General features: G+C 61.5%; 122 protein-coding genes and 3 pseudogenes (2 of these 125 only partly in view). 61 read left to right on the plus strand and 64 right to left on the minus strand.

From position 1 onward, the window contains the following. From BH682_RS31075 to BH682_RS36855, 8 genes and pseudogenes are all read right to left on the minus strand, one after another. Positions 1-1,362, minus strand: partial view of a ParB/RepB/Spo0J family partition protein gene (locus BH682_RS31075; RefSeq protein ID WP_075835825.1) — the 5' portion only. It extends 201 nt beyond the left edge of the window; only the first 1,362 of its 1,563 coding nucleotides appear in the window; its start codon is at positions 1,360-1,362; its stop codon lies off the left edge, out of view. 86 nt (positions 1,363-1,448) lie between these two features. Then, a complete protein-coding gene (locus BH682_RS31080) occupies positions 1,449-1,703 on the minus strand; it encodes a hypothetical protein (protein WP_021334482.1) in 255 nt (84 codons plus the stop codon). Positions 1,704-1,736: 33 nt separating this feature from the next. Then, positions 1,737-1,943 carry a hypothetical protein gene (locus BH682_RS31085; protein ID WP_075835828.1) on the minus strand — a complete coding sequence of 69 codons (207 nt, stop codon included), beginning with the start codon at positions 1,941-1,943 and terminating at the stop codon, positions 1,737-1,739. 31 nt (positions 1,944-1,974) lie between these two features. After that, the gene (locus tag BH682_RS31090) at positions 1,975-2,190 is read right to left on the minus strand and encodes a hypothetical protein (RefSeq protein ID WP_075835830.1); all 216 of its coding nucleotides are present in this window, start codon (positions 2,188-2,190) and stop codon (positions 1,975-1,977) included. A gap of 38 nt (positions 2,191-2,228) precedes the next feature. Beyond that, positions 2,229-2,369 (minus strand): hypothetical protein, encoded by a 141-nt coding sequence (locus BH682_RS36500; protein WP_198174638.1) that lies wholly within the window; start codon positions 2,367-2,369, stop codon positions 2,229-2,231. A 769-nt stretch (positions 2,370-3,138) separates the two neighbouring features. Next, positions 3,139-3,327, minus strand: a complete 189-nt coding sequence (locus tag BH682_RS36850) for a hypothetical protein (protein WP_232354259.1) — start codon at positions 3,325-3,327, stop codon at positions 3,139-3,141. A gap of 140 nt (positions 3,328-3,467) precedes the next feature. Further along, positions 3,468-4,238, minus strand: coding sequence for a hypothetical protein (locus BH682_RS31100; protein ID WP_442800539.1), 771 nt, complete (start codon positions 4,236-4,238; stop codon positions 3,468-3,470). Positions 4,239-4,369: 131 nt separating this feature from the next. Then, positions 4,370-4,480 (minus strand): annotated as a pseudogene (locus BH682_RS36855) (SOS response-associated peptidase); the annotation flags it as partial. A 441-nt stretch (positions 4,481-4,921) separates the two neighbouring features. Between BH682_RS36855 and BH682_RS31105 the strand changes: the two are divergent. The 5 genes from BH682_RS31105 to BH682_RS31125 all read left to right on the plus strand — a co-directional run bounded on the left by BH682_RS31105 (position 4,922) and on the right by BH682_RS31125 (position 9,149). Beyond that, a complete protein-coding gene (locus BH682_RS31105) occupies positions 4,922-5,692 on the plus strand; it encodes an SDR family NAD(P)-dependent oxidoreductase (protein ID WP_075835835.1) in 771 nt (256 codons plus the stop codon). Between the two features lie 38 nt (positions 5,693-5,730). Beyond that, entirely contained in the window at positions 5,731-6,102 is a 372-nt protein-coding gene (locus tag BH682_RS31110; protein WP_075835838.1) for a nuclear transport factor 2 family protein, read from the plus strand. Between the two features lie 245 nt (positions 6,103-6,347). Next, entirely contained in the window at positions 6,348-7,511 is a 1,164-nt protein-coding gene (locus BH682_RS31115; RefSeq protein WP_075835841.1) for an acyl-CoA dehydrogenase family protein, read from the plus strand. A 31-nt stretch (positions 7,512-7,542) separates the two neighbouring features. Further along, complete coding sequence (locus BH682_RS31120; protein WP_158171175.1) at positions 7,543-8,415, plus strand: IclR family transcriptional regulator; 873 nt, start codon at positions 7,543-7,545, stop codon at positions 8,413-8,415. A 275-nt stretch (positions 8,416-8,690) separates the two neighbouring features. Beyond that, positions 8,691-9,149, plus strand: coding sequence for a nuclear transport factor 2 family protein (locus tag BH682_RS31125; RefSeq protein WP_075835844.1), 459 nt, complete (start codon positions 8,691-8,693; stop codon positions 9,147-9,149). A 291-nt stretch (positions 9,150-9,440) separates the two neighbouring features. Here BH682_RS31125 and BH682_RS31130 read toward each other — a convergent pair whose 3' ends face one another. Next, positions 9,441-10,154 (minus strand): SOS response-associated peptidase, encoded by a 714-nt coding sequence (locus BH682_RS31130; RefSeq protein ID WP_075835847.1) that lies wholly within the window; start codon positions 10,152-10,154, stop codon positions 9,441-9,443. Positions 10,155-10,311: 157 nt separating this feature from the next. Between BH682_RS31130 and BH682_RS36510 the strand changes: the two genes are divergently transcribed. From BH682_RS36510 to BH682_RS31140, 3 genes are all read left to right on the plus strand, one after another. Beyond that, positions 10,312-10,449: a hypothetical protein gene (locus tag BH682_RS36510; protein WP_198174639.1), complete on the plus strand. Its 138-nt coding sequence runs from the start codon at positions 10,312-10,314 to the stop codon at positions 10,447-10,449. A gap of 494 nt (positions 10,450-10,943) precedes the next feature. Then, positions 10,944-11,372 (plus strand): hypothetical protein, encoded by a 429-nt coding sequence (locus BH682_RS31135; protein WP_157127671.1) that lies wholly within the window; start codon positions 10,944-10,946, stop codon positions 11,370-11,372. 212 nt (positions 11,373-11,584) lie between these two features. Beyond that, the gene (locus BH682_RS31140) at positions 11,585-12,043 is read left to right on the plus strand and encodes a hypothetical protein (RefSeq protein ID WP_075835852.1); all 459 of its coding nucleotides are present in this window, start codon (positions 11,585-11,587) and stop codon (positions 12,041-12,043) included. Positions 12,044-12,296: 253 nt separating this feature from the next. Here BH682_RS31140 and BH682_RS31145 read toward each other — a convergent pair whose 3' ends face one another. Beyond that, complete coding sequence (locus BH682_RS31145) at positions 12,297-12,719, minus strand: hypothetical protein (RefSeq protein WP_157127672.1); 423 nt, start codon at positions 12,717-12,719, stop codon at positions 12,297-12,299. A gap of 96 nt (positions 12,720-12,815) precedes the next feature. Then, positions 12,816-13,463 (minus strand): hypothetical protein, encoded by a 648-nt coding sequence (locus tag BH682_RS31150; RefSeq protein ID WP_157127673.1) that lies wholly within the window; start codon positions 13,461-13,463, stop codon positions 12,816-12,818. 327 nt (positions 13,464-13,790) lie between these two features. On the opposite strand from BH682_RS31150, the gene BH682_RS31155 reads away from it, so the two are divergent. Next, positions 13,791-14,279: a DinB family protein gene (locus BH682_RS31155; RefSeq protein ID WP_075835858.1), complete on the plus strand. Its 489-nt coding sequence runs from the start codon at positions 13,791-13,793 to the stop codon at positions 14,277-14,279. A gap of 718 nt (positions 14,280-14,997) precedes the next feature. Here the strand turns inward: BH682_RS31155 and BH682_RS31160 are convergent. After that, positions 14,998-15,816: a transglutaminase-like domain-containing protein gene (locus BH682_RS31160; protein ID WP_075835860.1), complete on the minus strand. Its 819-nt coding sequence runs from the start codon at positions 15,814-15,816 to the stop codon at positions 14,998-15,000. A gap of 207 nt (positions 15,817-16,023) precedes the next feature. Continuing rightward, positions 16,024-16,506, minus strand: a complete 483-nt coding sequence (locus tag BH682_RS31165) for a DUF4188 domain-containing protein (RefSeq protein WP_075835861.1) — start codon at positions 16,504-16,506, stop codon at positions 16,024-16,026. A 108-nt stretch (positions 16,507-16,614) separates the two neighbouring features. Between BH682_RS31165 and BH682_RS31170 the strand changes: the two genes are divergently transcribed. After that, positions 16,615-17,268: a MerR family transcriptional regulator gene (locus tag BH682_RS31170; protein WP_075835863.1), complete on the plus strand. Its 654-nt coding sequence runs from the start codon at positions 16,615-16,617 to the stop codon at positions 17,266-17,268. 92 nt (positions 17,269-17,360) lie between these two features. Here BH682_RS31170 and BH682_RS35740 read toward each other — a convergent pair whose 3' ends face one another. From BH682_RS35740 to BH682_RS31190, 4 genes are all read right to left on the minus strand, one after another. Beyond that, positions 17,361-18,533, minus strand: coding sequence for a hypothetical protein (locus BH682_RS35740; RefSeq protein ID WP_157127674.1), 1,173 nt, complete (start codon positions 18,531-18,533; stop codon positions 17,361-17,363). Between the two features lie 1,111 nt (positions 18,534-19,644). Continuing rightward, positions 19,645-19,968: a helix-turn-helix domain-containing protein gene (locus tag BH682_RS31180; RefSeq protein ID WP_075835866.1), complete on the minus strand. Its 324-nt coding sequence runs from the start codon at positions 19,966-19,968 to the stop codon at positions 19,645-19,647. Further along, complete coding sequence (locus tag BH682_RS31185; RefSeq protein WP_083954774.1) at positions 19,965-21,047, minus strand: tyrosine-type recombinase/integrase; 1,083 nt, start codon at positions 21,045-21,047, stop codon at positions 19,965-19,967. The genes BH682_RS31180 and BH682_RS31185 overlap by 4 nt, the downstream gene beginning before the upstream one ends. Positions 21,048-21,234: 187 nt before the next feature. Beyond that, a complete protein-coding gene (locus tag BH682_RS31190) occupies positions 21,235-21,522 on the minus strand; it encodes an ATP dependent DNA ligase (protein ID WP_075835870.1) in 288 nt (95 codons plus the stop codon). 171 nt (positions 21,523-21,693) lie between these two features. Here BH682_RS31190 and BH682_RS31195 point away from each other — a divergent pair, with 171 nt between their 5' ends. From BH682_RS31195 to BH682_RS31205, 3 genes are read left to right on the plus strand one after another with little or no spacing between them, the layout of a single operon-like run. After that, positions 21,694-22,716, plus strand: coding sequence for a tyrosine-type recombinase/integrase (locus BH682_RS31195; RefSeq protein ID WP_083954781.1), 1,023 nt, complete (start codon positions 21,694-21,696; stop codon positions 22,714-22,716). Then, on the plus strand, positions 22,713-23,045 hold the full coding sequence (locus tag BH682_RS31200; protein WP_083954782.1) for a helix-turn-helix domain-containing protein: 333 nt from the start codon (positions 22,713-22,715) through the stop codon (positions 23,043-23,045). Before BH682_RS31195 ends, BH682_RS31200 begins: the two co-directional genes overlap by 4 nt. Beyond that, positions 23,045-25,591 carry a hypothetical protein gene (locus tag BH682_RS31205; protein ID WP_075835874.1) on the plus strand — a complete coding sequence of 849 codons (2,547 nt, stop codon included), beginning with the start codon at positions 23,045-23,047 and terminating at the stop codon, positions 25,589-25,591. Before BH682_RS31200 ends, BH682_RS31205 begins: the two co-directional genes overlap by 1 nt. Before the next feature lie 112 nt (positions 25,592-25,703). On the opposite strand, the pseudogene BH682_RS36860 reads toward BH682_RS31205, so the two are convergent. Further along, positions 25,704-25,805 (minus strand): annotated as a pseudogene (locus BH682_RS36860) (VOC family protein); the annotation flags it as partial. Positions 25,806-26,499: 694 nt separating this feature from the next. On the opposite strand from BH682_RS36860, the gene BH682_RS31215 reads away from it, so the two are divergent. Genes BH682_RS31215 through BH682_RS31225 form a run of 3 tightly spaced genes read left to right on the plus strand, consistent with a single transcriptional unit; the run spans position 26,500 to position 28,500 of the window. After that, on the plus strand, positions 26,500-27,429 hold the full coding sequence (locus BH682_RS31215) for an ABC transporter ATP-binding protein (protein WP_054781833.1): 930 nt from the start codon (positions 26,500-26,502) through the stop codon (positions 27,427-27,429). Next, positions 27,426-28,268, plus strand: coding sequence for an ABC transporter permease (locus BH682_RS31220; protein ID WP_054781832.1), 843 nt, complete (start codon positions 27,426-27,428; stop codon positions 28,266-28,268). Before BH682_RS31215 ends, BH682_RS31220 begins: the two co-directional genes overlap by 4 nt. Then, positions 28,258-28,500: a helix-turn-helix transcriptional regulator gene (locus BH682_RS31225; RefSeq protein ID WP_054781831.1), complete on the plus strand. Its 243-nt coding sequence runs from the start codon at positions 28,258-28,260 to the stop codon at positions 28,498-28,500. Before BH682_RS31220 ends, BH682_RS31225 begins: the two co-directional genes overlap by 11 nt. 291 nt (positions 28,501-28,791) lie before the next feature. On the opposite strand, the gene BH682_RS31230 is transcribed toward BH682_RS31225, so the two are convergent. Beyond that, positions 28,792-29,502: an ATP-dependent DNA ligase gene (locus tag BH682_RS31230; protein WP_232354260.1), complete on the minus strand. Its 711-nt coding sequence runs from the start codon at positions 29,500-29,502 to the stop codon at positions 28,792-28,794. A 65-nt stretch (positions 29,503-29,567) separates the two neighbouring features. On the opposite strand from BH682_RS31230, the gene BH682_RS36515 reads away from it, so the two are divergent. Beyond that, on the plus strand, positions 29,568-29,732 hold the full coding sequence (locus tag BH682_RS36515; protein WP_198174640.1) for a hypothetical protein: 165 nt from the start codon (positions 29,568-29,570) through the stop codon (positions 29,730-29,732). A 179-nt stretch (positions 29,733-29,911) separates the two neighbouring features. On the opposite strand, the gene BH682_RS31235 is transcribed toward BH682_RS36515, so the two are convergent. The 3 genes from BH682_RS31235 to BH682_RS31245 are packed head-to-tail and all read right to left on the minus strand — an operon-like array spanning position 29,912 to position 31,053. Further along, complete coding sequence (locus BH682_RS31235) at positions 29,912-30,139, minus strand: DUF2283 domain-containing protein (protein ID WP_075835878.1); 228 nt, start codon at positions 30,137-30,139, stop codon at positions 29,912-29,914. After that, entirely contained in the window at positions 30,105-30,449 is a 345-nt protein-coding gene (locus tag BH682_RS31240) for a hypothetical protein (protein ID WP_198174641.1), read from the minus strand. Before BH682_RS31240 ends, BH682_RS31235 begins: the two co-directional genes overlap by 35 nt. Before the next feature lie 10 nt (positions 30,450-30,459). Further along, positions 30,460-31,053, minus strand: a complete 594-nt coding sequence (locus BH682_RS31245; protein ID WP_075835880.1) for a hypothetical protein — start codon at positions 31,051-31,053, stop codon at positions 30,460-30,462. 231 nt (positions 31,054-31,284) lie between these two features. Between BH682_RS31245 and BH682_RS31250 the strand changes: the two genes are divergently transcribed. Beyond that, positions 31,285-31,641 carry a histone-like nucleoid-structuring protein Lsr2 gene (locus BH682_RS31250; protein ID WP_047269234.1) on the plus strand — a complete coding sequence of 119 codons (357 nt, stop codon included), beginning with the start codon at positions 31,285-31,287 and terminating at the stop codon, positions 31,639-31,641. Between the two features lie 432 nt (positions 31,642-32,073). Here BH682_RS31250 and BH682_RS31255 read toward each other — a convergent pair whose 3' ends face one another. Next, a complete protein-coding gene (locus BH682_RS31255) occupies positions 32,074-32,571 on the minus strand; it encodes a hypothetical protein (protein WP_075835882.1) in 498 nt (165 codons plus the stop codon). A 215-nt stretch (positions 32,572-32,786) separates the two neighbouring features. Between BH682_RS31255 and BH682_RS31260 the strand changes: the two genes are divergently transcribed. From BH682_RS31260 to BH682_RS31275, 4 genes are all read left to right on the plus strand, one after another. Then, a complete protein-coding gene (locus tag BH682_RS31260) occupies positions 32,787-33,137 on the plus strand; it encodes a hypothetical protein (RefSeq protein ID WP_064112259.1) in 351 nt (116 codons plus the stop codon). Positions 33,138-33,398: 261 nt separating this feature from the next. After that, entirely contained in the window at positions 33,399-33,938 is a 540-nt protein-coding gene (locus BH682_RS31265; RefSeq protein WP_232354261.1) for a hypothetical protein, read from the plus strand. A 695-nt stretch (positions 33,939-34,633) separates the two neighbouring features. Continuing rightward, the gene (locus BH682_RS36075) at positions 34,634-34,924 is read left to right on the plus strand and encodes a hypothetical protein (RefSeq protein ID WP_157127675.1); all 291 of its coding nucleotides are present in this window, start codon (positions 34,634-34,636) and stop codon (positions 34,922-34,924) included. Continuing rightward, positions 34,848-35,978: a hypothetical protein gene (locus tag BH682_RS31275; RefSeq protein ID WP_157127676.1), complete on the plus strand. Its 1,131-nt coding sequence runs from the start codon at positions 34,848-34,850 to the stop codon at positions 35,976-35,978. The genes BH682_RS36075 and BH682_RS31275 overlap by 77 nt, the downstream gene beginning before the upstream one ends. Before the next feature lie 110 nt (positions 35,979-36,088). Here BH682_RS31275 and BH682_RS31280 read toward each other — a convergent pair whose 3' ends face one another. Then, on the minus strand, positions 36,089-37,891 hold the full coding sequence (locus BH682_RS31280; RefSeq protein WP_075835888.1) for a tetratricopeptide repeat protein: 1,803 nt from the start codon (positions 37,889-37,891) through the stop codon (positions 36,089-36,091). A gap of 419 nt (positions 37,892-38,310) precedes the next feature. On the opposite strand from BH682_RS31280, the gene BH682_RS31285 reads away from it, so the two are divergent. The 4 genes from BH682_RS31285 (at position 38,311) to BH682_RS31300 (ending at position 42,567) form a co-directional block, all read left to right on the plus strand. Next, positions 38,311-39,594: a hypothetical protein gene (locus tag BH682_RS31285; RefSeq protein ID WP_157127677.1), complete on the plus strand. Its 1,284-nt coding sequence runs from the start codon at positions 38,311-38,313 to the stop codon at positions 39,592-39,594. 5 nt (positions 39,595-39,599) lie between these two features. Beyond that, positions 39,600-39,869, plus strand: a complete 270-nt coding sequence (locus tag BH682_RS31290; RefSeq protein WP_075835891.1) for a hypothetical protein — start codon at positions 39,600-39,602, stop codon at positions 39,867-39,869. A gap of 181 nt (positions 39,870-40,050) precedes the next feature. Next, positions 40,051-41,055 carry a tyrosine-type recombinase/integrase gene (locus tag BH682_RS31295; protein WP_231915854.1) on the plus strand — a complete coding sequence of 335 codons (1,005 nt, stop codon included), beginning with the start codon at positions 40,051-40,053 and terminating at the stop codon, positions 41,053-41,055. A 51-nt stretch (positions 41,056-41,106) separates the two neighbouring features. After that, a complete protein-coding gene (locus tag BH682_RS31300; protein ID WP_156519334.1) occupies positions 41,107-42,567 on the plus strand; it encodes a hypothetical protein in 1,461 nt (486 codons plus the stop codon). 320 nt (positions 42,568-42,887) lie between these two features. Here BH682_RS31300 and BH682_RS31305 read toward each other — a convergent pair whose 3' ends face one another. The 3 genes from BH682_RS31305 to BH682_RS31315 all read right to left on the minus strand — a co-directional run bounded on the left by BH682_RS31305 (position 42,888) and on the right by BH682_RS31315 (position 44,409). Beyond that, positions 42,888-43,349, minus strand: coding sequence for a hypothetical protein (locus BH682_RS31305; RefSeq protein ID WP_047269230.1), 462 nt, complete (start codon positions 43,347-43,349; stop codon positions 42,888-42,890). A 126-nt stretch (positions 43,350-43,475) separates the two neighbouring features. Then, a complete protein-coding gene (locus BH682_RS31310; RefSeq protein ID WP_231915853.1) occupies positions 43,476-43,817 on the minus strand; it encodes a transcriptional regulator in 342 nt (113 codons plus the stop codon). Further along, complete coding sequence (locus tag BH682_RS31315; RefSeq protein WP_075835893.1) at positions 43,807-44,409, minus strand: hypothetical protein; 603 nt, start codon at positions 44,407-44,409, stop codon at positions 43,807-43,809. The genes BH682_RS31310 and BH682_RS31315 overlap by 11 nt, the downstream gene beginning before the upstream one ends. A gap of 157 nt (positions 44,410-44,566) precedes the next feature. Here BH682_RS31315 and BH682_RS31320 point away from each other — a divergent pair, with 157 nt between their 5' ends. Beyond that, on the plus strand, positions 44,567-44,929 hold the full coding sequence (locus BH682_RS31320) for a hypothetical protein (protein ID WP_155419153.1): 363 nt from the start codon (positions 44,567-44,569) through the stop codon (positions 44,927-44,929). A gap of 935 nt (positions 44,930-45,864) precedes the next feature. Here BH682_RS31320 and BH682_RS31330 read toward each other — a convergent pair. The 4 genes from BH682_RS31330 to BH682_RS31345 all read right to left on the minus strand — a co-directional run bounded on the left by BH682_RS31330 (position 45,865) and on the right by BH682_RS31345 (position 48,828). Then, positions 45,865-46,233: a hypothetical protein gene (locus BH682_RS31330; protein WP_064113452.1), complete on the minus strand. Its 369-nt coding sequence runs from the start codon at positions 46,231-46,233 to the stop codon at positions 45,865-45,867. Positions 46,234-46,452: 219 nt separating this feature from the next. Further along, positions 46,453-46,833: a hypothetical protein gene (locus BH682_RS31335; RefSeq protein WP_156519333.1), complete on the minus strand. Its 381-nt coding sequence runs from the start codon at positions 46,831-46,833 to the stop codon at positions 46,453-46,455. A gap of 322 nt (positions 46,834-47,155) precedes the next feature. After that, positions 47,156-47,725 (minus strand): hypothetical protein, encoded by a 570-nt coding sequence (locus BH682_RS31340; RefSeq protein ID WP_047269223.1) that lies wholly within the window; start codon positions 47,723-47,725, stop codon positions 47,156-47,158. Positions 47,726-47,898: 173 nt separating this feature from the next. Further along, the gene (locus tag BH682_RS31345) at positions 47,899-48,828 is read right to left on the minus strand and encodes a ribonuclease H family protein (protein WP_064113450.1); all 930 of its coding nucleotides are present in this window, start codon (positions 48,826-48,828) and stop codon (positions 47,899-47,901) included. 219 nt (positions 48,829-49,047) lie between these two features. Here BH682_RS31345 and BH682_RS31350 point away from each other — a divergent pair, with 219 nt between their 5' ends. From BH682_RS31350 to BH682_RS31370, 6 genes are all read left to right on the plus strand, one after another. Further along, on the plus strand, positions 49,048-49,659 hold the full coding sequence (locus tag BH682_RS31350; protein ID WP_064113449.1) for a hypothetical protein: 612 nt from the start codon (positions 49,048-49,050) through the stop codon (positions 49,657-49,659). 69 nt (positions 49,660-49,728) lie between these two features. Beyond that, complete coding sequence (locus BH682_RS36865) at positions 49,729-50,688, plus strand: DEAD/DEAH box helicase family protein (RefSeq protein ID WP_232354262.1); 960 nt, start codon at positions 49,729-49,731, stop codon at positions 50,686-50,688. A 178-nt stretch (positions 50,689-50,866) separates the two neighbouring features. Beyond that, positions 50,867-51,379 (plus strand): hypothetical protein, encoded by a 513-nt coding sequence (locus BH682_RS36870; RefSeq protein WP_232354263.1) that lies wholly within the window; start codon positions 50,867-50,869, stop codon positions 51,377-51,379. A gap of 485 nt (positions 51,380-51,864) precedes the next feature. Continuing rightward, complete coding sequence (locus tag BH682_RS31360; RefSeq protein WP_064113447.1) at positions 51,865-52,770, plus strand: hypothetical protein; 906 nt, start codon at positions 51,865-51,867, stop codon at positions 52,768-52,770. A 19-nt stretch (positions 52,771-52,789) separates the two neighbouring features. Next, the gene (locus BH682_RS31365) at positions 52,790-53,704 is read left to right on the plus strand and encodes a hypothetical protein (protein ID WP_075835895.1); all 915 of its coding nucleotides are present in this window, start codon (positions 52,790-52,792) and stop codon (positions 53,702-53,704) included. 32 nt (positions 53,705-53,736) lie between these two features. Then, positions 53,737-54,057: a hypothetical protein gene (locus tag BH682_RS31370; RefSeq protein ID WP_064113445.1), complete on the plus strand. Its 321-nt coding sequence runs from the start codon at positions 53,737-53,739 to the stop codon at positions 54,055-54,057. Here BH682_RS31370 and BH682_RS31375 read toward each other — a convergent pair. The 12 genes from BH682_RS31375 to BH682_RS31425 form a co-directional block, all read right to left on the minus strand. Continuing rightward, complete coding sequence (locus BH682_RS31375) at positions 54,036-55,289, minus strand: nuclease-related domain-containing protein (protein ID WP_064113444.1); 1,254 nt, start codon at positions 55,287-55,289, stop codon at positions 54,036-54,038. The genes BH682_RS31370 and BH682_RS31375 overlap by 22 nt on opposite strands. After that, positions 55,286-55,690 (minus strand): hypothetical protein, encoded by a 405-nt coding sequence (locus BH682_RS36520; RefSeq protein WP_064113443.1) that lies wholly within the window; start codon positions 55,688-55,690, stop codon positions 55,286-55,288. Before BH682_RS36520 ends, BH682_RS31375 begins: the two co-directional genes overlap by 4 nt. 89 nt (positions 55,691-55,779) lie before the next feature. Further along, positions 55,780-56,349, minus strand: a complete 570-nt coding sequence (locus tag BH682_RS31385) for a hypothetical protein (protein WP_064113442.1) — start codon at positions 56,347-56,349, stop codon at positions 55,780-55,782. Further along, positions 56,346-58,706 (minus strand): peptidoglycan DD-metalloendopeptidase family protein, encoded by a 2,361-nt coding sequence (locus BH682_RS31390; protein WP_075835897.1) that lies wholly within the window; start codon positions 58,704-58,706, stop codon positions 56,346-56,348. Before BH682_RS31390 ends, BH682_RS31385 begins: the two co-directional genes overlap by 4 nt. A gap of 378 nt (positions 58,707-59,084) precedes the next feature. Beyond that, on the minus strand, positions 59,085-59,723 hold the full coding sequence (locus BH682_RS31395; RefSeq protein ID WP_047269211.1) for a hypothetical protein: 639 nt from the start codon (positions 59,721-59,723) through the stop codon (positions 59,085-59,087). Further along, on the minus strand, positions 59,720-60,046 hold the full coding sequence (locus BH682_RS36080; protein ID WP_125053000.1) for a hypothetical protein: 327 nt from the start codon (positions 60,044-60,046) through the stop codon (positions 59,720-59,722). Before BH682_RS36080 ends, BH682_RS31395 begins: the two co-directional genes overlap by 4 nt. Positions 60,047-60,153: 107 nt before the next feature. Continuing rightward, complete coding sequence (locus BH682_RS31400) at positions 60,154-60,717, minus strand: hypothetical protein (RefSeq protein ID WP_064113441.1); 564 nt, start codon at positions 60,715-60,717, stop codon at positions 60,154-60,156. A 12-nt stretch (positions 60,718-60,729) separates the two neighbouring features. Continuing rightward, positions 60,730-63,723 (minus strand): hypothetical protein, encoded by a 2,994-nt coding sequence (locus tag BH682_RS31405; RefSeq protein WP_064113440.1) that lies wholly within the window; start codon positions 63,721-63,723, stop codon positions 60,730-60,732. 28 nt (positions 63,724-63,751) lie between these two features. Continuing rightward, positions 63,752-66,793, minus strand: a complete 3,042-nt coding sequence (locus tag BH682_RS31410; RefSeq protein ID WP_064113439.1) for an ATP-binding protein — start codon at positions 66,791-66,793, stop codon at positions 63,752-63,754. Continuing rightward, the gene (locus tag BH682_RS31415) at positions 66,790-67,353 is read right to left on the minus strand and encodes a hypothetical protein (protein WP_157127678.1); all 564 of its coding nucleotides are present in this window, start codon (positions 67,351-67,353) and stop codon (positions 66,790-66,792) included. Before BH682_RS31415 ends, BH682_RS31410 begins: the two co-directional genes overlap by 4 nt. Before the next feature lie 42 nt (positions 67,354-67,395). Continuing rightward, positions 67,396-67,713, minus strand: a complete 318-nt coding sequence (locus BH682_RS31420) for a hypothetical protein (protein WP_064113437.1) — start codon at positions 67,711-67,713, stop codon at positions 67,396-67,398. Positions 67,714-67,766: 53 nt separating this feature from the next. Continuing rightward, complete coding sequence (locus BH682_RS31425) at positions 67,767-69,419, minus strand: conjugal transfer protein (RefSeq protein WP_197494262.1); 1,653 nt, start codon at positions 69,417-69,419, stop codon at positions 67,767-67,769. 250 nt (positions 69,420-69,669) lie between these two features. On the opposite strand from BH682_RS31425, the gene BH682_RS31430 reads away from it, so the two are divergent. Beyond that, entirely contained in the window at positions 69,670-70,035 is a 366-nt protein-coding gene (locus tag BH682_RS31430) for a hypothetical protein (protein ID WP_064113435.1), read from the plus strand. Positions 70,036-70,180: 145 nt separating this feature from the next. On the opposite strand, the gene BH682_RS31435 is transcribed toward BH682_RS31430, so the two are convergent. Together BH682_RS31435 and BH682_RS31440 are read right to left on the minus strand one after the other, a co-directional pair. Continuing rightward, positions 70,181-71,896 carry a TraM recognition domain-containing protein gene (locus tag BH682_RS31435; RefSeq protein ID WP_075835904.1) on the minus strand — a complete coding sequence of 572 codons (1,716 nt, stop codon included), beginning with the start codon at positions 71,894-71,896 and terminating at the stop codon, positions 70,181-70,183. Positions 71,897-72,080: 184 nt separating this feature from the next. Further along, a complete protein-coding gene (locus BH682_RS31440) occupies positions 72,081-72,659 on the minus strand; it encodes a hypothetical protein (RefSeq protein WP_156519331.1) in 579 nt (192 codons plus the stop codon). Positions 72,660-72,927: 268 nt separating this feature from the next. Between BH682_RS31440 and BH682_RS31445 the strand changes: the two genes are divergently transcribed. Together BH682_RS31445 and BH682_RS31450 are read left to right on the plus strand one after the other, a co-directional pair. Further along, the gene (locus BH682_RS31445) at positions 72,928-73,476 is read left to right on the plus strand and encodes a hypothetical protein (protein WP_047269201.1); all 549 of its coding nucleotides are present in this window, start codon (positions 72,928-72,930) and stop codon (positions 73,474-73,476) included. Between the two features lie 322 nt (positions 73,477-73,798). Further along, a complete protein-coding gene (locus BH682_RS31450; RefSeq protein WP_075835906.1) occupies positions 73,799-75,631 on the plus strand; it encodes a hypothetical protein in 1,833 nt (610 codons plus the stop codon). A gap of 294 nt (positions 75,632-75,925) precedes the next feature. Here BH682_RS31450 and istB read toward each other — a convergent pair whose 3' ends face one another. Next, positions 75,926-76,717 carry an IS21-like element IS1415 family helper ATPase IstB gene (gene istB / locus BH682_RS31455; RefSeq protein ID WP_003944771.1) on the minus strand — a complete coding sequence of 264 codons (792 nt, stop codon included), beginning with the start codon at positions 76,715-76,717 and terminating at the stop codon, positions 75,926-75,928. Further along, the gene (istA, locus tag BH682_RS31460) at positions 76,717-78,258 is read right to left on the minus strand and encodes an IS21-like element IS1415 family transposase (protein ID WP_030538069.1); all 1,542 of its coding nucleotides are present in this window, start codon (positions 78,256-78,258) and stop codon (positions 76,717-76,719) included. The genes istB and istA overlap by 1 nt, the downstream gene beginning before the upstream one ends. A 106-nt stretch (positions 78,259-78,364) precedes the next feature. On the opposite strand from istA, the gene BH682_RS31465 reads away from it, so the two are divergent. Next, positions 78,365-78,619 (plus strand): hypothetical protein, encoded by a 255-nt coding sequence (locus BH682_RS31465; RefSeq protein ID WP_232354264.1) that lies wholly within the window; start codon positions 78,365-78,367, stop codon positions 78,617-78,619. A 110-nt stretch (positions 78,620-78,729) separates the two neighbouring features. Here the strand turns inward: BH682_RS31465 and BH682_RS31470 are convergent, their stop codons facing one another. After that, positions 78,730-79,335 (minus strand): recombinase family protein, encoded by a 606-nt coding sequence (locus tag BH682_RS31470; protein WP_019750088.1) that lies wholly within the window; start codon positions 79,333-79,335, stop codon positions 78,730-78,732. A gap of 324 nt (positions 79,336-79,659) precedes the next feature. On the opposite strand from BH682_RS31470, the gene BH682_RS31475 reads away from it, so the two are divergent. The 4 genes from BH682_RS31475 to ligD all read left to right on the plus strand — a co-directional run bounded on the left by BH682_RS31475 (position 79,660) and on the right by ligD (position 84,017). Continuing rightward, positions 79,660-81,117: an AAA family ATPase gene (locus tag BH682_RS31475; protein WP_190287616.1), complete on the plus strand. Its 1,458-nt coding sequence runs from the start codon at positions 79,660-79,662 to the stop codon at positions 81,115-81,117. After that, complete coding sequence (locus tag BH682_RS31480; protein WP_064075721.1) at positions 81,114-81,977, plus strand: HNH endonuclease; 864 nt, start codon at positions 81,114-81,116, stop codon at positions 81,975-81,977. Before BH682_RS31475 ends, BH682_RS31480 begins: the two co-directional genes overlap by 4 nt. Before the next feature lie 586 nt (positions 81,978-82,563). Next, the gene (locus BH682_RS31485; RefSeq protein ID WP_064075722.1) at positions 82,564-82,749 is read left to right on the plus strand and encodes a hypothetical protein; all 186 of its coding nucleotides are present in this window, start codon (positions 82,564-82,566) and stop codon (positions 82,747-82,749) included. Positions 82,750-83,042: 293 nt separating this feature from the next. Then, on the plus strand, positions 83,043-84,017 hold the full coding sequence (gene ligD / locus BH682_RS31490) for a non-homologous end-joining DNA ligase (RefSeq protein WP_075835908.1): 975 nt from the start codon (positions 83,043-83,045) through the stop codon (positions 84,015-84,017). Positions 84,018-84,290: 273 nt separating this feature from the next. Here ligD and BH682_RS37135 read toward each other — a convergent pair whose 3' ends face one another. Beyond that, positions 84,291-84,419 (minus strand): hypothetical protein, encoded by a 129-nt coding sequence (locus tag BH682_RS37135; protein WP_256063984.1) that lies wholly within the window; start codon positions 84,417-84,419, stop codon positions 84,291-84,293. A 166-nt stretch (positions 84,420-84,585) separates the two neighbouring features. On the opposite strand from BH682_RS37135, the gene BH682_RS31495 reads away from it, so the two are divergent. Beyond that, entirely contained in the window at positions 84,586-85,308 is a 723-nt protein-coding gene (locus BH682_RS31495) for an SOS response-associated peptidase (protein WP_064074597.1), read from the plus strand. A gap of 25 nt (positions 85,309-85,333) precedes the next feature. On the opposite strand, the pseudogene BH682_RS37380 reads toward BH682_RS31495, so the two are convergent. Beyond that, a pseudogene (locus BH682_RS37380) lies at positions 85,334-85,441 on the minus strand (hypothetical protein); the annotation flags it as partial. Here BH682_RS37380 and BH682_RS31500 point away from each other — a divergent pair. Continuing rightward, on the plus strand, positions 85,405-86,208 hold the full coding sequence (locus BH682_RS31500; protein ID WP_064074581.1) for a hypothetical protein: 804 nt from the start codon (positions 85,405-85,407) through the stop codon (positions 86,206-86,208). The pseudogene BH682_RS37380 and the gene BH682_RS31500 sit on opposite strands and share 37 nt — an antisense overlap. Continuing rightward, positions 86,205-86,543, plus strand: a complete 339-nt coding sequence (locus BH682_RS31505; RefSeq protein WP_042953505.1) for a hypothetical protein — start codon at positions 86,205-86,207, stop codon at positions 86,541-86,543. Before BH682_RS31500 ends, BH682_RS31505 begins: the two co-directional genes overlap by 4 nt. A gap of 156 nt (positions 86,544-86,699) precedes the next feature. Here the strand turns inward: BH682_RS31505 and BH682_RS31510 are convergent, their stop codons facing one another. Continuing rightward, positions 86,700-87,119, minus strand: coding sequence for an SMI1/KNR4 family protein (locus tag BH682_RS31510; protein ID WP_064074582.1), 420 nt, complete (start codon positions 87,117-87,119; stop codon positions 86,700-86,702). A gap of 545 nt (positions 87,120-87,664) precedes the next feature. Here BH682_RS31510 and BH682_RS31515 point away from each other — a divergent pair. The 4 genes from BH682_RS31515 (at position 87,665) to nrdH (ending at position 90,651) form a co-directional block, all read left to right on the plus strand. After that, positions 87,665-87,874 carry a hypothetical protein gene (locus BH682_RS31515; protein ID WP_064074583.1) on the plus strand — a complete coding sequence of 70 codons (210 nt, stop codon included), beginning with the start codon at positions 87,665-87,667 and terminating at the stop codon, positions 87,872-87,874. Between the two features lie 73 nt (positions 87,875-87,947). Continuing rightward, complete coding sequence (locus BH682_RS31520; RefSeq protein WP_003945385.1) at positions 87,948-88,202, plus strand: hypothetical protein; 255 nt, start codon at positions 87,948-87,950, stop codon at positions 88,200-88,202. A gap of 86 nt (positions 88,203-88,288) precedes the next feature. Next, positions 88,289-89,851 carry a ParB/RepB/Spo0J family partition protein gene (locus tag BH682_RS31525; protein WP_064074584.1) on the plus strand — a complete coding sequence of 521 codons (1,563 nt, stop codon included), beginning with the start codon at positions 88,289-88,291 and terminating at the stop codon, positions 89,849-89,851. 569 nt (positions 89,852-90,420) lie between these two features. After that, a complete protein-coding gene (gene nrdH / locus BH682_RS31530) occupies positions 90,421-90,651 on the plus strand; it encodes a glutaredoxin-like protein NrdH (RefSeq protein ID WP_064074585.1) in 231 nt (76 codons plus the stop codon). Positions 90,652-90,691: 40 nt separating this feature from the next. On the opposite strand, the gene BH682_RS31535 is transcribed toward nrdH, so the two are convergent. Further along, positions 90,692-91,894 carry an IS110 family transposase gene (locus BH682_RS31535; RefSeq protein ID WP_064074586.1) on the minus strand — a complete coding sequence of 401 codons (1,203 nt, stop codon included), beginning with the start codon at positions 91,892-91,894 and terminating at the stop codon, positions 90,692-90,694. Between the two features lie 203 nt (positions 91,895-92,097). Here BH682_RS31535 and BH682_RS31540 point away from each other — a divergent pair, with 203 nt between their 5' ends. The 5 genes from BH682_RS31540 (at position 92,098) to BH682_RS31560 (ending at position 94,564) form a co-directional block, all read left to right on the plus strand. Further along, positions 92,098-92,418, plus strand: a complete 321-nt coding sequence (locus BH682_RS31540) for a hypothetical protein (RefSeq protein WP_064074587.1) — start codon at positions 92,098-92,100, stop codon at positions 92,416-92,418. A 6-nt stretch (positions 92,419-92,424) separates the two neighbouring features. After that, positions 92,425-93,006, plus strand: a complete 582-nt coding sequence (locus BH682_RS31545) for a DnaB-like helicase N-terminal domain-containing protein (RefSeq protein ID WP_064074588.1) — start codon at positions 92,425-92,427, stop codon at positions 93,004-93,006. Beyond that, positions 93,003-93,392 (plus strand): hypothetical protein, encoded by a 390-nt coding sequence (locus BH682_RS36875; protein WP_223304540.1) that lies wholly within the window; start codon positions 93,003-93,005, stop codon positions 93,390-93,392. The genes BH682_RS31545 and BH682_RS36875 overlap by 4 nt, the downstream gene beginning before the upstream one ends. Positions 93,393-93,509: 117 nt before the next feature. Then, entirely contained in the window at positions 93,510-93,725 is a 216-nt protein-coding gene (locus tag BH682_RS31555) for an antitoxin VbhA family protein (RefSeq protein ID WP_007734780.1), read from the plus strand. Further along, positions 93,722-94,564 (plus strand): Fic/DOC family protein, encoded by an 843-nt coding sequence (locus BH682_RS31560; protein WP_064074589.1) that lies wholly within the window; start codon positions 93,722-93,724, stop codon positions 94,562-94,564. The genes BH682_RS31555 and BH682_RS31560 overlap by 4 nt, the downstream gene beginning before the upstream one ends. A gap of 54 nt (positions 94,565-94,618) precedes the next feature. Here the strand turns inward: BH682_RS31560 and BH682_RS31565 are convergent, their stop codons facing one another. Both BH682_RS31565 and BH682_RS31570 read right to left on the minus strand, forming a co-directional pair. Continuing rightward, positions 94,619-94,978, minus strand: coding sequence for a hypothetical protein (locus BH682_RS31565; protein ID WP_054801604.1), 360 nt, complete (start codon positions 94,976-94,978; stop codon positions 94,619-94,621). Positions 94,979-95,072: 94 nt separating this feature from the next. After that, complete coding sequence (locus BH682_RS31570; protein WP_141695824.1) at positions 95,073-95,450, minus strand: hypothetical protein; 378 nt, start codon at positions 95,448-95,450, stop codon at positions 95,073-95,075. A 913-nt stretch (positions 95,451-96,363) separates the two neighbouring features. Here BH682_RS31570 and BH682_RS31575 point away from each other — a divergent pair. The 3 genes from BH682_RS31575 to BH682_RS31585 all read left to right on the plus strand — a co-directional run bounded on the left by BH682_RS31575 (position 96,364) and on the right by BH682_RS31585 (position 98,030). Beyond that, on the plus strand, positions 96,364-97,260 hold the full coding sequence (locus tag BH682_RS31575) for an ArdC-like ssDNA-binding domain-containing protein (protein WP_064074591.1): 897 nt from the start codon (positions 96,364-96,366) through the stop codon (positions 97,258-97,260). Between the two features lie 87 nt (positions 97,261-97,347). Next, positions 97,348-97,686, plus strand: a complete 339-nt coding sequence (locus tag BH682_RS31580; RefSeq protein ID WP_064074592.1) for a hypothetical protein — start codon at positions 97,348-97,350, stop codon at positions 97,684-97,686. After that, positions 97,680-98,030 carry a hypothetical protein gene (locus BH682_RS31585; RefSeq protein ID WP_054801592.1) on the plus strand — a complete coding sequence of 117 codons (351 nt, stop codon included), beginning with the start codon at positions 97,680-97,682 and terminating at the stop codon, positions 98,028-98,030. Before BH682_RS31580 ends, BH682_RS31585 begins: the two co-directional genes overlap by 7 nt. Here BH682_RS31585 and BH682_RS36090 read toward each other — a convergent pair. Then, on the minus strand, positions 98,027-98,200 hold the full coding sequence (locus BH682_RS36090) for a hypothetical protein (RefSeq protein WP_156525044.1): 174 nt from the start codon (positions 98,198-98,200) through the stop codon (positions 98,027-98,029). The two genes, BH682_RS31585 and BH682_RS36090, sit on opposite strands and share 4 nt — an antisense overlap. Before the next feature lie 382 nt (positions 98,201-98,582). Here BH682_RS36090 and BH682_RS31590 point away from each other — a divergent pair, with 382 nt between their 5' ends. Beyond that, positions 98,583-99,605 carry a DUF4192 family protein gene (locus BH682_RS31590; RefSeq protein WP_223304547.1) on the plus strand — a complete coding sequence of 341 codons (1,023 nt, stop codon included), beginning with the start codon at positions 98,583-98,585 and terminating at the stop codon, positions 99,603-99,605. 137 nt (positions 99,606-99,742) lie between these two features. On the opposite strand, the gene BH682_RS31595 is transcribed toward BH682_RS31590, so the two are convergent. From BH682_RS31595 to BH682_RS31605, 3 genes are read right to left on the minus strand one after another with little or no spacing between them, the layout of a single operon-like run. Next, positions 99,743-99,937, minus strand: coding sequence for a hypothetical protein (locus BH682_RS31595; RefSeq protein WP_021334494.1), 195 nt, complete (start codon positions 99,935-99,937; stop codon positions 99,743-99,745). 40 nt (positions 99,938-99,977) lie between these two features. Beyond that, a complete protein-coding gene (locus BH682_RS31600) occupies positions 99,978-100,832 on the minus strand; it encodes a CPBP family intramembrane glutamic endopeptidase (protein WP_064074593.1) in 855 nt (284 codons plus the stop codon). Positions 100,833-100,843: 11 nt separating this feature from the next. Continuing rightward, the gene (locus tag BH682_RS31605; RefSeq protein WP_054801595.1) at positions 100,844-101,197 is read right to left on the minus strand and encodes a hypothetical protein; all 354 of its coding nucleotides are present in this window, start codon (positions 101,195-101,197) and stop codon (positions 100,844-100,846) included. 588 nt (positions 101,198-101,785) lie between these two features. Here BH682_RS31605 and BH682_RS31610 point away from each other — a divergent pair. The 4 genes from BH682_RS31610 (at position 101,786) to BH682_RS31625 (ending at position 107,682) form a co-directional block, all read left to right on the plus strand. Continuing rightward, entirely contained in the window at positions 101,786-102,184 is a 399-nt protein-coding gene (locus BH682_RS31610) for a plasmid mobilization protein (protein WP_064074594.1), read from the plus strand. Beyond that, positions 102,181-103,941, plus strand: a complete 1,761-nt coding sequence (locus BH682_RS31615; RefSeq protein WP_064074595.1) for a relaxase/mobilization nuclease domain-containing protein — start codon at positions 102,181-102,183, stop codon at positions 103,939-103,941. The genes BH682_RS31610 and BH682_RS31615 overlap by 4 nt, the downstream gene beginning before the upstream one ends. A 1,061-nt stretch (positions 103,942-105,002) precedes the next feature. Further along, a complete protein-coding gene (locus tag BH682_RS31620; RefSeq protein WP_143542556.1) occupies positions 105,003-106,934 on the plus strand; it encodes a hypothetical protein in 1,932 nt (643 codons plus the stop codon). Between the two features lie 172 nt (positions 106,935-107,106). Continuing rightward, positions 107,107-107,682, plus strand: a complete 576-nt coding sequence (locus tag BH682_RS31625; RefSeq protein WP_143542555.1) for a hypothetical protein — start codon at positions 107,107-107,109, stop codon at positions 107,680-107,682. 74 nt (positions 107,683-107,756) lie between these two features. Here BH682_RS31625 and BH682_RS31630 read toward each other — a convergent pair whose 3' ends face one another. From BH682_RS31630 to BH682_RS31655, 6 genes are all read right to left on the minus strand, one after another. Next, the gene (locus BH682_RS31630) at positions 107,757-108,587 is read right to left on the minus strand and encodes a hypothetical protein (RefSeq protein ID WP_087503837.1); all 831 of its coding nucleotides are present in this window, start codon (positions 108,585-108,587) and stop codon (positions 107,757-107,759) included. A gap of 201 nt (positions 108,588-108,788) precedes the next feature. Then, positions 108,789-109,553 carry a Shedu anti-phage system protein SduA domain-containing protein gene (locus BH682_RS31635; protein WP_064075293.1) on the minus strand — a complete coding sequence of 255 codons (765 nt, stop codon included), beginning with the start codon at positions 109,551-109,553 and terminating at the stop codon, positions 108,789-108,791. Between the two features lie 208 nt (positions 109,554-109,761). Further along, positions 109,762-110,238: a hypothetical protein gene (locus BH682_RS31640; RefSeq protein ID WP_064075292.1), complete on the minus strand. Its 477-nt coding sequence runs from the start codon at positions 110,236-110,238 to the stop codon at positions 109,762-109,764. Positions 110,239-110,390: 152 nt separating this feature from the next. Beyond that, complete coding sequence (locus BH682_RS31645; RefSeq protein WP_064075291.1) at positions 110,391-111,203, minus strand: hypothetical protein; 813 nt, start codon at positions 111,201-111,203, stop codon at positions 110,391-110,393. Beyond that, on the minus strand, positions 111,203-111,973 hold the full coding sequence (locus tag BH682_RS31650) for a DUF4913 domain-containing protein (protein ID WP_064075290.1): 771 nt from the start codon (positions 111,971-111,973) through the stop codon (positions 111,203-111,205). Before BH682_RS31650 ends, BH682_RS31645 begins: the two co-directional genes overlap by 1 nt. Next, positions 111,970-112,978, minus strand: partial view of a type IV secretory system conjugative DNA transfer family protein gene (locus tag BH682_RS31655; protein WP_064075289.1) — the 3' portion only. 818 nt of this gene lie beyond the right edge of the window; only the last 1,009 of its 1,827 coding nucleotides appear in the window; its start codon lies off the right edge, out of view; it ends in the stop codon at positions 111,970-111,972. The genes BH682_RS31650 and BH682_RS31655 overlap by 4 nt, the downstream gene beginning before the upstream one ends.

Here is a 112,978-nt window from a genome sequence, read left to right on the forward strand (position 1 = left end):
CACCTTCGCCACTTGCTCGGCCAACTCTCGGCCGGGGTAGTAGCCCTTGAATCCGAGCAGCTCACCGAGTGATTCCGCTGCCTTGTATTCCGAGATCAGTCCGGGATCGCGGGCGAGGGTGGTCGCGACGTAGGCCGCTGCCGTTTTCGGTGGGGTCTTGCGGGCGAGCAAGGTTGTACGCAGGAACTCGCGGCGGACGGTGGTCGCGGCCTCGGCCTGCTTGTTCAACTCGCGGACTCGTCGCCGTTCCTGCTTGTCCTTCGCTTCCTGCTCGCGCACTGCCCTAGCTGCCTCGGCGGGGCCGTTTCCGCTGCCACCTCCGGCGGCGGGAACCGCGTCGATGATCGGGCGTGGCTCGAGTCCTGCGCCTTCCTGGTCGATGCACCAGTATTCCGGTAGGTATTCGGGCCGGTAGTCGACGGTGTTGGCGTGCCGTAGCCCTTCGTCGGGTACAGCGGAATCGTCGTCTTCGGTGTCCCAATCGACGTCGTCGTAATCGACGCGCTCGCCGGTGGCTTTGTCGAAAAACGCGTCGTTCAATCCCAGGAACACTGCCCAGAACTGCGGGGCTGCGTCGATCATGTCTTGGGTGACCTCGTCGCCGTCTGTGGTGACCAGGTCGAACGGGGACGGCACCTCCTCCCCGAAACTGATGTGATCGTGCGGAAGAATCGTAAATCCCTTCTCCTCGAACGGGGCTGCGGCGAGGGCGTACGCCTCCCGTTCTTCGCGCAACCCGCGTAGTCGCTCCGCTACGTGGTCGAAGTCGTAACGCTCGGTGGTCAGGAGCTTTTCGACGGCTTCGGTGTCTCCGGCTTCCTCGAACTCGGCCACCACTGCCGCGTGTGCGAGGTCGAGCTGTCCGGCGTCGAGGGCGGCGCGGGCTGCCTCGGCTTTCCCTACCGCCGCCTGGGCTTTCACATCCTTTTTGTCCATCGCGAGGGTCTTGGACACCTTCGTGATGGATGCGCCGAATTCGAGCATCTGCGCCACTCCTCGGGTGTGCTGAGCTGCGGTCAGCCCTTCGCGGTGCCGGTTGGCGGTGATCTGCTTGCCGATCCGGTCGACGGCTCGGGCCTTGTCGCTGCCTGCGGTGTCGGGGTAGATCACGACAGGGATGCTGGCCAGGCCGGTTTCTCGGGCGGCAAGGGTGCGGCGCTGGCCGTCGCGGACGACGATCGCGCCGTCTGCGGTCCGGACGGCGCTGATCGCTTCGAGTACTCCGTTTTCGCGGATGGATTCGACAAAGTCGGGGGTCTGCGACAGATCGACGCTGTCGCGGACGTTCTCGCCGATGTCGAGGGCGTCGGGGTGCAGCTGCGCGACCTCGAGTGCTGCGGGGACGGTGTGTGTTGCGGTCATCGTGTTACCTCTCGTAGACTTCGGAACACGACACCGGGCAGGTACCAACTGCCCGGTGTTGTGTTGTTTCCGTAGGGTTTTCAATCTCAAGCGGTCGCCGGTTCCAAGATCACTTGATCGGCCGTGGGGTGGCGCTCTCGGCAGCTATCGGCCTCGATGTGTGCGTCCATCAGGTCGGAGGCGTGGCCGTGGTAGTCGAGCGCGATGAGCAGCTCCACGAACACGTCGATTTCGGAGCAGCAGTTGTGCTCGACGACGCTGGCGAGATACTCGGCTGTCTCGAACAACTTCGCCCACGCATCCGCTTTCTCGCAGATGTTGTGTAAGTCGTAGCCGTACATGGTTTTCCCTTTCGGTTGGGTTGGCGTTGCCGGTCATGCGGCGAGCAGTTCGGAGGCGACTGCGAGGGCGTTCTCGGCGTTGGTGAGGTGGCCGCTTCGGACGCGGCCGTGCGGGAGCCTGTTCGCGTGCGCGAGTTCCGCTGCGGCCCAGGTCACCAGACTGCGAACCTGCTCGTTGCGCTCTTCCTCGCTCAACGGGCGGGGGGCGGTTTCCTCGAGGTTGATGATTGCGGTGCTCATGTCGGCTCCTTTGCTGGTTACTGGTGGTCGGTTAGTTGGTGGGGGTGGCGGCGGCGTCGATGTCCTCCTCGGTGTGTCCGGCGTCGCGGGCGGCGGCGCGGGCAGCGGCGAAGGCGTCGACCAGGGCGGTGATGTCGGTGAACCCTTCGCGGTTGGGGTCGAACATCGCTGTATCGAGGGCTGCGGTTGCCGAGGTAACTGCGGCCAGTGCGGGTGCGGGTGCGAGGGCGGGGGTCTCGGTGCTCATCGGTTGGTTTCCTTTGCTCAGAGTTGGGGTGGTTGTCGTTACTCGGCGTTGACGCACTGCGCGGCGTCGTCGTGCATGCGAGGGCAGGAGTAGTCACCGCACCCGCAAGTCAGTCCGGCGTAGTGGCTGGTTGCCGCGCTGTAGTCGCCGCCCTCGGTGTAGTCGTAGCCGTCGCTCATCGGTGACCTTTCGTTCGTGGCTGGGGACCAATCCCGTGCCCCGCCAATTTTTTTGCCCTTCTGGCATAGGAGAGTTGGACCGGCATGAGGGGGCCGGAGTGCAACTGGTGAGCGGAAGAGTTTTTCTGCGAGCGTGCGAGTGCGGGTTGAAAAAGTCTTTCGAGCCGAAGGCCGTAGCGAAGCGGAGTCAGCGGTTGCGCGCAGGTCACCGCCGGTCAAAATCGGAAGGCCAGAAGGGAAAACAAATAGAACGCTTTTGCAGACGGAGCGAAGCGGAGTTCTCTTCGGGGGACACCGCAGGTGGCCGGGCCGCCGGGCAGGCGGATGCAGTAGCTGATCCGACCGGCCGGGCTGCGTAACGAGCAATCCTTTGATCCCTGTACGCAGGCGTGGCGCGGTTCTAGAGTGGATTCCGTCGGGCCACCTCTGGCGGTTCGGTACGGCATGTGGGTCTCCGCATCGCGAGCGGACGACGTTCGAAAACCCCCGATCCATCGGCTTCCCGGTCGGGGGTTTAAACAGTGCAAGAGAGGGCAACACCCTCGTCGCGGCGGTGGAACTCGGACACACGGTCCGCCGCGCGGACCCGCCTACCGGGTGTCATTTCCCCGGGGGTGGGTCACCTGAACTGCGCATCGTCAGACTGCAACGGTTCGGTGCGCACGGCTCACCGACAGTGCGCTCACAGTCTCGCTTTTGTCGGTGAGCTCCAGGTCCTCGTGTCAGACCCGCCATTCCCAGCCGAAACACATGTGCACCCAGGAGATATTCACCCCGGTGCTTCGGTGACGGCGTCGGCGGTCACGAGCATGTCGATCTCGACGAGGTTGGTTCCGCCGGCATCGGTGACGCGCACGGTTACTCCGGCCAGCCATTGACCGTCGTGCATTTTCGCCCAGTATCTCAAGATTCCGTCGAGGTATCCGGACATGTAGAGCGCGGAGGTTTTCACGCGCATGCTCACATGATCGGCGCGTGAGGCTCCTCCGCGCCCGAGTGGGAGCGCGCGGCCTATGTCGACTCTCACTGCCCTCGGTGGGTCGAATGTCCTGATCACGGGGTGGTCGGGCCAGCGTTCGGTCCAATGGTCGGTATTGATCACTGTGCTGCCCTCAACGGCGGTGTCGCGGCGAGGCTGTTGTCGTCGACGGTCACCCAGCGGAGTTGTCCGCTCTCGTCGCGGATCTCCATACGTCCGGTGCGTTGTTGGAATCCTTTGCCGGCGGCCGCGACGTCGAGCCGAATGCCGGTCACTCGCCCTCTCCCCGCTGTCAGTCCTGTGTATCCGGCGACTCGGGACGAGATTCGCAGATCCGGGCCGTCCCATTGCCCTTCTGTCACGATGAGCAGCGATCCCTTACTTCTCGCACGTGCAGCGACCGCTCGTCCTCGTGAGGGCGTTACAGCGCCACCAGAGAGCCCCAGGACAACGGCGTCGAATCCCTCCAGCAGAATTGCGGCGCAGTCGATTCCGGCGTCCGTCGGCTGAGGGACGAGGGCGAGCTTCGCTAAATCTCCGCCTTGCTCGTGGAAGGCGAGGAGTCCGAGTCCGGGCATTCCGATCACGGCGACGTGGCCGCCGGCGGCGGTGATGGTGGCGAGAAGGCCGATCAGGACCGATGCTGCGCCGTCGACGCTGACGACGGTTCCGCGAGCCAGTCCCCCGCGTGGGAGTAGGTCACCGATCGCAGTAGGGGCGGGAAGCATCCGGAGGGTTGATTGCGCGGTGGCCACGATCGGGATCGGCTCGCGCTCACCTACGGGTTTGAGCATCACCGACGGCGTAGCGGGTTCGGTGCCGTCGGAGCGGGCGGGGATCGAGGCCATCTTGCGGCGTAGCTGTTCGAGCTTTTCCGCCTTGGTCAGCACTGTTGTTGCTGATGAGTGGGGCTGTTGGTTCATCGTCGCCCCCGCTTTCCTGGAGATCCGCGCGTACGTCCCGCACACCCAGGGTACTCGAACACAAGTTCGATAAAAACAGGTTCGGGAGTGACGGGGCTTTACGCCGGTCGGGCCACTGGCTCGAGCAAGCTCGGATCATTGTTTCTCGGAGAGTTCACAACGGTCGAGACTTCGTACGGTTCGAGGTGCGGCTCCGGAACGGTTGTTAAGGCATGTAAGGCAAGTAAGTGCCCGGTGGAGCCTTTGGTGATTGTTGGGACTGTCAATATGTGCCTGGTTGATGGCGGCCAGCGAAACACCCTGTCTATCAACCCAAGACAAGAAAGTACTGAACGCGCGGAGTTCGCCTCGATCGAGATAGGTGTCCCCGACCCCTCCACCGGGACGTGAAAGCCGGCGCTCCCCAACTCGTAGCGGGGTTCAGCGAATGGACAGCTTCGTTATCCGCGCGGGGACCCTGCTTCCGGTCCCGCGGTGTGGGACTACCCGGCGCCCACGTCCAGGGCGAACGACCACGCCGTGGTCAATGCCAGACCCGCCATTGCGTTCGGTCTCCGCCGAGGTGTCTCACGCTGCGCGACACGTCCCGGGGACCGGGTCTTTTCGCTGCACGATGGGTCTCCGCATACACCGATCTTGGAGGAACAATCATGGGTAGGTTGCAGGGCAAGGTAGCGATCATCACCGGCGGTTCACAGGGCATGGGCGCTGCGACCGCACGGGTCATGGCCGCAGAGGGGGCGCACGTCGTTGTCGCGGACGTCGCCGAGTCCGAGGGCAGGTCCGTCGTCACTTCCATCGGTGACGTCGCGTCGTATGCCTCTCTCGACGTCAGTAGTGAAGACAACTGGCGCGCAGTGGTTTCAGATGTTGTTGACAGGTACGGGAAGGTCGACATTCTCGTCAACAACGCGGGTATCCAGTACTTCGCCGGCGTCGGCGAGGTCGAGCCGAACCGGATCACGTCGTTGCTTGCGGTCAACGTGCTCGGCCCCATGCTCGGTGTGAAGACCGTGACCCCAGTCATGAACGCTGCAGGGAGCGGGGTCATCGTGAACATCTCGTCAGTCGACGGACTCCGCGGAGTCAACGGGCTCAGCGCCTACGTCGCTAGCAAATGGGCGATCCGGGGATTGACCAAGGCCCAGGCGTTGGAGCTCGGGCCGACGATCCGCGTCTGCTCGGTCCATCCCGGTGGTGTCGACACCCGCTTGGGGAACCCGGCGGGCGAGACCGGCGAGGACCTGCAGAGCCACTACAAGAACATTCCGCTCAGACGAATTGGCCTACCGGAGGAGGTCGCCAGGGTGACCGCGTTCGTGGCGAGCGACGAGGCCTCCTACGTCACTGGCGCGGAGATCGCTGTCGACGGCGGCTGGGCAGCCGGCATCTACCACCAGGGCCTGCCCGGCGCCCCCTGAACTCGATACCGAACGCCTCTCATTCGCTAAGGAGCACCATGACAACCAGTGACGAGATCCGACAGGCGGTCACCCGCTATCTGAGCGCAGCCGCCTCCGAGGGCGGCGCGAGCATCGCCGAGCTGTACGCCTCGGACGCAACCGTCGAGGACCCGGTGGGCACGACACCGCATGTAGGAACCGACGCCATCGCCGCCTTCTACGACTCGGTCCACTCCACGGCCCGGACAATCGAGCTGCTCACGCTGCGTATCGCCGGCGATACCGCCGTGTTCCACTTCCGCGTCGTGACGGTGGTCAACGGGCAAACCATCTCCGTCGAACCCATCGACGTGATGACGTTCGACGATGACCTGCGAATCACGAGCATGCGGGCGGTCTGGGCGCCCGGCGACATCGTCGTCACCTAGAGGGGTACGCGCAGTATCGCGCGCAGTGAGAGTGCCGCAGGCACGTCCGTCGACTAGCACGCGACGACGGTCCGAAGGTTTCTTCGCTGTTCGGCCCGCTTCGCGGGTGCCGTAGTCGATCGCATATCTGACGTACTGAGAAGCTGATCGGCCACGGACCTCCCGATCAGTGGTCTCCCGTGCTCGTTCCTGCGGGCGCACCGCCTACGGTGAGCCCTGGATAGCGCGAGAGAAACGGAGGCGACATGGTGTCCGTCGCGAACCTCCTGCCGGACATCGCCGCCGCAGCGGCAGAGACCGAGCGTACGCGCAGGCCCGCGGACAACGTGATGGCCTCGCTCGCGGCGGCCGGAATCTTCCGGATGATGCAGCCGCGCGCGCATGGCGGCGCGGAAGCAAGCCCGATCGACACCTTTTCGACGATCCGGGAGATCTCATCCGCATGTGCGTCGACGGGATGGATCGCGGGAGCGATGTGCCTGAACTCCTGGATGCTGCCCCAATTCGGAGAGTCGGCGATGACCGAGATCTGGGGCGAGGATCCGAGCGCGCTGATAGCCGGCGCCTATATCCCTACCGGGCAACTGCGTCCCGACGGGCCGGACTATCGCCTGTCGGGGCGCTGGCGCGCGATCACAGGTGGACATCACTGCCACTGGCTGATCGTCGGCGTATTGATCCCGAACAACGAGGGCATAATGTTTCGCCATGCCCTCGTGCTGGTCCCGAGGGCAGATGCCACGTTCGTCGACGCAGCCGGGACGGTAGGACTGGCCGCGGTCGCAACCCACGACGTGATCATCGAGAACGTCCTCGTTCCCGCGCATCGCGTCTGCTCACCGAGCCGACGAGCGGATGTGGACAACACGAGGCACCTGCGGTCGCTGCCCGCCCTCTACCGCCATTCGGTCACCGCGCTGTACTGCACGGCAGTGATGGCGCCGCTGATCGGCGCCGGACAAGGCGCGTATGCAGCGATGCTGGACCAGTGGAACGTCGCGAACACCCTCACCCGGACAGCCGACCCGATAACGGCGCTACAAGGCATCCACGACGAGCTCGGCCGCGCCTCGTTCGAAATAGACACCGCCGTGCTCCAGATGGAACGCGATCTCACCGATCTACATGCCGTCGCCAGTAAGGCAAAGCAAGTGCCTACCGAATTATTCGTCCGCGTGCGCCGCAATCAGGTGCTCTCCGTCGAACTGATGAGCACCGCCGTTGACCGCTTGGTGAAGATTGCTGGGCGCCGGGGAATGGCCGTCGGCCACCCCGTCCAGCGTGCCTGGCGTGATGTTCACACCGGTGCCACAAATCGAGCGAACCGGGAGCCAGATGCCGTCGCCTTGTTCGCCCGGTGCGTGCTGGGGTTCGATGTGGACCACTCAGAGACGACGCCGGTCATCTGACTTGCCTCGCGTAAGACGAAACGAGACCGCAATGACCTTCAGGTCAGAACTGTGTGACGAGGAACCGAGCGGCCGACTGTCCCCGGTGTTGAGCCGTATGACCGCCGTCATCGCCGCGTTCGACGACCCGGCAGAGCAGCTACAGATCGGCGTGATCGCTGAACGAGCCGGGCTGCCGAGATCGACCGCCCACCGCTTCGTCGACCAGCTGATTCAGTTGGGCTGGCTCCGGCGAATCCCTGATGGATATATCCTCGGCCCGAGAATGGCAGGCATCGGTGCCCACGGCGACCACACCGATTTGCGAGCCGCCGCCGCACCGTTACTACACGCCCTCCATCACGAGTCCAGCGTCGTGGTCCACCTCGGTGTCCTGCACGGCGATCACGTCGCGCTGCTCGACAAGCTGGGCGGGAGCGCCGCCGCGACCATCCCCACGTGTGTCGGAGACCAGCTTCCCGCGCACGCCACAGCCCTCGGCAAGTCGATCCTTGCCACACTGACACCCGAGGACGTCGACATGATTCTGCCGACCCGACTCGGATCGCGGACCGCCAGGACGATCACGAGTTTGAACGCGATGCACGCCGAACTCGCTCGAATCCGTTCCCGACACGGAGTCTCCTTCGACCGGGAGGAGTCCGCTGTAGCGGTGAACTGCATTGGTGTGCCACTTCAGTGCGCCGACGGCACACCCGCCGCAATATCTCTCAGTGCCCGCGCCCCGCTCGATGCCCTCACCAGGATGAGCCCGTACCTTCGGGACACCGCGCACCGCATCGGATTGAGATTTCGCCGCCGCGCGCAGCCGGAACACACCCACGAACCGGCCGTCGGCATATCCGAGGTCGATCTGACGATGATCCGCCTGCTCCACACAGTCGACCCCGACGACTGGCTGTGACGACATACGGACCCGGACCCCGTCTGACTCTCACCGGATGAGAGCGCGGATTGACCGCCGCACGCTGCGACGAAGCGATCACCGGCTGCCACCATCCGTCGGATGGACGCCGCCGGTGGAATCCATCCGACTGGCAAGTCCCACTCGGCGCGACACACAAGGACCCTGCACCGTCCGAATCGGCACGATAAGCCCCATCACAGACGATCGCGCCACTCGGCAGGATCGCAGCGCCACTATCACCCGCCGCCACGCAGCGGAACGAGGAGACCGACATGTTCACATCCAGCGACGACGAACGAGAAATCTACCGCGGCATCGTCCGATTCGCCCGGGCCATGGACGAGCGGAACTGGACCGAGATCGAGGCGATCACGACGAAAGACGCCACCGCAGACCTCGGAACGGGACCACTGGCGAGCCGCGCCGAGATGATCGCGCTGATCCGCACCTTCCTCGACGACTGCGGACCCACCCAGCACCTGGTCGCGAACATCCTGATCGACATCGAGGGCGACACCGCACGCAGCCGCGCATACGTATCGGACATGCACCTGGGCACAGACGATCTCGACGGCCAGTTCTTCCGCACCCTCGGCGACTACCACGACCAATGGGCAAAGACCCCCAACGGCTGGCGGATGACGCACCGCACCAAACACAACCACGGCAGCCTCGGCTCGCTAGCGGTTCTCGGACCCGGACCCGCAAACTGGGAAGCATCGTCAGAATAGGGCCGCATGCTTCTTCTCCGTTTCGTATGCGCATGTCAGAACAAGCGGGTGGCACGGTAGCCGTGGGTGATCTGTCAGCGTCAGAGAACCACACCTGCCCGGATTCGACCTACACCGGTCACACACCCCTCTCCCAGCCACTTCACGCGTCCGTGAGGCCCGTCCGGCGCGGTGTTACGGCTGAACGGATCGAACCTCGCTCTCGGGTGGCCGCAGATGGAGCAGATCCTCGCCCGCCCGGCGATGCGGGAATCCTGACCTCTCGTCGAGCGCGAAGGCCCAGGACGTCCGTCAGTGGACCGGTTCGAGCAAGCTCGGATCGTTGTTCCTCGGAGAGTTCACAGCTGTCGAGACTTCGTACGGTTCGAGGTGCGGCTCCGGAACGGAATTGATCATCGCCTGGACTTCACCTTTGTCGGTGAGTGTCGGGTTGAGCCAGTGTTCCCAGAATGATTCGGGCAGAATCAGCGGGGATCTGTCGTGTATGTGTCCCGTGGCATCGGTGGCTGGCCGAGTCAAGACTGTGCAGGTCCATACCCATTTGTTCGGATCGTCTTCGGGCAGTTCGGGATCGGGCCACAACTCGTAGAGTCCGGCCATTGCAAGGATGTCGTCCTCGCCGTGGAGGAAGTACGGAATCTTCGATCCTGCTTCACTTTTCATCCATTCGTAGTATCCTGTAGCCGGGATGATGGCCCGCCGTTTGGTGGCACTACTTCTGAATGAGGGCTTCTCCGTGACGGTTTCGCTGCGGGCGTTGATGAGCTTGGATGCCATCTTTCGATCTTTGGCCCAGGCAGGCAACAGTCCCCATTGGACGGTCCGGAGCTGGCGCTGTGGCTCGGCGTCGGGTTCCTCGTGTGGGGTTCGTTCGAGGATCACCCGGACAGGTTGGGTGGGTGCGACGTTGTAGGACGGTGGGAGTTCGTCGCCGACGGTCTGCATGGTGTCGAAAAACGACTGTAATTCCTTATCTGAGCTCTTGCTTGCATAGCGCCCACACATGGCCTGACCTCCTCGTAATCGTTTCCCGTCCCATTGAACAGCGTGGGTACGACTTCCGCGCCAAACGCCGTGTGATGATCTCTGCGAGTACGTCGTCGACTGTCACGGAAGGGGAAGTGCGATCACCAGCCCTCGGCCGGCGCCTACCGACGTCGCTTTGGCGATCGTGGCCGCAACGGTCCTCGGCGTCACGGTCGGAGTTCTCCTCGCTGACGTGGTGGCCGGCGTCGCAGTCGGAGCCGGTACCGCAGTGGTCTTCCGCTTCGTGTTGCGGACGATCATCCCCCGAAAATGACCGCCAGCTCTGGTCAGCGGATCGGAATAACTCTGCGGCAGTGTTCGTTGTAGAGGCTGTCGGTGTTCGGTTCTTTGCCCCGGGTACCACCCCAGAAATGCCGCTTCGAGCGGCCACTTGCCGAGAGGCGCAAGACGGGCACCGACTCTGTGAAGCCGCTGGACACCTTTCGGTGCCGGCGGCTTCGTCATATCTACCAGGGCGTCAGTAACACTGTGTGCCTCCGAGCTCGCATGGAATCACCCCGGAGAGCGCTATCCGCCATTCCCACGGCAATGGAAGCCACCAAATCCAGCCGCCTGCGATCATCTGAAAGCCTCCTCGAATGCATTGTCACTCTGGATCAGTGTCGGCCGGGGAGGTCGACTGGCGGATGTGCAGTATTCGAAACGTGCGGTATTCACTTGGGAGCGATCAGGCGTCCGCAAGCCCGCCGACAGGTGTAGTCATCTCGGGCGTGTCCGCAACAGGCGTTGTGTGTTCTAGTTGGTTCCATGGACTGGGTGGGTAGAGAGTTGTCTACGGCCGCGATGCTCGGAGCAACTACGGGCGCTGCCATCATGGTTCCAGTTGTCGGTCGCACCGGATTTTTGCTGCCCGCAATCATCGGCGCGGTAGTAGGGCTGCTCGTCGGGTTGGGTGCGGTCGCTGGCGGACGGTACGCGCTAGCCACTGCACGTGTGTGGCCAGCGCGTAGCCACCGCTCGTGGAAGCACCGATTTGCATTGTGTTCGACTGTGGCCGTCCTTTTGATTGTCGCGGGCGCATTCATCTGGGCGATCGCCGCTTCAGGCGAGTTGTCACCGCAAGGCGCGGGGTTCCCTGGAACCGTCTTTGTCTTGGTCGCGGTACTCGCAGTGAGTTACGTATGCGCGTATGGATTCGCTCCATGTGCGCCTACAGGGCCGAAGATCGACGAGTGACTCTCGGTGCTCGAGATCGCGGTGCGAGCGCAGAGGACGTGAGTGCACCGAACACGTGTCGGACAGGCAGGTGCACCGGCTGAGCGCGCCCGCACACCGCGACGTCCGTCGGGTTCAGTCGTTGCGACGGAGGTCGCGGCCGCGACTTACTATCGCGGTAAGCGTGTAGCGCTAGGCAGAGATTTCGGCGGCGGTGTGAGGAAGGGGTCTGGATGTTCGGTTGGAAGAGGAAGCGTAACGGTTCGAAGATGTCGCTCGACGGCGTGATGGAGAAGCTCAGGCCTGACCTGAGTCGGGAATCGCTCGGCGTCGGGCCTGACTTTCCGGGTATCGCCCCGAATCCGTTCATGAGCAGTGGCGCGATGAAACGCATGGCGGAGTTGCGTTCGGGGGCACTTGCGCTGGGCGTCCTCGTCGACTGGCGGGAGGTCAACAGCAATCCACGCGTGGTCCTGATGTTCGACGTGGAGACCTCCGACGGCATCTCGTTCCGCGGTATCGCAGACGAAAGCCTCACGATCACCGAGCTCACGCGACTCGCCCCAGGACAGACGTTGCCCGTGCGCTACCGGCCGGCCGTCATGGACCACTACGTCGCCCTTGCCCGGGACGCGGACCCCGCCCACGTGCAGCAGCTCTCCGACGAGATTGCGAACCGCAAGCGGACCTGACGCGAAGCCGCCGCCGAGCAACGGCCCGAAGCCAGGCACAAGAGCAATCACCCCTGCGTGCCGGTGGTGACAGAAACCCGCCCCGATCGAGAAATTCAACTCTCTCAGCTCAACATCCAGATCAATCCGTTGCGTGAACCGACCGTCGATGCGGCGACCTCTTGCCCAGCCACCCTCTCCATTGCTCGTTGCCGTCTCGATCGCACTGCGCGGCAATGGAGCGTCGATGGTTTGGCGAATGCGGGCGCCGCGGCTACCGAGTACCGGCACTCTGCTTTCGGCGGGCGGCTTCCGTGCTACCCCAGATTCGTCGATCGTCGCCGTCACGAAAGGTCACCCCGACCCCTTCGATGCCCCAATTGATATTTGTGACTTCGCCGTCCTTGTCCGAACCACTATTGGAGGTGGTTGTACCTACCGGGCCGACTTCGACGACACCCCAATCGTCGGGCAATCTAATCCTCACACCCTCGGCGTCGCAATCGTGCAGCATGGCTTGATCCAATGCTTCCACCGGAATCTCGGACTGCACGTCGCACCTCGACAGCGACTCGTATCCCGGCTCGATTACTTGTGGCTCCGGCCCACAACCGGCAAGCAGACACGCCAGTCCGCAAGCTGTCGACACTGTCACGAAGCGTGGGGAACCCTCCCGCGCAGCAGCAATTCCGAGCATTGTGACCCTCCTTCTTTGCGCACCAAGTGATGAATCTGTATCGGATAACGGCACCTTGACTGGCGGGTGTGCAGCATTCGAAAACGCGCAGTATTCCTAGCTTGCGTCGTCAGGGAATCCTGATGCCGGATGCGGCAGCTGCTTGCGCTTCCGCAGTAACGCGATAATCGTGAGGAATACACCGAAGACGATGCCACCAACAGCAGCGCCCGTCGTTGGCAACAGCGCCGCCGCATTCGCGACGTCGAACATCGGTGGAGCACCGTAGATCTCCTCTCGCGGAAGACCGTCGGGCCCGAAGTCACTGAATGAAGGGTCGACGATCATCCTGAAATGCAGCTTGGGAGGGTCACGCCGGGAACGCCATGCCAGAACCGCTCCCACGATGGCTCCCGACACAATCGGAGCGGCCACGAGATGACCAGGCTTGAACGGCCGTGCGGAATGGCGGCTGATCCAACAGCCGAGGAACGCGACGGCGACACCCGTCATCACCGAGAGAGCCGTTGCGAGTGATGTGATCCGCCACCAATCAGGGCCCGAGACGTACTGCATGTAGTCGTACGTGCGGATATATCCGATATCGCCTGGATCACCGGGCGGCGGCGGGTCAGCATCTATCAGCAGCCGTGGGACCGCGTACCGCCAAACGAGGGCGACGGCAAGACCTGCAAACGCGGAGGCAATAGCTGCAACCACAACCCACCACAGCATGTCCTGTGGGCGTCTGACGAAGAGTGACATACAGAGAGTGTTGCCGATCGCACATGACCACGACACAACAGTCCGCGGTCGGAACCACCGACCGGGGAGCGCTGGCGTATCAACTGAACTAGCGAATACACTGCGAGCAGACGACAGTCCCTGGCCGCGGTGATGACGCTGGCCCCTCTGCTGGCACTCCCCGGCGCATCGCCCGGATGGGAAACGGATGCAATCGCCTTTCTTTGGCTCGTTTCCCGGTGCCGAACATTTCACGTTCCCCCAACGGATCGCTTTTCTGCGTAACACATCCCAGCTGAGAACACACCGGTCCTCGGCCGCCCTCAATACTGAATCGAGTGAAAGAATATGAGCACCAACATAATTACTGTCGGCGCGGAGCGATCGATCATCGAGAACATGCTCGACCGGAACCGCGAAGCGCTGATCAATTCCGTTCGCGGACTCTCTGAAACCGATGCCCGTCAACGACTCGTAGTGTCGCTGACGACACCGATCTCCTTGATCAAGCATGCCGCTGCCGCGGAACGGATCTGGTTCCAACGGTTTTGGGCGGGACTCAGTGAATCTGAATGCGATGGATACTCCCGCCGAGATGAGGGCACCTTCGACGTAGCCGACGACGAGGCGCTGGCAGATGTCATCGCCGAGTTCGAGCGCGCTAGCCAGCGGTCACGTGAGATCGCCTCCCGCTTCGCCCTCGACGACATTCTGGACATTCCGCGAGAAGGGATCGTCAGCATGCGATGGACGCTACTTCTGATGATCCAAGAGTTCGCCAGGCACGCAGGTCACGGGGATATCCTCCGTGAACAGATTGACAAGCCGCTACTTTGAGAGGGCATGGCCTCAGCTAACTCCCACGGGGTCGCGACGAGCATGTTCGTCCTGCACAGCAGCATCCTGTCGGCGTCGTCCTGCAGGGTTTCTCACCGCTCGCGCCTGGCCCGGCAACAACCATGTGGATCAAGGCAATGCAGATCACCCCCCGTGCGGTCTCATCCGACTTGTGAGCCCATGCGACAGCGACGAGATTCCGAGCCTTGCCCGCGTCATTCAACAGCACAACCCGGAGCGGAACTCCTCTCGCCGCCATCTCGAACAGGGTGCCTCTGTTTTTCGGTGACGCCAGGTGTCACCGATCCATACTCAACACCCATCAAATGCGGCGTTGCATCAGATGCAACATTGATGCATCTGTTCTGCGGCACCTTAAATCACACTTCGGATGCAGTCGGCACGTCCTCAGCTAGCTCAGGATTCCTGCGCCAACAGCAGCCGCAACCTACGCCCTATGTTGCATCTGTATCGAATAAAGGCACATTGACGTCATCGGCGGTCTTGTCGATACGCATACCTTTGAATGCTGGGTGTCTGAGTCCGCCGCCGGTGTAAGACCGGTGGACGGTAGGTATTCGAACCTTGCGCTATTTGTTTGATCTTTGCCCTTGGGGTGCCGCCCCTGGCATCTGTTCCTGCGAAGGAAACACACATACGGCCCCGAACATGCTTCAGAACCGACACTCAGTCGAGCATCAACCGCTGCGGGTTCAGATCAGCGGATCATTTCAGTCGGTACCTGCAGATCCTCATGGTTGTAGAGAGTCGCGATCGCCGTCGGGTCATCTGCAGCACAAACCGCGGCAACGTCATCAAGGAGGGCATCATAGTCAGCGCCGGTTTTGCCGTCGTACGCATCAGTCATGCGGCCCCACTCGTCCCAGGGCAGCATCTCAACCTTGTTCATCGCCGCGAAGTCCTTGACTGCATTTCCGCGGATCTCACCGGGCCCCCAGTTATCCGTCCCGTACACACCGAAGGAAGCAGCATCGATCTCCCCTCGACGGTAAGCGCTCCACGCTTCACCGCCAGTAAGGAACTGCTCCGGCGTGAGATCGTCCGCATTTCCCACGACATTCTGTCCAAGGACCTCAGGATCAAGGCGGATCCAACGATCGACGTCACTGTTTCGATACTCAATGATCCAGTGATCCATCGCTCGCCCGGCTTCGAAGTAGGTCGCGAACCCGCACCGCACTCGGGCCTCGATACCGCTGCGGCGCAACAGCGCGCAGGCGATCACGGCGAAATGCCGACAGGTGCCGACCACACGCTCGCCCTGATTCCGAAGCGTGTTCAGTGGCGCCGGATCGAGCGCAAGCAATAGTCCCACCAGCTCAGCTGCAGGACGAATTTGATTCTCTGCGAGGCGTTTTTCGGGGAGCTCACGTGCTGCCGAATCAGTGGGTTGGACGACGAAAGAGTGAACCGGGGAACAGATCTTCATCGGATCAGGGTCGAGCACAGCGACCGCTCCGTTCGGGACTGCGTCCAATTCGGTCAGCGGGCCAGGAGCGGAATAGTCGATTGCCATGTCCGCCAGCCTAGATGAACGAACCGACAGCGAGTCGTTATCGGTCTAAATCACTCTTCTTCTGGACCAACATCTTTCAACTCTTAGCAGATTCGGACCAGTTGCCGTGGAGCGCGAAAACGTCTGCTGTGGTGGAACCTAGCTAAGAACGGACCCAGATTGGCCAAGTCACGATATGACGAAGTCTCCTGAACCCGCTGCTCGAGTTCATTGCCTCGCGATGCGGGCTCTCGCTGTTTCGCTGCGCTTACCCACGACGACAGACCTGCCGGCTGCGGCCAGTCCCATGACGGGCATATTCGAGTAGATCGACTCGTGCCGACCGGCGCCGACGCGGTAGGTCTCGTGGTAGACCCCGACGTCGCCGCCGGCGCCGACCTTCTTGTTGAAGGCTTTCCATGCCGGCAGGTGTGGATCGTTCGGATTCTTTGCGAACGCTTCGAGTTGGTCGAAGCTGCGCCAGTACTGCACCACGGTGAAAGTGCGTCCGCCCAGCGCTATTCGAGCTCCTAACATGCCCTTGTCCGGTTGCAGTCGCAGCTCGCGCAGCATTCGAGGCATCGAGAAGAATGGGCCGATCCACTTGTGGATCTTCCAGAGTTTGTTGATGCGGATGCCGATGAGGAAGACGACGAAATCGTCATCGATCTCTGCGGTGTAGCGGCCGGTCTGGACTCGACTTCGGGCCATCGGAGCGTCCCCTTCGTTGTCGGTCCCGTGATCGATTCACGGTATGGATAGTGCTCCTATCCATAATGGATAGTGCTACTATCTACTTGTGAAGTCAAGGAAGGACCAGTGAAGGTTTCTGAACTCAGTCAGCGCAGCGGGGTTTCGGTTTCCTCCATCAAGTACTACCTGCGTGAGGGCCTGCTGACAGGCGGTGTGCAGACGGCCACCAATCAGGCTGCGTACAGCGAACAGCACATTCGCCGACTGCGGCTGATCCGCTCCCTGATCGATATCGGCGGTCTCTCGATTTCACATGTGCGTGCCACACTCGCGGCGGTTGACGATGAATCGACGCCCATGCACGACGCATTCGGGGCGGTAATGCACGGTCTCGACGAGGTGCCCACCGAGACCGTGTCCACCGATATCCAGACGGCCTACGACGAAGTGCAGGAATGGCTTTCGTCCAGGGGCTGGGACATCGATCCGGACGCTCCCGCGCCGCATCGGCTGGCCGAACTTGTCGCTACGCTGCGCCAGTTCGATTTCCCGACAACGCTCACCGACTTCGACAGTGTCGCCGATATGATCGAGCGCACTGCGCATATCGAAGTGGAGTACGCCCGGGCCATGCAGGATCGCACGTCCGCCGTCGAGACGATGCTCATCGGAACCGTAATACTCGAACGAGCCATCGTCGAGGTTCGCCGACTCGCCCTCGAAGCTGCCAGCGCCCGGATCGACATCGCGCCGCGCACGACGCCGCGCCGTTCGCCGTGACCTTTCACCTCGCTCCCATTTGTCGGCTAAGTCCGTAACGGCACAACCAGGTGTTTCGAATCACCTCACTGCTGATAGCCGAATTCGATTGCTTACCTGGACTTGTCCTGCGCCGCTAGGTACGTCGCCCAACTGGTGCTCGCATACTGAGCCCATTTATGTGCCGTCTTAGGGGCAACGCCGAAGAGATCGCTGACCACGACGGCGTCGAGATAGGTGACGTTGGCAATCATGGCCGTGTTCCGAGCAGCGCGGGTAGGCAACCCGTGTTCTTTCAACTGACGCCACAGAAGTTGGGTACTTCGAGGTCGACTCGGCGGCCTCCCCGGAAACAGGTAGGCCGGATGCCGAATATCGCTGCTTCGAACATTATCCGTTGATTTTCGGAGTAGTTCATCGATGAGTACAGCCAGCGAAGGTGGGACCATGACGGCATTCTCGTCAATCGTCAGGTAGGCCGCGGCATCCTCGTGCCGGAATCGGTCGGTGGTGAGTTCGACGATGCGGACGACAGGTAGTCCATAGAGCCTGATCAGCGCCCCGACTACCCGAATCTCGAGCGGCAGGGAGCTATCGGTGAGGCATCGCCGCAGCTGCTCGGCATGGTCTTCCTCATCCTGAAACTCTTGTGGGAGGGCATCTTTGGGACGGACTATATCGATATCGGTAACGAGGCCGCGGGCACCCATCCAGGAGATGAAGGTGAACAAGGCCTGGACATTGGCGGGGCTCGTGTCGAGGTAGGTATCGAGATGCTGCTGGCTCAGTCCTGCAACAGAAGTTCCTTTGGAATCGAGCCATATCACGAAGTCGATGGCGCAGCGGATTCGTTGTCGGTTCGACCGATTCGCTGCCTCGCGGAACGTGCCGCGCGCAGCGCGACGGCGGGCGCGACGGATGATGTGCCATTCGGAGTAAGCGCGGATGAGAGGCTGATGTTGATGCGGCAGAGCAGAAATGGTGCGGTCAGCCCAAAGTTGCAGCTGGGCCAGCGCCTCGTTGCGTCGCGGGAGAACGCCTGCGCAGACGAAGGATTCGCGGATATGGTGCGTGCGGGCGTTCTGCGGAAGTAGGTCAAATTCTTCGTGGGTGATGTCGGCACCTCGTGCAGCCAGGCTGGCGAGCAAAGTGAGGGAAGCTTCGTTGGCGATCCAGGTGTGGACGCTGCCGGGGTTCACCGCCGCGAGTGCTGTGAACAAGGGCTGTAGGTGCGAATTGGACGCCGGGTCGTCGATGTCGAGCAGTCGAGCGATCTTGGTCATCACGAGACAACGATTGCATTTGCCGTCGCGAAAGCCGGGGCCCTCCTCACCGCAACTGCGGCAGGTGAAGTCGAGGTCGACTCCGCCGCAGCGGGTGCAGGTGAAAGCGCCAGTTTCATCGACGCAGACCAGGATGCGTGTGGCATGGCAGTCCGCACAGGGTTCAGGTCGTTCCAGACGCGAGCGGTAACAACGCTGGCAGACTGACCCGAGCGGCCACCTGACGCTGATTGCTTTCGTCTCACCACAGATAGCGCAGGGTCGTTTCGGCTTGGGCCAGCAGGTCGAGCAGTAGAACGGGCCACCGCGATACCGGCCTCCGCCGCGGCGCCGACCACAGCCAGCGCAGTCACCCATGCGAGCGCATTTGTAGCAGACGTCGGGGCGGTCGCCCCCGTCTCCGCGCCGCTGGATCCGACGTATCTGCCCACAGATTCCGCAGAGCCGGGGCGGACTGCTGTAACAGCGCTTACAGACCGGCCCTTTGGACGTATTTGCGCTGATTCTCGCCACCCTGCCGCACTGGCAGCACGGCTTCTCAGCCTTGGCGGTGCACTTGCTGCAGAGCGAAGCGCCGTCCTCGGTCCGCCCCGCGAGCGGCCTGACCTCGCCGCATCGTGAGCATTTGGCCTGTCTGGCCGGATCGTGAGCATAACAACTGCGACAAACGGGGCCGTCGGGACGCCGGGTGACAATTCTGGCGGTCTTGCCACAACGAGCACACTGCCGCCGTTCGACACGCTCGAGGCATCGATCGCAGCACCGACCTTCGGGCGTTCGGCGTTTGAGCAACTTGTCAGTGCGCCCGCATAGTGCGCACCCCAATAGGACAACACTGTCTCCGAAACCGTTGGCGGTGAGTAGTTTCAGCAACCGTTCCAGGGACAGAGGACAATTCGGCGAGGGAGCGGTGAATGCATCTGGATGTTCAGCGAGGTGCCTGTCCAAGTCGCGGGCATTGCCTGTCTGGTTCCATGAACGCGCTTCCTCGAGCAGTTCCTGTGCGTGCCCGGCAGTCAGGCGAGGCCCGGCCACCTGTTGCAGGACATCGACGAGTCGCTCACGGATGTCAGTGAGGTCTCTGGACGGCATTGCTTGTCAGCCTCCTGACTCATCACTGACCCGGCCGACGAACTACTGTTCGGCGCGGCGCAATGGGCGTTGGCGCAGTGCCGCCTCCCGCAATCTTGCTGACCTGCTGATTGACGACCTGCGCTTCGATCAAATCGTTCGGTGTGCAACCGAGGATGTCGCAAAGTGCAACCAAGACGTCCATGCTCAGTCGCTGCGGGGGCTGGGTCACCAGCCGGTAAACCTGTTCCCGCGACAGGACAATGCCGCGTTCCGCCAACAGCGGCACCAGGTTTGACGTCTGAAACATCTGCTGGTCCGCCATCAGATCCCGCAACCGCCAGCGGTACCCCATTTTCTTGATCACACTCTCACATCCCAATCGTCGCCAAGCCGCGCTCTCAATGACGCAACCAACAACTGATTGCGGAACTCGTTGGACACACCGGTATAGATGGCAGTCGTCGCCGCATGCGAATGCCCGACTTGCTCCTGAACAAACCGTGGCGGATAACCGAACTCGGTCCAATGCGTCACCGCACTGTGCCGAAGGCAATGAACATCAAGGTTCTCGTCGAGGCCGGCGTCACGGCGAGCCGCCACAAACCCTTCGTTGATCGATCGCGGCGAGATTCTGCCCAATCGCTCGGTCACCCAGAGCGCCGGGTGATTCCCTGGCGAGAAACGGGGCCGCAGATCCGTCACCCATTCCTCGAGCACCTCGACAGCCCAATCCATCTCCGGAACCAAAAGCACCGAGCGTCGCTTAGGCGCAGCCCCTTTGGACGACTTTCCGAACCGCACCATCACGCTGGCGAACCGGCCGAACTGCGGCATCTTCGGGTTTCGACGTAAGTCAGCGAGGTCCAATTTCGCAGTCTCTGTGCGTCGCAGCCCGTAGGCGTAGATAGTTTTCAGGAGCGCAGCATCGCGTGCTGCACCAAGTGCGCCCTTCACTCCTCGCTCCGTGATCCTTGCGGGTCGTGCTTCCGCAGCCTCGAACAACGCCTGGATCTCGTCGTAGGTGAACGGCCGCCTGCGTGGATCGCCCTCGTAGTCGTCCTTGTGCAGGATCGAGTTTCCTTCATGTAAAATCTGTTGCGGCGCTTCACCGAACCGCTCGTGACACGCTTGCGCCCACCCGTACCGCGAATCGAGTAAGAACTCCATGAACATGCTGATCGCGACCTCGTAACTGCGAGCCGTAGACAATGCCAGAGGTTCGTCCCCACCACGAAGATGGTCGATGAAGGCTTCGCCTTCCGCCGGCGTCCACTGCCACGGATACAACCCCGAGAACGTCACAAGGCGCCGTATCAGTCGCGTTCTCCGCACCACCGTCCCCTCCTTGAGAAACCGCGCAGACTGTTGCCTGCGCCAACCCTCCAGCATCGCTGCCAACACTGCCGGCGCGGGATCCAGATGAATCACATTCTCCGCCAGCACTAAGTGCGCCGAGCCAGGCGGATCCAGAGTCATACAACTGTTGTATCAGATACAACATTGATGTGCCATACGTTGATGTGCAGCTAGCGCCCATGAACGTCGCCGCTACAACCGCAGAACTGCCTGGCCGACCTGGAAAAATGGTTCATGAACATATGCCGAATTGATGCGTCCAATGCAATTCCGCTCAGTTCTCGCGGTACTCGACGTCGCACACTAAAAGTGGTTCTGACCAGCGGGCTTCGCGGGTGATTGCTCGTGGCGGTGCGCTCGCGAACGGGCTGGTGGGTCGTTCGATGTCGATGAGTTGTTCGCGTAGTTCGCGGCGCTGTCTCGCGGAAAAGCCGGTGCCTACGTTTCCGATGTAGATGAGCGATCCGGAGAACCCTGTGGAGTTGCATCGGATGCACGCGATTCGAGGATTCTCCCTGGCGAAATCCGGGGCGCTTTGAACGACAACGCGAGTGTATCGCACCTTGCTGATCAGGCCTTCCCGGCTCTATATTGCATCTAACGCAATATACGTGCACTAGAAGGAGGCGGGGCAGCGGTGGCTGACCAGTATCGTGAGTTGCCCGGTTCTGCGCGGCTCGAACTCGTCGAAGGCGTCTCGCTGCTGCATCCCGAAGATGCCGTTCTCGGCGCGATGCTCAGAGGCTGGGAGCAGCAATTGCTCGGGGGACGGCGGATGGCCCAGCGGACGGTCCGCGCTTATCTGGGGACTGTGAACCGTTTTTTGGCCTTCACTGACGAGTATCCATGGTTGTGGACTGCTGCCCATTTCGACGAGTGGATGGCGGAGTTGGTCGGCGCTCGACAGCGTAAGAAGTCGACGCTGCGGAACTATCAAGGCGCGGTGAGAGACTTCTGCACCTATCTGATCTCGCCGCATTACAAGTGGCCGGAAGAGTGCGAAAACCGGTTCGGTACTCATCCTGTACAGATCTGCCACGAGTGGAACACGGTGGGTCACCTGGTCGACTACGAGGGCGATCCGGACCGTCGCCCGTTGAATCGCACTGAATTGCAACAACTCCTGGACTACGCCGACGAGAGGGTGGGGTTGGCGGTGAGGCGTGGCCGAAAAGGCGCGTTGACCGCTTACCGTGACGCGACGGTGCTGAAAGTGGCGTATGGCTGGGGTCTGCGCGCTCGGGAGGTCTCTCGACTCGACACCACCGACTGCTATCGAAGCCCGTCTGCCCCGGAGTTGGGCAGCTTCGGGCAATTGCATGTTCGATGGGGCAAAGCCAGTCGAGGTTCGCCGCCCAAACGGCGAATGGTGGCGAGCGTAATGCCCTGGGCAGTAGAAGCTTTGCAAGACTACGTGGCCAACATCCGCCCTCGATTCACAGACCGAGCGGATGGACCGCTGTTCATGACCGAACGCGGCACCCGGCTCCAACCGCGGGAGATCGATTCGCGATTCGCCGACTATCGCGATGCCCTTGATCTACCGAGCACGTTGGTCCCGCACTGCCTCCGACACAGTTACGTGACGCACCTGATCGAAGACGGCGCGGATCCGAAGTTCGTGCAGGAACAGGTCGGTCATCGGTTTGCGTCCACCACGGCGATCTACACCGCAGTCAGTGGAGACTTCATGAACACGATGATGCGACGAACATTGGAGCGGGGACTCTCCGCAGACGAGGAGTGGATGGATTGAACAGCAAACTCGACTACCGCTGGCACCTGCGAACGCTCATGGCCACCCGCGGTATGTTCTCCACCAGCGACCTCAAGCCACTACTCGCCGACCGCGGCGTTGCCCTGTCGACCAGTCAGGTCTATCGACTGGTCGTCGAACGGCCCGAACGGTTGAGCCTGAACACACTGGTTGCCTTGATGGACATTCTGGACTGCCGGATGGAAGACCTGATCGAGCCGGTCACCGCCACGGCCAGACGACGTAAAGCCGCCGGCGCCAACGAAACCGGGTCTGTCGGTGACCACCGCCCCAAACGTGCCCGCATCATCGGCACAAAAGAGCCCTGATGGGGAGCCGGACAGTCTCTGGGTACGCCGCAGCGGTGCTGGACGATCCGCTGTCGATCATCCACGCCGCGGTGCAACGTGCCGACCCCACACTCGCGGCTTCGGTGTTGTCAGCAGCACTCGCTGAGGCGGCACCCTCGATCACCGTCAAGCGTCGGCTGGCGCAAGCACTGTTCGAGAATCCGGAGTTGCTGACAGACCGACAACCGCTGGGCCCACCCGCCATGGATCGACTGATCAAAGCGCTGCAGGGCCACGGATCAACGGGCATCGAACTCCCCCTGTGCGGCGTGTGCCATCGCGACGTCGATCTGACGAATCGGCAGGGACCGCTACGGATCTGCGGAAGTTGCTACACCCGAGAACGCAAACGCATCGAATCCTGCACGTCCTGTGGGGAATCAACGCTCACTCGCTACCGAGACTGGGAAGGACGACCACTCTGCGCTTCGTGTGAGCGCCGGATATCGGAAGTCGATCAACTGAATCGGCTCGTCAACCAGATCACGATCATCAACGCAGACGTCGACACAGGCCTCCTCCGCGAGATCGTCGAACGTGAGCTTCCCAAGGCAGGCAATCAGAGACGAATCGCAGACGAACTCGCGGAGCATCCACTGCGGCTGACGACTGAAGCAGCACACGCCACAGCGGCAACCACCGGTCTACTCCGCGCACTCGTCAACGCAGCAATCGGCGGGTTCGTCATGCCGCCCTGCCCGTTCTGCAACCGTGCAGTCGAACTGACCACGGTGCGCGAACGGCTCCGTTCGTGCCGCCGTTGCTACGAGCAGCATCACGCCCAAGTCTGTGCAGGGTGCGGAGCCGCCCGCCCTGCCGCCAGCAGGAACGCCTCGGGCGCACCGATTTGCCGAAGCTGCCACAACCACCAGCCCGAAAACCAGGATACGTGCCCGGGGTGCGGGGAACGCGCACGGTTGTATCGGCTTGCGGGCCAGCAACCGCGCTGTCGCCGCTGTCAGCGATCACCCATAACCATCTGCGCGTTCTGCGGGAAACTCAAAGAATGCTATTTCGCCGACACCGCAACGCCGCGCTGCGAGCCGTGCTCGAGCAAACTGCTCCGCCGCGAGCCCTGCTCGGTCTGCAACCAGATTCGTATCGTGCGCACCCGCACCGCCGACGGCGCACCCGTCTGCAACAACTGCGGCCTACCGAAAGCGTTGTGCCACAGCTGCCACCGGGTCATGACCGTACGCGCATGGCTACCCGACGGCCCACGATGCAAGGCGTGCTATCGCAGACACCCCGACTCCTTCAAACCCTGCCGACAGTGCGGAAAACTGGAGCATCTCCATCATTTCGGCCTGTGCAGAGGCTGTGCCTGCATCGCTCAGCTGCGGACCGCGCTCGGTGATGACACGAACATCATCCCTCGACTCCAGCCCGTATACGACGCGCTCGCTCGTTCATCGCTTGAGAGCACGCTCACCTACCTCGAAGGGGGTGGCTCTCAGCTGTTGGGCCAGCTCCGCGAGACCGGCCGCCCCGTCACTCACCAACTGCTCGACGAGTATCGCAATTTGCCGCATACACGTCCGCTTCGGGACGCGTTGGTCTGTGCCGGTGCACTCGCGCCGCGCGACGAGATCCTCCACACCCTCGAGGAACAACTTCACCGTTTCCTCGCCGACATCGACGACGAGGAAGATCGAAAGCTGCTGCGCAACTACGCTACCTGGCGGTTGTTACACAAACTCCGGACGAAAGCACGTCGACCGCTCACCCGACCACAAGCTACTTATGCCCTGCTTAAATTGTCGATCGCGGCGGATCTTCTGGAGTACTTGCGCCGGCATAGCCGACAGCTCGAGGAAGCGGACCAGCACGACCTCGATCGCTGGCAAATGTCGAACACTCAGGCGCATCGTGCTCGTGATTTCTTCCAGTGGGCTACCGCGCGCCGGCACTTTCGACGCGGCCTGCTTCTCGCACCTCGTCCTCGTCGCCACGGCTCCGGCACCATGACCGACGACGAACGCTGGAAGCACGCTCGCCGGCTACTGCACGACACCAGCATCGACCGCTGTGACCGGTTCGCAGGGCTGCTGCTGTTGCTTTTCGCTCAACCATCAAGGCGCATAGTCACACTGCGCACCGATGCCATCACTCAACGCATCGACAACCGCGCCGTCAGTCTTGCGCTTGGAACCGAACCCGTCGTCCTCCCCACGTTGATAGGTCAGTTGGCACTCGACCTGGTCGTCAACAGATACCGCGGACGCGCCGCACTCGCCCAAACAAGCGATCACGATTGGCTGTTCCCGGGTGTACGCGCAGGAAGCCCGATGAGCAGCCAAAACCTCAATATCCGCTTCAACCGTGTAGGTATTTCAGCCCAGCCCGCGCGTACTGCAGCGTTGATGGACCTCGCCGCGCAGATGCCGGCGGCGGTACTCGCCGCACTTCTCGGCATCGAAGTAGCCACCGCCCAGGGCTGGGTCACCGAAGTCGGCCAAAACGGCGCCTACGCCGCCGACATCGCCAGAAGGCATCGACCTTCGAGCGAACAAGCAAATCCCTGACCACGACACTCGACTCTCGACCTTCCTGCGAGATAGAGCCGTTCAACCGAAAACTGCCGTCACCAGTGGACACCAGTGGGGTCACATGCGCGTCCACTCAGTCGAGACAGAACTAATTACCCTCGACGTCTTGCATCACGAGGCGCTGCTCGTAATTTTCGTCAGCGCGCAGTAGTCGCACACGCACCGCGCCGAACTCGACCAATCGTGCGCATCGGCCTAGAACGGGCGAGGTGCTCAGGATCTGCGCAATGAAAGGTGATCTGGATCTGTTTGACAGATACCATCGGTTCCCCCTGGAATCTGGGTCGTTCACGCCTGGGCGCCGGATCTCGAAATCGGCACGCTGCCTTGATAATACGCGGGTGGGCTACTTTCACGGTCCTCGTTGACGGCTCCTCCCGGTAGCCCGTGAAATCTACTCGCTGCCCCAACACGACGAAGGCCAGCGGGTCTGCTGCGATGTGTTCTTTCTAGGCGCAACAGCCACGGACGACCCACGAAGGCCGTGGTTGAGCCGATCGGCTCGCATGCTGAGAGCGCGCTGTTCGGTCGCCCGGATAACGCATGAACGGAGTCGGCGACTAACCCCTCGTCGGCCGCTGGGTCGACGTCGAAACCAACCAGCCTGCAGAACTCCTGGCGCTTTCACGCGCTACCAGGGAAGTCAGTTCCCCAGAGGCTCACCGCCCGTCCTCGGTATCTGACATGGGGTCTTTGCCCGGCGGACGGTGCCCTCGACGAGCGGATGAGTTCGCTGCGAAGTTGTCCGTGGGTGAGTGCACGTTTGCCAGGCAGGTTCCTTTTGTCGGCGGTCGAGTGCTGCAACTCTATGCAGCATTGCCACCTCAAACGATAGTACGTATGCTACAAATTATCGAACACTGACGATTGGAAGGCGTGAACTCATGACTTCGAACAACGGGGTAGTTCTCGACGTCGACGGACTGCGAATGCAGTACGACACAACCGACGTTCTGCGCGACGTGACATTCCACGCACGGCGCGGCGAGGTACTTGTCATGCTCGGCCCCAACGGGGCGGGCAAGACCACCACCATCGAAATCCTGGAGGGTTTCCGTCGGCGCTCGGCGGGCCGCGTCACGGTCCTGGGTGCCGACCCCGAACAGGGCGACGAACACTGGCGCGCTCGGATCGGCGTCGTGCTGCAGTCCTGGCGCGATCACGCGAAATGGAGGGTACGTGAACTGCTAGCCCATCTCGGCGCGTACTACCGCCCCTATTCCACCGCACGGGTCCAACGTCCCTGGGACACCGATGAACTCATCGACCTGGTCGGCCTCACCGAGCAGGCCGACGCCAAGATCTCCACGCTGTCCGGCGGCCAACGGCGCAAACTGGACGCGGCGATCGGCCTCGTCGGTCGGCCCGAGCTGCTGTTCATGGACGAACCGACCGCGGGCTTCGACCCGGCGGCGCGACGCGACTTCCATGATCTGGTGCACCGACTCGCCGACCTCGAGGACACCACCGTGCTACTGACCACGCACGACCTCGACGAGGCCGAGATCCTGGCCGACAGAATCCTGATCCTGGCCGGCGGCCGGATCATCGCCGACGGCTCGCCCGATGAGCTGTCCCGGTCGATCGCAGGCGAAGCCCAGGTGAGCTGGACCGTGGACGGCCACCGTTTCGTCCACACCACCACCGAGTCGACGAAGTACGTGCACGAACTGTTCAAGCAGCACGGTGAGAGCATCGTCGACCTCGAGGTGCGCCGCGCCTCACTGGAAGAGACCTACATGACCCTGGTCAAGCGAGCCGAGTCCGGCGAAGCGACCGAACTCGTCCACACCCTCACGGAGGTCACACGATGAACGTCACCCTCATCCGGACCGGTCTCGCCCGCGGCGCAATCGAACTGCGGCAGCTGTACACCAACGGCCCCGACCTGATCGGTCAGTTCCTCACGCCCGCCATCTCGCTTGTCGTGCTGTTCCTGCTGCGTAACAAGATGTACGGAGACAGCGGGCTCTCCGTCGCAGAGCTGGCCGTGCCTGGTCTGCTCGGGAGCATCATCGCGTTCAACGGCATGTACTCCCTGCTCAACGTGCTGGTGCTGGATCGCGAGGACGGCACGCTGTTGCGTGCCAAGGCGGTGCCCCGGGGCGTGAGCGGCTACTTCGTCGGCAAAATCGTGGCCTCCGCCGGGTCGGTGATCGTGCAGGTGATCGTCGTACTCGGGGTGGGCATCGTGATCATCGGCGGCTCCTCGCTGTCCGGGCCGGGCGCGGTGGCGACCTTCGTGTGGGTGGTGGCCCTGGGGCTGCTGGCCGTGCTGCCGTTCGGCGCGATCCTCGGCAGCGTACTCGACACACGGACGGCCTTTCTGCTGACGATGCCGCTGATGGGATTGATCGCCATCTCGGGCATCTTCTACCCGATCACTGCGTTGCCGGGCTGGTTGCAAGCCGTCGGCCAGTCGTTCCCGATGTACTGGCTCGGACTCGGCATGCGATCGGCGCTGCTGCCCGAGGACGCAGTCGCCATCGAGATCAACGAGTCCTGGCGCCATGTCGAGACGGCTGCGGTGCTGGGAATCTGGGCCGTCGTGGGCCTGCTCATTGCCCCGGTAGTGTTGCGGCGCATGGCGCGTCACGAATCAGGATCGAACATGGCTGCACGACGAGAAAAGGCGCTGCAGCGTGCCTTCTGAGATCATCCACAACCGGATCGCGATGCTGCGGGCCGAGCGGGGCTTATCGCGGCGGGAGTTGGCCGAGGCACTGGGAGTCCACTATCAGACCGTGGGCTACCTCGAACGCGGCGAATACAGTCCGAGCCTGCATCTAGCGTTGCGGATCGCCGCGTACTTCGAGGTAGCGGTAGAGGTTGTGTTCTCTACCGAGCCCTTTCCACGGCTGGGGTCGGACTCCGAAACCGCATGACTGCCGCCATCCGCCAACCGTTCCAACCGTAAGCGCACCCTCGTATGCCTCGCTGCCGCACGGGAGCACGGCCAGCTCGGATCGAAGCTTGACGCTCGATACTGGACGGGATGGCCCAGAAAGGTCTCAGTCGTCCTTACAGCCGGGGCGGGTTACCTGTACCCATGCCTTCTGACAATTATGACCACAACGGACACATTCGTAGCACCCCTTCGGAGGCGTATGGCGAAGCCATAAGCAAAGTGCCCCAATACCGGCGGAGCAGATGCTCGAATTCGACACGTTTGATTATCACGCATTACCGGTATCGTCGTGGGCGCCGAGGATGAGAGATCCGATTCCGCCGGCGGCATTGCCGGATCCGGGGACGAATCCGCAGATGATTCCTTCCGTGTTGGCGCGGAGCGGTGTTTTCAGCCAGCTCGGGGACCGTTTTCCGGGTTGGTAGGTCGAGGTGATGCTTTTGGCGACGATGCCTTCGAGGTGGTGTGTGCGGGCGACCTCGAGCATGGTCGGTCCGTCGACGTTGAGCCAGTGGGGTGGGACTTTGATGCGCGGGTGTTCGAGGCTGAGGTTGGCGAGCGCTTCGCGGCGTTCGAGGTAGGGCAGGTCGGTGGTCGATGTTCCGTCGATGTCGAGGACGTCGAAGACGTAGTAGGTGGTCAGGGCGTCGTTGCGGAGCTGCGCGGTGGGTTTGAGGACGTGCATCCGGCGCTGTAATCGGGAGAAGGACGGGACACCGTCGGGGCCGAGTGAGACGATCTCGCCGTCGAGGACGGTTTCGCGGTGGTCGAGCACGGCGCTGAGTGCGTCGAGGATCTCGGGGAACGAGGCGCTGATGTCGTTTCCGTTTCGCGACCACAGCGCCGGATCCTTGGAACCTGTTGTGGCTATTGCCCTTTGGCCATCCCATTTCGACTCGAATGCCCAGCGCTCCCCGGTTGGGGGATGCCCGAGCGTGGCGAGCATCGGCGGCACTGGCTTTCCGGAGGCGGCGCTCATGCCTTCTACTGTGCGCGGGTTTGTACTGGTTTCGGCCGGTTTTCCGAGGTTGAGACAATAGCGAGATGAGCGAGAATGCAGAACCCGATGGGGTCCAAGGGTGGAGCCCGGCCCCGGACGAGGGCCAGGCCGGCACGGTGCTTACGAAGGATGGTCAGTGGGCTTACCGGTACAAGGACGGCGCGGAGCTCATCATGATGAAGATGCCGGATCGTCCAGCCGCGAAGTAGCCGGCAGGAATTCAATAAGATCAGGTCGCCACATGTGACCGATCTGCAAGGATCTTGCAGGTCAGGACCTTGGCTCTCGCTGCGGTCTGGTCAGTGTGGCGACCTGATTCTCGTCGCAAGACACAGAGTAGTACGCGGGCCCGACATCTCGATGCAGAGATCTAGGGGCCGGTCTCCGGTTACTCGATCGGGGAGAGCGCGGACGCGCGTAGGAGGGACGAGGCTCCGAGTAGTTCGATACCGAGGAGCCGTCCGTCTCTGTCGTAGTCGAGGATGATCTGGCCGTCAGAGCTGTCGCAGTGGACGTGCTGTTGGCGCACGGCGTCTCCGTTCGCCCTGTCGGAGGCCACATAGATGTATGAAGCGTCGGCGTCAGGGTCGTATGTTGCTGCGAATGTCAGATGCATATCGAGAGGATAGTTCGGGGCGGAGCGTGGGGCGACTTGACGCTGTGGCCGTGCGGAGGACAGTGATCGTCGTGTAGGTGTCGGACATGATCGGTCGCCCGAAGTTGTTCCACCGCTTCAAGACTTCCGCTAGGCGCCATGCACGGTCCCCGGCGAGTGCGTGCAGCCAGTGCTCCGGTAGCTGTCGGCGGTCCTGCGCGGTGAGGTCGTCGATCTCGACCAATTCGGGTGCGACGACAAATCTCGCAACATGCTCCAGATCCACTCTTCCTCCATCTGCGACGTCGAGTTGCCTGTCGCTGTTCGGCATTGACCGGCGCTCATTGCTGAGGTGGCCGCTTATTGGGTTGGTGGTCCTTGTCCCAGGCGTAGTGGAGGAAGGGCCGCACGTGGGCGAAGGTGTTGATGACTTGGTGGACTATTCGCTCGATCGCGGCCGCGCCGTGCAGCGGGGAACCCTCCGAACTGCCCAGTTCCCCTTCGCAGATCACGCCGGCGGCAGAGCGGATTTCCAGCACTGCGCTGTCCGCGACTTTCAGTCCGTAGCCCCTGGCAGTCTCCATCTCGGTGGTGGGGTCTCGATGCACGTAGGTGCTCGTCAGTCGTCCCGGTGTGGGGAGAAGCACGATGCCGTCCTCGACTGCTTGTGCGATCACCACCTCGGCAAGCTCAACAGATGGAGCAAACGGAATATATGGGATCTCGCCGCGTACGTACGCGGCTTCCAGTTCCGCTGGCGAGGCGTCTACAAGGCCGACTGGGAGCCAGGTAAGCGCCCACTGCGACACATCGCTCACGATCAGGAAGGGCCATGTGCGGGAATTGAACTCGGCTTCCGCCCGCTCCCACGCTATGCGTTGACGCTCGTAGAACTGTGTGTGCGCAGTGGGAACCTCAGGCGTCGCGACCTGCACCTGCCCCGACCCCTGTGGTCCTGCCGGCCGCGGTCTCCGTTGAAACCATCTCCGCACCGACCAGCCCATCAGTCGAGTAAAGCACCTTTGCCTCCCGGCCTGGCCAGGCGGTGCAGTCGGTCCGGGGCATAGGTAACTCTCGGCGCCTTCGAGGTCGTCTCGGTGCCGACAAGGGTTGCTAGGGTTACCCGGTCATTGGAGAGATTCCTATCGAATTGGAGACGATGTTGCATGGCTGAGAGAGTGATTCGCCAACTTATCGACGATCTCGACGGTAAGCCGATCGACGACGGATTCGGCGAACGCATCCAATTCTCGTATCAGGGGTCGGACTACCTGATCGATCTGCGGCCGACGAACGTCGACAAGTTCAACGCCGCCCTCGAGCCTTTCGTGAAGGTCGCCGAGAAAGTCGGAAAGGCACGCCGCGGCAGTAAAGCTGATGTGACGGCGAAGGATACCGGTTCAGGTCGCTCGAAAGAGCAGTTGCAGGCAGTGCGGGACTGGGCAGTCAAGAACGGCTACGACGTGGCACCGCGGGGGCGGGTCAAAGCGGAGATCCTCGACGCCTTCGACGCCGCGCACTGAATTCGATCCGTTTGAGACGACACGACATTCAACGCTGATACGAAAGCGGGTGTGAGGGGAAGCGTCTCTCACACACCCGTATCTTCCTAACCCGGCGTGGATTCCGCCACCGGCCGTCAGCTGTTGCGAACTGCAGGTGTTTCCAACGGAAAACACCCGAGAATCACGCACCCTTCCTGAGTCGAAGTGTGCCGTCGTTTGCGCTCGGCCCCCGACTGCCACTGCGACCAGCAGAGATTAGACGCAGTCATCTCCGGGTACAGTTCCGCCAGCAGCCTGCGGAGTGCGCGCATACAAATCCAGTCGGTCCACCGTCGACGTCTTGCGCTCATTCTGCAGGCTGCACCTGCAACCGTCAGTCCCGATCAATACCCGAGTTCTCTTGCACGCGAGTAGGCCGGCAACGAAGCATCAGCGACGGCCTTACGCAGTTCACTCCTCGTTGAGCCAGACACCGTCGGTGGCTTTGATCTCGCGGATCATCGATGGGCCTCCGGAGGGCCAGGTTTGAATGAGGTAGTCCTCGGTGGGGGTATCGACGTCGAGGTCCCAATGCGTGGCCCGGCCGCGGGTGGCGATGCGGAAATGGCGCGCTCCCTTAGGAGAGGTGAGTTCGCCGAATTCTTCGACGATCTCGTTCTCCAAGGTGATGAAGAGCATCGGTTCACGGCATACGACGGTGACTTCCTCGATGTTGTCCCATGCATCGAGATCGATGTAGGGTCCACCGTTTTCGAAGATGTGGTCTTCGCCGGAGAGCAGTTCGAGTGTGACGTTGACCGGGCCGTAGGCGATGCCGGTGTGGACCGAGATGAGATTGTTGCCGGCGTCGAAAACCTGGCCCGTGGTGTATGTGTCCGTGGGATCGGTGTCGGCTGCGGAGATGAGAAACGTGTGGTGCCCAGCGCTGATCAAACCGGTGATCGTCATCCGTCGATTTAAGCAGCTTGAACCTTGCAGGTCCGTCGATCCCCCTCAGACGAACGGGATTTCGCGGGGGAGAACCGATCATGTCCAGCGCAGCTGAATCATCCGCCGACGACGCGCGATCCCCACCATCCTCACCGGCTCGTACAGAGAGATCACCGCGAACGTCGCAATCATCAACCCCGCCCCCGATGGTCAGGGCAGGCATACTAGGCGGCATGAGCTACAACCTGGCGTTCTGGGCTGGAGGCGATGATCTCGACCCCGACAACGTCTACACGCGCCTGAACGACGAGCAATCCGTCAAAGGTGTCGACGTGGTGGACCGGGACCGTGTCTTGCGGGCGTTTGCGGAGGACCTCCCAGGCTGGACGTGGGACGGGCAGTTCCTGCGCCCGCCCGGGACTGACCCTGAAGGAACGCCGGCCTATGACGTATCCATCGGTGAGCAGTTGGTCGAGTTCATCGGCTACAAATTCCGAGGAGAGCATGCCAACGAGATCATCGGCGCGATGCACTCACTCGGCTATCGCCTCTACGACCCGCAGATTAGTGAACGATTCGCCTGAGCCGCGACGGAAAAGGAGTGAAAATGCCGTCGACATCACTGCTCCGAACCATGACGGACGGACTGACCTTGAGAGCCATCTCGTCTGAGGGGCCGCCAGCATCCGAAAGTGTCACCGCCGCTCTCGTTGTTCGTTCGCTGCAGTTACTTCGCGACATCGACCCGGTCTTCGGTGTCGACCTCTATCAGTCGGTAGGCGACGATCTCCCCGCCCGAGGCGACGGTCGAGCAGATACTCGCCTCGAACGTTCGGCAGATCCTGGTGCCGCCGACGGAAGAATCGATCGAAGCCACATTGATCGAGAAGCGGCGATCACGCCACGCCACCGGTGGGATGTATCCACTCTCGCTCCCACAACACCTAAGCCTGTACTCGAATGCCGGCGATATTCGCGTGGTGGCTGGTTTCGGGGGCACTTCGGGGACGGGAAGTTTCATCTGCACTTTCGCCGACGAATCTCGGATCACACTGGCATTGAACCTCGTTCAAGGGCTCACTGATATCTGGGACGCCCCCACAGCGGTCCTCTACCGGCGAGCTGAGTCGCGGGTTCAGAGTTACGTGCCCGGCGGTGCGACGATCGGCAGCTGCACCTATTTGGGTCAAGAGTTCCCCGTCGACGAAACCCAGCTCCCGCCCACCGTGGAGGCATTTCCGTATCGGGACGGCACCGTGGTCATCCAGCGCGATCTGTCAGCGCCGTTGACTGCCGATGACATCCGCAGCATCCGTGCCGCGGCAAGCCTGCCCACCGAACGACGAGAAATCAGGCTACCGAAAGGCTCACGACTGGTGTTATAGATCTTCGTAGCGCTGAAGCGGGAGCTGCTCTGCCGGAACGAATCTCACCGCATGGCCGCAGATTGACGGACTTGTCGGGGGATATCTTGGGGACAACATGGGGTTCCGTAGCGATCGCCGTCAGAGTGGGGAACGGGTTCTTCAGAGGCAACGTATGTCCCAAGAGCGCTGACGCGATCACCGTTGTCGAATCACTAGGCAGTGACGACCACGGAATGTTCGAGTACCGCGTCCGATGCCCAGTGTGCGGCTGGTGCGAGCACGGGCGGGCGAGCGAGATCACTCCAAAGGACTCCGACGAGTGACGCTCAATTCTCAATGGAGGTGCAGGTAGGGCAAGGCCGTCGAGCGACGGTTCGACTGGCGTTCCACAGGTGCGGATCAGGCCTGTCCGGGCTTCGAGTGACTTGCAGGTTGGTGAGCGGGCCAATCCGTCGGCGTGCACGTTCAAGATCTGGATTATCTGTCTCCAAGAACGGTATAGGCAGCATGACCTTTCTCAGTTCCTCGCACGCTCTGTATGCGACCGATGACAGTTGACAATCGATTGGTCGGCATTCTCCCAACCCCGCCGAAGTTCTAAAAGCCTCACACACAGCACACAACCCCACGACGGCGCCGTGTGTGTGGCGATCTCATCGGAAGCGAAGTTGCAGCCCACCCCGCTGCGGCCCGCACAGAACCGAGGAGACCGGATGCACAAGGAACAGCGCCGACTCGTCGCCAAACTTCACGACGCCGGATACGTCACTCGCCGCACCAGCAGACAGCACCTTCTCGTGCTCCATGACGGGCAGATCATCACCTGCTTCGCCGGCACACCGAGCGACTTCCGCAGCTGGCGGAACTCGCTGGCTCCGCTGCGCGCCTCGGTTTCTGTGCATGACCTCTACGAAGGGAACACCGATCATGACGATCACCCGCACCACGTGTGCTGCTGCCTTGTTGGTGCTGACGGCGGTGACGACGTTGTCCGCCTGCAGTAGTGAATCCCCGTCCGCGTTGACGATCGCGATGACGGCGACCAGCAACGAACCTGCCCCCTCGACCGAGGCGATCATGGATCTGCTGACCGAACACGCGGCTGGATCTCTGAATCCTGAAGACGGCATCGTCACCCTGGTCACTCCGGAAACGACCACCACCGTCGATCTGACTCCGATGCGCGGCGAGGCCGTCGAGGCTACTGACGGCAAGGCGGAGAAGAAGATCGCCGCGAACATCGAGAACCTTCAGCAGACTGCGTCTTCAGTCAGCTCGAGCCACCCCGGGTTGGATGTGTTGGGTGTCCTCGATCGGGCACTCGAGGCCACCACCTCCGGAGGTCGGGTAGTCCTCATGAGCAGCGGATTCGCCACGGTCGACCCGATCGATCTCAACGCCGCCGGCAACTGGATCACCGCTCCTGATCAGTTCGTCGACGCGATCGATGATCGGAACCTGCCCGACGCGGCGGGCAAGAACATCACTTTCGTCGGCCTGGGCTACCCGGCTCCCGGTAGTGCTCAGACGGTCGCTGGTCCGGCGGTGAGGACTGCGTTGCAGACCATGATGACCGGTCTCTGCTGGCGGATGAATGCCACTGCTTGCGACGTGCTTCCGGGGCCGGTGAGTGATCTGCCGCCGGTGTCGACGACTCCGGTACCCGTCGTCGAGCTCAACCAGCTGAGCACACAGTGCGCCGGTCAGATCGACATCGACACCAGCATCGCGTTCGCCCCGGAAAGCGACATCCTGCTCGGCGGTGTCGATGGCGTGCTTGCACCGATCGCGCAGGAGTTGAACAACTGCCCCGGAACGACGGTTGTCGACGCGGTCGGCCACAGTGCCTCCGTCCCTCACGAGAGTTGGGGTGGTGGCCCTGACCTCGAGAAGCGCCGCGCGCAGGCCGTCCTCACCCGACTCCGTGACCTCGGCGCTCCCATCGCGGCGATCGGGACCGCCCGCCCCGGCGGGCAGATCATCGACAACATGCCCGGTGGCAACTTCCGCGAAGACCTCGCGGTGCGCAACCGCATCGTCACCCTCACCATCAACTAGTAGAACCAACTACTAAGGCGGTGGGAACGGTGGACGGTATTTGGCTCTTCCCCTCGGAAGATCTCAAACTTCTTGGGAAGATCTCAAACTTCTTGGTCGTTTCCCCGACCTTAGGCGTCAAGCACATTGGAGATCTCTTCAAGTAGAGCGAGAGCATCTTGAGCGATGTCAGTTGGTGATGTCGCGGCAACTTTCTCGAGCATGGCGCGTGCAGTGACGAGGTCGTTGTCTTCGTACGCTAGGACCGCGGCGGCTACCTCTGATTCAAAGTGGCCAAGTGCGCCCGCCATCTCGAACCATATTCTCGCGGTGCCGTGATCATTGTCGTCGCGCGCTTTCTTGCCGAGGTTGGCCATGGCCTCGGTCTGGCCGTGGGCAGCCGCGCATGCAAACCAACCCCACGCCCTGGGCATGTCGTTGTCGATATGGCACAAGACCGCGAGGTTGAACATGGCGTCCGCTTCGCCGTACGTGGCGGCCATTTCCCACCAGCTTCGAGCCGCGTCGACGTCTGCGCGGTCGTGAGCGTGCACCCCGAGGTTGAACATGGCGCCGCTGTGACGATGGTCCGATGCCACTTTGAACCAATGCTCCGCCGCGACGTAGCGCTCTGAGTTGTACTCCCACTGCCCGGCGTGGAACTCGGCATTCGAATCGAGTTCGAGGCCAGTCAGGAGATTGAGTGAACGGGTTGCAGCTCTCAGGTGTGGGGTGAGGGCGTCGAAGAGTTGATACTCCTCCTGATCATGGTCGGGGGTGCGGATGAGGATGGCGTGGGGAGATCCTTTGTAACCTTCGGCGGCCCAGCCGAAGGCGTCGTCGAATTGACCAGTGCGCCAGGGGAGATTGGGGCGAAAGCGCAGGTAGTGCAGCTTGCAGAGTTGTTCGAGTTGTTTAATTTCGGCGCCGGTGGGGTAAAGAATGGTCGCATCGATCGCCGCTTCGATGAGAGCAGCGCGGATACCGCCGGCGGCGAGTTCTTTGGTGGCTTCGGATTTGAAGTGATCTACGGAAGCGAGCGCTTCGGCCAGGCGTGTGAAATCGAGCCCTGCGACCGGAGACGTTACGTTGTCCAATAGTGCTGTGGCTGTTCCTAATTCGGAGGCGTCGAGGATTGTTTGGTAGTAGATTCGGTGTTCGTCGAGGAGTTCGATCAGTTCAGGTGTCGCACCGATCCGGGACAGATCGGCATCAGCGGTGACGGTGCGGTTGTTGATCTGATTGCGCCATGTGCCGAGGTCGTGTTCGTGGACGATGACGATCAACCGGCTCCTCGAGGCGAGTTCGGTCAACCGCTGCGCGTTGAGCCCGTCCATAGGGTTCACACCCAAAAACTGGGCGTCATCGAGAACGACAACGCCAGGGCCGGCGTTCTTTTCTTTCCTATGCAGATCAACCAGCGCTGGCAGGACCCCAGGGGCGGGGTTGATCCATTGCACCGTGGCATCCGGGACCGCACCGGCGAGTGTTTCGAGGACGCTGCGCGATTTCCCGGATTTCGGTGGGCCCACGACCACGGTGATACCTGTGGAGATCGCCGTGAGCCGTTCCGCAAGCTGAACGTCCGCGGTCCGCGCGACGTACGGAGGTATTCCGCCGCCGAACATCGACGACCCCAGATTCAGTGCTTTCGGGTCGAGTTCGGCTGCCGACACAGGTTCCGTGGCGGTGAGATCGCGGGTTTTGCGGGCGCGTTCCTCCGAATGTGCGCCTTCAGCTGCTTGTTTTGCCGTACTCGTCCGTGACGCGTCTTTCGCATTGTGGACTGCCCAGAACACCTTCGCGAACGTGTCCCACCGGCCGTCGGGATCCAATCCCAGTCTCTGGATACGCTCAGGCGGCTGCGGAACGGCGTCACTCACCACCGCGATGAGCGCTTGCTGTAGGGCATCCTTGTCCGGCGTCGTCGGCACCGGCGCAGGGTCCTCCGCGCGCCCTTTTCTCCATTGGGTATACGCGCTAGACGGCGTCTTATTGCCGACGTGCCACCCCTTGCCTAGCCCGTCCAAGAGGTCATGGTCGCGAAGGTATCGCTGCATCCACCGGTAAACAGCGGGCAAGTTTTGGTACGCCTCGATTGTCTCCTCGAGCCATACCGAATACGCGCGTTGCGCTGGTGTCCAGCTCAGCTCTGGCTCGTTCGTCAACATCGCCCCTTCGAGGTTCAGACCGGACGGGCGGTCAGACGATTCTCGGACCAGGCGCGTACGCGCCTATCTATTTACAGCACACACAGCACACAACCCCACGACAGCGCCGTGTGTGTGGCGATTTCGTTATCTCATCGCCCCGGAATCCTCCGGAGCATGTGAGAGTCGAAGGGGCAGTCACGATGACTGACATCGAGAACTTTGAGAACCAGTTCGCCCGGTGGGAGGACCCGGCCGGCAAGCCTGCACGCGGGGAGGTGACGATTCCGCGGGGGGAGAAGATCTCCTCGCTGTTCGGTCTCGGCCCTATGCCGGCGTCGAAGATCCCCGCAGTCCAGGCGCTGGTCACCGAAAGCCATCGCCTCGACACCCGTCCTGTGGTTGGGGAGCTGACGCTCGGTGAGCAGGCGGTGCGCGCGAAGGTCGTCGGCCGTGCGGAGAAGGGGTTGGCGAAGGACGTCGAACGCAAGGTGGTCCCGTTGATCGCCAAGCTCCGCAGCTTGTACGGCCAGATCAACATGCTCGACAAGCTGATCGGCGCTGCTGACATCATGTCGCTTCATGGTCCGAACGGGGAGTTGCTCACTCCGGGTGAGGCGCAGGACGCGCACGACACCATGCGTGATCAGGTCACGCGCAAGATCGGGGAGGGTTCCAAGGAGCACCTCATCGACCGCGATTACAGCAAGGCCCGGAATCGGCGGTTGATGATGCTCGATTTCCCGGTGTTCCTGTTGGCGATGATGGGCTTGCTCAACGTCAACCTGCGTCAGGTGTTCAATCTCGATGGACCCGCGTTGGTCGGGGCTGGCACCGCGATCGTGTTCGCGATCTTCGGTACCTGGCTGTTCGCGGAGATCATGGGCCGTAGCGGTGCCCGGCACCGTAGGTTCAAGGACGCGGACACCGCGCTCGGGGCTCCGGATTCGACCCGCAAACGGATGCGCGCCGAGCAGATCGCGCTTGCCGCGATCGTGATTTTCGCGTCGTCGGTAATGGGGATCCGTATCTTCACCGAAGGGATGGAAGCGGATACGCCGCTGGCGTTGGTGCTGACCTTGAGTGGATTGCTGGCGGTTCTCGTCGGTACGGCGGGCTACTTGAACTACATGTCCGAGTACGAGAACGGCTCTGATCAGACCGATCGCGTCAAGCATCTGGCCAGTCAGCTCGGGAATCGTGAAGCGACCATCCAGCAGCTCGGCAAGCAGCGCGCTCTTCTCGTGGAGGAGTCGGGGATCGTCCTTGCTACCTTGCACCGGACCCTCGCTGCTGCGTCCGAGGCCGCGGCGCAGAGGGTCACCGGCAGCAGCGCCGACAAGGCGATTCGCGCGTCCCGTTCCTACGCCGGCTCCCGCACCGCCGTGCCTGCGCCGGCCTTCGACAGTCCGACCATCCTCGAGATCGGACGTCAGGCCAACGAGTTGACCGAACACCACGCTCTGCTCAATCCGAAGGAGAACTGACCACCATGGATTTCAAGAAGATGAAGGCGGCCGGGAGCCGGATCGGCGCCACCGTGGGCGTCCTCGGGGCTCTCGGTGGACTCGGGGGCGACCCGGTTGCCCGCAACAGCAGCACCGGCTTGGGACAGCAGTACGCCAAGTACGCCAAGGACGTGAGGCTCCCGAGCAGCGAGAAGGAGATCGCGCGGATCTTGCGCACGGCCACTCGTGAGAAGGGGACGCGTCTCAAGGGTGGTTACAGTCTCAACGGCAAGGACATCAAGAAGTTGAAGTAGCCGCCTCGACACCCTGTTGGCCCGGAACCGATCTGGTTCCGGGCCAGTGGAGTTCGCGGATTGCTGAGTAGTCGGCACGCTGAAAGTGCTTCCCACCGTTTTGCTACATAACTACTATTATGTAGCAAAATGAGTGGGCCTGACCCCACTCCCCACGCTGTCGACGAGAGGCCCCCGAACTGTGAGCACCTCCCTCGACGTCGCGTTCGATACCTTCATGAACTGGCGCAAGGGCGGAACCATGTCTACCCACACCGCTGAGGCTTACCGCCACGATTTCGTCGGCATCGCTGACGCCCTCGCCGCCGACTTGACCGTTCCGATCGAGCACCTGACGACAGCCGTCCTCGACAAGGACCACATGCGCCGTGCGTTCGCCCGGTTCGCCGAAACCCGCGCTCCGGCGAGCGTGCGGCGTTGCTGGTCGACGTGGAATACGTTGTGCGGCTTCTGGTGCACCGAGGATCTCCTCGAAGCCAACCCGATGTCGACGGTTCGGCGGCCGGCGATGTCCAAGCGGCAACCGTCGTCGTTCGACGGCGAAGCTGTCGCGAAATTGTTGGCCGCAGTGGGTGATCCGGACGACACCCACGCTCGAGCCTGGCCGGAGCGTGACCTGGCGATCGTGCTCACCTCCCTTCTGACCGGCTGCAGGCTCTCCGAACTCGTCGGCCTCGACATCCGAGATCTGCGCGATGTGGACGGCGCCAACGGCGCGAAAGCGGTACGCGTGCGAGGAAAGGGAGACAAGGATCGCACCGTCACGATCGAAGCTGGCCTGGTCGACGTACTCGGTGAGTACCTCGCGTCGCGGGCGATCCGTTTTCCTCACACCGGTCGCGTACGTGCGCGATCTGATTCCACACCGTGGACCCGTTTCCGGGCGACCGATCCCCTGTTCGTCGGCCCGGACGGTGCTCGCGTGTCGAGATCGCTGGTGCAATACCGCACCAAACGGGCGTACTTCCGGGCCGGTATTGAGGACCAGAAGGTGCGCGGAGCTCTGGTGCACCAGTTGCGGCATACTTTCGCCACCGGTCTTGCGGACCAAGGTGTCTCGGTTTACGAGTTGCGGCAGATGCTCGGGCATTCGTCGATTCAAACGACGTCTCGCTACACCGCGGCAGCCGGGCAGGAGACACGCGTCGCCGCAGCGGCGAACCCCGTCTACAAGATGCTCGAGTAGAACTCGCCCACGTCGACCCACTCCGACGTCGAGCCGCCGTACGATTCACCGGTGACGCGATCCCCCGCCCTACCCGTGCACATCGGGTGTGCAGCTCCCTCCGAGCAACCAGCCACACCGGCCAGGAAGCATTCGGCGACCGGTGACGACACTGATCAGCAGACACCGATTAGTGCCGCCGCGATCGACTGGGATCAACTAGATGTTGAGCCGCGGTGGCTAGGACAAGAAGCTGCCGATTGCGTGGCCGCGATCGACCCACACATCTTTGACCGTAGTGGTGGCGCCGACGAATTTCGACGCTTCTCAGCCGGAGCAAACGAGCGAGATGAGCCAGCACTCGTCATCAGTATGCTCGGCACCGCCAGCCGCGCCGAACCAGTGAAATCGCTCTTCCAAGGCTCAGATAGCTCCTTCCTGCTCCCCGACGCCCGCGGCACGATCGGCGGCGGGCGGCTTCCGGCCGGTGCCTGGCCCATACTCGCTCCTGGCCTGAACGTCGCCGATAAGGATCTCGGACTGCGATTGCTCAACCGCCCCGCTACCGCACCGTGGTGGTCCCTGGAGTTGCTCGGCACCGCCTTCGAATCGCCAACGGGCGCTCAAACTCCGAGCCCGCCGCGCGGGAGCTTCGAACCCATCCTGATCGATGCCCTCGGCAATCCCGTGGTAGCAGCATGGGCGCCCGCTGACGGCAGCATGCGGTGGTACGTCATCCCTGATGCGGTCGACTGGACCCAGATCATCGATTGGTTGGTTCAGCAAGCGATCCCGCATTTCGCTCCGATGGCCGCCCGCCGGTACAGGATCGCAGGGTCAGTTGCACCCGAATGGCAGACCCCGAGAGAAATCGCAGCCCAGGATGCGTTGGCCGACATGGAGAAGCGGCACGAGGAGGAGTGCGCCCGGCTCCTGGCGGAGCTCGAGGAGGCGAGGGAGACTGCGACCAGCATGCGAGACGGCCTGCTGTACGGGAGTGGCACTGAGCTCGAGAAAGCCGTCGCGCGAGTGTTTGAGGACGCGCACCTCGAAATACTCAATCTGGATGAGACAGGCAAGGGTACGTGGTCGGCGGACCTGCTCGTCCATGATCAGGGACGGAGGTATCTCGTAGAGGTCAAGTCGGAGGGCGGTAGAGCAAAAGAAGCGCTCGTCGGCGATCTCAAGAAGCACCTCGCCACCTGGGCGAGCGAGCATCCGAGCGAGTCCGTCAACGGCGGGACACTGATTGTCAATCATGAACGAAAGACGGATCCGAGTGACCGCTCGCGCCAGGTCTACACCCGCCCCGAGTTCGTGAACTCTCTCGATGTACGGGTTGTGTCGACACTCGATTTGTTCGATTGGTGGAAGTTATCGAATTGGTCTGCGATTAGAGCCGCAGTTTTGGGCGAAACGCCGAAACTTCGAGTAGAAGGAACCTCTCGCCTAGACATGGAGGCGGATGCTGGTAGCCGAGAGTTCCCTCGACGCAACTGGTTTCGTACCCACTTTCGTAAAAACGAGGGCTGATGGACGCTGACTTCGAGCAGTTCCCCCCTGCGTGAGGTACCGGCCTCGTGAACCGAAAAGGGAGCCTTCCAGAACTGTTGATCACGCCGCTTACGCGCTCGCCGTGACGGGAGGAAAACGCTCAGGTCATCGATGCGGCGAGCTAATTGGAGAGCGAGACGGTTCGGCCGCTGCTATTGATGGCCCAGCGCCTGCGCCGGCGTTGATGCAGGTCCTCCTAGCCCAGTTTTGTTGTTGTATATGAGTTGTTCGTTGTGCTTCGTGAAATGCTTTGGCGCCAAAGCAGTTACTTCGATCTCAGCTGGCCACGGTTAGCAGGGTCAAACGCCGGTGCACGCGGTACCGAGCTGAACGCCGCCCTCCCACAGTGTGTTACAGACCGATGCCACGGGCGTCAGGTAGGAGCGGCCCATCCGGAACTCGCCGCTGTACTGGCGCCCGCCGCCGTACTGGTTCTGTTCGTCGATCACTTGACCTTGGAAGCCAAGCATCCGTACTTGCTGGCGGGGATTCTGGACTCCGCCGGCAGAAATGAAGTTCGCCCGGAAGGTGAAGGACTGCTGGCTGGACTTGCTTTCGATGTTTGCCGCGACATATCCAGTGCAATTTTGGATACAGGTCGTTCCGAACGGCTGGATGACAGGATCTTCGAGTGTTGACATCCCCGTGGCCGGGGCGCCAACACCAGGTGGTGGTGGCGTTTCCGCCGGCTGCGCGAGAGCCGGACCACCGATCAAACCGATTGCGGCAGTGAGCGAGACAACTGCAAGTGATCTGCGCATTGTTTGTTCCCTTCGAATGATGTTCTCTGGCGGGACATCACGACCATAACAACGAAACCATCGCGCGTGGTCGGTTTTCCGGGAATTGGTAAAGAAGTTCAAAAGTCTTGCGAAATGTGCAGGGACTTAGTACGTTTCATCACTATTTAGTGCTCTGACCTGGTCGATCTGGTCCGCGATCGACCGCAGAATGCGCGCTTCCTGGCCGAGTTTGAGCGTCCCGTAATCCGTCAGACGGATCCAAGATCGGGACCTTCGTCCGTTGTACGTCTTCCTCACGGCGATGATTCCTGCCTCCGCCAAGACGTCCAGATGCCGCCCGAGGTTTCCATCGGTGAGATCGAGTGACGTTCGGAGGAAAGAAAAGTCGACCTCCACGCCACCGCCCAGCAACATCAGGATCGACAGTCGAGTGCGCTGATGAACGACCTCGTCGAGACTCTCCCCTACTGTTCCTTTATCGGACAATTGAAGTGAGCCTTTGGTTCTCATCCAGCATTGACCAGACTGCCGTCGCGATCACAACCACCGCAAATGCGGTCGTAATGTAGGCCGAGACCTGCATTGACCGTGTCGTCTCGACAATTCCGAAAATCTGCCGCACGGCAGCCGCGGAGGTGACCAGCCCAAGCATGAATCCGAACGCCGACATTCCCCAAACGAGCTGACTTCTCTCGCGCCAGCCAAGCCAGAAAAAGCCCACACTAAGCAACGTCAGGGCACCGAAATTCGATGACGCGACAAGCAGTCCGGCGACCGTAGCGGCTAGCGATAACAGGAACAGCGCGCCATACCCGATCCGGTATCCGCGTACGCCGAGCCGCGAGGATCGCATCGCTGTCGCAGCCCAGAGGCCTCCAAAAGTCAGCGGCACCACGAGTGCGATGAAACCGTTCTGACTCGCACTCTCACCGAACATCCACACAAGACCTATGAGCAACGAACCCGACCCGTAGCCAAAGAGATTCGTCGAGTTCACTCGACGCCTGAGTTGAACTGATATCGCGAGGGCTGCGAGTTGATCAGTACCTGCCGATTTCGAATCCTCAGCCTTTGTCATTTCTTTACTCTGCGCCGCAGAGTGTCCTCTGTCAACTACCTGACACTTAGCGGACACGTACGAGATCTAGAGCGCCCCAGGGGTGAGATCGACTGGCATTGACGACATAGGCGGTCGAGCCCCAAGCTCAGTCATGCTTCAATCCAAGTATCTCCGAGTGAGCGCAGTGGCAGCTGTATCCGCGGCAGCGCTTTTCCTGCTGGTGGAGGGCATTGTTGGTGGCGACTGGATCCAGATCTTGTGGAGCACTTTGGTCGTCGTTGGTTGGATCGCCTGGTGGCGCGACGAGAGCAACCCCACATCGGTACGAAATGGCCTTGGGTCACGACCCTGGAAGCTTGGCCGAGTTTGTGCGGGTGCTGCATTAGGCGTCGTCGGGATTGTGCTGCTGATTACTCAAGATGCGCTTTTCATCCGTATCTCCGGCGGTCTCCTCATCGCGTCGTCTGCCTGCTTTGGAGTTGCTCTGTACTACAGATGGCAATCGGGGGAACGAACTCTTGGCCCGCACATCGACTAGCTACCTTTTACTTGAGACCTTGTGGATAGTTGTGCGCTACATCAGGTCATCTCTCATTCGATCGTTACTGGCCGGGGCAGGGCGCCGCTTGCTGTAGGGCGGCCTTGTCATGCGTCCAGTGAACGAGGCTTTGTAAGGGTGCAAGGCCTCACCTGGCCATTCGCTGATATTGAATACGCGGTCGTGTAGATGTGATCGTGACACCACCGCTCCCTCGGACTTGACCACCTGACTGACGCGACCAGGAGACAACGCGGCCGCCTCAGCGATAAGAGCCTGGCTAAGTCCGGAACTGCGAGCGATCTTCATCGCGTCCACAAGTAGCGCTTCGACCTCAACGGATAGTCCACGGAGCGCGTGTAGGAGGCGGGCAAGTTCCTCGACATCCTCAAGGGCCTTCTGTCGATCATCGTCATTCACGAGCATAAGTTTAACGGGCTAATGTTAAGGTTGTCGGTGTGGAAAACGCTGTTGACGGTCTACTTTCAGCGTCTGATTGCCGAACGCGCTGGGTATCCACGCCGAGACCATTAAGGGTTTCGACGTGCGGGATGCCCGGCGAGACTGGCGAGAGGGATCATGATGGACTATCCACCGATCTGGTGGCTCATGCCCGCCTGGCTCATTCCGGACTACATCAGGCAAGGAATTCTCGATAACGCTCCATGCTGGCTTGGTGGGTACTGCCGATAGATGCCGGAGGGGACGTTGAGATGTTGGATCTGGAGTTGTTTGTCGGCCCATCGTTTGCTGCCATGATTCGTGCGGCAGTGGCATGGCTCCAGTTCGTCGGAGATCTCTGACTGATTTGTGCGACTAACGCCTCAAGCGATCGGGAACCCACACGAAGTCGTGCGGTCATGCGTAGAGAGCGAGGCCCGGTAAGGCTGCAGTGCTTCGCCCGGCCATTCACCGACCCCGCCGACGAATCTGCGCTACCAGAGAGTTGTCTGGGTGGGTGTGAGACCTGCGTTTCCGTGTGGTGCTCGTCGCTGCGTCTTCCGGCCGGACGCGCGCGCGATGTCGGCCTCTGGGATTCCGGCTTGTCGGGCCATTTCGATGTCGTGGGTGGGATCGACGCGTGCTGCGGTGGCGATTGCGATTTTGACCAGAAGGTGTCGTCGGAGTCGCTCGCGTCCATCTGCGGACTCTCGTGCACTCCACTGGTTTTTCCATTCGGCGCTGCCGGCCGCCGGCGCGGATTCGACTCGATTGGCGAGGCGTTCGAGCAGCACGTCGAGCGACTCCAGCAGAGCGTCACATGCCTCTGCTACAGCCTCATCTCTGATGCCGTCAACCCGCATGTTCGCAGCGTATCGAATCGACGACGCGGTCGCTGGGAGGCGAACTGCGTGCCGCTACCGCGTTTCGAGGGGCCCGGCATTCAACTATCTGGTTACCCAGCGCGATTCGAATGTCGCTCTCGTCGACGGGGCCTGGCTACACGTCGCGCTGAGGAAGGGAGTTCCTCGCAACGTAGACGGAGATCGATGTACCCAGGGCCCACGGGTGCCCTCCGCGGCTCACTGCGTAGTTTCCTTCAAGACGCCCTGCGCGTTGGCTGACAGGTTGTGCGTGTCCAAGAGTTCGTCCGCGTGGGCCTTCTGATCGTTGTACTTCGCGGCAGTACTGATCTCGAGCAGCATTGTGCGTATCGGAATGTCCTCGACGAGGTACAGCTCCTCGAACACGGACTGGATATGCCAGTACGCGTTTCCCTCGAGGTCGTCGCTGTCGAGGTAGCGCAGGCATTCGTAGACACCTTCGGTGCCGTAGCGCTTGATCAACGCCTCCGCTGCGATTTCCCTCGGGGCGAGATTGGTCGGGAAGCGCAGTCCCTCGGTGAGAATCGCGGTTTGTGCGTTGGTGGCTTCGATGTCCGCCAACGCATTTACGCTCGCCATACCTGCTAACCACGGCACACTGACACGTGCCATGGGGATTCTGGCTGTCACGTTCATACTGATCGCCGGAATCTGTGTGGTAACGACGCCGGTAATCAGCACATGGTTTGGTGACAAGAATTGACTGGATTCCAGGCACCGTGAAACGAGAAACCAGTCGGATGCGTTGGCTGCAAGATCCTTTCAGCTGTGCGCTGCCGGATTTTCGCCTGGCTCGTTCCGCGACATCGAGGGAAATGGATTGGTAACAGCCGTCGGTATTGCGGAGATCGGCGTCGATAGGCGATCCAAAGTGGCGTTCAGCATCGTCACGATTCCGCTGTTATATGCCCAACCTGTCGGTGTTGGATTCCCCGGTGTCTGCCCAAACATTACGGGAGCGTGCATGAGTCGTATCCCACAGTGAGGCAGCGGGAGTGCCGCCGACGCTTCCTCCGGCTACGGGTATGGCTGGAACCGGGCTCAGCCCGAGCCCCAACCAGTAGTCGCGGGTAGCGGTGTTGGCCTGATCCCACTGCGCACTGTCTACAGTGCCGCCGACCCAGCCTCCGGCAATCGCGCCGATCGAGAACGGTGTCTGAGAGGTTTCAAGGAGGGTCGTGGGTAGCCCATCGAGTGCCCAGAAGGCCTCGGTGGTGGTATGTCGGGCAGGTAGAGGGATTTCGGAGGATGGGCACCGGTCTTGATCGCCGCCGATCCCGACCCAGATCAGCCGAGGTGCTTTTCTGCGACGCCACCGGCGTTCGGTGGGGTCGTTGAAACCGCGGATCCAATGTCGGCCTGTGGCATCGGTAATCGGCGTTCCCTGCGGGGCGGTGCGTAACTGGGCGGCACAGTCATAGACGCGCCCGCGGTTGAGTGCTGTGTTGAATTCACTTTCATCGCTGGTCATCGAACCCCCTGTGAGTAGTCATGTTCAATCTAGACCTGCGGCACAACGGCTCTCGCCTATGTCCGACTGGTAGTCGAATTCTATGGGCTAAGGTCTTCTTGCTGGCGCCAGGCAATGGAACTTCCTGAAATGCGAGCGTGTCTACTGTCATGAATCTATAACCGACATACCTTTCACGCTGCGATGTCATGGCGAATGTTGTCGAGAACCTGGGTCAAGGCGGAACTTCCGATGCTGTAGGAGTTGAATCTGCGCACGCATTTGGCGGCGCGGTCCGCAGCCTCGTTGAGCCGATCGCCATCGTGACCCTTGACCCACTTGAACGAGACTTGTCTGCCGGCGGAGGCATTGTGGATTCGTCGTACGACCGATGAGATGTAGCGATCTGTGTGCAGTTCGCCGCACCGATTGCGAGCGTCGAGTTCAGTTGGCGTCAGCCCAATTAGGCCGATCGCATCTCGACTGTCGGTTCGAATCACCAGGTGCTTCTGGGCAAAGGTTTTCAGAGCCAGCTCGATCGCGAGAAGCTCGGCGACGATTGGAGTGTTGGGTGCGTCGGGCTTGTAGGTTGCGTGCAGTTCGGTATCGGTTGCCACACCCATTCCGCAGCCCAATCTGGTCGCCGAGACCGAGCCATCGGTGTAAACGACCAGCGGCCGTCGCATTTCCAGATTTCGTGCCGTACGAGCGTCGAGTTGGCCGGCGGCGTCATAGAGCAGGCGGAGGCGGGAGCCGAGCTGGTCGTAGAGGTTGGTTGCGAAGACCGCCTGTGAGAATGAGGCTGCGCTCTCGATCAGCATGTCGCGGACGTGCCGGTCACTGATGTACACAAGCAGTTCTCGATTCGCGGCGTTCGCGCGTTCGTAGAGGTCAGCGAAGATGTCGAGGACGCTGGCCCGCCAGCTGTCGGAAGCGTTGCTGGATGAGATCGCTTTCTGGGTGAGCGTGTCGCCTGCGTCGGCAAGTATTCCGGTGATGATCTTGTGGTCGACACCGAGTGAGTAGTGCGGGTTCACGACTCGGATTACAGCGGTCAGTGGATTGTTCAGCTGCGGTACGGCACCGCCGGCACGCAATTGCAGGGGCGTAGGGGCATTCATCATCGTTCCAATCTGTGATCTCGTGTTGGTGATGCAATGACGGTACGAAGGGCCCTTCCGCCGTGCGGCACCGCGAATGAAGGCCCGACACCGTGCGGCACGCCGCTGACGGGTGGCAGTTGCGAGCGCAGTGTTTCACCGAACACCGGAACCGGCCTTCCTACAGTGGCAATCACACCAGTGATCACCGCGCTCACGCGGACAACGTAGGGAGCTTCAACAATGGCTGCATCGGTCGCGCGCTACACCGACGACAGCCGCCGACTGTTCATGTCGACGGTGGCGAAAAAGGTCGAGAACGAGGTTTCAGAAGGTGCCTGCGCCGGGCCATGGCTGCTGTCTCTGAACATCAAAGACGCAGTACAGGTCGCACCTGGCCCCAACAACACCGAGAGGCACCTCTGCGGGCTGATCGACCCCAACGATGCACGTGCGGTTGTAGCCGCCGACCCGGACAACCTTCGCTCTCTCGCTAGGGCGATGCGCGAAGCTGCCGACAACGCTGATACTCCAGGACCGATAGTCGATTCGCTATTCGACGTCGCAAAACGGTGGGATACCGCGATGGTACTGCGCTGCTCAGGCGTGCTGCTGGAGTTGCGGGATCCACCCATGAGCACGCAATCGACGGCACCGCGTAGCGATCAGTCGCAGCACACGGAGACTCCGAAGAATCCTGTTCCGCAGCAGAATTCGAGGCCGGCACCTGCGCCGAACATTGCACCCGCACCTGCAATTCCCCCGAAACCTGCTCCTGCAGAAGCGATGACTCCTACGGCTCCCCCTGCAGCGTCATCGACGAAAGCCGTGGCCACCGAAGACCCCTGGGGCTGATCGAACGTGCCACCACGAACACGGGCACGTAGTAAACCTCGAAAGGCCCCGCCTGCGAAACGTATGGAAGTGCCCTCCGTCGCGCGTGGACAGAGGGTCTGGGTTCTCGACGGTGTTCCCTACCGAGCGACACCTCCCGGCGCTCACTACTACCCGGGAATTCGCGCGCATGCCTATGTCGGGGAGACCCTGCCGGAAACATTGCAGGTCTACGCATCCAAGCCGTACAGCTACGCGCGGTGGATCGAGGACGAAATGAACGGTGTGCGAGGGCCGGGCGCGCGGGCCGCCCCGAAGACCCCTACGGCAATGCAGATTTCCGGCGCCAAAGCGATCGCCACCGCGTACAAGAGTGGCTACCGAGGCATACTGCTCGGCGACGATATGGGGTGCGGAAAGACTGGTACGGCAGTGCTTGCCGCCAAGGCGATTTGCCATCTCGGCGGCGGCGACACGATCTTGATCACGGTGGACCGACCGGCGCAGATCACAATCGGTGCCTGGCGTGATGCGATCGCTTCATTCGGTGGAGATGGCGGCTTTCGCTGGTTGATCATGTCGCCTGACCAGCTGAAGAAACTCCTTGGAAAGAATGGACAGCCGAAGCATGTATTCGCCGTCGTGATCAACGACGAGGCACAGCAATTCCGACACATCACAACTCAACGCACGCAGTACATGCGGCGGATCAACAAACTCTCTTCACCACCACAACAGGCCCCATTTGTACTGTCGGTGACAGCCACACCCGGACACCACCCGGGCGAATACACCTATCTGTCGTCGCTGCTCGCTCAGATCCACGGGGAGCGCCCACAGCAGTGGGCCGACCTCGGCGCCAGGCTCGCCGAAATGGGTGTGCCGCTCGAACCGGGTTGGGAGAAAGGTAAGTGGCAGTGGACCGCTGACGCGAAGGAATCCACGACGACACAGAATCAGGCGGTGACGAGGGTCCGCCGCTGGATGGAGAACACGAACCCACCAGTGCTGCTGCACCGCGATGCACCTTGGGGGGCCCGCTCCCCTTGACGGGCTCCCTGTGGAATTCACACCTGCGCAATGGGCGTCATACCACCAGGATTGGGGAGAGTTTCGTGCCGAGATGCGACTTGCTCGTACCGGTCAGGACACGGCCCGCGGTCGCGCCGCGTTGATGCGGTTTCGGCAGAAGGCGAGCCTGCTACGGGCACCCCAGACTGCGGAGTTGGTGGCTGCGACAGTGGAACGCGGATATCAGGTGCTCGTGGCTGTCGAACTCACCACTACTGCTGCTGCTCCTGTTGCCGATCTCCTCGAGGAACAAGGGCTGGGTGTTTCTCGCATCTTTGGTGGTGGAGATCTCGAGACTGAGCGGATGTCGTTCCAGGTGGGTCGCAACCCTGTCGTGGTTTTCAACACCACTTCGGCAATTAATCTGCAAGCCCGGGAAATGTTTGCGGATGGGACGCGAGCGAGCGCGACTCCGAGGATTGGGTTCTTTCATCAGCCGCGGTATTCCGGGATCGCAGCGCGCCAGACAATCGGTCGAGCACACCGTGACGGGCAAGTTTGCCCGTGGTCTGTCATCTATTCAGCCGACACCGTCGAAGAGGATGCGGCCCGTACGATGATCAACAGATTGGTAGTGACATCGACGAGTGTGAATGGCGATACCAGCGCACTGGGGGCCATTTCGAAGCTGTTCGGAGCGGACTGGCTACCTGACAGTTTTTTCGAATAGCGAACAAATTGCCATCATGTGGTCGGTTTTTTCCAGGTACGTTGTCGATTGACGACTTACATGCTTATCATGAAGCTGCCTCCCTTTTGGGGAGGCCGAAAATCGCGAGTGCGGTACCGGGACGTTTATTCGGGCGTCTTTCAACGGTTGCCCTCGCGTCGCGTCCCCTGATGGATGTGGAGCATCTCCGATAGGCGTGATGGCCCGCAATAGCGGGCCATTCGCATATCTGCACCATGCCGCGAACCTCGGAGCACCGGAACCGGCCAGGCAACAATGATGCGGATACCTCGTCGGAAGGACTACGCGTCATGTGTAAGGCCAAGCCGGGCCGCCGCTGCCCCAAGTGCCGCGGCGCAGCCGTGACAGCGCAACGTAGCGCGCTTGCCCGTGCCCAAGCCAGATATGCGGCGGCTACGAACAAATCCGCTGCGGACCAGGACGCTCTGGGATCAGAGGTCCGGTCCTCCGCGCGGGAGCTAATCATGAGGCAAACCGAGCTCGATTCGACGGACGAGGTCCGAGCTCAGTTGGAATCGGAGATCAACAGACGTGTCGAAGCAGATCCGAAAGATCCAGAACTGGCAAAGCTGTCGAAGAGGCTCATCGAAGGCAGGCTGATGGACGAGTACCGGCGAGAACAAGTCGCAGCCATGCCGGCCCGGCCAACTCACCCCGCGGCAGTCGAGGCGTACCGAGAACTCGGAGACGCTCGATACGACATGGCCAGGGCGAAGGTGAGAATGGACATCAACGGCGACAACCCTGCTGAATGGAACCACTGGTCCCGTGAGCACTTCAAGTGCGCTGAGGCTGCCAATACTGCCGCCGCACGCATGCACGTGATCGAAGCAGCCCAAGATGGTAGGGCGTGGCAGGCACTGTCGAACGGGGACCGCATTGCGGTGCGTCAGGAACTTGCAGAGGGCAGATCCTTCACTACGCCAGCTGCGCCTCGGCCTATCGACGAGATCCTTCACGACTACGCAGACCGGTCCGAAGGATACGAGCCGCTCCCTGATCCGCTCGACTACGCCGCTCACGCACCGTTCGCCGGCTTTATTGGGCCCGTCCGGAAGCCACCCGTCACGCAAACTGCGACCAAGGGACCAGCGACTGAGGAAACTGCGACCAAGCGAACAGCGAAGGAAACTGCGCCCAAGCGGACAGCGAACAAGCGGACAGCGACCGAGCAGAAACGCCGCAGAAGCGAACGTAGCCGTGACGCTCGACGCATGCTCGCATCGATCCGATCGACGTCCGGCAAAATCAACCCGGATAGATTGGCAACCAAAGCCGGGGTAAACCCGTCCGGAGGATCTGGCCAACACGCGGACTCTCTCGACTGCACCGGGATGCTTTTGCTGTTAGAACTGCTACCGACCAAGTGAAGGAGCTCCACCCGTGGCCATGTCCAGAACCTCCCTGACCGTCGCACTCCTCGGTGTGACGGCCGTGGTCCTGTCCGCCTGCGGTGGAAGCACCGAAGAAACCCCCGGTGGTAGTGGAACCTCGTCGGCCGGAGGTGCGAGTCAGTCGAATGCCGGCACACCGAGCCTTCCTGCACCGCTTGCAGACTTTGCAGCTCTCGCGACGACAGCAAGCAAAGACGCCTGCAGCAGCGACATCACCGACCCGGTTACCGAGATCATCAGATATCAGTACGAGAAGGCAGGCAACGACGTCAGTTCACTGAAGGTCGAGACCAGCAAGGGGATTGGCCCCGGGAACTTGAACAGCTGCACGTTCAGTCTCTCCGGAAGCTCGACGTGGAATGTGCCCACGGTATCGGTCGCAGTACTTCCTGCGGCTGAGAACCCGCTGTCCACCACTGTTGACGACCTCGGGCGGCTTGCACCGATCGAGCCAGCGCCGGCCGGCCTTGACATTCAAAGGCCTTGTAACGACAGCGATGTACTGAACCCGGCCGCACCCTGCAGTCCTACCCGCATCGCCTATGACCAGGCCGGACTGATCACGGAAGAGGTCATTGCGGCGACTGGCAAGACGTTCCTCGACCCGTCGACGACCGTCGGTAAAGCACCCGACTCCGGATATCGCAAAGTCAACGCCACGACCGGCAGCACGAAAGACCAAATCAACGCGACGAGAGTGGTCGGAGACGACTGGCTGTTGTACGCCCGGATCGCCCCGAGTCAGTTGAACAATCAGGCCCCGGCACTCGACGCGTACTTTGTCAGCACGGACATCACCGGCGGCGGCGACCCCGACAGCAGTAGCGGCCCCGCCGCAGATCTCACAATGGCGATCAGTGACTACTTCCGCGCCGGAACTTCGACGTTGCCGAAGGGCAGCGTCAGCTAGCCCACCCCGGGGCGTAACGGAAAGGAACTGCCATGCAGGTAGTACTCGGGTTCATTGCATTGGCGATGACCGTATGGCTGATCCGCCGCGTCTGGAACTCAGGAGCTGCACGATCCCTGATGTACCTCGCCGGAGCGCTCGCACCGCTGGCTCTTACTTATTTCGGCTGGAGCGACCAGCACGGGGGCATGTGGGTGGCATGGCCGTTCTACGCGGTCGGCGTCGCCGTTCTCGCACGCCAGTTGGAACTGCTGTCCAGACGGCTACCTGCGCACCGCCCCAAACCCGAAATCGCGACATGGGCGACATCGAATGCTGGATCAGCCGCGGCTTACTTGGGCGGCAGCAGATAGTCGACAACCACCGCCAAGTCCGCGATGAACTCTGCCGGCCTACCCAGCGTCGGCAACGACCGCAGGTAACTTGCGATATGAGGGCCCGCAACGATCTGCACTTGCGTTTGGAATCCGCCGTCAGTGGCGACGTCCATCGGCCCGCTGGCAGAGTTCATCGTCGCGCCATGAACGGCGAGCACAGTCGGAGTAACCAATCGATCTGGCGGCATCGCCAGTAGATCGTCGATGCACGCAGCTTCGAACACCGACGATTCGGCGATGAACGTCGCGTCCCGCCCGTTCAGAGTCCAGCTGTGCTCACCTGTTGCTGCGCCGAACAGTTCGTCGATCTGCCGGCGCTCCGGAGTGTGGCCGACATCGCCGCTGTAGGTCAGGACACCATTGCGGTGCTTCGAATCCACTACGAGAACCCCTGGGGGGCCAATTACCACGTGATCTACGTCAGCGTTGGTTCCTGGGAGCGAGCGCGAATGTAGGACGGTCCATTCCGGGCCGAGACGGGCGAGTTCGGCGGCCGTCTGTTGCTCTGCGCTGATCCCGGCCTGCAAGTTGTGCGCATCCATAGAGGGTGGCTCGACGAACCCGATCAGATTCCGCGCCAAGTTGCTTCCAGGATTCATCGGGATCCCAGATCGCTTCGATGCCCGCCGCGCAGCTATCACCGTCCCCACGTCGATGCTGAGAGCGGCGGCAGCACCAGTACCAACCAAAGCCAAACTGATCGCGGCGGCATGTCCGAGTCCGCCAGCCAGGGCAACGCACACCGGAACACACCACTGTGCGGCGACGACAGAGGGCGTGCGAGGAAACCGCAACCTACGTGACGTGCCGACGATCCACGTTGCCACCGCGATAGCACCGACCGCGACGAGCTGTCCGACACCGATCCCGAAATGAACCCCCACTGCCACGGTGGTGCCTGCCGCTGCGACCATCGACGCCACCATGACGGCGGCTCCGTACAAAGACACCGCGTAGTTCAACCCGGCGGCGCCGAGGACCGCGACGGTCAGAATCCACGCTCCGACCTCAGCGTCGGCGACGAAACCTGTGATCACGGCAGCGGCACCGCACAGACCCAACACAATCGCCGAGACGCGAATTGCGCTGCGGTTACGGCGGTATCGTTGTTGTTCCCGCTCGATTCCGCGCAGGCTTCGTGCAGCGGACTCGACAGGATCGCTTTTCGTCGACCCAGTGCGGTCAAGCGCGCGTCTGCTGATACTCATGCGGACCACGCTAAACCGTCGAGTTCCGTATCTCCCCACGGTTCCATCGTCTTCCAAGCGTGAGGCGCAGCAGTCGCCACGATCAGTGGCTCCGACTCGAGCATCGACCAGCCCATGGAGTCGCATGAAAACCATTGTCCGTCGATCTTGACGACGTCCCCTACTGACAGCGACCGCAGGCCGTGGATCTTCCGGTACGCCACGGCGGCTTTGGAAGTCTCTCCGACGTTGAATTCGTCGAACAACAAGCCGAGAGCTTGGATAGCCGTTATGCCCGTGGGGATCTCGGCATTGAACACGACAACCATCGGCTGCCCCGGCTGGTAGCCGAAGAACCCGAGGTGGCGACCTTCCTGGTCGACCGCAGCGTTGTGCAGGATGGACGCGATTCGAGTGCTCATGGTGGATCCTTCCGATCACGGGGCGAGCTGACATCCATCACGGTATGAAAGGCTCAATCCCAGTGCGGCACGGCTTGTTCGCCGATCCGTCACCGCTGCAAGGTCTGCGCCACTCTCCAACCATCGGGAGTGTTTTCCAGCGAAACGACCAGATAGATCGGTGCCAGTTTCTGCGTGCTGTATTGAGTACGTGTGGTCTGTTGCACCGTCACATATCGCAACGCGAAAGTGTCGTCCGGGGGCCTCTGCTGAGGTATGACCTGCGCTTGCGCCGATACGAGAGTATTGCTGTCCGCCCAACGATCCCAGGTGCGGCCAGGGCCCGTCGGTGGGTCGTAATTGTATGCGCCGGCGGCCATCTTCTCGTTGAGCAGTGGGGCAGCGCGGAGCATGGCGGCATTCTGGTTGAGATCCACCCGAGGCAGATACGTGTACATGGCCGCGATCGCGGCCTCCGCGACGGCATCAGGATCGTGAACGTCGATCATCGTGATGTCGATAGGCGACAGCGACCGGGGCAACTCCTCTGTGGGTGTGGCAGCCACGGTTGTTGTTGTGGTCTCATCTGGATCTGAAGTGCTCCCGTTGCTGCATCCCCCGAGAATCGGAAACATCAGAATCAGCGCTGCTGCCGAAGCGACGCGTAGTCGGTTTCTCATCCGTACCTCCGAATGTTTTCTGCTTTCGACAGGTCGAAGTTGTTGATGGACACGCTCTGTCCGAAGGTGGGTGCCTCGATGACTTTGCCGTCACCGACCCAGATCGCGACGTGGCCGGTTCCGTTGGAAAACACAGCGTCGCCAGGCTGAATGTCCTTGACGTCGATTGTCTTTCCTTGTGACAGCTGCGCCCAGGTGTTTCCCGTTGCCGTCGCTTTGCCGTTCGATGCCCGTGCGGTGGCGAACTCGACGAGTCCGGAGCAGTCGAACCCTGGCGTGCCCGGGTTCTCGGGATGTGAAATACCCATTGTCGGACCATTCGGGTCGCCACCACCCCACACATAGGGCTTTCCCATCTGGGTCATGGCGGCTTCAACGACGCCGCGGCCGAATTGGGAACCACCAGTGAAGTTGACCAACTGCACTTCGGAAGTTGGGGCAGTACCAGCTTGCGAGTACTTCTCGTACTTGGCGCGCACGCTTGGTACATACGCCTGGGTCTGCCCGTAGGGGGGCACTCCCCCGTATTGCATAACTGCGCCCTCACCCGCGTTGTATCCAGCGGCTGCCAAGTCGAGCAGGTCACCGCGGATCTCACCGCTGGCGATCTTCGGTTTCAAGAGGTCCGCGATGTAGCACAGGTAGTGCCCCGCAGAGAGAATCGAGTCGTACGCGTTGAATGGGTCCGGCGCATTGGGGGCTTCTTTCTTACCGTTCCGATCCAGGCCTGAGTCTTTCCCCATTGACGTCCATGTGTCCGGCATGAACTGGGTCATGCCCTGAGCGCCACCGGAATTGACGCCGTCCCCACCGCTGGTGACCAGCGGATTCCATCCGGATTCCTGCTCGATGATCGCCGCGATGAAGGCTGGCGGTATATCAGCACAGATCGATCCGGCTTCGGTGATGATCTGGACGTACTCGGGTGGCACCAGACCAGGTGCCAACCCCATGTTGACGACACCTGACGCACAATTTGGGTTCGTTGTGGCCGAGGTAAGCCGGGAAGTCGCTCCGGACTGTGCGTCAGCGCTGGTCCACAGGGCAGCAACGGTGTCGACAGCGGCCTGTTCCCACGACACGAACTGATCACGCAGACTTGCCCGTTCGGGCATGACACCGATGATCACGTCAGCGATCGGTTGAGTTGCCCAATCCGGATGGGCTTCGCCGTAAGTCTTCAACTTCCCGAAGAACTGCTTGGCCGCGTACTTCGGATTGATCAGATTGTCGATTTTCGAATCGCCAAGCGGGCGTTCGGCAAAAACGCCGACCGGTTCGTTGCCGTCGCGAGGTTGCGATATGAGATTCGTGGATTGGCCACTGAGCGCTGTGGCGATAACCGCGGCACGGCCGGCGGGGTCCAATCCTGATTCGCGTGCCGACGAGATCAGCGCGGCTACGTTGGCCTGTTGTTCGGTGTTGAGTGTTTGTTCCTGTTGTGCGCCGCCGTCCAAGGGGTACGGCCGCATCGCGGCGAGATCAGCTTCCGAAGCTTTCGAATCGGGGGCCCCGGTTGACGGCTGGGATTCGGACGGGGGTGGGGCGTTTGGTTGCGCGCTGGCGCCGTCCTGGAACTTCTTCAACCACGGCATCGGGTCGACACCTTGTCCGGCCATCCACCCACCCGGGTACATACCCAAGTGGAGGTGAGCGCCTGTGCTCCACCCTGCGCTGCCGACGTCCCCGATGTGCTGCCCTGCGGTGACATGATCGCCTGGTTTGACGAAAACATGCCCGTCGTACATGTGCCCATAGAGCGAGTCGACGATCTGACCACCGACGTTGTGGCGGATCACGATCCAGTTTCCGTACCCGCTCGCAGGTCCGGCCTCGCGGACCTCGCCATCACCGACCGAGTAGATCGGGGCACCCTCGATACCCGGTGCTGCCAGATCGGCTCCGTCGTGACTGTTTGTGCCGACCCCGATTTCGCGATATCCGAACGGACTCGAGACGACCATGTTCTTTTCGTCGAGTGGCAACCCGAGGACACCGGCCGCTCCCCCGGGCCCGCCTTGGGTGACCCGAGGAACTGAGAAATCGGTGCATGACCCGTTCTGCGCTGTGCCAGCGGCACCCATCGCTGCGGTGGTACCGCTCAGCAGTCCGAGGAACGACATGGAGACGATGAAGGTCAGAATCATCCACATCGAAATCAGCGCGACGGCGCCTCCACCGAACAGAACCAGTCGCTGCGTCTTCTTCTGTCGTTCCGCTTTGCTGTCCGTCGGTTTCGGGATGATCCGATACAGGAACGAGGCAGTGCCGCCTGTCGATGCTGCGAGGGCGGTCTCCACTGAGCGGTTGACCGCTTTGCCTGCAGTGTCTTTCGCTTTGCCAGCGGCGGCCTTCATCGACCCGGCGGGTCCATTGGGCTGTTCACGTTCTCCCTGACGGCCACGTCGCGGAGTGCTACCGCCGCGGCCAGCGGGTGTGGCAGTGTTTCCTCGTTGACCGGCGGGCCCGATCGGTGGTGATCCTGCAGATCCTGGTCGCCGGGCGCTGTTCGACGGTGACGGTGTTGCCGCGTTAGGTGGTGGCGGTGTTCTGCCGGCGGCTCGCTTCTGTGCCCCTGGTGCTGCACGGTCCCCGGTGGTGTTCCCCCCGACTCCGCGCGGGTTGCCTCCGGTTCCACCTGTTCTACGGCCGGCCGCACCTGCCGCCTTTTTTCCTCCGATTTTCCGTGCTCCGCCGGAGGACGGGATCTTCCGGATTCCTCCGTTGTCCGCCACTTACCTGCCCTCGCCAACAGTGGCAGCGGCCGGCGGAGAATCGGACCGGATCTCGACGGCACCTGTCACTTTCGGTTTTCCTGAACGCGACAGGTCCATGTGCACGTCGTAGGTGAGGATCTGTTCCTCTCTTTGGTCAACGCGCTGATCCATCCCGAGAATCAAGCGGCTGATCGTCACCCTTGTGACCGCAGACTTTCCATCCGGACTGATCGAGGTGCTGTCGACGCGCTCGACTCGAGAATCGAACGCCTTACGCTTCTCATTCCATGTCCAGGACCACATCTGGTTCACCGACGTCTGCATCTGTCCCAGAAATTCTGGCGATGCTGTTTCTTGCCAGCGTGCGAACCAGTCATCAGCAGGTTCGAAGTCCCAGGGAACGAACGTGGTCCACCCGACGATGAAACGTTGCGCAGTCGCTTCCGCCGCTTCGACGGAGTTCCCACGGATAGCTGTCGGTGGTGCGTACGGCGGCTCATACTCGTGCGGCGCCGATGGCTCAGCGCTTGTGGTGAAGCCAGGAATTGTTGCGGTGGTCGATGCGGACGACTCCGGGTGGTCCGCAGCTTGGCCGCCGCACGCTGTAAGGAACGCGCCCATGCACGCAATCGCGGCCGCGCGTCTGACGCTACTCATTGGCGTCCCCGTCGTCGGGTGACGCTGAATGCCCCGCGAACGCCACCTGCTGTCAGAGTCAGGACCAGCCATCCAGCTGCTGCCAATGCGACGATGTAGCTCGCGTGCTGCGCGATATCGGAGGAGAATGTCCACGCGGGTGCAATGCCAGCGATCAACGCCAACACGACTACGCGTGTAGGGCGACTTCTCCAAAATGTTTGCGCAGCAACCACGATGCCGCCAGGCGCAGCGGACAGCCAAGTCGCGATCGTCGCTGTAAGCAACTGACCGTACTGACCCCACGTCAGTGTTTTCTCTGGGCTCTTCGGCCTATCGTTCATTCGTACGCACCTCCGATAGCCCTCATTCTGGCGGTCGCGGTTCCGGTGACCTCCCTGCATGCCCGCCACCGCGCGATGGGACCGCTGTGGCAGCGGTTTTCATCCATCTACAAAGCGCCGCCCAGGAGCGCGGCGAGCACGACGACAATCACGACCAGGCCTATGACCATCGGTAACCACCGACTGCTGGGCACGCCGGCTATCGGGGGGAGATTCTGAACGAGTCCACGCAGGTTCATGGGATCGGATGCCCGGGCGTACTTGCTGCGAGTGTCGTCGTTCTCCTCGTCCTCTTCGGTCTGATGTTCTGCGTCCAAGGGCTCAGGTGCGTCCTGCCCGGCGACAGCGAGAACAAAGCCAGGCGGAAGGTCTGCCTCGATAGCGGCGCGTTGCGCCTGCAATACCTCTCGGGCTTGATCCGAGAGCTCCACGAGGGCAGCAGGATCGAGCGCGAGCACGACACGGCTGAGGGCGGTGCCGTCGTCGAAAGTCACCTGCAGTTCAGCCTCACGCGGATCGCTCTCGTCGTAGAAGATGCCGAAGTTCGTTCCGGCTACGGTCAACCCCTCTCGCCGGGTCTGCAGTGCAGCCATACGGGCATGCAGTTCGGTATCTGCGGGTATCGCGCCGTTACCGGGTAGCCGTGAGTCATCAGGGTTGTATTCGTTCATCGCTGCCTACTCTCAGTCGTTCCGGTTTCGAGCGCCGAGCATTGCTTCCCGGTATCCGGCCATGGCCTGCTCATGTGCTTGTCTGGTTTGTGCGCTTCGGACTGCTCTCGCACGAGCCCTGGACCCGGCACCTGCCAGGTTTCCGTCGCTCTGCTGAAGCCATCGATCTCTGGTCGCCGATGGGATTTGTCCGCCGTAGGTTCGCAGTGCCACACCACGGCCCGCATCGACGATGCGTCCGCCGGCTGTTCGCACGCCGCCCACGACTTGTCCGCCCAGCTGCTCGGCACCCGCGACGAGCGGGTTGTTTCGGACTGCAGCACCAGTGGCGGCCGCAGCGCGTCCAGCGCCACGTTTGACGCCTTGGACGACAGGCCGTGACAAGAATTCCGCTGCCTGCGCGGCCGCAGCAGCCTTCCCACCGCCGGGCTTCGTAGCGCTCCCCGACTGGCCTGAGCCTGACGGAGACGTTTTACCGGGGCCGGAAGCATTCGGCCTCGACGGGGACGGTCGATTGGGGCGACGCTGTGCGCGAGCAGGGCTCGCAGTCTCGTCTGTCTCGCCCTCCGCTTGCTTTCCACGTCCCGAACCGCCGCGTCGGCGAGCGGCCGCGGACATCACCGCTGCGGTGCTCAACGCTCCGAGAGCCGCACCTTGGACAGTCGAGGCAGCACCGACTTGTGCAGCACCTTCTGGCCGGGCCGCGGCTTCGATCTTCTTCATCGCAACCCACATGCACACCAGAACGGCGACGCTCCACAGCAGCTTGAAACCTGTAGCGACGCTAGAGGTGAACATGATTCCGAGCATGAACACCATCAACGTGCACAGAACGGAATAGACGGTGGCCATCAGCAGTGCGTAGACGATGTCGTCTATCCAGTTCTTCATCATTTTCGACTTGCCCGGGAACGCCGCCCACACGAGTCTCATCGGCCCGAGGATGAACGCCACCAGCAACATCACGTGCCACCAGAGGGCAATCAAGGACATCGCTGCGATTCCGATGGAAGCGATCACGGTCCCGAAGAGAGCCGAGATGGCTTTCGCGACGTGCGGCATAGTGCCGCTGCCGGAGAACGCTGACAACGCCGCAGCCGCCTCGTCTGGGGTGAGATTCGACTTCCCAACGGGATCGTTGCCGTCAGACCCCGATATCTTGTTCAGGCTCGCGGCTACGGCGTAGGTCGGATCGCAACTGCTGAGGGCTTCGAAGCTGTCATCGCCGTCAAGGCAATCGGCCCGGGCCCGGTCGATCGACGGGCCGCCGGTCTGGGCCAGCAGATAGGACCGCATGTCGTTGCAGCCGCGGTAGTTGTTGTAGCAGGGCAACCCGTCTTCGTCGCCGCTGCGGCTGATGGCCCCTTCACGGGCGATGGGATTGCCGAAGCGGTTCGGCTCGGCAGGGGGAGTGATCGGTTCCTCGCCGGCCTTGCCGAATTGTCCTACGGCCCACGGCTGGTAAACCAATGTTTCTGCGAGAACGCAGGAGGTGAATCGGTGACCAGGGTCGGTTGCTTGCGCGCCCGGAAGTGCTTGCGGTGCCTGGCACATCAGACCCTGTGCCTGCTGGTCCAATGTCCCGAACACGGTGTTGGCGATTGCGCTGCTGAGCGTTCCTCCGATGTGGTCTCCGAGAGAGGCGATCATGTAGAAGCCGTTGCCGTCCGGTTTGGCCCAGGAAGCTACCGCAACACCGCCGTACATGACCCCCGCGACCATCGCCACCATTGCTGTCAGGCCCGCGTCTTGGATCCCCTGGCGCACCCCGCCTGCACTCGCTGCCCGTACTGCCATGGAAATGGCGGCGATGAGAATCATCACGCCCGCCATAGGGATGAAAAAGTAGTTGTATAGATTAGAGACAACGGGTGAAACATTCTGGTACACACCCTGAATCGGGTTCTTCGCCTGCGCATATTCTTTCAAGGCGATAGTCGCCTGCAGGATGTACACGTTCCCCTGCATGATCAGATTCCCGACCATCGTGGAGATCCAGGGCATCATCGCGCACGATTCTTCGCCTTCGGCGTTCAACTGCCAGTTGACCCACTTGACGCCTCGAAGCCCAGAGATCTCGTAGAGCGTGTACGAATCCATCGAATGATCGGTGGCCGTTGCAGCACGGGTGAATTGCGTTGCGTCCTTGGCGAAGTCTGGAACCTCCCGATTCCGGTTCTCGACCTTGCCGAGGTTGCGGTTCGACAAGAACCCTTCTGGACCCGTCCCGATGCCTTGCCCGCCGAGGTCAGGGCGCGTGATCGAGCACACCACGTCAGACATAGCGCCGGATGCGGCGCCACCGATTTTGTCCGAGACCCAACTGATCGGGCTGGCTTCAGCTGGAATCGGATTCGCAACAGCGATGGATCCGAAAAGAACGACCGAGATCAAGCCGTACGCCGTCGCACGGGCCATCCGAGTGACCCACCGGCGGCCCCCTGTGCGCTGTGGCCTTACCCGGGTGCCCTTCCTGTCGCGCCAGAGAACGATCGCGAGAGCTCCGAATGTGCCGACCAGAAAGCCAATTCCAGAAACTGTCGTGCTCGGCCACACCACAGACAGAGGGAAGGTCGCCATCAAGGTGCCGTGCGCTACTGCGACGGTCCATCCGCGGTGCACACCCGGGGAGTGCAACACATACGTAACGGCGAGAACCGCCAGCAAGCTGATCGGGTAAAGGACGAGGAAATCGGTATGCACCATCGCGTACACCGGGCCCACTGCCGCAGCCAGCGACCCGATCAACCCGATCCATGTCAGGGTCGACAACAAAGCGCCGGTCGCCTGGGGTAACCGCCTGGCGCCGTACCAGATTCCTACAGCGCTGCCGCCGACGATGGCGAACGCGACCAATCCTCGTATGCCTGCGATCGAGAGCAGTCCAGCCACGGTGAACAGCGTCGCCAACGCGCCGACCACCCATTTTTCCAGTATTCGGCCGTATCGCGCGAAAAATGGATAGACCGCTGCCGGTGCCTGTGCCACCGTACTCAACGTCACCATGGGTGATCCTGTCGCTCGTCGATCATGATTAGTTGCTCAGGAGTTCAGCGAAATCGTCGAACTCATAGCTGTGGTGGTCGTCGACGTCGGCGACGGCGATCGCCTTTGTACTGACACCGCTCCGGACGTGGTCGCGGGCAAGCGGGTTGATGGACCAGTCCATCGCGTCCGCCGAGATCGGAGTCGACTGCGCGTGGGCTGAGATAGTCGCGTTCGTCTCGGATGCGTTCGCGATTTCGACGAGCATCTGGTCGACCTGAACGACGCTCACCCGATTGTCGACGTCACGCATCACACACACGCCGTTACCCAGGTCGCCGCCCTTGGTGAAGGGCAGCAACCTTTTAGCCAGGGCGTCCCACTCCCCCTCGTTTGAATCCGAACGCTCTCGCAACAGCGCCAACGCCGACTTGGCCTCCGCGGTGCCCTTCTGCATGAACACGAACACTGTTGAAAACTGATTTTGATCAGTCTCTGCGGCGTCGGTCATCGCCTGCTCGATCATCTGAATGTCTTTGGCCTGCTGGGAGATGAACACGACGACAAAGTTCAGTGACCGGCCCTGGCGCAGAGCCCTCGAGATCAGTTCGCGTCCAGCCTGAATCGACGTCACGATGTATGCCTCGTCGATAAACAGAGCCCGAGGTCGACGCCCCCGCCGCTTGGAATGCGGACTGACCGATTCCGTTACGTCACCGAAGAAATTGTTGATCCGGTGCAAGGCTGTGAAAATGGCTGCTGCAGCCTCACGTTCAGTATCGCTCCACTCCGCAGCAGGCTTTTTCGGGTCGGGCGGTGTGAACCGGAAAAGTGTGATGACAGTGCGACGTTTCTTGATGCTTCGGAAGCCAACAGACCTGTCTGCCTGGCCGAACAGCAGACGCGAGTAGGGATTTACGGAGGCACCTTCCAGCCGCGACTTCAACCCTTGGAGGCGTGACAACTCGTGTTTCGCCGGCAGCCGTGACGACCAGTCCGTATTGCCTTCGCCAGCGGCCTCGGAAAGGGTCTCAATTTCTTCGTATAGCGACGCCGACAGTTCCGTCAAGGTCGGAATGTAGCTCTCTCCGCTGCTCTCAGCACTGCGGTAGTGCTCCTTCATCGCATAGAAGCCCTGCTCCAAGCGATCCCGATCCGAACGGTCAGGAATCAGCAACTCGAGCTGCGCACGGGCCAGCGCTTCACCGTCCTCGTAGGTGTCGGTCAAGGCCCACGCGCACAGCATTCCTCGCGGGCCGCCGAAGAGGTCGACAATGTCAGTTTCGTCCCAGAACTCTCGGTTGATCGGCTGAAACTTCGACTCAGGAGTGCCGAGAGTGCCGGCGCGGGCGTGGTTGGCGAAGTCGGGGTCGAGAACTTGCGGACCGAACGAGATGTAGTAGCAGAATCTTTCGATGTCATTCTTCGGGTCGGCGGCCACCACCTGAGTGCCTGACTCTGACATCCAGAAGAACAACATCAGCGCGAGGGCAGATTTGCCGCCACCGGATGCGCCGATGATGCCGATTCCCGCTCCGTTGTTACGTGCGACCTGCACGTGGGGATCGAAGTGCACGACTGCGCCGTTCTCCATGCAGTACCCGATGGCGACGCCGCGCCACCCAAGTACCTGACCGTTGCGGCTCACTTCCACTGCGTCCCCGACGCTTGGTGACGAGTCGAGCCTGGCCAGTGCAAGCGCTTCGAGGTTCGTCCACCGGGTACCGAGGTCGTATCCGAGCGTGTCGTCGCAAAGGTTGACCTTGCCGACGTAGGTCGGATCAGGGTCACCCGGGATCTGCTCGCGCAGAAGCGCATGCTGGATGTTGAGCGGGACGTGCAGGGTGAAGTCGGTGAATGCTGCTTGCACGTCCTGGACGGCTTTGGTGAGTTCCTTTCGGGAGGGGCACGAGATGGTCAGTCGTAATTGCCCGATCATCGCGGGTGTGGGTTCGATGTCTAGTTCGCGTTCGAGGTCCAAGGCGTCGCCAAGCACCTCGGAGAATTTGGCGTCGTCGATTTTGCCTGCGCCACCGCGGTCTGTCGCTTCATCTTTGATGAGTCCGATACGACGTTTCGCAAGCTTCTTCCAGGCCTCTGATGTCATGAGCTTGTAGCGCCAGCTCACCTCGACCTGAAATGGCATCGCACGCAGCGCACGTCCCCATGCGCGGTGATAGTGGAACGGCAGGACGGAGTCGCCATCGGCGATGACTAGGGTCGTCGTGTAACTCTTCCGAGGCTCGTCCGTTTCAGGGAAGGGCTCTGTGATTTCAACGCAGTCCGTCAGATTGTGCGCGTCGAAATCGACGATCTGATCGAAATATCCTGCACGCCAAGGTCGTGTGGACTGATAGTCGCGATCAGTCGGTGGTTGAAAATGTCCGTAGAGGGGTTTACGAGTGAGCCAAACCAGATCAGCTCGCGTGACCAATTCGGCACCGGACGCAGACAGCCGTCCCAACAACGTGTCGACAGCGTCACGAAATGGGTCAAGATCACTTGACCGGAAGTGCTCTTCGGCGACGTGGTCTGCCTTCCCAAGGATCAGCGTCATCGGATCAGACATGCTCGGGCCTGAGAAAGTTCCCAGCCGAATCATCAGGACCCGCCGTGGTTCTGGTGTGGTCTCGGAGATGTGGGGGGCCACTTTTTTGGTCGTCAACGTCTGAAACATTTTCGACGGATCCCACATCGCTCGATCGAGTTCGTCTTCCCAACGGGAGGTGTCGACGGGCTGATAGCGGACCAATTCGTGGCAGATCAGTGATGCGTCGCGGCCTTGTTCAGCTTCGACCCACATGAGGAGTTGCTTGTAGAAATCGGTGGATCGGTCGAATGCGAATTCCTGCTGAGTGCCTGAGGTGAAGTCGTCACTGTTTCCAGGGAGAATCACCCCTGTCCACATGCCGTCACCGATCAGGAACAAGCCGTCCTCTGCGTAACGCACACCGAGACGCTGGCGATCGGTACCCCGTTTGGGGGCCTTCGACTTTTTGCCGCCCTTGTTGGTGAGCCATCGATTCGCGACCCAATAGCTGAGGCCTGCGAGGCAGACTCCGACCAACGCCATGATGATGAGGATCTTCATGGTCGCGTCTCCTGACCGTAGTTTGTTGAACTTGATGTTTCGAGTAATTGATCGAAGGTGACTCGCGCTTTCCGCTTCGGGAAGAAATCGCCGGTACCAACGGGTTTCGGGTCATAGACCGGCCGTTGCAGGGGTGTGTCGAGATTGACCCGCGCCCATTCAGGACGCCAGATGACCGCGGTCCACTCCAACTTTCCGGGGTTCTTATTCGATGTGCCGCCTGAAATCAGGTCGGGATTCTTGAAGATCCTCGCCCAAGACAGCCGAACGAACTGGAAAGGCGATTCGTGGCTACTCCCCCACTTCCATTGGGACAATACATAAGTCGCGGCGAAGACGACCAACGCTCCGACAACAACAGTGAGAAATGTCTTTCCGATAGCGAATCCGATCGGCAGCAAAATGACGCCTGCCACCGCTGCCGCCGACACCGACACCGCTGCAAGCTGCCCGTCGACACCGCCGATCGACGCAAGGGAAATATCTTTACCTAACTGCCACATGCGGTTTCGGTGATTCATCACATGTGTGCGGTCAAGCGCCTCCCGCCCTTCGGGCATATTCGTCCTCCGCTGCCGTTGTCGTCCGGTTTGATTTCTATGTCACTCGACTTGGCTGTTGCCTGCTCCGCCGCCACCGTTTCCGGGCACCGACTCACCGGCCTCGACCATGTATCCGATGAACAGGGGTCCACCGCCTAGGACCAGGCCTGCGGCGAGCACGCCAAGCAGCTTCTGAATGCTCGATCGCCACCCGCCTTCTTTCGCGGATGCCACGGCGATCATGATTGCGATGACGATCATCATCAGCACGAGCAGGGCGCCACCGATGACCTTCAACATGGTCGATAGATTTCCGATGGAATCGGTGATTCCGCTGGCTCCCTCAGCCACGACCAGGACGGTGCTGTGTGTTCTCATGGAACTTCCTTTCTCCTCTGCCGGCGTCTACCGGAAGTGTTTGTACGACCGGCCTATTCGCCGTCGTTGGATCCTCGGGTCGAGGCAGCGCCGGGCACGAGATCGGTCGCCGATCCCAGGCCGGATCCACTACTCGCTGCGCCCTCACGGTCGACAAGACCCGCGCGAATGTCGGTGACTAGCCACTTGCCCGAGTTTCGGACGACGTCGACGCGGTATCCACTGGCCTGCATCGACTCAGATGCCGGAACATTCCATGTGACTCGAACCTCGGCGACTGCGATGTCCCCGTCTTGGTAGACGATCGCTTGATTCGACGCGGTGTTGGTGGCGCGCGGTGATCTCACCGTCACCTTCTCGATCTGCGGCTTCGTCACGACACCACCCAGACCGGTTCGTGCTCGCGGCCCGGCCGTATCTGCGAGGACGAGATTGAGCTGGCCGGCGTTCGAGGCGCCCCATGCGGAGAAGAACGGAGCCAACAAAGAGTCCTTCACCTGGCCTGCGAGTTGCATATCCTCGGTCAGCTTCGCCTTCGCCGGTGGTGGGTTTTCCAGGCGCATCGGGGCGGACACCCCGACGTCGCCGACTATCCGTAAGTCGTTGCCGGTCTTGCCGGATTTCACCCAGACTGGAACGGACATGGTTTGGTATTGGCCATCCGCCATTGAAACGATGAATCCCAGGTAGGCGGCCTCACCGGTGGCGAATTCCGTGATAGGAGTTACGGTCCCGTCCCACGCGATCATGGTGGGTTCTTGCTGCAGGCCACCTGATGTCCAGCCACATCCGGGTGCGGTTCCCGGCGTTGACATCGCTTTTAGGAGTTGTTCTCGCTTTTTCACAGCTTCGACGTCGCCGTGGGTCAAGCACACTGTGAGGTATTGCTGTGCAAATGCTGTCGCCGCGTTGGTGGGGAAGGTGGTGAGTCGATATGCGGCAGCATCGGAGGGCGAGATTGCGCCTTCGGCCGGCACCGCCGAACGCCCGACGGTGACACCGATGATCAAACCGACAACCGCAACGAACGCGAGGGCTGAGCTGCTGAGCGCCAGCGCTTTCCGGCCGCGGTATCGACTTCCGAGGACACCGGACTTGCCGACTTTGGCGATGTCGAAGTCGACGAGCTGAACTCCGTGTTGGTCGTACAGATCAGGTATTTCGTCTGTTTTCGCTTTGCTTCGAGGTAGCAGCGAGGAGCCCCTACCGAACCAGCGCTTCTTCGTGGGGGCCTTGTCGGTGTTCTCTCCGGTGGCAGCGCTGTCCACAGCGGTGTCGGCATCCGGGTCAGTGACCCGACGGCCAAGGTCGTCGACGAAGATTCGTTTGCCGGCCGAGTCCTGCAGCTCGTTTCCTGCCTCGTCGGACGCTACGAACACTCCGTCGCGGTGATTGAGCATCCACTTGTAGACACGCTCGTCACCGTCGTAGTCCCAGTTCGGGTTTGGTGCGATTGCAGATTCGAGCACGGGTGCCACAACGCTGGCGTGGTCCTTCTCCATACTCGGCCGGTGCATCTCATCCTGCGAAACTGGTTCAGGGCTTCTCCCGAGCAGCTGGTCGACACTGGCCCGAATGGAATCTCGTGCGGGGTTGTACATGCCGTAGATACGACGCACCGGGATCCGCTTGTCGTCGCGTGCGGGATTGAACCCGTCTGGCAGAACAACCGCGAGCCGGCCATCCAGTTCGGCGTCTTGCGACACACTCGCCCCTTCCGTCATGATGAGGCATCACTGCAGGTAAAGGCATGAATTTAGGCCCTCTGTCTGTGATGCAACTCCGATGCTGGAAACGATAGAGGACGGTGTTCCGGTCATCGCCGGATTTTGTAACTGCCATCCCTCATGCAGAGGGGGCGGCTGCGGGTAACACGCGATTCCGAATTCCTTGACCTGCGGTTCTTGCCTGCACGAGGCAGGCTGCCTCGCTTGAGGTGATGCGGCGTGGCTTCTCTTGGCGCTCGTTCTCGGCATCACGCTCGTATCCTTCAACCGCGCGGATTTCGTTCCGACGAACCCGGCGGCCGCGCGGGCTGCAGCAAGCGCATACGACGCGATCAACCCAGGGAGTGAACTTCCGCATGCGATCACGGCAAACGAGGACTGCGCCAACTACCCGGACTACCCGTGCTTCAATCCTGTGAGTTTTGCACTGACAAACGTCATTCCGGCATCGAACTCGAACTTGCGACCTGATTGGACAACGAGCTCACAGGCGTCAGTCCTCGTGACCTGGCGGTTTCCGGTCCTACGGATTTCCTCCTGGATATTCACCGCGATCCTTGTCGCTGGAGTGACCGGATTGCTTCGGAAGACGTGAGGCTGAGCGGGCAACGCCTCATGGAAGACGGCGATCCTCGCAACTGCTGGTGCGCAAGACTTTCCGGCGGAGGGATCGTGAATGGTATGAGATCAGTAGGGCCCAGCGTCGAAGGCCCGGGCCCTACTCGGCAAAGAACGCGAGGTCAGCGATCTCGCGGGTCAGATGCGATCAGGGCATCCCATCCAGCGGGGTCGGGCGCGGGTGGCACATCTTCGTAGACGTCAACGGTGGCGCCGGCATCGTAAGGGTCGGCGTAGAGATCTTCCGGTGGCGGCTCACTAACAGCGGAAACGTCCGCCGTGAACGATGTCGGTCCGGCCTTCGGTGTTACATCCACCTTCGCATCGGAATTGTCGACGATCTGATAGAGAAGCGAATCCGGCTTTGCCAGTTCGGCGTTGAGCCCTGCGCCAAGTTCGCGGGCAGCGTCACGCATCTGTTGGATCACTTCGGGATCAGCGTCGAATGGGTTGTAGCCATGGGCTGCTTCCAGGACTGTCACCATCTCCAGCACCTCGTACCAGTTGTTCGGGCCTTCCGGCGCAGTGGTGTGCACGGACTGCAGTTTCGGATCTTTGGTCACGAACAGCATTTCCCGCTGGTCTCGGTCCAAGGCTTGTGCGGTGCCGACCGGGATGCGATTCTCCTGTTGCTCGGCGCCACGCACCTTCTTCGATTCCGATGCCCCAGTGAACAAACGAAAGCGATTGTTCGACACTGATGTCTCGTTCGTTGCGTACTGCTTGGTGACGGACCCTGAGAAGTCGGATACCTCCTCGTCGTCGTCGCGACTTCCGATCTGCAGTACAAACAGGTTGGCGATCAGCCCCAACAGTCGTTGCAACCACACTCCCTTCCCATCATCGATCGTGCGGATGTCCGACAGGGACTGGGTGGATACGACAACACGAATGCCGACGTCGGCGCTCTTGTTGATCAGGTTGATCAGGGCCTCCGCTGATGCTTGATTCGCTGCTGAGCCGAGTTCTTCGATCTGTACGACGAACGGTGGCCACGGGGTGCTGTCGGCACCGCCAAGAGGTACACCGAGGAATGCGGCTACCGCAGCCTGCCGACCTCGTAGGGTCGCCACCGCATTCTGCAGATCCAGCAGGATCATCGTTCCCATCATGGCGGCGAAATCCGGATAGATCTGCGCGGGCAAACTGAAAACTACGATTTCACCGCGCAGAATCGCACGAATCAGGTCGATTTGACCGGCAGGCGCTCGACCGGTGCCGAAGGTTCCGGGATAGAACGCCGAGGAATTGACGTAAGTGGAGGCCAGTTCGCGAGTGGAAGAGACGGCTTTCGCGACAATGCTGCCTGATTTCTTCAACTCCGCGCTGACCGCCTGCACCCGTCCGCGAAGCGAGTCGATCCGAACCTCCGCATCACGTACGGACAGGTGCGGGTAGTACTTGAGCACTGTGCCGATGCTGAGTGCTTGTGCTTGCCGCTCCAACTCCCCGTCGGTCGCCGTCGACAGCATCTTCGTCAGCACTTCCAGCGAAGAGATGCGGGTCTTGCCGTCTTGGCCAACAGTCCTGTCGAAACCAGTCAATGCTGCTATGTTCCAGGCTAATTCGCTGACCTCCTGCGCTGACCTTAGGTAGGCGGCGGCGTCACCGTCTCGCGGTACGGATTTGAGAAACATCTCGGCTTTGGACTTCCCATTGCCCCGCGCCAATCCGTCATAGCGTGCGGGGACTGGCGGCGCATAGGGATGCAGTTGCGGGTACTCGCCGCTGCCATTGGGCGGAAGCAGGGAGAAATGGAGGAACGATCGGCCCTCTTGCTGTGCGAGCCGGGCCTTCTCCTTTACGACCGCGTCGTCGCCTTTGTAGTCGATCGTCACCGAACCACCGCCAAAAGTCCGAACTTGCTGGTCGCTGATCGACGACGCCAGTCGGGTCTTACCCGTGCGGGATCCGCCGACGATGAGCGTGGCGTTCTTAAAACTATTGAGGGGGCGAAGTACTGGCTGCCCGTACCGTCCGAGGCCAACTGCGACAACCGGCCCTAAGCGAGATTTCCACATATCAGCCCCTCAGGTAGTGCCCGGAGGCAACTTTGTTTCGTTCGATGTCACGGCGCCGACGATCGAGGATCCCCACGGGCCGCATGTTGGAGTGCTCCGCGCCTTCGATTCGGCCTCTTAGTGCGCGTGGGCGGCTACGGAACAGCACGATCAAGACGGCGGCGAGCGCGAAACCTACTGGCACGCCGAACCACAACTGGGTCCAGATGACGTGCAGGATGCTCATGTCAGCATTTGCCCGCGACCAACCGAGTAGGCCTGAACTGTCTGGCGGTAGATTTGCGGCCGGCGTATGGAGCCAGATCCGGGTGGTGAAGGACGTCGACCAGTACAACCAGGTAGTCAGGGAGAAGCCAGCGGCGGCGATGCCGATGATGGCGGTCACCGCCGCCCATATCGTCCACATCTTGACTCGGACACGCCGGATCTCGAATGCCAAGACTGCGAACACGATTGCCACGACAACGCCGGGAACCGCGGCGAGAGCTGCGAGGGCCAGCACCGCTGCAATCAACCGTGCCTGTGCGTTCGAACTCGACCCCGATTCCCGATCGCTGTCCGCGCCAATCGTTTTACCCATGAATTTGCGAACCTCCCGAATGCGGTGTGTCTCCGATTTCGCGATCATTCCACGAGGGGTTCCGGTGCCTGGCGGATTCGCATCGCTGCTGGTCCGCCTGTGTTGAGGGGCCGGGCAATTCGTGCCGCACTCTCACGAACCATTTTCAGATAATGGTGTGTCGCTGCAGCCCGCAGCGGAAATCAACCCATAGCCTTATCCGAAAGGTGTCGGCAGTGATGTAAAGTCACCGACATCGGAGATGAAACCACCATCTGAGAGGCGTGCCATGCCTGCAAATTGCAGCGCGGCCGGTAGCCGCGGACGACCGTCCAAGGGCGACCGGCAGTTTATTGCCACCCGCGTCCGCGCGGATGTCGATTCGTCGATCCGATCCATCGCCGACAACACCAAGACCCCGTTCGGTGACGTCGTGGGCACCATGCTGCTCATCGGCACCCGACACATCGACCAGTTCGACGAAGTCTTCAGGGAACTGCTACCGCTGACACGCACCACTGTCGACGGCCAGGTGCAGTTCGACCCGAGCGCCCATGACGCCATCACCAGCATCACAGGCCGCGCTCCGACCCCCGTCGAAACCCGCGCCCGAGAAATCCGCTCCGCGCTCTCCCCTCACGGGAAGATCCCGATGATGCTCGTGTTCTCGACGCTCCTGACCATCGGCGTACGCAACTGCGAGGGCGATGCCTTCACCGGTGCGCTCGCCGACATGTACGAACTCGCACTCGACCCGAAGCTCGCACGCAAGATGCTGAGTGAGAGTTCGATTCCCCGCCGTCTCGAAGAGCAGGGGGTATTGGCGCTGGCTATCTAGTCTCTGCGCCGATGACGGCGCCCCAATAACTCAATATTAGGGCACCACAGAATCAAGCATCTCAGGGGCGAAAACACACCCTGACATGCACGAAACCCCGCTCTTGCAGGAACGGGGTTTCGAGTATTCGAGTTAGGTCGGCCGAGTTGGAGCTCGGTGATCCGACATGGTGTCCCTCCCACCAGAAGGGACTCACTTGCTACGTGATGTCCAGGGTACAAGCACGCCCCGGTGTGCGTCCACTTCCCTGCCCAATTCGGGCGGGTCGGTCACACCTACCGACCCCGACAACTGCACATTCGCTACCACCGTTTTCGACACGGTGCGCCGCTGGTCGCCGCGCCTCACCATCCGCGTCGACACCGCCGGCGAACACACCTACGCCCCCACCCGGATGCCTTCCCAGGCACCGGAGGTGCCGTGGGCTCTCTACCTCGCAGACTCGCGCGGCCGCTTCCGGCTGCTGTGCCTCGACTTCGACGACAGGCAAGGTAACCAGCCCGGCGCTGCACGCAGAGCCGCCGAACAAGTCAGTCGTCGACTACACCAACTCGACACCCCACACCTACTCTGCGCCTCCGGCGGCCGCCACAGTCGGCACCTGTGGATCCGACTCTCCGAGACCGTCACTGCCACTCAAGTTCGTTCACTCGCAGCGGCGTTCACGCAGAAGTACAAAGACACCTTCGACGCCTCCGGCCTCCTCAACCCCACATCCGGTTGTGCGCGCGCACCTGGATCACCCCACCGCTACGGCGCGCCATCACAGCCACTGAGAACCGCCGGCCGAAACGCCGCCGCCGCACTTGCGTGGGCCGACACCGGCGCTGACCCCAGCGTCGTCGACAACCTCACCGCATGGGCGGGCGGCACCATGCCAGCTTCCACGCGCACCGACCGCCATCGCGATTCCGTCACACTGACGAAACGGCTGCGGACAATCGACTGCACCCGCGGAATGATCCCCGGCACCACACGACCACTCCCCGAACACATTCGGGCTCTCGCGAACACCGCCCCAACCGCATCCGCCGACACGTCCCGAATCTCGTGGTCCATCATGTTGTCTGCCGCGCACGCACACTGGTCCCTCGACGACATCACCGCCGCGGCGCTCACCGACCAACTCCCCGGACTCGAACACCTCCGCACTGAACCTGGCGGCGCCGGATATGGCGGCCGCAGAACACGGAAGACCCCCCACGCTCACATCGCACACCAGTGGGAGCGCGCCCTGAACGCGGTAGCAGCCGCACCAGCTACTCCCAAGGCCGACGTCCTCAGTCATGCACGCAAACACGTCCGTGCCGCGCTGGCGGCCGCCGAGAACACGCCATTCTTCCGTGGATCTGCACAAGGCTTCCGCCGGTGGGCAGCACTCGCAGTGATCGCAGACCTCATGTACCGAGCTGACAGCACGGACGACTTCGAGCTCGACGTACGCCGCTGGGCAATCGCGGCCGCCACTACCAAAACTATCCTCGCCGCCACGGTCTGGGAGCTCATAGATGCCGGCTGGCTCGTAAGAACCCGCCCACATTCAGGCCCGAAGGCCGCCGCGTACCGGTTAGTCATACCTGCAGTCCAGAAGGTCGGACACAAGGTTACCCACCCCCTGCCCCCCGCTCCGGAACACGCTCTCGAGCGGTCCCGGGCATACCTCAATCACTTGGGTCGTGATGTCTGGCAACACCACAAGCTCGGACCTGTAGCCGCGATGGTCCACTGGACCCTGAGCGTTGCCCCGGAATTGTCTCGGGCTCGGCTCCGACATACGACGGGCGTTTCGATCGACGTGTTTGAGGGAGTTCTGACCGCGCTGACGGCGAATCGTCTGATCCATCGCGGGCAGGCGGTGAACCGCGAGCGCGTGTATGCAGGTGTCGCAGGCTATCTGGGTGTCTCAGGGATGCTCGAACGTAGACAGACCAGGTACCGCCGCGAGTCGAAAGTCTGGGCGTGGTGGTGCAGTGAGATCGAATGGCGCGCAGCACCAGCGACGGCGAAACCGTCCTCTCCGGTGCGAGATCTGTACGGGCGCTTCCCGACCTATAGCGGCGGGCACTGCGATTGGTCAGCCGCAATGCGCCGAGTCGCGGCTGTAGAAACACAATGCGCGAAGGCCTCGACACACACAACTACGAGCACACCGTAAGACCCACCAGCGGATGAGTGCCGCAAGTCCGAACGTGAGTTCATACTGTTGGGCAGACACCGAGAAATCGAAAGGAGAGACAAGATGGCATCAACGATCACAACCGCGAACGGATCGAAGATTTACGGCCCAGGAAAACTGTCGGAAGAGCGGCTGCAACACGAACTAGCCTTGCGCCGGTGTCAATGGCCACGAAGTTCTCCCCGTAGGCGGCCAGTAGTTCTCCCCGCTGGTGGCCACGGGTTCTCCCCGGTGGCGGCCAGTTGTTTTTCCCCACCCGCTTTCTGATTTGGGTTAGCTGAAGGGCTTCACCCCCTTGCCGGTGGTGGCTTCGGTGAGGCGGAAGGAGTCGCCGTCGGTGACGACGACGTGCGCATGGTGCAGGAGCCGGTCAACGGTGGCGGTGGCCAATGTTTTGGGCATGATCTCGTCGAAGCCGGAGGGGTGCAGGTTGCTCGAGACGGCAATCGCTCGGCGTTCGTAGGCAGCGTCGACGAGGCGATAGAATCCTTCGGCGGCGTCTTCAGAGACCGGGAGCAGACCGATGTCGTCGACGATGATCAGGTCGGAGCGGATGATCCTCGTCAGGGCTCGGGCGATGGAGTCGTCGGCACGGTGCCGGCGGACCAGGGCACCGAGGTCTTCGATGGTGAACCAAGACACCGCCAGCCCAGCTTCGACTGCGGCCTGCCCGAGTGCCTCGGTGAAGTGAGACTTGCCAGTTCCCGAAGGCCCACAGACGCAGAAACATTCACGCCGCCCGACCCACTCCAGGGTGCGGAGCGCGTCCTGGGTGGCGCGGGGAATCGACGATTTCGTTTCGTCCCAGTCGCCGAAGGTCTTGCCGGTAGGGAAACCCGCGCGTTTGCGGCGAGTGTGCAGGTTCGCCCGGTCCCGGCCGGCGGCTTCCTCAGCGAGGAGAACCCGCACGACTTCGGCGGGGTCCCAGCGTTGGGCTTTCGCGGTCGGGATGATATCGCTCAAGGACCTGCGGATATGGGGCAGTTTCAGGCGTTTAGTCAGGTCGATCGCCTCGGCCAACGGGTCGCCGTTAGCGCTGGTAACAGTGCGCAAAGGGGTGCTCATCAGGCGTCATCGCTTTCATCGTCAGTAGTGGCTGGGCTGGCCGGCGCTGGTGTCTGGCCGAAGGTGGACCAGGCGGCGGTGCCCGGTTGCAGAGTGTGGTTCTCGCTGCGACGGACCGGATCAGCGTGTTCGTGGGTGACTTGGTAGTCGAGGATCGAGATCAGGTCCCGATCGGCGAACCGGCCGGTCATCGCCGCCGTCCCCAACGCTCTGTCGACTGCGTCCGGGGAGTGCAGCTTCGAAAGGTCCACGGCCTCGGCCATCTTCGCCCTGATGCGGCGCGCTCCCGCGGCGGCAGCCTCGACCAGCCAGCTGTTGGCACCCTGGCCCAACTGTAGGAAGGCGAGCTCGGCGGCGGTACGAGGCTTGGGCACCCGGTCGGCGGCGTCGCGGTCTGGGCGGGGTGGGTAGTGGTCGTTGTCGAGGACCGGTGAACCGGGTTGGCCGCGGCGGTGCCGCGCGACTTCGACTGCACCGCCATCATTGTCGACGGCGGTCACGATCAGCTCCTCACCATGGAAGCGGGCCCAGACCCGAGTGTCGATCAACGTGTGCGGCACCGAATACCGCACCCCTTCCACCGAGATCGTCGACTCCCAGTTCACCCGCCGGGTAGTGCCGAACACCGCGGTGAACGGAGATTTCGGCAGCGGATGCAGCCGCTGCAACTCTTCGGCCAGCCGCTCGACCGGCCGCCGCCGAGTAGAGCTGTGGACGCGGGTGTTGACGTCGGTGCAGAACTGCCGGCAAGCCGACTCGAGCTCACCGAAAGAGTGATACTGCTCGCGCAGGTTCACCTCCTTCGGCAACAGGTCGGCTTTGGCGATCCGCACCGTCGCCTCACTTCCTCCCTTCGACTCCGGATCAGCAGGTAAACACGTCCGCAGCGTCGTGCCGTAATGCCGTGCCACCTCCACGATCTCCGGATTGCGGACCGCGATCCCGGCCACGTGATCGATCGTCGCGGTCTTCTCGTTGTCGGTGAGGACATAGACCGGAACCCCGCCCAAGCGGCGGAATGTCGCATCCAAACACGCCGCCACCGTCGGCAATGTCTTGTCCCAGATCGGGATCACCACCCGAAATCGCGACCACGCCAACCATGCGCAGAACAACGTCGTCTTCCGGCCGGAAATCGTTGGCCCGTCACCGAAGTCGTACTGTAACCACAGCCCAGGTTCGGTTACCCACGGCCGATACACTCGCCGCCGACCAGCCCGAAACTGGGCCTTCGCCTCCGCGACCGTCCGGCGCGTGGTCCGCTCACCGCCGGTGAACCCCAGCGCGACGATCCGTTCGTGGATGACATCCGCGCGGACCTTGCCCTGCGAGCGGACCACCAACTCCTCGATCTTCGGCAGAAAGTCGTCGATCGCCCGCGCTCGATGCCGCCGGCGGTCCGGCGGCTGCCCCGCAGCGCGCATCTGCACATACCGGGCCACCGTGTGGTGATCACACCCAGCCAGCTCCGCCGCCGCCCGATAACTACCCGTGAGGTCGTACGCCTCCAAAATTTCCATGATCTCCCTGCTCGATTTCATCCACCCAGCGTTGCCGGGACCGAATCTGACTCACAGCAGGTGGGGAACTATCTGGCCGTACGCGGGGAGAAACCATGGCCACAAAATGCGCCATAAATGGCCGCCAGTGGGGAGCTTACGATGGCCGTCGACAGCAGCCTTCGCGCACTGGGTTGACGCGATCAGTGACATCGTCGAAAACTCCATCACCGACGGAGAACTCACCGACACCCCCACCGCGCACCGACTCGCATGGAACCTGTGCGCTGGCACCGTCGGAGCAGCCAACGCATCAGCAACCCTGCGAGAAGACATCGACCTCGCAACCTGTCTCGAAGGCGTGGTAACAGCGCAGTTGCGCAATGCCTTCACGCCCGCCTGATCTAAAATACGGGTGTCGACCTCAATATCAACTGGTCGAAATTGCTTGAGGGACAACTAGACCGACAACATCTGCACCATTGACTTAGCGGCCGGATCCCACTTTCGAGCTCAGTTCTCGACCCGAGGGGTCCGGCCGCTAGCTTCCCGCTCGATCCGCGCAAGCTGGATATTGGTATACAACGACGAACGCTTCAAACCCGTGTTCTTACATAGTGTTTCGATCTTGAACTGGCCCGTCTCATAAATTTGCAGTAGGTACGCACGCTCCTCGGGCGAGAGCTTGTGCGGCCTACCTTTCATCTTCCCAGCAGCTGTCGCGGCGGCAACAGCATCACGAGTGCGGGAACGAATCAGATCCGACTCGAACTCCGCCATCAACGCAAGAATGCCAATGAACATCTTCCCCATCGGATCAGCCGGGTCGTACACCTGACCATCAATCGACAGCGACACACCCTTCTCCGCGATCCGCTCCACCGTCTCATGCAAATCCTTCGCCGAGCGAGACAGCCGATCGAGCTTCGTCACACAAAACACGTCGCCGGCCCGAGCCGCGTTGATCGCATTATCCAAACCCGGCCGGCGAGCCTGCCGGCCACTGACACCATGATCGACATAGACCATGTCACGATCCACCCCGGCCTTCGCCAGAAGATCAACCTGAACCGCCGTGTCTTGCCGGACCGTACTGCACCGCGCATACCCGATTTTCACGCCACCCCCACTGCCGAACACGAATTGTCCACTAGAGCCTATGCCATAACGGACAAATCCAACGGACACCAAAATTGGACGTTTCGGTACGAAATTTCGCCACGTCAGTCGCACCCAGACGCCCGATCTTCACCGTCCGGTATGACGAGGGTCAAAACGCACACCCAAAGCCGCAGAAAGGCGCTCAGGGCTCCGCCGAGGATTCCTGAGCATCTAGCGGTGCTACTCGCCCGGGCCAGATACCCTATGGGGGTGCAACGACAGAATGGTCAGCTGAAATTCGTCTTGGACTCGCGACCTGGTCCGTTACCCGAGCCTCCCTACGTGTGGCTTTGGGAAGATAACTGGGACGACTTCGGTTTCAAAACCATGTACTCCGCTTCGCTTCGTACAAGTGGGTCCGACGAAGATTTCAAGCTCGGGAATGTTAAGATCCTCCAGCGAAATCAGGAGGGTAGTCGCCCCAAACTTTCGCCGCTATTTGAAAATCTTAATGATGACTTCTGTTCAATAGGGCAAAGTATTGAGTACTACGAGCAACTGATGAAGATCCCTCGGGACCTAAGGCATAGCTACTTGGTTGCACTTAGAGATGCGGCCTATGACCCTGTGATCGAAGAAGCGTTCGAAGGGCAGGCGGGGTGGAATACGTCTTTACTGCGATTTGGTGAGGCAGTAAATAACCTTAAGGCGGGAAGGGAACTCCTTCATGGAAATAAGCTAAGTACGGATCGAATGTCATTCCAATTCGAATGGCGCAGAGAAGGATCGACAAGTCTGCTGCCATTCGAGTTTGACGACTCAAGAGATCTACCGGGGCGAAGCAACGTCCTGATCGGATACAACGGAGTGGGAAAAACTACTTTGCTCGCCGATCTCGCGCTCGCAGCAAGCAGTGGCCGAGGTGATGCAGGCTCCAATAAGTCTGAAATATCGGGCACCGACACAACCTTCGGTGCAGTCGTAGCCATCTCCTACAGCGCCTTCGACACATTTAAAACGCCAGAAAGCATTCTTGGCGTGGGGGATAAAAATTCGAATAGTGCCTCGAATGTCGCGTTCGGATACGTGTACTGCGGGCTGCGCCGCCAGACAAGCATGGAGAATGAAAATTTTGAGTTGAAATCAATCGACGAGATTCAGTCCGAATTCATGGAGGCGCTAAATGCAATCGGGCGGCTGGAAACTCGCGAATACTTGATTTCGGCGTTTCAAGCCCTTGCCCGCGAACCATCTTTTGGACAGGCTGGAATCGATCTGACGAAACTGGGCGATGGGATAAATCAAATCGAGGCGATAGCAGCCTTCGAAGAACTCAGCACGGGCCATAAAATTGTTTTGAACATTGTCACTCAACTCGCTACTCGTCTTCGTACCCGATCTCTAGTTCTAATCGACGAGCCAGAGACACACCTGCACCCGCCCTTGGTTGCGGCATTGCTTCGCGCGATCCAGTTGCTACTAGCAGAAAGCAACTCATTTGCAATTATCGCGACACACAGTCCAGTAGTTGTGCAAGAAATGCCGTCGCAATTTGTGCGCATCCTCGAACGTGACGGCGGTCCCGCGACTCTCCGGCAACCCGAAATCGAAACATTTGCAGAGAATATCGGTTCCATCACAAGGCATGTCTTCTCGCTCGACAACAGTGCCACTGATTATCAAGGTACTCTACGAATGCTCGCGAAGAACCATACTGAAGAAGAAATTAGCGAGATGTTTGAGAACGGACTCAGCGTGCAAGGCCGAGCGCTTGTAGCGAACTATCGGAATCTGCAATGATCGGCGCCATTGAGACGACGACCAGTGACGTAGAAAACTACCGGTACGTCGCCGCCGATCAGAAATCTAAGGGAAATCTTCGCCCAGACGCTCTGGCTGCAAAAGTTCTCGAACTTTATGTCACGTATATGGACCGAGTTATGGACAAAGGTGGCCCGCAGGCCGATCCCGATATATCCGAGCTTGATCAAGATGAACTGGAAAAGAACGCGCCTTATCTGAACCTGGTTTACTTCAAGCGTGTGAAAGAGTCGATTAAAAATGAATCAACTCCATGGAAGAAGTGCCCCTACTGTTACCAGCTTAAAGCAACTGAAATCGATCACTATCTCCCCAAATCAATATTTGGTGAGTACGCCGTATATGCGCCTAACCTAGTTCCGATCTGTCGGATATGTAACGGAAAAAAGCTAAACAAATACTCTCATCCAGACGGTGGACGGCGATTCCTTCACCCGTACTTCGATAAACTTCCCGAAAAACCCGACCTGTACTTGACCGCCTCTGTCTCGGTCGGAACCTCCGTGACTATCATCTTCACGGTTGTTCGGCCTGTTAGTATGGCGGAGGAAATATGGAAGATACACCGTCATCAATTTGCCGAACTGGATCTAGCAGCTCGATATGCGGAAGATTCGGTCGAAACAGTGACCGGTATGCTATCCGCTCTGGAGGAGTTCTACAGGATCGGTGGTTCAGCAAATGTTTCCAGTTACCTACAGCTTGAGTATAGAACAAAGAAACGTAACTACGGGCCTAATCACTGGTGGCCAGTCCTGCTAGCTGCACTCGCCTCCTCTAACGAGTTTTGCGACGGCGGATTTAAAGTCCTCGACTCAAATATCCCTCTTGAAGTGTGAAGTTTCGGAACGATCTGGCGCGATGACGATAACTACCGACTTTGCGGGTCGGGAGAAATGTTTCCAGTTCTCACTCAGGTTTGTATGAGCGCTTCGGATTACTGGAAGCTGACGCATTCTTCTGGCATGTCGGGCCACCGGACTATCCTCGAACTCGCGACGAGCACCAGGTCGCCACACTGACCAGACCGAAGCGCAAGCCGAAGTCCTGACCTGCAACAATCCTTGCAGATCGGTCACACGTGGCGACCTGATACTCATTCACCACCACAAACCAGAGCTACCGCGACACCACCCGTGGTCCAGTTCCGTCGCTCCCGCACAATCACCACGCCAGCGCACCGAGCGGGAGGTGCCCACCACCGCACACACCCACCGCCGGCCACACACAAGAACCGAACGACACCTCCGGCGCCGTTGCCGCTACGCAGCCCCGAGTGGTCAAGAAAGTCGTCGTACAAGTCGCCCCAGAACACCATGCCGGGGACCCGACCCGTCAACCCACGCTCCGCTCTACGGGGTTGACAGCCCACCCTCGACCTGGTGACAGGGGAGCGACTCTACCGACTCTCAGAAAGGCATCACCATGACCGAAACAGCCGCTCCCACACGATTTGTCGCGATACCCCGCACCGAAGAACACGGCGGATACGAGAACGAGTGCTTCACCCATTACGTCCAAGACAACGGCGGCCGCTACTGCCTTCGAGGACCGATGGTCCAGTCGGACGCGGAATGGCTTGCAAGCAAGATGAATACACAGTTGAGCTAGTCAACCAAGAAGGCCCGCACCGGATGGCGGATTCGGTGCGGGCCTGACTGGTGTACTCCTATGCCGGGGTAGGACGCTCGGGCATCTTCATCATGATGAGCTCCGCGCCATCCTTGTACCGGTACGCCCACCGACCATCCGAAGTCAGCACCGTGCCGGCCTGGCCCTCATCCGGGGCTGGACCCCACCCAACCCTTGAACCTCATCCGGTTCCGCAGTCTCGCTCATCTCACTATTGTCTCAACCTCGGAAAACCGGCCGAAACCAGTACAAACCCGCGCACAGTAGAAGGCATGAGCGCCGCCACCGGAAAACCAGTGCCGCCGATGCTCGCCACACTCGGGCAGCCACCAACGGGGGAGCGCTGGGCCTTCGAGTCGAAATGGGATGGAGTCAGAGCCATCGCCACCACCGGCACCAAACCGCCGGCACTGTGGTCGCGCAACGGCAACAACTTCAGCGCCTCGTTTCCCGAGATCGTCGACGCACTCAGCGCCGTGCTCGACCACCGCGAAACCGTCCTCGACGGCGAGATCGTCTCACTCGGCCCCGACGGTGTCCCGTCCTTCTCCCGATTACAGCGCCGGATGCACGTCCTCAAACCCACCGCGCAGCTCCGCAACGACGCCCTGACCACCTACTACGTCTTCGACGTCCTCGACATCGACGGAACATCGACCACCGACCTGCCCTACCTCGAACGCCGCGAAGCGCTCGCCAACCTCAGCCTCGAACACCCGCGCATCAAAGTCCCACCCCACTGGCTCAACGTCGACGGACCGACCATGCTCGAGGTCGCCCGCACACACCACCTCGAAGGCATCGTCGCCAAAAGCATCACCTCGACCTACCAACCCGGAAAACGGTCCCCGAGCTGGCTGAAAACACCGCTCCGCGCCAACACGGAAGGAATCATCTGCGGATTCGTCCCCGGATCCGGCAATGCCGCCGGCGGAATCGGATCTCTCATCCTCGGCGCCCACGACGACTCCGGATCGCTCGTCTACATCGGAAACGTCGGCACCGGATTTTCTTCGAGACAGCGCCGCGAACTACGCGAACAACTCATCGACATCGAACGACCCACCAGCCCGTTCGCGATCGCGCCACCACGAGCAATCACCCGTGAAGCCCGCTGGTCAGAGCCGCTTTTAGTGTGCGACGTCGAGTACCGCGAGTACACCGGCGGCGGACTCAGACACCCAGCATTCAAAGGTATGCGCATCGACAAGACCGCCGATGACGTCGACCTCCCCGGCCGACACTGACCACCGGCACGACGAGCAGCCGGAACCCAAAACAGATGCATCAAACTTGCATCTGATGCAACCCGTCTCCCTGACCTCGGACATGACGAAGCCGCCGGCACCGAAAGGTGTCCAGCGGCTTCACAGGGTCGGTGCCCGTCTTGCGCCTCTCGGCAAGTGGCCGCTCGAAGCGGCATTTCTGGGGTGGTACCCGGGGCAAAGAACCGAACACCGACAGCCTCTACAACGAACACCGTCGCAGAGTTATTCCGATCCGCTGACCAGCGCTGGCGGTCATTTCCGGGTGATGATCGTCCGCAACACGAAGCGGAAGACCACCGCGGTACCGGCCCCGACTGCCACGCCGGCCACCACGTCGGCCAGAAGAACCCCGACGGTGACACCGAGGACCGTTGCGGCCACGATCGCCAAAGCGACATCGGCAGGCGCCGGCCGAGGACTGGTGATCGCACTTCCCCTTCCGCGACAGTCGACGACGTACTCGCACAGATCATCACACGGCGTTTGGCGCGGAAGTCGGACCCACGCTGTTCAATGGGACAGGAACCGACTACGAGGAGGTCAGGCCATGTGCGGGCGCTATGCAAGCACAAGCTCAAGCAAGGAATTGCAGTCGTTTTTCGACACCATGCAAACCGTCGGCGACGAACTGCCCCCGTCCTACAACGTCGCCCCCACCCAACCTGTCCGGGTGATCCTCGAACGAACCCCACACGAGGAACCCGACGCCGAGCCCCAGCGCCAGCTCAGAACTGCCAAATGGGGCCTGCTCCCTGCCTGGGCAAAAGATCGGAAGATGGCGTCCAAACTCATCAACGCCCGCAGCGAAACCGTCACGGAGAAGCCCTCATTCAGAAATAGTGCATCCAAACGGCGCGCCATCATCCCGGCCACGGGATACTACGAATGGATGAAAAGCGAAGCAGGGTCGAAGATTCCGTACTTCCTTCACGGCGAGGACGACATCCTTGCAATGGCCGGACTCTACGAGTTGTGGCCCGATCCCGAACTGCCCGAAGATGATCCGAACAAATGGGTATGGACTTGCACAGTCTTGACCCGGCCAGCCTCAGATTCCTTGGGGCACATACACGACAGATCCCCGCTGATTCTGCCCGAATCATTCTGGGAGCACTGGCTCGACCCGACACTCACTGATAAAGGTGAAGTCCAGGCCATGATCAACTCCGTTCCGGAGCCGCACCTCGAACCCTATGAAGTCTCGACCGCTGTGAACTCTCCGAGGAACAACGGTCCGAGTTTGCTCGAGCCGATCGCCGGACCGGCGTAAAGCTCAGCCGCTCCCGAACCTGTTTTTATCGAACCTGTGTTCGAGTACCCTGGGTGTGCGGGACGTACGCGCGGATCCAGGAAAGCGGGGGCGACGATGAATCAACAGCCCCACTCATCAGCAACAACAGTGCTGACCAAGGCGGAAAAGCTCGAACAGCTACGCCGCAAGATGGCCTCGATCCCTGCCCGCTCCGACGGCACCGAACCCGCTACGCCGTCGGTGATGCTCAAACCCGTCGGCGAGCGCGAGCCGACTCCGATCGTGGCCACCGCGCAATCAACCCTCCGGATGCTTCCCGTTCCGGAGCCGATCGGTGATCTGCTCCCACGCGGCGGGCTGGCCCGAGGAACCGTCGTCAGTGTCGACGGCGCAGCTTCAGTCCTGATCGGACTACTCGCCACCGTCACCGCTGCCGGTGGGCACGTGGCGGTGATCGGAATGCCCGGACTCGGACTCCTCGCCTTCCACGAGCAAGGCGGAGATTTAGCAAAGGTCGCGCTGGTGCCCCAGCCGAAGGACGCTGCAATCGACTGCGCCGCAATTTTGCTGGAGGGTTTCGACGTGGTTGTTCTGGGGCTCTGTGGCAGCGCTGTAACGCCCTCTCGCGGACGGGCTGTGGCCGCGCGCGCGAGGAGTAAGGGATCGCTGTTGATTGTCACAGAAGGGCAATGGGACGGTCCGGATCTGCGGATCTCGTCGCGGGTGTCCGGATATACGGGTCTATCAGCGGGGAGAGGGCGTGTGACCGGAGTCCAGCTCGACGTCGCGGCCGCCGGCAAAGGATTCCAAAAACGCACCGGAAGCCTGGAGATCCGCGACGAGAGCGGACAGCTCCGCTGGGCAACCGTCGACGACACTGCCCTCGCCGCGACACCGCCGCTCCGGGCAGCACAGTGATCAACACCGACCACTGGACCGAACGCTGGCCCGATCACCCCGTGATCAGGACATTCGACGAGCCGAGAGCAGTGAAAGTCGACATCGGCCGGGCACTTCCACTCGGACGCGGAGGAGCATCACGCGCCGATCACGTGAGCATGCGCGTGAAAACCTCCGCGCTCTACATGTCCGGATACCTGGACGGAGCCTTGAAATTCTGGGCGAAAATGCACGACGGCCAATGGCTGGCCGGAGTAACCGTGCGTGTCACCGATGCCGGCGGAACCAATCTCGTCGAGATCGACCTGCTCGTGACTGCCGACGCCGTCACCGAAGTGCCTGCTACCTCCTGAACGCACCAAAAGGGCCGGTGAGTAGTACGGCTCACCGGCCCTGCATGTACAAACACCATCTCGGCGACCGGTACGGTCGTTTGGGACGACCACCGCGGACATGCGGCCCGCGAGGGCGACGAGGGGCAGTCGATATCGCGCGGATGCCTTCGTGGGTCAGTCGTCGACGTTCTCCTCCAACAGCGTGCGGAAACTGGCAGCCAGTCGAACAACTGTGTTCGCGTTGTCATGGTCGACCAAGCACACACTTCCGTCCGCAGCGATCCAGATCGGATTCCCCGACCCGTCGTCAGCGAACACCACCCCGTCGATGAGGGCACCGTATGCGTCACGCGCCCCAATGGTCAGCTCGATGCATGTCTCACGACCGATAAGTTCGGCGTTGTCCCATGCGTGCACTGACACGCCCACGAAGCATCCACCCCAACGTCCCACGAACTCGGAGAAATCCTTGTCCGGGACGATGTCGAGCGCATGCAATCGCGCGTGAAGCTCGTCTGCCGGAATCGGACGGCCGGGACCGTAGAAGTCCACGGTGCGCTCGATGCGAGCGACCAACCCGTTTCCGAGAGCCATATCGGAAGGTTACTTACCGGCGCAGGACACTAGGGCACCCCGGTCGGTCGGATCACCAATTGCATCCGCCTGCCCGGCGGCCCGGCCACCTGCGGTGTCCCCCGAAGAGAACTCCGCTTCGCTCCGTCTGGAAAAGCGTTTTATTTGTTTCTCCTTCTGGCCTTCCGATTTTGACCGGCGGTGACCTGCGCGCAACCGCTGACTCCGCTTCGCTTCGGCCTTCGGCTCGAAAGACTTTTTCAACCCGCACTCGCAGGCTCGCAGAAAAACTCTTCCGCTCACCAGTTGCACTCCGGCCCCCTAATGCCGGTCCAACTCTCCTATGCCAGAAGGCGAAAAAAATCGGCGGGGAACGGGATTCGTCCCCAGCCACGAACGAAAGGTCACCGATGAGCGGCGACTACAACGCAGCAACCAACCACTACGCCGGACTGACGTGCGGGTGCGGTGACTACTCCTGCCCTCGCATGCACAACGACGCCGCACAGTGCGTCAATGCCGAGTAGACGACAGCCAACCCGCCCCCCGAAACAAAGGAAAACCACGTGAGCACCGAAACCGGCACCCTCGCACCCGCGCTAGTCGCCGTTGTCGAGGCGACCGCAGCCCTTGATGCAGCGATGTTCGACCGCAGCCGCGAAGGGTTCATCGACGTCACCGCCCTGGTCGACGCCTTCGCAGCCTCCCGCGCCGCAGCCCGCGACGCCGGACACCCCGAGGAGGACATCGACGCCGCCGCCGCCCCCACCAACTAACCACCCACCCATCCGTCACCTGCAAGGACGCGCAGCATGACCGACCACAACCGCCCGACCGAAGGAGAAAACGATGTACGGCTACGACCTGCACAACATCTGCGAGAAAGCAGATGCCTGGGCGAAGTTGTTCGAGACAGCCGAGTATCTCGACAGCGTCGTCGAGCACAACTGCTGTTCGGAAATCGACGTGTTCGTGGAGCTGCTCATCGCGCTCGACTACCACGGCCACGCCTCCGCCCTGATGGACGCACACATCGAGGCCGATAGCTGCCGAGACCGTCACCCCACGGCCGATCAAGTGATCTTGGAACCGGCCACCGCTTGAGATCGAAAACCCTACGGAAACAACACAACACCGGGCAGCTGTTACCTGCCCGGTGTTGTGTCCGAAAGTCTACGAGAGGCAACACCGTGACCGCAACACACACCGCCCCCGACGCAGCACTCGAGGTGGCGCAGCTGCACCCGGACACCCTCGACATCGGCGAGAACGTCCGCGACAGCGTCGATCTGGCGCAGACCCCCGACTTCGTCGAATCCATCCGCGAAAACGGAGTACTCGAAGCGATCAGCGCCGTCCGAACCGCAGACGGAACGATCGTCGTCCGCGACGGCCAGCGCCGCACCCTCGCCGCCCGCGAAACCGGCCTGACCACAATCCCCGTCGTGATCTACCCCGACACCGAAGGAAGCGACAAGGCCCGCGCCGTCGACCGGATCGGCAAGCAGATCACCGCCAACCGGCACCGCGAAGGGCTGACCGCAGCGCAGCACACCCGAGGGGTTGCGCAGATGCTCGAATTCGGCGCATCCATCACGAAGGTGTCCAAGACCCTCGCGATGGACAAAAAGGATGTCAAAGCCCAGGCAGCGGTAGGGAAAGCCGAGGCAGCCCGCGCCGCCCTCGACGCCGGACAGCTCGACCTCGCACATGCGGCAGTAGTGGCCGAGTTCGAGGAAGCCGGAGACGCCGAAGCCGTCGAAAAGCTTCTGGCCACCAGGTCGTACGACTTCGACCACGTAGCGGAGCGACTACGCGGGTTGCGTGAAGAACGGGAGGCATATGCCCTCGCCGCAGCTCCGTTCGCGGAGAAGGGATTTACGATCTTTCCCTTCGATCGGCGCAGTTTCCGTGACGAGGTGTCCCCGGCCGAGCTGGTCACCACAGACGGCGACGAGGTCACCCAAGAGCTGGTCGACGCAGCCCCGCAGTTCTGGGCAGTGTTTCTGGGATTGAACGATGCGTTTTTCGACAAAGCCACCGGCGAGCGCGTCGATTACGACGATGTCGATTGGGACACCGAGGACGACGATTCCGCCGTACCAGAGGAAGGGCTACGGCACGCCAACACCGTCGACTACCGGCCCGAGTACCTACCGGACTACTGGTGCATCGACCAGGACGGCGCTGGACTCGAGCCGCGACCGATCATCGACGCCGTTCCCGCCGCCGCAGGTGGCAGCGGAAACGACCCCGCCGAGGCAGCTCGGGCAGTGCGCGAGCAGGAAGCGAAGGACAAGCAGGAACGGCGACGAGTCCGCGAGTTGAACAAGCAGGCCGAGGCCGCGACCACCGTCCGCCGCGAGTTTCTGCGCACGACCTTGCTCGCCCGCAAGACCCCGCCGAAAACGGCAGCGGCCTACGTCGCGGCCACCCTCGCCCGCGATCCCGGACTGATCTCGGAATACAAGGCAGCGGAATCACTCGGTGAGCTGCTCGGATTCAAGGGCTACTACCCCGGCCGAGAGTTGGCCGAGCAAGTGGCGAAGGTGTCCGAGGCTCGCGCTCAGGTGCTGCTTCTCGCGTTGGTGATCGCCGCGCAAGAGTCCCGCATGGTCAAAGACGCATGGCGATCCAAGCCCAAGAATGCCGACCAGTACCTCAGTTTCCTGATGGAACAGGGCTACACCCTCGCCGCCGTCGAGGAAATCATCACCGGACAGCTCACATTCGACGAGGTCGCGATCGACTGACCCGATGAAGCGGCGATCCCCGGCCCGAAAGGGTTGGGGATCGCCCGCCCTTCCGCCCCGCACCTTCCGCCTCCGGCCGGCGGTCAGAGCCACCGGCGGACCGGAAGGGCGGAATACGGACACCACCACAGACACTCGAGAAAGCACCCGGCCGCCGGCCACGAACCGCGATAAAAGCGCAAGGAAAAGAAATCGACCCGCCCCGGTGTGAACATTCTTCTATCCCGACACTCGCGCATCAAGGCCGCTCCAGAAATAATATCCACACGCGCCACTCGCACGCTCGAACAAAGGCGCTACGATATTTTTTCCTACACTCACCTTGACCCACTCCCGCCGAGACCAGAATATCGGCACATACCGGGGGAGGGGGAGAAAATTCAGGTAGAACGCATGCAGGTAGCTGCGTATGTCACGGTTCGGCATTAGAGAAAGAATGTGGAAATGATTGAAGATGCCATTAACTAAAGCGGAAACTAATCGAAGAAATATCCACGAAAGTATTGGTTTATATTGCAATGTTCGATAGAATGAAATCAATAAAGAATCACCGACGAGGGGGAATGACAATGGCGATCACCGTATATACCAAGCCCGCATGTGTGCAATGCAATGCCACGTACCGCGCACTCGACAAAGCGGGAATCGAATACGACGTCATCGACATCACCGAAAACGCACAGGCCCGCGATTACGTCATGAGCCTCGGATACCTGCAAGCCCCCGTCGTCGTCGCAGGAGAAAACCACTGGAGCGGATTCCGCCCAGACGAAATCAAGAAGCTCACCACGGCCGCCTGATCACACACTTTCACCAGCGAAACGAGTTTCAATGAGGAAATCAAGCAGTTCGGACGGCGGGTGCATCAACGACGAACAGTCGGTCGTCGCGCAACAATGCCCAGATCACGCTCACTCGTCGACGGGCCAAGGCGATCACCGCTTGAACGTGTCTCATTCCTTCACTTCGTTTCTTGAGGTAGAACTCGCGGTTCGGTCCATCTTTGATGATGGAGGTTTGAGCGGAGAGGTAGAAGACGCGCCGCAGTCGCCGGCTGTAGCGTTTGGGTCGGTGCATGTTGCCGGTTCGGCGGCCGGAATCGCGGGGGACCGGAACCAACCCCGCTGCCGAGGCGAGGTGACCGGCATCGGAGTACGCCGACATATCACCGGCAGCGACAACGAATTCCGCGCCGAGGATCGGACCGATACCGGGCATGGATTCGATGACCGCAGCCTGTGGATGGCGGCGGAAGGTCTCACCGATCTGCGCGTCGAGACGAGCAAGCTGGACGTCCACTGCGAGGACTCTGTCGGCGATATCGGCCACCAACTGCGCCGCAACAGCCTCACCAGGCAGGACCACATTCTGCGCGGACGCCGCTTCCCACGCAATCTCGGCGACACCGTCCGCCCCGCGTACCCCACGTTTACCGAGCCACAAGCTCAAACGAACGCGTCCGCGTCGCCGAATGCCGCGCGGCGTCTGGAAACCGGTCAACAACACCAACGCGCCCTTGTGACGCCCGAAGTCGAAAGCCCGCTCGAGCGCAGGAAAGACACCGGTGAGAGTGTCACGCAGACGGTTGATCAGCCGGACTCGGTCAGCGACGAGATCGGTCCGATGCGAGGTCAAAAGCGCGAGTTCCGCGGCCAGCTGGGCCGGTGGAATCAACACAGACAGATCGCGTCGGTGTCGAGCAGTTTCCGCGATCACATAGGCATCGCGGGCATCGGTTTTCGCCTCCCCTCGATACGCGCCGGACATCCTGTTGACGGTGCGACCAGGGACGTAAACCGCACTCTGTCCGTGCGCGGCGAGAAGAGCAAGCAACAACGTCGAGGAGGTACCGGAAATATCTACCGCCCAATGGAGTTCGTCGGCCAAGGCCAGAATTTCGCTCAGCGCGTGCAATATCGCGGTCTCGTCGTTGATGATCTTGTGCGACCACACGATCAACCCTGCTTCGTCGACCACTGCCGCCCAATGATGGCCCTTGCCGGCGTCGATTCCAACCCATGCGTGGGTGTGAGTTTCTCTCATCGCTCCTCCATGTCGCCTACTCATATCAGGCCCGAGGAACACCCCACCGTCATCTCCGTAAACAGCACTCGAAGCACATTTTTCAATCAGCAGCCAGGGCGTCCCGAAGCGCTGGGCGGCCACTCGTTTCGAGCCACATAAGGCAGGACACCATCAGCCACACCCAGCACTTCCGGACCATCCAACAACTTACGGAGGACACCATGACCGCCGCCGCATTCACCTTCACTCCCGATGCAGACTTCGTCGACCGCGCACTCGACGCCGAGCTCCGCCGCGACAGCGAATCCGTCGACCGCAAACTCCGCACCATGCTCGCCGCCCTCGACGACTCCCTCGCCGGAATCAGTGATGCACGCGAAGAGCTACACACCCTCTACACCGCCCCCGGCACGGACACCGCCGAAGACGTTGCCGCCCATGACCAGGACATCGCAACCCACCTCGCCGAGGCTGCCCGCAACCTCCGCGCGGCCACCGAGATCCTGCGCAGCCACCGGCAACTCACCTCACCGCGACCCTGACCTCCCATGCCCATCGGCGACAGCAAGGACCCCGACGTGACACTCTCACTGGCCACCGTCCCCGACTTCGACGACCTCACCGACAACGACAGTGAGATCGACGAATACAGCACCATCATCGAAGTCGAGGTCGAGGATCAACTCCTGTGCTCGCTTCTCTGGGCGCCGGGCGCAAGCGCGAAGCGTGCAGTCGAGGCCCTGACCAGCGCAGACTTCTACCGACCCGTGAACGCGGCACTGTTCACCGCGATCTCGGAACTTGTCGAGGCCGGCAAACCTCACAACAGTGCCCACGTCTTCACCACCTTGCAGCAGGAAGGCCGCACCAGCGGGCACCTCGGGAAACAGCTCACCAAAGCACTCACCGACATCACCACCATCGGCGTCCCGTCCGCTGAACTCGAGCACAACATCGCCGCAGTCCTCACCCAGGCCTACCGGCGCGGATTCCGCGAAGCAGCACGATCCCTCGCCCAAGCCGCCGACGAGCTCCCCGAAGACCAACTGTTCGAGCACCTGCTCAGCATCGGCCGCGAACGCCGCGCAGCCTCCCAACGCCTCGCCGCCATCCGCGAAGGCCGAGCATGAACACTCCAGACAAGCCAGATCAGCGAATCAGCAGGCCGGGGGTGGTGAAACACAGCATCTTCGGTGTCCTCACCCTCGCTGTCGCAGCCCTGGACTTCGCCATCGGAACCAGTCGAACCCTCATCGCCGGAGTCGGATTACTCGCCCTTTCGACGTACAGCTTCCTGAAAGCGTCCAAACTCCGAAGGTCGCCCCTCGAGCAGACAGGAACCCAGAACATGAACGATGACGAACACGACGCCTGGCAGCTGCACCACCACGGAGCCGATTGGGACGAAATCGGCACCGAAATGGGATGCAGCCCCACCACAGCGCAAACCCTCGCAGCCGCCTACGAAAAACGCACCGACAACGCCGCCGCACAAACCCAAAACACCCTGTTCTGACACCACCCTCGCAGGTCTGTTGATCGCAGGAAACAAGCAATGATCAGGTAGAATAGACAACGGTGCGCAGCTCCCCTGCGCACCGCCACGCTCGACCGAGTCGACGAAGGAGCACCGGTGACCACTGCACGCAACGCACAGTCGCACATGACCGAAGCCCAGATCGACCGAGCCATCGCCGCCGCTACCGCCGGACACCGCATGGCCGGCATGGAACCCAGCGAATACGGCATCGAAGTCGGCCGCCGGCAACTACGCGGAGAAATCACCGGCGACGAAGCAGTCGCACTCGTCCTCGCCGAAAACCGCCGCCGCCGAGCTGCCCGCAGTTGAAAGACCCGTACGTCGACCCCGACACCGGGGTCCTGATCAACAAACTCGGGCACACCGACCCGCAAGCACTCCTCGAGGACGAAACCGAAGCGGCGTATCAGCGCATTCTGCAGCTCGAATTACAGCCCATCGCAGGTAATTTCGACTTCGAACACCTGAAGAAGATCCACCAATTCATCCTGCAAGACGTCTACGACTGGGCAGGCACCCTCCGCACCCGCGACACCGGCGCCGTCGGCATGAACCTCCCACACTGCCGACCCGAACACATCGAAAACCAAGCAGCGTTCATCTTCCGCGGAATCGCCAAAGACAACTTCCCCCAAGGACTCCCGAAAGACCGCGCCGTCGACCGACTCGCCTACCACTGGGGCGAAACCACCGTCCTGCACCCGTTCCGAGACGGCAATTCCCGCACACAACGAGTCTTCTTCGACGAACTCCTCAAATCCTCCGGCTGGACCATCGACTGGCAGAAAGTCCACGCCTCCGCAGTACAAGCAGCCCGCTACGTCGCAATGGAAGCAACCCACACACCGCTCCGCGACGTCCTCGCCCCCGGCGTACACCGCAACGGCACCGAACCGCCCACGCTCGCCAGCACTCAAGGCAACGTCATCCACCTCGAGGTGGCCGAGCACCACAAAGCGATGATCGACCACCTCCGCAGCGGAAACCGCGCACCGTACAACCCGAACGAACTCAGCGACCTCATGCGCGGCCGCCTACTCGACTACCCGTCACAGCCACCGACAGGTTCACGAGAATCAGGGACGAGCGGGCCGGAAACCTCGCGGACCCAGACACCGAAACGCTCCCACGACCTCGGGCGTGACTGAAAACTTCCGGACAAAAGCGGGCTGACCACAATAAATGTGGCCCGTACTCTGCTCCTACTGGAACTTTTCGGTGTGATCGCTCAACAGCCGAGCAAGAGCGCGAACGGTTTTCGGGTCAGTCATATCGCCACCGCGCGCGCAACCGATCCGCGCACCGGACGCCGCCTCCGCAGCCCGCAACTCCCGATATGCCTCAACAAGCTCAGGACTCGGATTCGCCATCAGCTCCGCCCGACGCTTCTGCTCAGCCTTGTGAGCCAAACGCAACTTGCTAGACAGCTGCTCTTCGCGCCAGATCCTGAACCTGCGACGCTTCCACGGAGAACGAACCGCAGCACCGCCCGTCCATGCCGCGAACTGCTCCTTGTCCCGCTCCCACATCCGCGGCCGAAAATCCGGACTCCAACTATCCATCAACGTTTCCCCCATCAAGCGCCGACCTGCGGATACACCCAAAATAGCAGGGGATAGTCGCTCTCGACGACGTCTCCGCCACACCCTCGGCCCGTCAGGCATCCAGCGAAGCGGCACCAAAAAGCATCCCCAACCCCGCACCCGCGACCATCAAAACCACCAACACCGCAAACGCCAACAGATCCCCGATTGTCGCCGGAAATTCCACCGGAGGAGTGATCGACTTCGCAGGCTGCTCCACGAAACTCGCGTCGATCAGCAACCACGACGAAATGCCGAACACGAAAGAGACGGCCACGCGCCCCAACGCCGCGCCCACGCGCTCCAACGACACATCTTTCATAGCCTCAATGACCGACAACGAAGCCACGAAACATGCCCCAGCCGCTCCCACCATCAAAACGAACCACCAGTCCTGCATCGCCGCCGAGGTCGAAAGAGAAACAAAACTGAAATCACTCTGACTTGGCATAGCAAACCCCCACGCAACATTGAAAGGACTCCCGGAATGCCGCCCCGACAGGAGCGACAAAAAGAATTATCCACATCCCCTGGCGCCTCCGCTACCCAATCCCTACACACCCCGGGCAGCGTGAACCGACGACGCACTGCAATCGAATCCGCATCAAAGAGCCTCAGAAACAGCAACTTTCGTGCAGGTGACGTCACCCCCGACGTCCCGAAGAGTAACGAAAAGCCCGCATGACCCACTGTCTGCGAGATAGCTGAGATTCCACGCCACCTGAACTTTTAATCGATGTGTTGTAAAAAATCTCGCTATTCCATCGAATTAGCAAACTTCTCAATAATAAGGAAAAGGAGGAACAGAAACAGGCCCGGCGGTTTTATGCGTCACCAAATCGAAATGAAAGAATCGGAACGAATCGGACAGATTTGCATGGTGTTAGACGCTCCGGTGCAACACAAAACACCCGAAAAAAATTGAAGAGCTACCGCGACACCGCGCGTGTCGAGTCCCGTCGCTCCCGCACAATCACCCCGCGAGCCACCCGAGCGGGAGGTGCGAACGCCTGGCCCGTTGCCGGCGGTGTGTTGGCGCCTGCCCGGCGGCCGGCCACCTACCGGTGTCCTCCGAATTGAGCTCCGCTGCGCTCCGCACCAGCGAAAAGCGTTGATTTGTTTGTCCTTCTGGCCTTCCGATTCTCGTCGGCGGTGACCTGCGCGCAACCCCTGGCGGCGATGCCGGCCCGAGGGCTCCGAGAAATTTTCTCAACCCGCACTCGCACGCTCGCAGAGAAATTTTCCCGGCCCAGGGGTGGCACTCCGGCCCCCTCATGCCGACGCGATTCTCCTTTGCCAGCAGGGCAAAAAAATTGGCGGCCACCGAGCAGGTGGCGCCACCGGATCAGCGGAGGTTGAAAGTTATGGGCGCGAAGACCACGGCAGACAAGAGCGCGGCACGACGCGAGCAGGCCGCCGCACTGCACGAGAGCATCACCGCGAAGGTCGCCCAGCTCACCGACACCGACGCATGGGCCGCCTACCTGACCGCCGCAGCAGCGTTCCACTCCTACAGCTTCAACAACGTCATGTTGATTTTCTCGCAGGCCCCCGACGCGAGCCAGGTCGCCGGATTCCGCAAGTGGCAAGAACTCGGACGCCAGGTCCGCAAGGGCGAAAAGTCGATCAAGATTTTCGGCTACTCGACCAAGAAGATCACCGAAACCGACACCGAGACCGGCGAGGAAACCACCCGCCGCGCAGCACGGTTCCCGATCCTGTCCGTGTTCGACATCGCCCAAACCGACCCGATCGAAGGCCACCCCGCCCAAGCAGCAGAAACCATCACCACCCGACTACACGGCGACGACCCCGCCGCGATCTACACCCGCATCGCGCAGGTGATGACCGAACAGGGATGGACCGTCACCCGCGAGCACATCGCCGGAGAAACGAACGGCCGAACCAGCCTCGACGGATCACGCCGCATCATCGTCGACGACAAGATCAGCGACGCCCAAGCCGCGAAAACGATGATTCACGAAGCCGCCCACGCGCTCATGCACGCCAACGGCGACATCGACCCCGCCGAGCTGCACCGAGGCCGCGCCGAAGTCGAAGCCGAATCCGTCGCCTACGTCCTCGCCGGACTACTCGGACTCGACACCACCGACTACAGCATCGGCTACATCGCCGGATGGGGAAACGGAGACCTCGAGGTCATCACCGACACCGCCCGCGCAGTCCTGGCGACCGTCCACACCCTCGCCGAGGCACTCGAACCCGCCACCGACGAAGCCGAGGACACCGCAGCCGCCTAGACGGCAGCACCCCACAAACACAGTGCGACACCGGGCGGAAGGAGCCCGCCCGGTGTCGCACCCGAAAGTCTACGAAAGGGCAACGACATGAGCACCACGACCGACGAGCTGCGCACCGACACGATGTACAGCAACACTATCGACACCGCGTACCCCGCGATCACACCCTCAGGAATGGCGACCGCCGAGATCCTCGAGACACTGACCGCAAAGATCACCGCCGCCACGAGCGCGGTAGGGATGCAAGCGGAAATCGGGTGGCTCACCCTCGCGCACGAAGTGACCGCCCGCGAAGCCGTCGCCCTGCTCGCCGTCGCGACCCGCCGCGCCTACGACGCCGGACAGATCGCACCCTCACGCGTGAATCGGGTTTACGGCAGAGTCGAGCGCGCCGCCGCACCGCACGGAATCCGATTCCGATGGTGAATGTCCCGAAGGCGGAGACGATGGTGGATCCGCAGATGTTCACCGGATGCGTTCTCGCGGGATGCTCGAACATCGTGGCCGAGGACGGAGAAATCTGCTCGCAGTGCCGCCACATCTTCGGCGACATGATCAGGCTCGTATCCGAGCGCGAGCGCGCCGAACAGCCACGGCCCGCCGCGACCGGAGCGCAGGTGTTGACCCGGCGCAATCAACGGTGCTGGCTGTGCGAGGGTGCTGGCTGTGCGAGCAACGCCGCACCTGTACCCGCGTCGGTGGTCAGTGGGAGTGCCGTGACTGCACGCTCCCGGCACCAGCGTGACACCCAGGACATTCGCCGCTACTAGCTGCGAGCCTGCACCTTCAAATCCGCGAAACCGGACGCACCGAGTGCAAGGCCCACCGTCACCCATAAAGCGGCAGAACCGAGTCCCGAACTGAAATAGGACAACACAGCCGCCACCAGAAAGATTGCGACAGTCGTAGCCCAGAGCAGCTTTCGTGCCTTCAAGCTCACGCGATCCCCCTAAAACAGTGTTCTCGACTCCGACCCTGCGAGCGTATCGCCGCAGTTACGTTGTCGCCTGCCCGGCGGCCGGCCACCTTCGGTGTCCCCCGAAATGAACTCCGCTTCGCTGCGTCCTGATGAAGAGCATCTTTTTGTTCTCCTTCTGGCCTTCCGATTCTCGTCGGCGGTGACCTGCGCGCAACCCCTGGCGGCGCAAGCGCCGGCCGATGGCTCCGAGAAATTTTCGTCACTCGCAAGCTCCCGCCGAAATTTTCTCGGCCCAGGGGTGGCACTCCGGCCCCCTCATGCCGACGCGATTCTCCTTTGCCAGCAGGCGAAAAAAATTGGCGGGGCACCCGGCCCGGTCACTTTCATCAGCGAGGGGAACGACATGCAGCGCATCCGTTTGAACACCGCCACCGAGGTACTTGCCTCCATCCCCACCATGCTCGGATTCATCCCGACCGCATCGGTCATCGTGATCATGCTCAAAGACGAAATCGTCGACGGCCGAACCACCAAGCAGATTGCCCTTGTCGCGCGGACCGACGCCGCCGCAGGCGAGGGCGCCGAATTCGATCCGGCCCCGTACCTCGAAGCTGCCGCACGCGCCGACACCACCGCCACGATTTGCGTTGCCGTCGCCGAAGACGCCGCCGCAGTCATCGCGCTCGACCAGATCGCGATCCTGCGCCAGGGATTCCGTGACGCCGGAATCCACGACATGCTCGCCTTGCACGTCACCGCGCTCGAAGCCGGAGCGTTGTGGACCGACCTCGACACGTACGCGACCGGACTCACCGAAGACCCGAACGCCTCAACGTTGAGCATTCACAACGCCGTCGAACAAGGTCGCACCACCGCAGCCTCACGCGAGGACATCGCCGCCCGCTACGCCGTCACCGTCGAAGCGGACACCGCACCCGCACACGCAGCGCTGCACGCGCAGGGACCGGACTTCGTTCGCCACGCCGTCACCGAACTCGCGACACTCATCCGCACACGGGGCAACCCGGACGCCGAGCTGGCCGCCCGTGTCGGACTGTGCGCCACCATCAGCCCCACCGCACGCGATGCCCTGATGTTCACCGCCAACGGAAACGAGCACGCCGCCGCCCACGCGTTCGCGACAATCGCCCGCCAGGTACGCGGCAACGCCCGCATCCAGATTCTCACCGTCGCGGCGTACTGCTCATACATCAGCGGCGACGGACCCAGTACCGGCATCGCACTCGAGGCCGCCCAAGCCGCCGTCATCGACGGCAACGGCGAACACGACACCCCACTGCGCAACCTGCTCGACTTCGCACTCGAGCACGCAGTCTCGCCCGCAGCAGTCACCACGCAACTGCACGCGATCGCCGCCGACGCAGCGCGATCCTTCGGCGTCGACGTCGACAATCTCGACAGCTGAAAATCGGCAGCGGCCCCGACTTCGCGAAGAAGTCGGGGCCGCTCCCGTATGCGGTGGCAGTTGTTCGGGCATCGAGCCCTAACAACCGCTGCGCCAGCTCCCCAGAGCGCCACCAGTGCAATGCGGCGCACCGAAGATCAATCGAACAAGTGATCCGTGGTTCCCGGCGCGGGAAACGCGAAATCGATCTGAGCACGCGCAACGGGTTCGCCAGTCAGTCCTTCGACAACAGCGGCAAGATCCGCATCGGTGATCACGTTCAGATGCTTCGTCGATTGGTACATCGCGGCCTCGACTGCGGAGCGTTCCACAGGGATGTTCTTGTCATTCACGGCTGGGCCTTTCGTTGTGTGCGTGGAGCTAGTGGAGAAGTCACGAGTTCAGCACCCACTGCACTTCGATGATCAGGTTGGCGAATCCGTGGGCAGCGATCGCCGGCCACAGTGAACGGGTGTACAGGGCGAGGACAGTGAACAGTGCGCCGCCGATGAACGCCGACACCACATTGCCAAAACCGAACTTCAGGTGAGCGAAAGCGAAGAGCACGAGCATGACCGAGGCAACCGACAGAATCAGAACACGATTCGACGGTTTCCAACGCTGGATGGCGAGAACGCCGGACCGGTGCAGAATCTCCTCCGGTAGTGCTGCGTGGAGGAAAGCCCCGGTCACTGCGGTGAAGATTCCACCCCGGATCAGAAATTCCTTCCGAGCCTCGTTCGCGGCGATGGTGTCCGGATCGGTGACCGGAAACCACGTATCCAGATTCACGCCATATGCGAAGAGGAGATAGTTTCCGATCGCGACGAGAACCGGAATCAGGAGAACCCACAACCCGATCCTTCTCCACGCAGACATCTGCGAGTTCGGTCGCGGCATGACAAAGCCCAACCACCGGATCGACCGCACCCAGGTGACGCGCAGCGAACGGGTCAACGATCGGATGCGCGGCCAACGGCCGCCGGCTTTTGCTTTTGCGATCGGCGGGACAAGAGCAAACACCAACCAAAACAGCCACGAGAGAAACGCGTCTTTGAGGTTCTCGCGAGTGGGGTCGTCCACGGCATACGCAGCGTTGTGAATCGCGTAACCCAGTAGCACCGTGGACAAGAACCGAATCTGCGTACGCGCCGGAATCAACCGGTACCACGCGTCCCTCATCAGTTCGTAGCGCGAGCGAACAACAGTGAGCGGCGTCGTCCCCGAGCGAACAGCCGGTGTGGTCACCGTGCGCTGTCCTAAGCGCTCTTCTGCTCACCGGATTCAGTGGCCGGCGAGGCGGCCGGTGAAGTTTCGATCTTCTTCGCCACCGGCTTCTTCGTCGCTGTCCGCTTGGCTGCTGACTTCCGCGCAGCCGGCACACGCCACTGTTTGATCGACGCTTCGGTGAATCCGACACGGAGCGCTTCACTGATCGCGGCATCGAGGTTGCCGACGTTGGCGGCATCCTTGCGGGCGAACTCCTCACGCGTGTCGAGCAGCTCCTTGTGTGCAGTCGCCACCACACGGATGATCTTCATCTTCTCTTCGGCTTCCGCCTTGATAGCTGCGTCGAGTGCGTCGAAATCTGGTGTGTTCGGTGTCGTGTTCATGCGCTACATCGTAGGAGAAATCTCGCCCGTCCGTGCACCACTGAACGTGCGCTAAGCGCAACTCGCGGAGACTCGTCCCGTTGTCCCCGGGTGGGTGTCCGGGGCGGCGTTGTGTGCACACCAGACGCGGAGCGGAGGAATCTGGTGTGTGCCCAATGCCGAGAACCCCGGTGCCCGCCTGTGGGCAACATCAACCACCCGAACTGCGTATCGACGCGCTCCGCGCGGCGCATCTTCTTTTCTCCGAGATTCGACCACAGATCGGGACTGCTCCGATCCTCATATGGATGCCCGAGATTTCCCTCTCCGCTCCGCTGCGTCTCAGGCACCCACAATCGGGACCAGCCCCCAAATGGGGACGAACTCAAGACCGGAGGAACTCGCGGGCTCGTCCTGGCGCTTTTTAGATTTCGGGGACGAGACTCAGAGCGGAAGTGACCCCGAAATCTGTGCCCCGGCAGAGCAAGATAGTAACTTAGGTGCCCTAAGTTGGGTCAGGTCTTGCCGCTGCGCTCTGGACCTGAGACACTGGCGTGTAGCCCCACGTGGTGGGGGCGCTGCGCTGGGCCGAAGGGAGGCACGACGGACATGAGTGAAGACGAGGTCAGTCGACCCCGCCGGTTCCGTCGTGAACGCCGGGAGAATGTGCCGGGCGGTCGAGCTGGCCGGCACGTGGTGAAGGTGACTCCAGAGGAGGAGTCCGAGTTGCTGCGCCGTGCGCAGGAAGCGCGCATCACCGTGGCGCGGCTGATGGTCGAGTCCGCCCTGTCCGACTCCGGTGAAACTGCTACTGATCGTCGCGATCTTGCTGCGGAGTTGTTCTCCGCGTTCCGGTTGTTGTCGGCAATTTCTATCAACATCAACCAGATGGCGAAAGCCACCAACGCAACCGGAGACATCCCCGCCGAACTGAACGGCGCACTGGTCAGCGTGCGGCGTTTGGCGGACCGGATTCACGGCACCCTCGACGAGATGTCCGCGCCGTGATCGTCAAGATTTCCCGCGGCGCCAAAGTCACCGGACTGATGTCGTACCTCGCCGGTCCGGGCAAGAGCAACGAGCACAGCGACCCCCATCTGGTGGCCGGCGACTACGCGATCATGGCGTGGTACGACGACAATGAACTCAGCGGCGTCGACGCTCTCGCGATCGGCAAGCAGATCGACCAGCCCCGCAAAGTGTTCGGCACCGAAATCCAGATCCCGAACTACCTTCGTGATGAATCCGGCCAAGACGTTCGCGACAGTCACGGCAAGAAGGTCCGCGATCCGATCGACCTCTACCGCGACGGAAATGTCTGGCATTGCTCGCTCTCGCTCAAAGCCGACGAAGGCGAGCTGACAGACGAGCAGTGGAACAAGATCGCCACCGAGTTCATGGACGAAATGGGTTTCACCGACACCTCCGGCCGCAGCCCCGCCAGATGGGTCGCCGTCCGTCACGGAGTGTCCGCGAAAGGCAACGACCACATCCACATCGCCGCATCCGCCGTGCGCGAAGACGGCACCAAAGTCAACCTCTACCGCGACTGGAAACGAGCCAGCGTCGCGGCTGCTCGCATCGAACGCGAACACGGCCTCGCTGTCATCGAGTCCCGCCAGAGCAAGACCGGCGAACGCGGATACCACCGAGCCGAAAATGCGCGCGCAGTACGCAACGGGAAGACCGAACTCGACCGCGATCTCCTCGCACGGCGCGTGCGTGCTTGCGCGACATCGTCGAAGTCCGAGGCGGAATTCGTGCGCCGACTTCGCGGGCAAGGGCTGATCGTCCGGCCCCGCTTCGCCTCCGGCCGCGATGACGTCGTGGTCGGCTACAAGGTCGCCGTCAGACCCGATCGCGATGCAATCGGAGCCGATGGAAAGCCGATCTTCTACGGAGGCGGTCATCTAGCAAAAGACTTGACCCTCCCCCGTCTCCGGAAGGAATGGGAAGACACCCCTACGGCGTCATCGGAGGCCGTCGACGAATGGCGTAGCGCTCGGCGCGAGCGTCCCGCCGCGCGACCCGGACGTGAAGCGAAAATGCTCGACCCGAAACTGCTCGAACGAGCCGGTCGGGACATCGCGGCCTGGAACAAATACCTAGCTTCGATTCCCGTGACCGACCGAGCGCAATGGGCACGCGCGGCGGGACGCACGGCAGGCGTTTTTGACGCATGGTCAGTCCGCACCGAAGCCACACCAGGACCCCTTGCCCACGCTGCGAAACAACTAGCCCGATCCTCACAGATCCCCGCACATCAGCACGCACCGAAGAGGGCAGGCGTCGTCTCCGCCGGCGGTGCGGCCCTGATCTTGATGCAAACAAGCCCGCAGCTCGGCAAGACCGCGTCGTACGCGCTGTTGATGCGCCAACTGATCAAGGCAGTGGAAGCGATCGCTGCCGCACATCGTGCAGCCGGCGACCTGAGCCGGGCGCGTGACCTCGAGATGACTGCGCGAGTGGAACTCGCAGTGATTCATCGTCAGATGCCTCAACCTCGCGCCGAGGTCGAGCGTGTCGAATCCGAGGGCAGCGTCGCAGTGCTCGAACGGTCGTTTTCGGAAGAGCAGACAACGGTGGAACCAATTCCGTCGACGGATCAGGCAGGGAGCGATGCCGCAACGCTTGCCGCCGGTGACTTCCCGGTTTCCGCCCGCGAAGCAGCAAAGCGCGGCCCGTCTCCAATCCCCTCGAAACTCGATCCCCAACGAGAACAGACCCGAGCGGGAAGAAACCGGGATCACGGCCCCCAGCGCTGATGCTCCAGCAGTAGCCCCGGAATCATCTTTGGCACGGCGATCGGCGGGCGAAACAGTATGATCGGTCGGTGCTGAACACGCCCAATGAAGGCTCGGGGCTCGATGAGTCCGCAGTGGTTTCGACCTCGGATCGCAAGGTCTTCATCAGCTGGGCCCACCGCAACGTCGATTGGAACGACGAGCAAGAGCAACAGTGGACAGGCCAGGCACACGCCTTCGCTGAGCTTTTGATCCGCAACGGGTTTCCGAACACCGAAATTGACCTGTGGTATCTCGATAGTCCAGTACCGGTCTGGACTCGGTGGGGACCGCAGCAGATCGAAGATGCAGATTTCGTGGTCGTTCTACTCAGCAATGCATGGAAGGAACGTTGGGAAGGGACGAACGATCCCACAGTCGGCGCTGGTGCAGCCGGGGAAGCCAATACTTTGCGGGGGATATTTCAACGGAACCAGCAGGAGTTTCAGCGCAAGGTAGTGCTTGTTGCGCTACCGCCGATTGATGGCCTATCGGGAGTGGGTGACAGTGCTCTCCCCGATGAACTACGTGGAGTATCACGAAAAAATGTCAAGCAACTGACGGACAGTGGGATCGGCGAACTCGTACGACTTTTTACGGGTCAGCCTCGGTACACGAAACCGACGGCCGGACCGGTACCGGTCCTACCTCCCATTCAAGCGCCGGCGCTCTCCACGGCGACGAGGCCGGTCCCGGGGTTGGCCGAGGAACCCTCAGCAACAGCACCAACAAGCGGCCCAGTGAATGTGTCCGGAAGCGGTAACACCGTGATGATCGGAAACAACCACGTTCATCAGCCGACGATGTCTCAGTCGACCTACGAACTAATCGGCCGGACAAGCTATTTAGCCGGATCCATGAGCGCATCAACCAGTCGTCGACGCCGACTGCGGTTCGGCGCAGGCCTGGACGAACAGCAAGTTGAGCGTTCACTTCTAAATGCAGTGGCTGTTCCTTCTCGGATTGATGAAATCGGACCGGGCGAGATACGCGTTTTGACCGGGCCATTAGGTTCTGGAAAGTCGGAGATAGCCGAGGAGTGGTTGAGAGCAAGCATCAGACGGGCTCAAAATGACGACTCCGCGCCGGTGCCGCTCTTCATCTCGGCTAAGGAGTTGGACGAGACAGTCGATGTCCGAGTGAGCCGCGACATCGGTTCAGCCACGGTACTGCGGTGCGGTGTCGACATAGTGATTGACGGGCTCGACGAACGTACGGACTTGGCTGCCACAAAAGTGCAAGAGGCATCGGAATTCGTTGCACGTTGGACCAAATCCCGGGTTGTGCTGACGACTCGAAATCCCGATCTACGCGACGAGTCGGTACAGGTCGCAATGAGCGACATGACCGACGCGCAGGCGGCAGAGCTGATGAGCGCTGTCGCCGGTCGCCCGATCCCTCCGCTTGGTGCCCAACTGACAAAGTCAGTCAGACGACCCCTATTCGCGGTGCTGACGGCGTCGCACGCGACCGCGAACGACGGAGTGACAGGCACTTCCGAACTCATCGACCGTGTCGTCGAACAAATCGTGGAGTCGGAAGGGATGGAACTGATTCCCTATCTGATGGAACTTGCAATCGAAACCGTCAGCACCGGGAAAGCCGTAGACCCCACCAGATTTGCCTCACTCGAGATCGCCTCCAAGATCCGAAAATCTCCGCTGGTCACCGGCGCAGGAAAGACATGCGCCTTTTCCCTGGCCACGTTCGAGCAGTGGTTCGCTGCGCAAGCGATACTCGACGGAAAGGTCGACGTAGTACCTCTGCTGTCTTCAATGCGCTCCTTCGACAGGTGGAAGTACGTCTTCTCGATCCTGCTCGCTGCTGGGGAACCCACCAAAGTCGATCTGGTCATGGCTGATATCGCTCGTTGGAATCCAGGTGCAGCTGCCTGGATCATCAAGGAGACCGAGAGAGGCGGGCTGACACGGCATATTTCGGAACTCGAAGAGTCCGACTGGGAAAGCGCAGGACATCGCATCCGCTACGCCCAAGCAGCGTGGCTTGCCGGACTCGGTCCGCTCGGACAGGCCTTCTTCTCGTCTTTCGCGGGAGTCGCATCAGGGTTGGATGACATCGCACTGTCGGTCCGCATTGGGCGGTCCAAGATCGCTGTCTCATGGATCGCACCTCGCGACGGGGAAACGGGCAGCTTGCCCGAGATCATCAAAGCAGGGCACGACTTCGAATATCGCGTGATGGTAATGAGGCAGCATGCCCTGCCCACGGGCGTCAACTGGGTTTGGGCACTGACACAGTCCTACTTGCGCGACGACATCTCGAGTTCCTTCAAAAACTTGATTTTGGGCACGGCAACGGAACCAGGAATCGTTCGGGACGAGCTGACCTCCGGAAGCCCTGAGACCATCGGTACCTGGGGCTCTACGATGATCACGCCCCAGTTGTACCCCGGTCCCGACATTTCACCGTCCCAGGAAGATCCTTGGGGGAATTTCACTGCTCGCCGCATGCACGAACGGGTTTGTGCGATCGCCACAGCAGCGCTTCAGTGCTACCACGAGTTGGTGGAACGACTCGTTCCCAACTTCACAGGCACACTTGGAACCCAGGGGCTCTTCCCCGTCGAGTTCTTCGGAGACGTCAATTTCACCCCGGGAGAGGATCAGGGGGCCTTTAGCTTCGGCCCCCCGGAAGCAGGCCTGGGATGGACACTTCGCGCGCGGGCATCAAGCCCATTCGACGAGGCCACCGCCCTATCCAACACGGTCAATCTCACGCTCAACGACGAGAAAAGATCCGCAGAGATGTCCGACGACAGAGATGTGCAGTACGCCCAGTTTCAGGCATATATGGCCCAAAGCCCTGAGTTTGCGGAGTTCGCACCATCTTTCAGCACGGTTAGTCAGCGGGTTTCTCCGACCGAATCGACGCCGGCGACGGGCCTTGCATCCGGCTTGCTCTGGGGAGATCTCGAAAAACTCAACTGGGTGTCCGGGCAACGACCGCTGTTGTGATAACTCGGCCGAGTGCGCGTAGACGAAAGAAGAAGTCGAAACGAACTTTGCCGAAGATTTTGGATCACCGGGATCGGTGAGTTCTCAACCCCCAGCGTTTGAAAGAACGGAGGCACGGAGGCACCACCGAGGCACCATCAAGAACCGCGAAATGTGAATCAGGGGGATAGCTGTGACAGATATGGACGCATCGACGTGGTGGATGCACCAACCGGGGACGGAGTTCAGCGAAGGGGTGTGGCTGGCAGGATGGGACGATCAAAGCACGTGGGGATGGGAACTCGGAAACTACTTCCTGTCGCTGTTGCCGAACGGGGCTCCCGATGACGTAGTCCCACAGTATTTCGGGCTTCCCTTCTCCCACACCAGTTCCGTTGTGGCAGCAGCCGCCCGAGCAACCCGCGCGGATCCACTAAGCATCTGCAAGGCTCTCGAAATCTTGCCACCGCCCGGCCCGCTCCCGAGCGAATCACAGGTCGCCACCTTGCAGATGAGGGCGCGCGAACTCGGTGCCGGCGAATACGCCGGGGGTCAGAACGCTGCATGCGATTGGCTCCTCGGCCGCTCTTCGATCTGCCCCGGCTCCGGCTGGAATTGGTATACCGGGCAGCGTCCGGACCGCGCCATAATCGCGGCCGAGGCCGAGATCAACACCGGCGAAATCTACCTCGACCCGACGAGCCCCCGAGAGGTCTACCGAAGAGGCGTCGACGAAATACTGGGCCGAATCGTCGCTCGCTTCAATTGACCTGGCCAGCAAAATGCACAGCCAGCCTGCTGAGGCGATTGCTTGGGCAGTTTTGGGACGCGTTCAGGTATCCGTCAGTCACCGGTTGGGACTCGAGTCTGCGCTGTCGAGACCGTGGCGATGACGCGATCGGGCGCAGTGAGGAGTTCAGCGACACGGCAGAAAGTTTCGTTCCAGTCCGTAGCGCTGTCGAACTTTTTGGACTGAAGAGCACCAACGAACATAGCTCGTACGGGCGCCGCTATTTCTGCAAGATAGGAATCCTCTAGCGCTCTAGAAAACTGCGCAAAGGCCTGCGATGAGGCATCGTCGCAGGCCTTTGCGGCGTGAGCGATAGCAGCCACCTTCGGGTCCTTGGCGGTCTTGGGGAATTGCCGTTCGAGCCTTCCGATTCCAGACGTGTCCGGACGTGCGGCCTCGATCGCGGCGCATTCGGCCGCATACGCGATTGCTGCTTGTGCCGCGGCCGCACACGGACGATTGCATATCGCAAGTGGGATGGTGACCGTCTGCACTGTCGCGATCACCGAGGGGACGACAGCGAGCGAGATAGACCCCTTGTGCTCGTGGCGGTTGATATACCGCAGCACACGATGCCCGTCCGCTCGCACAACCGACTGGGCGGTGAGACCGAACCAGTTGCTGGCCTCCCCACGCACATCTGTGACGTCTTTGGCATCGACACAAAGCGTGATTCTGTGAAGGTGGAACTGGGAGTCAGCATCTGACTCGTTACGCATCCGTCGCAACATGTTTTCGATAGCGGCCTCGTAGGTTCCAAGATGGATCGCCGAGTCCGTCGGTTCTTCGTTCATCGGAGGCCACTCGCGGTACGTGGAGGTGTGGTACCAGGCCACACCCGACAGAGCGCTCGGATCGAGAGCGACATCGTCAGGCGCTGACACAGCCAGATCGTGCTCGTCCTCCGTCGTAACCGTGACACCGCAGCGAACGCAACGTACACGCTCACCGGTGACGTACTGCTCAAAGGTCAGCCGAGTTCTATCCGTGCAGGAAGGACAGATGATCCAGCAGTGTGCATACCCGAAATCAACTCTTCGGTCGGCAACCACTATCGACTCCTTGGCTTGTTCTGGCCGTCGGGTTTAATCCGATTCTTCGGCCCTTCTCCTACGCCTGCCCTCCAGCTCATCTGAGCGCATTTGAGCGCGTTCGACGAGCCAATCCCACGAGTGGATATCGATGTTGTTCATGGTGGCGAGCCTGCGTCGGGCCGCGTTCGTACTCGCAGGCGTCTCGTGGCGGCGACCGATGATCACAAGGCCGCGCACAGTGGGGTGGACATCTACGAGCCCGAGGCCATTCTCGTGCCGAGGATTTCTTACATACTGGAGGTTGCTCTCGATGAAGCCGCGCCAGTCGTTGATCTGTTGGATGGCATGGACAAGCGATTTGTTGGGGTGGCCATCCTTGTTGAACATGACTTGTTGCGGGCCTTCGAGCTCCACTGCGAGCCACTCAAACCCCTGCGAACTGTTCTCCGCGATCATGTAGTCGCTTCTGAATTGATCACCGAATTTCTTCTCTGCAATGACCCACCTCCCGTGGCCACCGCCCAGCGGTTGCACCAAGAGATGGGGTCGCGATGCCAAGAATTTCTGCATATCGGGTTCGTTTTTCGCGTCGTGGAGCGCGCGACGAAATTCGTCGACGTCGTCGGGCGTGATGGTGTCCCACGTGACGGAGAATTCACTGAGCGATAGTTCGGCCTCTGCTTCTCGCGCTTTGCGCGCTTCATAATCTTTGTGGTCTTGGAGAATCGCTGCCCACTCGTCTGCGTCCAGTGAAACGTCAACAAAGTCATCGACGTTCGGTTCGTCGCGAGGGTCCGCGGGACCGATCTCTGACATGCAATTTCTCCTCGCACTTGGTGAAGTTTCCGTGACTCTACGGACAAACTGATTGTTCAAACGGCGAGACGCACAAAACCGTGTCACGCAGTAGTTAGTTGTGGTCTTCCTCCGCCGGTGGCAGCTGAGGTCAGTCGACGGGCAAAGCTTCGGGATCCGCGCTTGTGCGCGGATCCCGAAGTCGGAGTGGCTTGAAGGTGGAGGAGTTTTAGGGTTCTGTCCTCAGGTCCTCGAGATATGTCAGCGTCATCGGGGACGTGTCGAGCTCCGTCAACGCGAACTCGCCTTGCCTGGCGTCACCGAATTGCACGACGACCAGCGCACGTTCGGGAATGAAGTCGTCACCGGAAGGCGCCGGCGGGAACATCGTCTCGACCCATTCACGGTCGAACGGTTCTTCCCCGGCGACCACGAATCGCCACACGTCGCCGTGCGAGATGGTCAACAAGTCGTCGGCCCAGAGTCGAAGGACACGCTCAGCGGGCGGGTCGATCCAGCCACCGAAGCCGTACTCGGGATGTGCGAAGTCGAAACCGGAGCCTGGGGGCACTGACAAGGTGATGGCAGGTACTCGTACCGCGGTGTCACCATGCGGGTGCATGACCGCGTGATTGAACGTGCCGATCATCAAAGTCAGCCCGACCTCCTCAGTAAGGAATCGGCCGTACGTGTCCGGGGCCGCCAAGCGTGGCCACCTCGATGGCCCCGAGACAGGTTGGGGCTCCGGGGCCACTGGCGGCGGGCTCGTTTCGGATGGTGTGTCGGTCTTCTGCTGCGCTGTTCGTCGCTTGAACGGCCACATCGGTCGGTCTCCTTCGTAGATCGCGGGGTGGTCGGCTATCTGCCGGCGTGTTGGCGTTCCTGGCTGCGGCCCTTGCTCGGACGTCCTTTCCTGGCGACCGGCGGTTTACCAGTCCCGGTCTGCACCGCTCCTCGGGGATGCTTGGCCTGGTCGAGATCGGCCGTCATCCGGGCGCCGATCGTTTCCTTGTCCACTCCTCCGGCGTTCATGTCGGCGGCGAGGGCATCGCGCCGTTCGGCTGAGTCGTACTCGGCTTCTGCGGCTGCGCGATGAGCGTCTGCGTCTTCGACGATTTCAGTTTCGGCCGGCGTACCTTCGGCTTCCGTCGCCGTCTTGTCGAGCCGATCGGCTTCGGCCATCAACTCGGAGGCCTTCACGTTCTCGCGTTCGGCGAGTTCCTGTTCGGCGGCAGCGGCCCGCTTGGCTTCTTCGGCTGCTTGGAGCAGGTTCTCGATTTCTCGGGGGTCGATCCCGGGGGCGCCCGCGTCGATTCCGTACCGGGTCTGGACTTCCTTGCGGATGCGATCTGCGGCGTCGGCCGCGGGCTGCGAGTGGTCCTGCCAGCCGCGGGCCTGCTGCCAGCTGTCGGCGATCTGCGCGTGGGTAGCGTCCTCCCACCAGCGGTCCGTCATCACCGGACGTAGCTGCGCCTCGATCGCGCTGCGTTCGGCGACGAGCCGTTCGCGCAGTTCGCGGGCCGCCTGCACGCTTTTGGCTTCGGCGTCGCGGATCTGCTTCTCCCGTGCGCGACCCATCTGCTCTGCGAGACGGGACGCAGACTGCAAGCCGACCCGGAACATGCGCGTGAGTTCTTGATTGACCTCACCGATTTCGTCGTGCTCTGACATCAGTTGTTGCCTTCCTTGTGGGGTGACGCCGCTGTGGGCGCGGATTCAGGGGAGAGACGCATGTCGGGGAACATCGACGACGGTGCGGGTTCAGTCGGCAAGGGCACGATCGCGAAGTCGCCGCCGGCATGACCGCTGCGGACCGAGCACGCTTTGAACGTGCCCTCTGGATCGAATAGCTGTGCCATGTGGTGGTCGGCGTGATCGCGCCACCACACACTCATCCCGGTCGAGGGATCCAGGCGCAGACGCTCCCATGCGCGCCACAGGGCTTCCAACCGGGAGATAGCTTCGGCGTGTTTCCACCACTGCGTGCACCAGTTCCTTGACGTCCCCTCGATCACCTCACGCCGATAGACAGGGGCGATGCGTTCGCGCACGAACTCCTCTACCGATCCGAACACCAGTTCCGGTTCTGCCGGCTGCTCCGGCTCCGGCTCCGGTTCCGGATTGGCGAGTGAAATCTCGAGCTGCGCCAGCAACCGGGCCGCTGCCGCGGCTTCGAGTCGCGCGTACAGCTCCGGAGTGAGGATTTCCGCCCACTTCGCTTCGGCGATCGCGTCGGCTTCCTTCTGGATGCGTTTGAGAACTGCCTTGCCGACCATCGCCTCGAGGTTCTCGCTCAGCGGCGCTTCGACGTTCGGTTCATCTCTCCCGCTGAGGGGCGTGTACGCGGATGGGGGTGGATAGTCCGCATCATCGGGCGGCAGATAGTCAGCCTCACCCGGATCGAAATCGTCCTCCGGTGGTGGCTCGAACGGCGCGGTCACAGCGACACCGCCTCACGCGCAGCCCCGGCGTGGTCTGGCTTGAGCCATTCGGACAGCCCTACTTCTGCTTCCGCCAACGTCGCCGGGGCTGCCGGATCGTGGGCTTCGATTGACGCCCTGATCTGGTCGGCGTGCGGGCCGGCCATCCACGGCGCCGTCCGTACGATCACAGGCCGGTTGCCGGAGGAACGTACGATCGCCCGGCCACGTGGCAGTGCTTCGAGTTCGGATTCGGTGAACGTACGAACTTTGGTGCGCTGCTTGGAAGTGGATCGGCCTTGCGAGGAGGCTGTGACCGACCCGGTGATCTCCCAATGGTCACCGATCGCGGTGGACATGTCCCGAAGGAACACCCCGTCATCGACGGCGACACCACCGCCGTAGACCTTGACGTTCGCCGCCGACCACAGTTTCTTCATCCCGCGTTCGCCCCACACCTCCACACCCTGTGACCAGGACTGCAAGATGGCCATGATGATGATTCCGCGTGAACCGTAGTGGCTGTAGAGGCTAGGCAGCTTGGACCAGCGCACGACGTTGGCCACCTCGTCGAGAGGAGCGACGAGAGGAACAGGCAGACGTCCCTTCGGCGAGGTAGTCGCGATTTCTTCGGCCGCGTCGATCACGGCGACGGTCAACGCAGTCACCAGTGGGCCGGCCGAACCGTTGCCCTCGCGGGAAAGGCTGTAGAGCGTGCCTCCGGAACGAACGAATTCACGAGGATCGAAATGCGGCCGCGGATCGGTCAAACTGTCCGACGTCACCCAGGGATGAATCGTCCTGATCTTGAGCGAGCGGATCATCTTCTTGGCAGTACCGAACACACCGCCGCGTTGTTTGTCGGGCGCGTTGTACTGCCCGGCCAGGCCGTCCGCCTGCAATCCGTACCCATGTTGGCGAAGGATCTTCACCGCTTCCTGGTTCTGCACGTCCGTGACCCACGTATATGCCTGTGTGATCGGGCGGCGATCGAGTGCCGCAGCCAGGAACAGTGCCGCCAACAGA

This window comes from Rhodococcus sp. YL-1 (assembly GCF_001942025.1).
Taxonomy (GTDB): domain Bacteria; phylum Actinomycetota; class Actinomycetes; order Mycobacteriales; family Mycobacteriaceae; genus Rhodococcus_F; species Rhodococcus_F qingshengii.

Excerpts from the sequence above, each read along its gene's own strand:
- BH682_RS31485 (WP_064075722.1), top strand. The coding sequence starts at position 82,564 with ATGACCGAAACAGCCGCTCCCACACGATTTGTCGCGATACCCCGCACC.
- BH682_RS31150 (WP_157127673.1), bottom strand. The coding sequence starts at position 13,463 with ATGTCACTCTTCGTCAGACGCCCACAGGACATGCTGTGGTGGGTTGTG.
- BH682_RS31125 (WP_075835844.1), top strand. The coding sequence starts at position 8,691 with ATGTTCACATCCAGCGACGACGAACGAGAAATCTACCGCGGCATCGTC.
- BH682_RS31360 (WP_064113447.1), top strand. The coding sequence starts at position 51,865 with ATGAGGCAAACCGAGCTCGATTCGACGGACGAGGTCCGAGCTCAGTTG.
- BH682_RS31105 (WP_075835835.1), top strand. The coding sequence starts at position 4,922 with ATGGGTAGGTTGCAGGGCAAGGTAGCGATCATCACCGGCGGTTCACAG.
- BH682_RS31410 (WP_064113439.1), bottom strand. The coding sequence starts at position 66,793 with ATGAAGATCCTCATCATCATGGCGTTGGTCGGAGTCTGCCTCGCAGGC.
- BH682_RS31115 (WP_075835841.1), top strand. The coding sequence starts at position 6,348 with ATGGTGTCCGTCGCGAACCTCCTGCCGGACATCGCCGCCGCAGCGGCA.
- BH682_RS31220 (WP_054781832.1), top strand. The coding sequence starts at position 27,426 with ATGAACGTCACCCTCATCCGGACCGGTCTCGCCCGCGGCGCAATCGAA.
- BH682_RS31135 (WP_157127671.1), top strand. The coding sequence starts at position 10,944 with ATGGACTGGGTGGGTAGAGAGTTGTCTACGGCCGCGATGCTCGGAGCA.
- BH682_RS31575 (WP_064074591.1), top strand. The coding sequence starts at position 96,364 with ATGGGCGCGAAGACCACGGCAGACAAGAGCGCGGCACGACGCGAGCAG.
- BH682_RS36850 (WP_232354259.1), bottom strand. The coding sequence starts at position 3,327 with ATGCGCGTGAAAACCTCCGCGCTCTACATGTCCGGATACCTCGACGGA.
- BH682_RS31565 (WP_054801604.1), bottom strand. The coding sequence starts at position 94,978 with ATGGATAGTTGGAGTCCGGATTTTCGGCCGCGGATGTGGGAGCGGGAC.
- BH682_RS31275 (WP_157127676.1), top strand. The coding sequence starts at position 34,848 with ATGACGATCACCCGCACCACGTGTGCTGCTGCCTTGTTGGTGCTGACG.
- BH682_RS31605 (WP_054801595.1), bottom strand. The coding sequence starts at position 101,197 with ATGAACACGACACCGAACACACCAGATTTCGACGCACTCGACGCAGCT.
- BH682_RS31395 (WP_047269211.1), bottom strand. The coding sequence starts at position 59,723 with ATGAGTAGCGTCAGACGCGCGGCCGCGATTGCGTGCATGGGCGCGTTC.
- BH682_RS36875 (WP_223304540.1), top strand. The coding sequence starts at position 93,003 with ATGAACACTCCAGACAAGCCAGATCAGCGAATCAGCAGGCCGGGGGTG.
- BH682_RS31250 (WP_047269234.1), top strand. The coding sequence starts at position 31,285 with ATGGCTGAGAGAGTGATTCGCCAACTTATCGACGATCTCGACGGTAAG.
- BH682_RS31420 (WP_064113437.1), bottom strand. The coding sequence starts at position 67,713 with ATGAGAACACACAGCACCGTCCTGGTCGTGGCTGAGGGAGCCAGCGGA.
- BH682_RS31230 (WP_232354260.1), bottom strand. The coding sequence starts at position 29,502 with ATGAGCGCCGCCTCCGGAAAGCCAGTGCCGCCGATGCTCGCCACGCTC.
- BH682_RS31110 (WP_075835838.1), top strand. The coding sequence starts at position 5,731 with ATGACAACCAGTGACGAGATCCGACAGGCGGTCACCCGCTATCTGAGC.
- BH682_RS31080 (WP_021334482.1), bottom strand. The coding sequence starts at position 1,703 with ATGTACGGCTACGACTTACACAACATCTGCGAGAAAGCGGATGCGTGG.
- BH682_RS31240 (WP_198174641.1), bottom strand. The coding sequence starts at position 30,449 with ATGCCGAACAGCGACAGGCAACTCGACGTCGCAGATGGAGGAAGAGTG.
- BH682_RS31155 (WP_075835858.1), top strand. The coding sequence starts at position 13,791 with ATGAGCACCAACATAATTACTGTCGGCGCGGAGCGATCGATCATCGAG.
- BH682_RS36075 (WP_157127675.1), top strand. The coding sequence starts at position 34,634 with ATGCACAAGGAACAGCGCCGACTCGTCGCCAAACTTCACGACGCCGGA.
- BH682_RS31480 (WP_064075721.1), top strand. The coding sequence starts at position 81,114 with ATGATCGGCGCCATTGAGACGACGACCAGTGACGTAGAAAACTACCGG.
- BH682_RS31340 (WP_047269223.1), bottom strand. The coding sequence starts at position 47,725 with ATGACCAGCGATGAAAGTGAATTCAACACAGCACTCAACCGCGGGCGC.
- BH682_RS36515 (WP_198174640.1), top strand. The coding sequence starts at position 29,568 with ATGAGCGAGAATGCAGAACCCGATGGGGTCCAAGGGTGGAGCCCGGCC.
- BH682_RS31165 (WP_075835861.1), bottom strand. The coding sequence starts at position 16,506 with ATGGCCCGAAGTCGAGTCCAGACCGGCCGCTACACCGCAGAGATCGAT.
- BH682_RS31205 (WP_075835874.1), top strand. The coding sequence starts at position 23,045 with ATGGGGAGCCGGACAGTCTCTGGGTACGCCGCAGCGGTGCTGGACGAT.
- BH682_RS31290 (WP_075835891.1), top strand. The coding sequence starts at position 39,600 with ATGGATTTCAAGAAGATGAAGGCGGCCGGGAGCCGGATCGGCGCCACC.
- BH682_RS31495 (WP_064074597.1), top strand. The coding sequence starts at position 84,586 with ATGTGCGGGCGCTATGCAAGCACAAGCTCAAGCAAGGAATTGCAGTCG.
- BH682_RS31350 (WP_064113449.1), top strand. The coding sequence starts at position 49,048 with ATGGCTGCATCGGTCGCGCGCTACACCGACGACAGCCGCCGACTGTTC.
- BH682_RS31195 (WP_083954781.1), top strand. The coding sequence starts at position 21,694 with ATGCTCAGAGGCTGGGAGCAGCAATTGCTCGGGGGACGGCGGATGGCC.
- BH682_RS31580 (WP_064074592.1), top strand. The coding sequence starts at position 97,348 with ATGAGCACCACGACCGACGAGCTGCGCACCGACACGATGTACAGCAAC.
- BH682_RS31590 (WP_223304547.1), top strand. The coding sequence starts at position 98,583 with ATGCAGCGCATCCGTTTGAACACCGCCACCGAGGTACTTGCCTCCATC.
- BH682_RS31130 (WP_075835847.1), bottom strand. The coding sequence starts at position 10,154 with ATGTGTGGGCGCTATGCAAGCAAGAGCTCAGATAAGGAATTACAGTCG.
- BH682_RS31570 (WP_141695824.1), bottom strand. The coding sequence starts at position 95,450 with ATGCCAAGTCAGAGTGATTTCAGTTTTGTTTCTCTTTCGACCTCGGCG.
- BH682_RS31305 (WP_047269230.1), bottom strand. The coding sequence starts at position 43,349 with ATGCGCAGATCACTTGCAGTTGTCTCGCTCACTGCCGCAATCGGTTTG.
- BH682_RS31375 (WP_064113444.1), bottom strand. The coding sequence starts at position 55,289 with ATGAGTATCAGCAGACGCGCGCTTGACCGCACTGGGTCGACGAAAAGC.
- BH682_RS31315 (WP_075835893.1), bottom strand. The coding sequence starts at position 44,409 with ATGACAAAGGCTGAGGATTCGAAATCGGCAGGTACTGATCAACTCGCA.
- BH682_RS31335 (WP_156519333.1), bottom strand. The coding sequence starts at position 46,833 with ATGGCGAGCGTAAATGCGTTGGCGGACATCGAAGCCACCAACGCACAA.
- BH682_RS31090 (WP_075835830.1), bottom strand. The coding sequence starts at position 2,190 with ATGAGCACCGAGACCCCCGCCCTCGCACCCGCACCCGCACTGGCCGCA.
- nrdH (WP_064074585.1), top strand. The coding sequence starts at position 90,421 with ATGGCGATCACCGTATATACCAAGCCCGCATGTGTGCAATGCAATGCC.
- BH682_RS31235 (WP_075835878.1), bottom strand. The coding sequence starts at position 30,139 with ATGCATCTGACATTCGCAGCAACATACGACCCTGACGCCGACGCTTCA.
- BH682_RS31260 (WP_064112259.1), top strand. The coding sequence starts at position 32,787 with ATGAGCTACAACCTGGCGTTCTGGGCTGGAGGCGATGATCTCGACCCC.
- BH682_RS31365 (WP_075835895.1), top strand. The coding sequence starts at position 52,790 with ATGTCCAGAACCTCCCTGACCGTCGCACTCCTCGGTGTGACGGCCGTG.
- BH682_RS31345 (WP_064113450.1), bottom strand. The coding sequence starts at position 48,828 with ATGATGAATGCCCCTACGCCCCTGCAATTGCGTGCCGGCGGTGCCGTA.
- BH682_RS36080 (WP_125053000.1), bottom strand. The coding sequence starts at position 60,046 with ATGAACGATAGGCCGAAGAGCCCAGAGAAAACACTGACGTGGGGTCAG.
- BH682_RS31415 (WP_157127678.1), bottom strand. The coding sequence starts at position 67,353 with ATGCCCGAAGGGCGGGAGGCGCTTGACCGCACACATGTGATGAATCAC.
- istA (WP_030538069.1), bottom strand. The coding sequence starts at position 78,258 with ATGAAATCGAGCAGGGAGATCATGGAAATTTTGGAGGCGTACGACCTC.
- istB (WP_003944771.1), bottom strand. The coding sequence starts at position 76,717 with ATGAGCACCCCTTTGCGCACTGTTACCAGCGCTAACGGCGACCCGTTG.
- BH682_RS31520 (WP_003945385.1), top strand. The coding sequence starts at position 87,948 with ATGTACGGCTACGACCTGCACAACATCTGCGAGAAAGCAGATGCCTGG.
- BH682_RS31330 (WP_064113452.1), bottom strand. The coding sequence starts at position 46,233 with ATGCGGGTTGACGGCATCAGAGATGAGGCTGTAGCAGAGGCATGTGAC.
- BH682_RS31145 (WP_157127672.1), bottom strand. The coding sequence starts at position 12,719 with ATGCTCGGAATTGCTGCTGCGCGGGAGGGTTCCCCACGCTTCGTGACA.
- BH682_RS31140 (WP_075835852.1), top strand. The coding sequence starts at position 11,585 with ATGTTCGGTTGGAAGAGGAAGCGTAACGGTTCGAAGATGTCGCTCGAC.
- BH682_RS31255 (WP_075835882.1), bottom strand. The coding sequence starts at position 32,571 with ATGACGATCACCGGTTTGATCAGCGCTGGGCACCACACGTTTCTCATC.
- BH682_RS31285 (WP_157127677.1), top strand. The coding sequence starts at position 38,311 with ATGACTGACATCGAGAACTTTGAGAACCAGTTCGCCCGGTGGGAGGAC.
- BH682_RS36500 (WP_198174638.1), bottom strand. The coding sequence starts at position 2,369 with ATGAGCGACGGCTACGACTACACCGAGGGCGGCGACTACAGCGCGGCA.
- BH682_RS31390 (WP_075835897.1), bottom strand. The coding sequence starts at position 58,706 with ATGAAGGCCGCCGCTGGCAAAGCGAAAGACACTGCAGGCAAAGCGGTC.
- ligD (WP_075835908.1), top strand. The coding sequence starts at position 83,043 with ATGAGCGCCGCCACCGGAAAACCAGTGCCGCCGATGCTCGCCACACTC.
- BH682_RS31160 (WP_075835860.1), bottom strand. The coding sequence starts at position 15,816 with ATGGCAATCGACTATTCCGCTCCTGGCCCGCTGACCGAATTGGACGCA.
- BH682_RS31120 (WP_158171175.1), top strand. The coding sequence starts at position 7,543 with ATGACCTTCAGGTCAGAACTGTGTGACGAGGAACCGAGCGGCCGACTG.
- BH682_RS31385 (WP_064113442.1), bottom strand. The coding sequence starts at position 56,349 with ATGAGAAACCGACTACGCGTCGCTTCGGCAGCAGCGCTGATTCTGATG.
- BH682_RS36520 (WP_064113443.1), bottom strand. The coding sequence starts at position 55,690 with ATGAGCACTCGAATCGCGTCCATCCTGCACAACGCTGCGGTCGACCAG.
- BH682_RS31370 (WP_064113445.1), top strand. The coding sequence starts at position 53,737 with ATGCAGGTAGTACTCGGGTTCATTGCATTGGCGATGACCGTATGGCTG.
- BH682_RS31635 (WP_064075293.1), bottom strand. The coding sequence starts at position 109,553 with ATGTCAGAGATCGGTCCCGCGGACCCTCGCGACGAACCGAACGTCGAT.
- BH682_RS31535 (WP_064074586.1), bottom strand. The coding sequence starts at position 91,894 with ATGAGAGAAACTCACACCCACGCATGGGTTGGAATCGACGCCGGCAAG.
- BH682_RS31585 (WP_054801592.1), top strand. The coding sequence starts at position 97,680 with ATGGTGAATGTCCCGAAGGCGGAGACGATGGTGGATCCGCAGATGTTC.
- BH682_RS31500 (WP_064074581.1), top strand. The coding sequence starts at position 85,405 with ATGAATCAACAGCCCCACTCATCAGCAACAACAGTGCTGACCAAGGCG.
- BH682_RS31540 (WP_064074587.1), top strand. The coding sequence starts at position 92,098 with ATGACCGCCGCCGCATTCACCTTCACTCCCGATGCAGACTTCGTCGAC.
- BH682_RS31400 (WP_064113441.1), bottom strand. The coding sequence starts at position 60,717 with ATGAACGAATACAACCCTGATGACTCACGGCTACCCGGTAACGGCGCG.
- BH682_RS31085 (WP_075835828.1), bottom strand. The coding sequence starts at position 1,943 with ATGAGCACCGCAATCATCAACCTCGAGGAAACCGCCCCCCGCCCGTTG.
- BH682_RS31440 (WP_156519331.1), bottom strand. The coding sequence starts at position 72,659 with ATGGGTAAAACGATTGGCGCGGACAGCGATCGGGAATCGGGGTCGAGT.
- BH682_RS31445 (WP_047269201.1), top strand. The coding sequence starts at position 72,928 with ATGCCTGCAAATTGCAGCGCGGCCGGTAGCCGCGGACGACCGTCCAAG.
- BH682_RS31510 (WP_064074582.1), bottom strand. The coding sequence starts at position 87,119 with ATGGCTCTCGGAAACGGGTTGGTCGCTCGCATCGAGCGCACCGTGGAC.
- BH682_RS31215 (WP_054781833.1), top strand. The coding sequence starts at position 26,500 with ATGACTTCGAACAACGGGGTAGTTCTCGACGTCGACGGACTGCGAATG.
- BH682_RS31610 (WP_064074594.1), top strand. The coding sequence starts at position 101,786 with ATGAGTGAAGACGAGGTCAGTCGACCCCGCCGGTTCCGTCGTGAACGC.
- BH682_RS31405 (WP_064113440.1), bottom strand. The coding sequence starts at position 63,723 with ATGGTGACGTTGAGTACGGTGGCACAGGCACCGGCAGCGGTCTATCCA.
- BH682_RS31645 (WP_064075291.1), bottom strand. The coding sequence starts at position 111,203 with ATGTCAGAGCACGACGAAATCGGTGAGGTCAATCAAGAACTCACGCGC.
- BH682_RS31545 (WP_064074588.1), top strand. The coding sequence starts at position 92,425 with ATGCCCATCGGCGACAGCAAGGACCCCGACGTGACACTCTCACTGGCC.